The organism is Kribbella soli (genome assembly GCF_004331345.1).
GTDB lineage: Bacteria > Actinomycetota > Actinomycetes > Propionibacteriales > Kribbellaceae > Kribbella > Kribbella soli.
This window is the reverse complement of record NZ_SJJZ01000003.1, coordinates 110,633-224,117: the sequence shown is the minus strand read 5'-3', so window position 1 is coordinate 224,117 and position 113,485 is coordinate 110,633. Positions and strand designations below refer to the sequence as shown.

General features: G+C 69.3%; 109 protein-coding genes (2 of these 109 cut by a window edge). 62 read left to right on the top strand and 47 right to left on the bottom strand.

The annotated features are described in order from the left end of the window. Positions 1 to 25: the end of a hypothetical protein gene (locus E0H45_RS24060; protein WP_131341167.1), read on the top strand. 599 nt of this gene lie to the left of the window's left edge; only the last 25 of its 624 coding nucleotides appear in the window; its start codon lies off the left edge, out of view; it ends in the stop codon at positions 23 to 25. Here the strand turns inward: E0H45_RS24060 and E0H45_RS24055 are convergent, their stop codons facing one another. Continuing rightward, a complete protein-coding gene (locus E0H45_RS24055) occupies positions 26 to 718 on the bottom strand; it encodes a nucleotidyltransferase domain-containing protein (RefSeq protein ID WP_131341164.1) in 693 nt (230 codons plus the stop codon). It lies immediately after the preceding gene. Continuing rightward, on the bottom strand, positions 718 to 1,560 hold the full coding sequence (locus E0H45_RS24050; protein WP_131343750.1) for an alpha/beta fold hydrolase: 843 nt from the start codon (positions 1,558 to 1,560) through the stop codon (positions 718 to 720). Before E0H45_RS24050 ends, E0H45_RS24055 begins: the two co-directional genes overlap by 1 nt. A 154-nt stretch (positions 1,561 to 1,714) precedes the next feature. Between E0H45_RS24050 and E0H45_RS24045 the strand changes: the two genes are divergently transcribed. From E0H45_RS24045 to E0H45_RS24025, 5 genes are read left to right on the top strand one after another with little or no spacing between them, the layout of a single operon-like run. After that, complete coding sequence (locus E0H45_RS24045) at positions 1,715 to 2,644, top strand: ABC transporter permease (protein WP_131341161.1); 930 nt, start codon at positions 1,715 to 1,717, stop codon at positions 2,642 to 2,644. Next, positions 2,644 to 3,642, top strand: a complete 999-nt coding sequence (locus tag E0H45_RS24040; RefSeq protein WP_131341158.1) for an ABC transporter permease — start codon at positions 2,644 to 2,646, stop codon at positions 3,640 to 3,642. The genes E0H45_RS24045 and E0H45_RS24040 overlap by 1 nt, the downstream gene beginning before the upstream one ends. Next, positions 3,635 to 4,648: an ABC transporter ATP-binding protein gene (locus tag E0H45_RS24035; RefSeq protein WP_131341155.1), complete on the top strand. Its 1,014-nt coding sequence runs from the start codon at positions 3,635 to 3,637 to the stop codon at positions 4,646 to 4,648. The genes E0H45_RS24040 and E0H45_RS24035 overlap by 8 nt, the downstream gene beginning before the upstream one ends. Next, complete coding sequence (locus E0H45_RS24030) at positions 4,645 to 5,631, top strand: ABC transporter ATP-binding protein (RefSeq protein ID WP_202872498.1); 987 nt, start codon at positions 4,645 to 4,647, stop codon at positions 5,629 to 5,631. Before E0H45_RS24035 ends, E0H45_RS24030 begins: the two co-directional genes overlap by 4 nt. Further along, entirely contained in the window at positions 5,628 to 7,301 is a 1,674-nt protein-coding gene (locus E0H45_RS24025; RefSeq protein WP_131341149.1) for an ABC transporter substrate-binding protein, read from the top strand. The genes E0H45_RS24030 and E0H45_RS24025 overlap by 4 nt, the downstream gene beginning before the upstream one ends. Positions 7,302 to 7,309: 8 nt before the next feature. On the opposite strand, the gene E0H45_RS24020 is transcribed toward E0H45_RS24025, so the two are convergent. Continuing rightward, positions 7,310 to 7,804 (bottom strand): phosphatase domain-containing protein, encoded by a 495-nt coding sequence (locus E0H45_RS24020; RefSeq protein ID WP_131341147.1) that lies wholly within the window; start codon positions 7,802 to 7,804, stop codon positions 7,310 to 7,312. Beyond that, positions 7,797 to 8,342 (bottom strand): GNAT family N-acetyltransferase, encoded by a 546-nt coding sequence (locus E0H45_RS24015; RefSeq protein WP_131341145.1) that lies wholly within the window; start codon positions 8,340 to 8,342, stop codon positions 7,797 to 7,799. The genes E0H45_RS24020 and E0H45_RS24015 overlap by 8 nt, the downstream gene beginning before the upstream one ends. A gap of 160 nt (positions 8,343 to 8,502) precedes the next feature. Between E0H45_RS24015 and E0H45_RS24010 the strand changes: the two genes are divergently transcribed. Then, positions 8,503 to 9,630: a metallophosphoesterase family protein gene (locus E0H45_RS24010; RefSeq protein WP_131341143.1), complete on the top strand. Its 1,128-nt coding sequence runs from the start codon at positions 8,503 to 8,505 to the stop codon at positions 9,628 to 9,630. 11 nt (positions 9,631 to 9,641) lie between these two features. Then, complete coding sequence (locus E0H45_RS24005; RefSeq protein ID WP_238155220.1) at positions 9,642 to 12,377, top strand: DNA repair ATPase; 2,736 nt, start codon at positions 9,642 to 9,644, stop codon at positions 12,375 to 12,377. Here the strand turns inward: E0H45_RS24005 and fdhD are convergent. Beyond that, positions 12,361 to 13,194 carry a formate dehydrogenase accessory sulfurtransferase FdhD gene (gene fdhD / locus E0H45_RS24000; protein ID WP_131341137.1) on the bottom strand — a complete coding sequence of 278 codons (834 nt, stop codon included), beginning with the start codon at positions 13,192 to 13,194 and terminating at the stop codon, positions 12,361 to 12,363. The two genes, E0H45_RS24005 and fdhD, sit on opposite strands and share 17 nt — an antisense overlap. Then, positions 13,191 to 14,171: a phosphotransferase family protein gene (locus E0H45_RS23995; RefSeq protein WP_131341135.1), complete on the bottom strand. Its 981-nt coding sequence runs from the start codon at positions 14,169 to 14,171 to the stop codon at positions 13,191 to 13,193. The genes fdhD and E0H45_RS23995 overlap by 4 nt, the downstream gene beginning before the upstream one ends. Positions 14,172 to 14,193: 22 nt before the next feature. Here E0H45_RS23995 and E0H45_RS23990 point away from each other — a divergent pair, with 22 nt between their 5' ends. After that, positions 14,194 to 14,811, top strand: coding sequence for a trimeric intracellular cation channel family protein (locus E0H45_RS23990; protein WP_238155219.1), 618 nt, complete (start codon positions 14,194 to 14,196; stop codon positions 14,809 to 14,811). Here the strand turns inward: E0H45_RS23990 and E0H45_RS23985 are convergent. Next, positions 14,794 to 15,504, bottom strand: a complete 711-nt coding sequence (locus tag E0H45_RS23985; RefSeq protein WP_238155218.1) for a MerR family transcriptional regulator — start codon at positions 15,502 to 15,504, stop codon at positions 14,794 to 14,796. The genes E0H45_RS23990 and E0H45_RS23985 overlap by 18 nt on opposite strands. 40 nt (positions 15,505 to 15,544) lie before the next feature. After that, the gene (locus tag E0H45_RS23980; protein ID WP_238155217.1) at positions 15,545 to 16,720 is read right to left on the bottom strand and encodes an MFS transporter; all 1,176 of its coding nucleotides are present in this window, start codon (positions 16,718 to 16,720) and stop codon (positions 15,545 to 15,547) included. 72 nt (positions 16,721 to 16,792) lie between these two features. Between E0H45_RS23980 and E0H45_RS23975 the strand changes: the two genes are divergently transcribed. The 3 genes from E0H45_RS23975 (at position 16,793) to E0H45_RS23965 (ending at position 19,260) form a co-directional block, all read left to right on the top strand. Beyond that, on the top strand, positions 16,793 to 17,863 hold the full coding sequence (locus E0H45_RS23975; protein WP_131341125.1) for a ferrochelatase: 1,071 nt from the start codon (positions 16,793 to 16,795) through the stop codon (positions 17,861 to 17,863). Continuing rightward, complete coding sequence (locus E0H45_RS23970; protein WP_131341122.1) at positions 17,860 to 18,666, top strand: inositol monophosphatase family protein; 807 nt, start codon at positions 17,860 to 17,862, stop codon at positions 18,664 to 18,666. The genes E0H45_RS23975 and E0H45_RS23970 overlap by 4 nt, the downstream gene beginning before the upstream one ends. 294 nt (positions 18,667 to 18,960) lie before the next feature. Then, positions 18,961 to 19,260 carry a DUF4193 domain-containing protein gene (locus E0H45_RS23965; protein WP_131341119.1) on the top strand — a complete coding sequence of 100 codons (300 nt, stop codon included), beginning with the start codon at positions 18,961 to 18,963 and terminating at the stop codon, positions 19,258 to 19,260. A gap of 76 nt (positions 19,261 to 19,336) precedes the next feature. On the opposite strand, the gene E0H45_RS23960 is transcribed toward E0H45_RS23965, so the two are convergent. Both E0H45_RS23960 and E0H45_RS23955 read right to left on the bottom strand, forming a co-directional pair. Further along, positions 19,337 to 19,660 (bottom strand): DUF4235 domain-containing protein, encoded by a 324-nt coding sequence (locus E0H45_RS23960; protein WP_131341116.1) that lies wholly within the window; start codon positions 19,658 to 19,660, stop codon positions 19,337 to 19,339. A gap of 28 nt (positions 19,661 to 19,688) precedes the next feature. Beyond that, entirely contained in the window at positions 19,689 to 20,117 is a 429-nt protein-coding gene (locus E0H45_RS23955) for a DUF3093 domain-containing protein (RefSeq protein ID WP_238155216.1), read from the bottom strand. A gap of 91 nt (positions 20,118 to 20,208) precedes the next feature. On the opposite strand from E0H45_RS23955, the gene dut reads away from it, so the two are divergent. The 5 genes from dut (at position 20,209) to E0H45_RS23930 (ending at position 24,814) form a co-directional block, all read left to right on the top strand. Beyond that, positions 20,209 to 20,661 carry a dUTP diphosphatase gene (dut, locus tag E0H45_RS23950; RefSeq protein WP_238155215.1) on the top strand — a complete coding sequence of 151 codons (453 nt, stop codon included), beginning with the start codon at positions 20,209 to 20,211 and terminating at the stop codon, positions 20,659 to 20,661. An 87-nt stretch (positions 20,662 to 20,748) separates the two neighbouring features. Then, positions 20,749 to 21,396, top strand: coding sequence for a DUF3710 domain-containing protein (locus tag E0H45_RS23945; protein ID WP_131341112.1), 648 nt, complete (start codon positions 20,749 to 20,751; stop codon positions 21,394 to 21,396). An 18-nt stretch (positions 21,397 to 21,414) separates the two neighbouring features. Beyond that, complete coding sequence (locus tag E0H45_RS23940) at positions 21,415 to 21,804, top strand: OB-fold nucleic acid binding domain-containing protein (protein ID WP_131341109.1); 390 nt, start codon at positions 21,415 to 21,417, stop codon at positions 21,802 to 21,804. Further along, entirely contained in the window at positions 21,797 to 22,585 is a 789-nt protein-coding gene (locus E0H45_RS23935) for a DUF3159 domain-containing protein (protein WP_131341106.1), read from the top strand. Before E0H45_RS23940 ends, E0H45_RS23935 begins: the two co-directional genes overlap by 8 nt. A 549-nt stretch (positions 22,586 to 23,134) precedes the next feature. Next, on the top strand, positions 23,135 to 24,814 hold the full coding sequence (locus E0H45_RS23930; RefSeq protein ID WP_131341103.1) for an HNH endonuclease signature motif containing protein: 1,680 nt from the start codon (positions 23,135 to 23,137) through the stop codon (positions 24,812 to 24,814). Positions 24,815 to 24,897: 83 nt separating this feature from the next. Here the strand turns inward: E0H45_RS23930 and E0H45_RS23925 are convergent, their stop codons facing one another. From E0H45_RS23925 to E0H45_RS23915, 3 genes are read right to left on the bottom strand one after another with little or no spacing between them, the layout of a single operon-like run. Next, positions 24,898 to 25,293 (bottom strand): VOC family protein, encoded by a 396-nt coding sequence (locus E0H45_RS23925; protein ID WP_131341101.1) that lies wholly within the window; start codon positions 25,291 to 25,293, stop codon positions 24,898 to 24,900. Positions 25,294 to 25,319: 26 nt separating this feature from the next. Then, positions 25,320 to 25,994: a potassium channel family protein gene (locus E0H45_RS23920; RefSeq protein ID WP_131341098.1), complete on the bottom strand. Its 675-nt coding sequence runs from the start codon at positions 25,992 to 25,994 to the stop codon at positions 25,320 to 25,322. A gap of 9 nt (positions 25,995 to 26,003) precedes the next feature. After that, positions 26,004 to 26,666, bottom strand: a complete 663-nt coding sequence (locus E0H45_RS23915) for a potassium channel family protein (RefSeq protein WP_131341095.1) — start codon at positions 26,664 to 26,666, stop codon at positions 26,004 to 26,006. 94 nt (positions 26,667 to 26,760) lie between these two features. Here E0H45_RS23915 and E0H45_RS23910 point away from each other — a divergent pair, with 94 nt between their 5' ends. From E0H45_RS23910 to E0H45_RS23880, 7 genes are all read left to right on the top strand, one after another. Beyond that, positions 26,761 to 28,791 carry an APC family permease gene (locus E0H45_RS23910; protein ID WP_131341092.1) on the top strand — a complete coding sequence of 677 codons (2,031 nt, stop codon included), beginning with the start codon at positions 26,761 to 26,763 and terminating at the stop codon, positions 28,789 to 28,791. Continuing rightward, positions 28,788 to 29,987: a class I SAM-dependent RNA methyltransferase gene (locus tag E0H45_RS23905; RefSeq protein WP_131341089.1), complete on the top strand. Its 1,200-nt coding sequence runs from the start codon at positions 28,788 to 28,790 to the stop codon at positions 29,985 to 29,987. The genes E0H45_RS23910 and E0H45_RS23905 overlap by 4 nt, the downstream gene beginning before the upstream one ends. Before the next feature lie 36 nt (positions 29,988 to 30,023). Continuing rightward, positions 30,024 to 32,765: a hypothetical protein gene (locus E0H45_RS42945; protein WP_202872497.1), complete on the top strand. Its 2,742-nt coding sequence runs from the start codon at positions 30,024 to 30,026 to the stop codon at positions 32,763 to 32,765. Positions 32,766 to 32,775: 10 nt separating this feature from the next. Beyond that, positions 32,776 to 33,708: an LLM class F420-dependent oxidoreductase gene (locus E0H45_RS23895; protein WP_131341086.1), complete on the top strand. Its 933-nt coding sequence runs from the start codon at positions 32,776 to 32,778 to the stop codon at positions 33,706 to 33,708. A 155-nt stretch (positions 33,709 to 33,863) separates the two neighbouring features. Next, positions 33,864 to 36,656 carry an aconitate hydratase AcnA gene (gene acnA, locus E0H45_RS23890; protein WP_131341083.1) on the top strand — a complete coding sequence of 931 codons (2,793 nt, stop codon included), beginning with the start codon at positions 33,864 to 33,866 and terminating at the stop codon, positions 36,654 to 36,656. A 67-nt stretch (positions 36,657 to 36,723) separates the two neighbouring features. Then, positions 36,724 to 37,281, top strand: a complete 558-nt coding sequence (locus tag E0H45_RS23885; protein WP_131341081.1) for a HEAT repeat domain-containing protein — start codon at positions 36,724 to 36,726, stop codon at positions 37,279 to 37,281. Then, entirely contained in the window at positions 37,262 to 37,774 is a 513-nt protein-coding gene (locus tag E0H45_RS23880) for a GNAT family N-acetyltransferase (protein ID WP_238155214.1), read from the top strand. Before E0H45_RS23885 ends, E0H45_RS23880 begins: the two co-directional genes overlap by 20 nt. Here the strand turns inward: E0H45_RS23880 and E0H45_RS23875 are convergent. Together E0H45_RS23875 and E0H45_RS23870 are read right to left on the bottom strand one after the other, a co-directional pair. Continuing rightward, complete coding sequence (locus E0H45_RS23875) at positions 37,771 to 38,187, bottom strand: HIT family protein (protein WP_131341075.1); 417 nt, start codon at positions 38,185 to 38,187, stop codon at positions 37,771 to 37,773. The genes E0H45_RS23880 and E0H45_RS23875 overlap by 4 nt on opposite strands. A 4-nt stretch (positions 38,188 to 38,191) precedes the next feature. After that, the gene (locus E0H45_RS23870) at positions 38,192 to 40,099 is read right to left on the bottom strand and encodes a Na+/H+ antiporter (RefSeq protein ID WP_131341072.1); all 1,908 of its coding nucleotides are present in this window, start codon (positions 40,097 to 40,099) and stop codon (positions 38,192 to 38,194) included. A gap of 132 nt (positions 40,100 to 40,231) precedes the next feature. Between E0H45_RS23870 and E0H45_RS23865 the strand changes: the two genes are divergently transcribed. Continuing rightward, the gene (locus E0H45_RS23865) at positions 40,232 to 41,737 is read left to right on the top strand and encodes a CocE/NonD family hydrolase (protein ID WP_131341069.1); all 1,506 of its coding nucleotides are present in this window, start codon (positions 40,232 to 40,234) and stop codon (positions 41,735 to 41,737) included. 72 nt (positions 41,738 to 41,809) lie between these two features. Further along, complete coding sequence (locus tag E0H45_RS23860) at positions 41,810 to 42,610, top strand: CPBP family intramembrane glutamic endopeptidase (protein WP_131341066.1); 801 nt, start codon at positions 41,810 to 41,812, stop codon at positions 42,608 to 42,610. Between the two features lie 2 nt (positions 42,611 to 42,612). On the opposite strand, the gene E0H45_RS23855 is transcribed toward E0H45_RS23860, so the two are convergent. From E0H45_RS23855 to E0H45_RS23840, 4 genes are all read right to left on the bottom strand, one after another. Further along, complete coding sequence (locus E0H45_RS23855) at positions 42,613 to 43,107, bottom strand: DUF402 domain-containing protein (RefSeq protein ID WP_131341063.1); 495 nt, start codon at positions 43,105 to 43,107, stop codon at positions 42,613 to 42,615. Between the two features lie 25 nt (positions 43,108 to 43,132). After that, entirely contained in the window at positions 43,133 to 45,544 is a 2,412-nt protein-coding gene (locus E0H45_RS23850) for a DUF4132 domain-containing protein (protein WP_131341060.1), read from the bottom strand. Positions 45,545 to 45,546: 2 nt separating this feature from the next. Continuing rightward, positions 45,547 to 45,876: a hypothetical protein gene (locus tag E0H45_RS23845; protein ID WP_202872496.1), complete on the bottom strand. Its 330-nt coding sequence runs from the start codon at positions 45,874 to 45,876 to the stop codon at positions 45,547 to 45,549. Between the two features lie 184 nt (positions 45,877 to 46,060). Continuing rightward, a complete protein-coding gene (locus E0H45_RS23840; RefSeq protein WP_131341058.1) occupies positions 46,061 to 46,561 on the bottom strand; it encodes a DUF402 domain-containing protein in 501 nt (166 codons plus the stop codon). 119 nt (positions 46,562 to 46,680) lie between these two features. Between E0H45_RS23840 and dxs the strand changes: the two genes are divergently transcribed. The 5 genes from dxs to E0H45_RS23815 all read left to right on the top strand — a co-directional run bounded on the left by dxs (position 46,681) and on the right by E0H45_RS23815 (position 54,259). Then, positions 46,681 to 48,567 (top strand): 1-deoxy-D-xylulose-5-phosphate synthase, encoded by a 1,887-nt coding sequence (gene dxs, locus E0H45_RS23835; RefSeq protein WP_131341055.1) that lies wholly within the window; start codon positions 46,681 to 46,683, stop codon positions 48,565 to 48,567. 9 nt (positions 48,568 to 48,576) lie between these two features. Beyond that, positions 48,577 to 49,911: a hypothetical protein gene (locus tag E0H45_RS23830; protein WP_238155213.1), complete on the top strand. Its 1,335-nt coding sequence runs from the start codon at positions 48,577 to 48,579 to the stop codon at positions 49,909 to 49,911. 65 nt (positions 49,912 to 49,976) lie between these two features. Beyond that, positions 49,977 to 51,332, top strand: a complete 1,356-nt coding sequence (locus tag E0H45_RS23825) for a hypothetical protein (RefSeq protein ID WP_238155212.1) — start codon at positions 49,977 to 49,979, stop codon at positions 51,330 to 51,332. 88 nt (positions 51,333 to 51,420) lie between these two features. Then, a complete protein-coding gene (locus E0H45_RS23820) occupies positions 51,421 to 52,902 on the top strand; it encodes an amino acid permease (RefSeq protein WP_131341052.1) in 1,482 nt (493 codons plus the stop codon). A gap of 64 nt (positions 52,903 to 52,966) precedes the next feature. Then, positions 52,967 to 54,259 (top strand): peptidase MA family metallohydrolase, encoded by a 1,293-nt coding sequence (locus E0H45_RS23815; RefSeq protein ID WP_131341049.1) that lies wholly within the window; start codon positions 52,967 to 52,969, stop codon positions 54,257 to 54,259. Between the two features lie 54 nt (positions 54,260 to 54,313). Here E0H45_RS23815 and E0H45_RS23810 read toward each other — a convergent pair whose 3' ends face one another. Further along, a complete protein-coding gene (locus tag E0H45_RS23810) occupies positions 54,314 to 56,425 on the bottom strand; it encodes a 3-hydroxyacyl-CoA dehydrogenase NAD-binding domain-containing protein (protein WP_131341046.1) in 2,112 nt (703 codons plus the stop codon). Next, on the bottom strand, positions 56,422 to 57,618 hold the full coding sequence (locus E0H45_RS23805) for a thiolase family protein (protein ID WP_131341043.1): 1,197 nt from the start codon (positions 57,616 to 57,618) through the stop codon (positions 56,422 to 56,424). Before E0H45_RS23805 ends, E0H45_RS23810 begins: the two co-directional genes overlap by 4 nt. A gap of 162 nt (positions 57,619 to 57,780) precedes the next feature. Between E0H45_RS23805 and E0H45_RS23800 the strand changes: the two genes are divergently transcribed. The 6 genes from E0H45_RS23800 (at position 57,781) to E0H45_RS23775 (ending at position 61,660) form a co-directional block, all read left to right on the top strand. Beyond that, positions 57,781 to 58,455, top strand: a complete 675-nt coding sequence (locus E0H45_RS23800) for a hypothetical protein (RefSeq protein ID WP_131341040.1) — start codon at positions 57,781 to 57,783, stop codon at positions 58,453 to 58,455. Next, entirely contained in the window at positions 58,452 to 58,736 is a 285-nt protein-coding gene (locus E0H45_RS23795) for a hypothetical protein (protein WP_131341037.1), read from the top strand. The genes E0H45_RS23800 and E0H45_RS23795 overlap by 4 nt, the downstream gene beginning before the upstream one ends. Then, positions 58,733 to 59,221: a glutathione peroxidase gene (locus E0H45_RS23790; RefSeq protein WP_131341035.1), complete on the top strand. Its 489-nt coding sequence runs from the start codon at positions 58,733 to 58,735 to the stop codon at positions 59,219 to 59,221. Before E0H45_RS23795 ends, E0H45_RS23790 begins: the two co-directional genes overlap by 4 nt. Positions 59,222 to 59,312: 91 nt before the next feature. Then, positions 59,313 to 59,903, top strand: a complete 591-nt coding sequence (locus E0H45_RS23785) for a winged helix-turn-helix domain-containing protein (RefSeq protein WP_131341032.1) — start codon at positions 59,313 to 59,315, stop codon at positions 59,901 to 59,903. Beyond that, positions 59,900 to 61,114 carry an MFS transporter gene (locus E0H45_RS23780; RefSeq protein ID WP_165546578.1) on the top strand — a complete coding sequence of 405 codons (1,215 nt, stop codon included), beginning with the start codon at positions 59,900 to 59,902 and terminating at the stop codon, positions 61,112 to 61,114. Before E0H45_RS23785 ends, E0H45_RS23780 begins: the two co-directional genes overlap by 4 nt. 63 nt (positions 61,115 to 61,177) lie before the next feature. Beyond that, positions 61,178 to 61,660 (top strand): VOC family protein, encoded by a 483-nt coding sequence (locus E0H45_RS23775; RefSeq protein WP_131341026.1) that lies wholly within the window; start codon positions 61,178 to 61,180, stop codon positions 61,658 to 61,660. On the opposite strand, the gene E0H45_RS23770 is transcribed toward E0H45_RS23775, so the two are convergent. Beyond that, entirely contained in the window at positions 61,657 to 62,913 is a 1,257-nt protein-coding gene (locus E0H45_RS23770; RefSeq protein ID WP_131341023.1) for a ribonuclease D, read from the bottom strand. The genes E0H45_RS23775 and E0H45_RS23770 overlap by 4 nt on opposite strands. Next, positions 62,910 to 63,512: a DUF3000 domain-containing protein gene (locus E0H45_RS23765; protein ID WP_131341020.1), complete on the bottom strand. Its 603-nt coding sequence runs from the start codon at positions 63,510 to 63,512 to the stop codon at positions 62,910 to 62,912. Before E0H45_RS23765 ends, E0H45_RS23770 begins: the two co-directional genes overlap by 4 nt. A 116-nt stretch (positions 63,513 to 63,628) precedes the next feature. On the opposite strand from E0H45_RS23765, the gene hemE reads away from it, so the two are divergent. Genes hemE through E0H45_RS23740 form a run of 5 tightly spaced genes read left to right on the top strand, consistent with a single transcriptional unit; the run spans position 63,629 to position 67,676 of the window. After that, positions 63,629 to 64,699 (top strand): uroporphyrinogen decarboxylase, encoded by a 1,071-nt coding sequence (gene hemE / locus E0H45_RS23760; RefSeq protein ID WP_165546577.1) that lies wholly within the window; start codon positions 63,629 to 63,631, stop codon positions 64,697 to 64,699. Beyond that, positions 64,686 to 65,192 (top strand): GNAT family N-acetyltransferase, encoded by a 507-nt coding sequence (locus E0H45_RS23755; RefSeq protein WP_131341015.1) that lies wholly within the window; start codon positions 64,686 to 64,688, stop codon positions 65,190 to 65,192. The genes hemE and E0H45_RS23755 overlap by 14 nt, the downstream gene beginning before the upstream one ends. After that, positions 65,189 to 66,607, top strand: coding sequence for a protoporphyrinogen oxidase (gene hemG, locus E0H45_RS23750; protein WP_238155211.1), 1,419 nt, complete (start codon positions 65,189 to 65,191; stop codon positions 66,605 to 66,607). Before E0H45_RS23755 ends, hemG begins: the two co-directional genes overlap by 4 nt. Then, positions 66,604 to 67,299 carry a hydrogen peroxide-dependent heme synthase gene (gene hemQ, locus E0H45_RS23745; RefSeq protein ID WP_238155210.1) on the top strand — a complete coding sequence of 232 codons (696 nt, stop codon included), beginning with the start codon at positions 66,604 to 66,606 and terminating at the stop codon, positions 67,297 to 67,299. The genes hemG and hemQ overlap by 4 nt, the downstream gene beginning before the upstream one ends. Next, positions 67,299 to 67,676, top strand: coding sequence for a VOC family protein (locus tag E0H45_RS23740; protein ID WP_131341012.1), 378 nt, complete (start codon positions 67,299 to 67,301; stop codon positions 67,674 to 67,676). Before hemQ ends, E0H45_RS23740 begins: the two co-directional genes overlap by 1 nt. On the opposite strand, the gene E0H45_RS23735 is transcribed toward E0H45_RS23740, so the two are convergent. The 6 genes from E0H45_RS23735 to E0H45_RS23710 form a co-directional block, all read right to left on the bottom strand. Continuing rightward, positions 67,673 to 69,709, bottom strand: coding sequence for an AAA family ATPase (locus E0H45_RS23735; RefSeq protein WP_131341009.1), 2,037 nt, complete (start codon positions 69,707 to 69,709; stop codon positions 67,673 to 67,675). The two genes, E0H45_RS23740 and E0H45_RS23735, sit on opposite strands and share 4 nt — an antisense overlap. Positions 69,710 to 69,772: 63 nt before the next feature. Further along, a complete protein-coding gene (gene msrB / locus E0H45_RS23730; protein ID WP_131341007.1) occupies positions 69,773 to 70,198 on the bottom strand; it encodes a peptide-methionine (R)-S-oxide reductase MsrB in 426 nt (141 codons plus the stop codon). A gap of 62 nt (positions 70,199 to 70,260) precedes the next feature. After that, a complete protein-coding gene (locus E0H45_RS23725) occupies positions 70,261 to 72,648 on the bottom strand; it encodes a lamin tail domain-containing protein (protein ID WP_131341004.1) in 2,388 nt (795 codons plus the stop codon). 73 nt (positions 72,649 to 72,721) lie between these two features. Continuing rightward, on the bottom strand, positions 72,722 to 74,086 hold the full coding sequence (locus E0H45_RS23720; protein WP_131341001.1) for an adenylate/guanylate cyclase domain-containing protein: 1,365 nt from the start codon (positions 74,084 to 74,086) through the stop codon (positions 72,722 to 72,724). After that, on the bottom strand, positions 74,079 to 75,806 hold the full coding sequence (locus tag E0H45_RS23715) for an NAD(P)/FAD-dependent oxidoreductase (protein ID WP_131340998.1): 1,728 nt from the start codon (positions 75,804 to 75,806) through the stop codon (positions 74,079 to 74,081). Before E0H45_RS23715 ends, E0H45_RS23720 begins: the two co-directional genes overlap by 8 nt. 105 nt (positions 75,807 to 75,911) lie before the next feature. Beyond that, positions 75,912 to 77,507, bottom strand: coding sequence for a M4 family metallopeptidase (locus E0H45_RS23710; RefSeq protein WP_131340993.1), 1,596 nt, complete (start codon positions 77,505 to 77,507; stop codon positions 75,912 to 75,914). Between the two features lie 168 nt (positions 77,508 to 77,675). On the opposite strand from E0H45_RS23710, the gene E0H45_RS23705 reads away from it, so the two are divergent. Together E0H45_RS23705 and E0H45_RS23700 are read left to right on the top strand one after the other, a co-directional pair. Then, positions 77,676 to 78,764 carry a DNA polymerase domain-containing protein gene (locus E0H45_RS23705; RefSeq protein ID WP_131340990.1) on the top strand — a complete coding sequence of 363 codons (1,089 nt, stop codon included), beginning with the start codon at positions 77,676 to 77,678 and terminating at the stop codon, positions 78,762 to 78,764. 64 nt (positions 78,765 to 78,828) lie between these two features. Then, a complete protein-coding gene (locus E0H45_RS23700) occupies positions 78,829 to 79,302 on the top strand; it encodes a carboxymuconolactone decarboxylase family protein (RefSeq protein ID WP_131340986.1) in 474 nt (157 codons plus the stop codon). A gap of 6 nt (positions 79,303 to 79,308) precedes the next feature. On the opposite strand, the gene E0H45_RS23695 is transcribed toward E0H45_RS23700, so the two are convergent. Further along, positions 79,309 to 80,073, bottom strand: coding sequence for an SDR family oxidoreductase (locus E0H45_RS23695; RefSeq protein WP_131340983.1), 765 nt, complete (start codon positions 80,071 to 80,073; stop codon positions 79,309 to 79,311). A gap of 92 nt (positions 80,074 to 80,165) precedes the next feature. Continuing rightward, a complete protein-coding gene (locus E0H45_RS23690; protein WP_131340980.1) occupies positions 80,166 to 80,942 on the bottom strand; it encodes an SURF1 family cytochrome oxidase biogenesis protein in 777 nt (258 codons plus the stop codon). Between the two features lie 90 nt (positions 80,943 to 81,032). On the opposite strand from E0H45_RS23690, the gene moaA reads away from it, so the two are divergent. After that, complete coding sequence (moaA, locus tag E0H45_RS23685; RefSeq protein WP_131343734.1) at positions 81,033 to 82,046, top strand: GTP 3',8-cyclase MoaA; 1,014 nt, start codon at positions 81,033 to 81,035, stop codon at positions 82,044 to 82,046. Positions 82,047 to 82,093: 47 nt separating this feature from the next. On the opposite strand, the gene E0H45_RS23680 is transcribed toward moaA, so the two are convergent. After that, positions 82,094 to 82,315, bottom strand: a complete 222-nt coding sequence (locus E0H45_RS23680) for a hypothetical protein (RefSeq protein WP_131340978.1) — start codon at positions 82,313 to 82,315, stop codon at positions 82,094 to 82,096. A 190-nt stretch (positions 82,316 to 82,505) separates the two neighbouring features. Continuing rightward, positions 82,506 to 82,889: a DUF3099 domain-containing protein gene (locus E0H45_RS23675; protein ID WP_131340976.1), complete on the bottom strand. Its 384-nt coding sequence runs from the start codon at positions 82,887 to 82,889 to the stop codon at positions 82,506 to 82,508. Positions 82,890 to 82,962: 73 nt separating this feature from the next. Between E0H45_RS23675 and E0H45_RS23670 the strand changes: the two genes are divergently transcribed. Genes E0H45_RS23670 through E0H45_RS23650 form a run of 5 tightly spaced genes read left to right on the top strand, consistent with a single transcriptional unit; the run spans position 82,963 to position 87,313 of the window. Further along, entirely contained in the window at positions 82,963 to 83,175 is a 213-nt protein-coding gene (locus E0H45_RS23670; RefSeq protein ID WP_130450393.1) for a dodecin, read from the top strand. Positions 83,176 to 83,235: 60 nt separating this feature from the next. Beyond that, complete coding sequence (gene fabG / locus E0H45_RS23665; protein WP_131340974.1) at positions 83,236 to 83,940, top strand: 3-oxoacyl-[acyl-carrier-protein] reductase; 705 nt, start codon at positions 83,236 to 83,238, stop codon at positions 83,938 to 83,940. Positions 83,941 to 83,967: 27 nt separating this feature from the next. Next, complete coding sequence (gene fabI, locus E0H45_RS23660) at positions 83,968 to 84,738, top strand: enoyl-ACP reductase FabI (RefSeq protein WP_238155390.1); 771 nt, start codon at positions 83,968 to 83,970, stop codon at positions 84,736 to 84,738. Further along, entirely contained in the window at positions 84,738 to 86,423 is a 1,686-nt protein-coding gene (locus E0H45_RS23655) for a Mur ligase family protein (protein WP_131340971.1), read from the top strand. The genes fabI and E0H45_RS23655 overlap by 1 nt, the downstream gene beginning before the upstream one ends. A gap of 38 nt (positions 86,424 to 86,461) precedes the next feature. Next, positions 86,462 to 87,313: a hypothetical protein gene (locus E0H45_RS23650; protein ID WP_131343732.1), complete on the top strand. Its 852-nt coding sequence runs from the start codon at positions 86,462 to 86,464 to the stop codon at positions 87,311 to 87,313. 1 nt (position 87,314) lies between these two features. On the opposite strand, the gene E0H45_RS23645 is transcribed toward E0H45_RS23650, so the two are convergent. The 7 genes from E0H45_RS23645 to E0H45_RS23615 form a co-directional block, all read right to left on the bottom strand. Then, entirely contained in the window at positions 87,315 to 88,088 is a 774-nt protein-coding gene (locus E0H45_RS23645; RefSeq protein WP_131340970.1) for a hypothetical protein, read from the bottom strand. Further along, positions 88,085 to 88,606 (bottom strand): SigE family RNA polymerase sigma factor, encoded by a 522-nt coding sequence (locus tag E0H45_RS23640; RefSeq protein WP_131340969.1) that lies wholly within the window; start codon positions 88,604 to 88,606, stop codon positions 88,085 to 88,087. The genes E0H45_RS23645 and E0H45_RS23640 overlap by 4 nt, the downstream gene beginning before the upstream one ends. A gap of 46 nt (positions 88,607 to 88,652) precedes the next feature. Continuing rightward, positions 88,653 to 89,816 (bottom strand): Dyp-type peroxidase, encoded by a 1,164-nt coding sequence (locus E0H45_RS23635; protein ID WP_131340967.1) that lies wholly within the window; start codon positions 89,814 to 89,816, stop codon positions 88,653 to 88,655. Next, positions 89,813 to 90,316, bottom strand: coding sequence for a copper chaperone PCu(A)C (locus E0H45_RS23630; RefSeq protein ID WP_131340965.1), 504 nt, complete (start codon positions 90,314 to 90,316; stop codon positions 89,813 to 89,815). The genes E0H45_RS23635 and E0H45_RS23630 overlap by 4 nt, the downstream gene beginning before the upstream one ends. Before the next feature lie 22 nt (positions 90,317 to 90,338). Beyond that, positions 90,339 to 93,158 carry a cyanophycin synthetase gene (gene cphA, locus E0H45_RS23625; protein ID WP_131340964.1) on the bottom strand — a complete coding sequence of 940 codons (2,820 nt, stop codon included), beginning with the start codon at positions 93,156 to 93,158 and terminating at the stop codon, positions 90,339 to 90,341. Continuing rightward, the gene (locus E0H45_RS23620) at positions 93,155 to 94,231 is read right to left on the bottom strand and encodes a cyanophycinase (RefSeq protein ID WP_131340962.1); all 1,077 of its coding nucleotides are present in this window, start codon (positions 94,229 to 94,231) and stop codon (positions 93,155 to 93,157) included. Before E0H45_RS23620 ends, cphA begins: the two co-directional genes overlap by 4 nt. An 89-nt stretch (positions 94,232 to 94,320) precedes the next feature. Then, the gene (locus E0H45_RS23615; RefSeq protein ID WP_131340960.1) at positions 94,321 to 94,647 is read right to left on the bottom strand and encodes a hypothetical protein; all 327 of its coding nucleotides are present in this window, start codon (positions 94,645 to 94,647) and stop codon (positions 94,321 to 94,323) included. A gap of 27 nt (positions 94,648 to 94,674) precedes the next feature. Between E0H45_RS23615 and E0H45_RS23610 the strand changes: the two genes are divergently transcribed. Beyond that, on the top strand, positions 94,675 to 95,517 hold the full coding sequence (locus E0H45_RS23610; RefSeq protein ID WP_131340958.1) for a hypothetical protein: 843 nt from the start codon (positions 94,675 to 94,677) through the stop codon (positions 95,515 to 95,517). Positions 95,518 to 95,653: 136 nt separating this feature from the next. Here the strand turns inward: E0H45_RS23610 and E0H45_RS23605 are convergent, their stop codons facing one another. The 4 genes from E0H45_RS23605 to E0H45_RS23590 all read right to left on the bottom strand — a co-directional run bounded on the left by E0H45_RS23605 (position 95,654) and on the right by E0H45_RS23590 (position 99,997). Next, on the bottom strand, positions 95,654 to 97,021 hold the full coding sequence (locus E0H45_RS23605; RefSeq protein ID WP_131340956.1) for a glycoside hydrolase family 16 protein: 1,368 nt from the start codon (positions 97,019 to 97,021) through the stop codon (positions 95,654 to 95,656). Between the two features lie 63 nt (positions 97,022 to 97,084). Then, on the bottom strand, positions 97,085 to 97,966 hold the full coding sequence (locus tag E0H45_RS23600) for a GNAT family N-acetyltransferase (protein ID WP_131340954.1): 882 nt from the start codon (positions 97,964 to 97,966) through the stop codon (positions 97,085 to 97,087). A gap of 25 nt (positions 97,967 to 97,991) precedes the next feature. Next, a complete protein-coding gene (serB, locus tag E0H45_RS23595; RefSeq protein WP_131340952.1) occupies positions 97,992 to 99,209 on the bottom strand; it encodes a phosphoserine phosphatase SerB in 1,218 nt (405 codons plus the stop codon). 53 nt (positions 99,210 to 99,262) lie between these two features. After that, the gene (locus tag E0H45_RS23590; protein ID WP_202872495.1) at positions 99,263 to 99,997 is read right to left on the bottom strand and encodes a hypothetical protein; all 735 of its coding nucleotides are present in this window, start codon (positions 99,995 to 99,997) and stop codon (positions 99,263 to 99,265) included. Between the two features lie 61 nt (positions 99,998 to 100,058). Here E0H45_RS23590 and E0H45_RS23585 point away from each other — a divergent pair, with 61 nt between their 5' ends. The 4 genes from E0H45_RS23585 (at position 100,059) to E0H45_RS23570 (ending at position 103,741) form a co-directional block, all read left to right on the top strand. Then, complete coding sequence (locus tag E0H45_RS23585; RefSeq protein WP_131340950.1) at positions 100,059 to 100,841, top strand: ABC transporter ATP-binding protein; 783 nt, start codon at positions 100,059 to 100,061, stop codon at positions 100,839 to 100,841. Positions 100,842 to 101,036: 195 nt separating this feature from the next. Next, positions 101,037 to 101,564 (top strand): NfeD family protein, encoded by a 528-nt coding sequence (locus tag E0H45_RS23580; RefSeq protein ID WP_131340948.1) that lies wholly within the window; start codon positions 101,037 to 101,039, stop codon positions 101,562 to 101,564. Between the two features lie 183 nt (positions 101,565 to 101,747). Next, on the top strand, positions 101,748 to 102,890 hold the full coding sequence (locus E0H45_RS23575) for an SPFH domain-containing protein (RefSeq protein ID WP_131340946.1): 1,143 nt from the start codon (positions 101,748 to 101,750) through the stop codon (positions 102,888 to 102,890). A gap of 104 nt (positions 102,891 to 102,994) precedes the next feature. Next, positions 102,995 to 103,741, top strand: a complete 747-nt coding sequence (locus tag E0H45_RS23570; protein ID WP_131340944.1) for a sulfite exporter TauE/SafE family protein — start codon at positions 102,995 to 102,997, stop codon at positions 103,739 to 103,741. Here the strand turns inward: E0H45_RS23570 and E0H45_RS23565 are convergent. Further along, positions 103,725 to 104,381: a TetR/AcrR family transcriptional regulator gene (locus E0H45_RS23565; protein ID WP_238155209.1), complete on the bottom strand. Its 657-nt coding sequence runs from the start codon at positions 104,379 to 104,381 to the stop codon at positions 103,725 to 103,727. The genes E0H45_RS23570 and E0H45_RS23565 overlap by 17 nt on opposite strands. Positions 104,382 to 104,434: 53 nt before the next feature. Between E0H45_RS23565 and E0H45_RS23560 the strand changes: the two genes are divergently transcribed. Both E0H45_RS23560 and E0H45_RS23555 read left to right on the top strand, forming a co-directional pair. Further along, on the top strand, positions 104,435 to 105,388 hold the full coding sequence (locus E0H45_RS23560; RefSeq protein ID WP_131340940.1) for a quinone oxidoreductase family protein: 954 nt from the start codon (positions 104,435 to 104,437) through the stop codon (positions 105,386 to 105,388). 12 nt (positions 105,389 to 105,400) lie between these two features. Further along, the gene (locus E0H45_RS23555) at positions 105,401 to 105,832 is read left to right on the top strand and encodes an organic hydroperoxide resistance protein (protein ID WP_131340937.1); all 432 of its coding nucleotides are present in this window, start codon (positions 105,401 to 105,403) and stop codon (positions 105,830 to 105,832) included. Between the two features lies 1 nt (position 105,833). Here E0H45_RS23555 and E0H45_RS23550 read toward each other — a convergent pair whose 3' ends face one another. Further along, positions 105,834 to 106,655, bottom strand: coding sequence for a helix-turn-helix domain-containing protein (locus E0H45_RS23550; RefSeq protein ID WP_131343728.1), 822 nt, complete (start codon positions 106,653 to 106,655; stop codon positions 105,834 to 105,836). A 135-nt stretch (positions 106,656 to 106,790) separates the two neighbouring features. Then, a complete protein-coding gene (locus tag E0H45_RS23545; RefSeq protein ID WP_131340935.1) occupies positions 106,791 to 109,571 on the bottom strand; it encodes a WD40 repeat domain-containing protein in 2,781 nt (926 codons plus the stop codon). A 70-nt stretch (positions 109,572 to 109,641) separates the two neighbouring features. On the opposite strand from E0H45_RS23545, the gene E0H45_RS23540 reads away from it, so the two are divergent. The 5 genes from E0H45_RS23540 to E0H45_RS23520 form a co-directional block, all read left to right on the top strand. Continuing rightward, on the top strand, positions 109,642 to 109,941 hold the full coding sequence (locus E0H45_RS23540) for a GNAT family N-acetyltransferase (protein ID WP_131340933.1): 300 nt from the start codon (positions 109,642 to 109,644) through the stop codon (positions 109,939 to 109,941). Then, complete coding sequence (locus E0H45_RS23535; protein ID WP_131340931.1) at positions 109,938 to 110,468, top strand: YbaK/EbsC family protein; 531 nt, start codon at positions 109,938 to 109,940, stop codon at positions 110,466 to 110,468. The genes E0H45_RS23540 and E0H45_RS23535 overlap by 4 nt, the downstream gene beginning before the upstream one ends. 114 nt (positions 110,469 to 110,582) lie before the next feature. Next, positions 110,583 to 111,743, top strand: a complete 1,161-nt coding sequence (locus E0H45_RS23530) for an MFS transporter (RefSeq protein ID WP_337590423.1) — start codon at positions 110,583 to 110,585, stop codon at positions 111,741 to 111,743. A gap of 9 nt (positions 111,744 to 111,752) precedes the next feature. Next, positions 111,753 to 113,204, top strand: coding sequence for a cobyric acid synthase (locus tag E0H45_RS23525; protein ID WP_131340929.1), 1,452 nt, complete (start codon positions 111,753 to 111,755; stop codon positions 113,202 to 113,204). Then, positions 113,201 to 113,485: the 5' portion of a DinB family protein gene (locus E0H45_RS23520; protein ID WP_131340927.1), read on the top strand. 279 nt of this gene lie beyond the right edge of the window; only the first 285 of its 564 coding nucleotides appear in the window; the start codon lies at positions 113,201 to 113,203; its stop codon lies off the right edge, out of view. The genes E0H45_RS23525 and E0H45_RS23520 overlap by 4 nt, the downstream gene beginning before the upstream one ends.

Genomic DNA, 113,485 nt, shown 5'->3' with positions numbered 1-113,485 from the left:
GCGCCGCTGGGAGCTGATCGACTAGCTAGATGTCGGCAGCCAGTTCGAAGCCGCTGAACAACCGTCCTCCGTACGCGGCAAGGATGTCGTCCACGACAGCCACCAAGCGGTCGTCCGAGAACCGCACGCCGTCCAGCAACGTCACAGCGTGGTCGGTGCCGTGAGCAACGTCGTACGCCTTGACCTCGCGCAGCAGGCCCTTGCCGGTACCGGACCAGTGCCCAGCACCTGTGAGCAGCAGCCGAGCCGCCTCCTGCCACAACACGGAGGTGATCGCCAGGCGCACGTCATCTTCGGCGGCCGCGAAGTCTTCCAGCAGGTCGGTGATCGTGTAGCGCAGCAGGTCCAGTTCGTCCGTCGACAGCGGCTTTGGCCCAGCCGCCACCTCAGCCAGGTACTCCTGTTGCAGCTGCGCGCCGGACCCGTCGGTGTCCACCAGTACGACGGATTCGCCGACGAGCCGCATCATGGTCGGCTGGCGTCGCAGTTGGTCCTTGTCGGCGAAGTAGCGCAGTGACTTCTCGGTGTGCACGAACAGCTCGACCGGCCAGCCGCCGTACTCCAGCGACTTCCTCCGTGGCGCCGGCGGTCCGTCCAGCAGCACTGTGATGTCCAGGTCGGACGTGAAACTCGCGTCACCGCGCACCACGCTCCCGCCGAGCCAAGCGGCCCGGGCCTCCGGATACAGCTCCAGAACGAGTTGTCGCGCTAGATCCATCAGGACAGTGTCAGCCACCGCAGCAGTTCGCGGTAGGCATTTGCCGGCGGGATGTGGCCGCCCACGTAGTACCTGCGTTCGGCGTGCGGGATCGCGGCTGCCAGGTGGTCGGCGTACTTGCCGGCACGCTCGTCACCTGATCCGTGCCAGAGACTGACCGGCACCCGGATGTCACCGAGTTCGAAACCCCAGGGCCGAGCGAACGCTAGATGGTCGTCGATCCACCCGTCGTGGCTGGTGACGAAGGTGGCCGTCAGACGTGCGACTGCCTCGGGGTCCTCCCGGGCCGGAGGTCCTGGCGGTGAGCCGGGATCCGGTGGGAACTCCGGTCCGCCCTCCTCGACGGCGGCCATGATCGTGCGCGCCGTCTCCTCGAGCCCCGGTCGCAGGTCGCCGTGCACCGCCAGCCAGGAGGTGCGGTTGCGCCGCGGGTCCGCCTGTTCCTCCGCCTCGGTCGGCTCGGGACCGTCGACAATCGGCGGGGCGTTGCTCCCAGTCACCGCGCAGCGGGTCACCCGATCCGGTCGCAGTGCGGCGCAGGCCAACGCGTGCGGACCGCCTCCGGAGCCACCGGTGACCGCGAACCGTTCCCAGCCCAACGCATCAGCCAAAGCCACCGCGTCAGCGGCGACAGATGACACAGTCCGGCCTGGTTGCCGGGTCGATCCGCCGTACCCGGGCCGGTCGGGCATCACCATCCACACCCCGGACGCCTCGATCGTCGCAACCACTTCGGGCCGCTTCCACCGCGTACTCGGCGTACCCCCGAACGACATCACGGGTACGCCGCTGTCCGTCCCGTAAACGGCGTACAGAAGCGTCCGGTCACCGACCTGCACCATGCCATCCACCAGCGGAGCGTAACCAACCGACAGCACCTATCCGAATGTGGAGTTACCGACCCGACATTCTCGGGATTCGAGACGGGATCGCCGTGGTGGGAGGATGCGGCCTAGGTTTTGTCGGCTGCAGCTTCGAACCCTGTCGGGAGTGCTTGTGAGTTCCTCGGTCGCCGGGACCGTATCGCCCACCCGGCAAGCGATGCGCCGGTTGCGGCGTGACCGCAGTGCGCGGGTCGGCCTGGTCGTGGTCGTCCTGCTGATCGTGATCGCCGCCGCCGCGCCGTTGCTGGTGCGGCTCGCCGGCCAGGACGCGACGACGTACCACATCGACCTGCTCGATCCGGCCCGCGGCAACGCGCCACGCGGCCCGGTCGGCGGTGCGAGCGGAACCCATTGGTTCGGAGTGGAACCGCTGACCGGCCGTGACCTGTTCGCGATCGTCGTCCTCGGTCTCCGGACGTCGCTGTTCATCGCGGTCGTCGTCACGCTGATCACGACCGTCGTCGGCACCCTGGCCGGGATCAGCGCGGCGTACTTCGGCGGCTGGTACGACGCGGTGCTGTCGCGGCTGCTCGACTTCCTGTTCGGCTTCCCGCAGCTCGTCTTCATGATTGCCCTGGGCATCGTTGTGCCGGCCGGGTTCCCGCGCTGGCTGCTGCTGATCCTGGTGCTCAGCTTCTTCGGCTGGGCCGGCCTGGCCCGCCTGATCCGGAACCAGGCGCGCTCGCTGGTCGCCCGCGAGTTCGTCGAGGCGGCCCGCAGCGTCGGCTCGAGCGGCTGGATGGTGATCACCCGCGAGCTGCTGCCGAACCTGCTCGGTCCGGTGCTGGTGATCGCCACGCTCGCGATCCCCGGCTACATCGGCGCCGAGGCCGCGCTGTCCTTCCTCGGCGTCGGCGTCCCGCCGCCGACCCCCAGTCTCGGCCGGTCGATCTCGGACTCGATCGCCTGGGTCTACACCGGCGCGGACCCGTGGTTCCTGCTGTTCCCGGGCGCGATGCTGTTCTTCGCCGTCCTCGGCTTCACGTTGCTCGGCGACGGCGTACGGGACGCGTTCGACGTCCGGCTGCGGAGGACGAACTGATGCCCGACCTCGTCTGGTTCCTGATCCGGCGGTTGTTCGCCGCGCTGCTCGTGATGCTCGCGTTGAGCCTCGCCGTCTACCTGATCTTCTACGCGATCCCCGCCGACCCGGCGCACCTGGCGTGCGGCAAGCCCTGTACGCCGGATCGCCTCGAGCAGGCGCGGCACTTCATGCAGCTCGACCAGAGCACCCTGCAGCAGTACCTGAACTTCCTGAAGGGCATCGTCGCCGGCCGCACCTTCGGCGAGGGGGCTGCGGCCGTGCACTGCGACGCCCCGTGCTTCGGGTACTCGTTCCCGCTCGCTCGCCCGGTCACAACGCTGATCATGGACCGGCTGCCGGTCACCGCGTCGATCGCGCTCGGTGCCGCCGTTCTCTGGCTGCTGATCGGCGTGTCGCTCGGGGTGATCGCCGCGCTCAACCGGGGCCGCATCCTTGACCGGCTGGCTGTCGGGGTCGCGCTGATCGGCGTCTCGACCCCGTCGTTCCTGCTCGGGCTGCTCGCGATCCTGGTGTTCGGGTTCTGGCTGAACATGGTCCCGGTCAACGGCTACGTCCCGTTCACCGAGAGCCCGGTCGACTGGGCCTGGCACCTGGTCACGCCCTGGATCGTGCTGGCGATCCTGCAAGCGGCGTCGTACATCCGGCTGACCCGGTCGCAGATGCTCGAGGAGCTCAACCTCGACTACATCACCACGGCCCGGGCGAAGGGGGCCGGCGAGGCGCGGGTGGTCCTGACCCACGGGCTGCGTGGTGTGCTGGTCCCGGTCATCACGCTGTTCGGCCTCGACCTCGGCAGTCTGCTCGGCGGCGCGATCCTCATCGAGAAGGTGTTCAGCATGCAGGGCCTCGGCGACCTGCTGATCAGCGCGGTCGGCCAGCTCGACGTGGCCGTGGTCGTCGGCGTCACGTTGTTCTCGGCGTTCCTGATCATCCTGGCGAACCTGGTGGTGGACCTGGTGCACGGTGTACTCGACCCGAGGGTGAGCCATGGCTGAGCCGAATCTGAATGGGCCGATTCTCGAGGTCCACGACCTGAAGGTCACCTTCCGGACCGAGAACGGTTCGGTGCCGGCCGTCGACGGCATCGACTTCGCGGTCGCGCCGGGACAGACGCTCGCGATCGTCGGCGAGTCCGGGTCCGGGAAGAGTGTCAGCTCGTCCGCGGTGATGGGCCTGCTGCCGTCGAACGCCGACGTCACCGGCGAGGTGCTGCTCGACGGCCGGGAGCTGAACGGCCTGCCGAACGACGAGCTCCGCAAGATCCGCGGCAACGACATCGCGATGGTCTTCCAGGACGCCTTGTCCGCGCTGAACCCGTACTACTCCGTCGGCTGGCAGGTCGCCGAGGCGTACCGGCTGCACCACGACGTCTCGAAGAAGGTCGCGCGCAGCCGGGCGGTCGAGATGCTCGACAAGGTCGGCATCCCGGACGCGGCCCGCCGCGCGGACAGCTACCCGCACGAGTTCTCCGGGGGAATGCGGCAGCGGGTCGTGATTGCTATGGCTCTGGTGAACGACCCGAGAGTGCTGATCGCGGACGAGCCGACGACCGCACTCGATGTCACCGTGCAGGCGCAGATCATGCGCCTGCTGGACGACGTCCAGGACGAGTTCGGTACGGCGCTGATCCTGATCTCGCACGACCTCGGAGTGGTCGCTGAGGTCGCGGACGACGTCTTGGTGATGTACGCCGGGCGCGCGGCGGAGCGTGGCACCGTGCGCGACCTGTTCTTCCGGGCGGCGCACCCGTACAGCCTCGGGTTGCTGGGCGCGATGCCGCGGGTCGACGTACCACCGAAGCCGCGGCTGACCACGATCCCGGGCACGCCACCGACGCCCGGGTCGATCACGACCGGATGCCCGTTCCAGCCGCGGTGCGCGTACACGCATCTGGTGGGGGAGCGGTGCATCACGGAGCGTCCGGAGCTCACGCCGCGTCCTGGCGAAGGCGATCACGAGGCGGCTTGCCATCTGGGGCGCCGTCCGGAGGTGATCTTGTGAGCGAAGAGCTGCTGGCGCTCAAGGACGTCAAGAAGTACTTCGGGTTGCGCGGCGTACCGTGGCAGAAGGCACAGGCCGTCCGCGCGGTCGACGGCGTCAACCTCGTCGTACGCAAGGGTGAAACCCTCGGTCTCGTGGGTGAATCCGGCTCCGGAAAGTCCACCCTGGCCCGGGTCGCGACCCGGCTGCTCGACCCGACGCAGGGCCGGGTCGAGATCGGCGGCAAGGACGTCACCAAGGTCAAGGGCCGCCGGCTCCGCCCGATCCGCCGCCGGATCCAGATGGTCTTCCAGGACCCGCAGGCCTCGCTGAACCCGCGGCAGTCGGTGGCCACGATTCTGAGTACGCCGTTCCGCGCGCAAGGACTCCGCCCGACCCGGGCCCAGCTCGTCGAACTGCTCGAACAGGTCGGGCTGGCCGAGGAGCACCTGGTGCGGTACCCGCACGAGTTCTCCGGCGGTCAGCGTCAGCGGATCGGAATTGCGCGGGCGCTGTCGGTCAAACCCGATCTGCTGGTCTGCGACGAGCCGGTCTCCGCGCTGGACGTGTCGGTGCAGGCCCAGGTGCTGAACCTGCTCGCCGACCTGCGCGACGAGCTCGGCCTGTCCTACGTCCTGGTCGCCCACGACCTGGCCGTCGTCCGTCAGGTCGCCGACCGGATCGCCGTGATGTACCTCGGCACGATCGTCGAAGAAGGCCCGGCGGCGCAGGTGTACGAGTCGCCGGCGCACCCGTACACGAAGGCGCTGCTGTCGGCCGTGCCGGTGCCGGAGCCGGGCGTCACCCGTGATCGCATCGTGCTGACGGGCGACGTACCGACCCCGATCGACCCGCCGTCCGGATGCCCGTTCCGGACCCGCTGTTACAAGGCCGAGGACGTCTGCGCGACCGAACGACCGGTGCTCGAACCCGTTCAGGGTTCCACCGAACACCGGGCCGCCTGCTACTTCCCTGAGCCCCCATCCCTTGAGAGGACACCATGAAACGCATATCCCGAGCGGTCGCCCTGGCGGCCGTGCTCGCCTTGGCGGCGGCCGCCTGCAACGCCAACGACAAGTCCGGCACGACTGGTGGCAGTACTGCGGCCGCGGAGCAGGGCGGAACCCTCCACTTCCTCAGCACTGCCAAGGAAGTCAGCTACGACCCGGCCAAGAGCCAGAACCTGGGGATCAGCGGGATCCACCTGGTGCTGCGCGGCCTGACGTCGTGGAAGACCGACCCGAGCAAGCCGACCGAGCTGGTCCCCGACCTCGCCACCGACACCGGGCAGGTCAGCGACGGCGGCAAGACCTGGACCTACAAGCTCAAGGCGGGTCTCAAGTACTCCGACGGTTCGCCGATCGTTGCCGCGGACATCAAGTACGGCGTCGAGCGGTCGTTCGCGCCGGAGCTGTCCGGCGGTCTCGGCTACCACAAGTCGCTGCTGGCCGGCGCCGAGAAGTACACCGGCCCGTACAAGGGCGGCGAGCTGGCCTCGATCGAGACGCCCGACGACACCACGATCGTCTTCAAGCTGAACAAGCCGTACGGCGACTGGCCGTGGATCGTCAGCATGCCGGCGTTCTCGCCGGTTCCGAAGAAGGCCGACACCGATCCGGCGCACTACGGCGAGAAGCCGATGGCCAGCGGCCCGTACCAGGTGCAGTCCTACACGCCGGGCTCGAAGCTGGTCCTGACGCGGAACCCGAACTGGGACAAGTCGACGGACCCGGCTCGGACCGGCCTGCCGGACTCGATCGTGACCGACATGGGCCTGGAGCCCAACGTGGTCAACCAGCGGCTGATCGCCGATGCAGGCGACGACAAGTTCGCCGCCACTACCGGTACGTCGGTCCCGGCGTCGCTGATCCCGACAGTGAACGGCAACCCGGCCGTCAAGGCCCGGGTGGCCACGTCCCCGTCGGGCGCACTGGAGTACCTGGCGATGAACACCAAGCGGCCGGCGCTGGCCAACCCCGAGGTCCGCAAGGCGATCGAGTACGCCGTCGACAAGCAGGCCGTTCAGGTCGCCGAAGGCGGTCCGGAGTACGGCGGTGAGATCGCTTCGACGCTGATCACGCCGGGCATCGACGGGTACACCAAGTACGACCTGTACGAGGCGCCGCCGGCCGGCGACCCGGCGAAGGCCAAGCAGATGCTGGCCGCGGCGGGGGTCAGCAACCTCAACCTGGTGCTGGCCGCCGATAACACGACCGGTCTCGGTGTCGCGCAGGCGATCCAGCAGGGTCTGAAGCGGGCCGGGATCACCGTCACCATCAAGCCGCTGGACAGTGAGCCGCTGAGTGACCTGATCACCGGGAACAAGCCGGACTTCGACCTGACCGTGTCGAGTTGGCTGCCGGACTTCCCGAGCGCGATCGGCAACATCCAGCCGCTCTTCGGGACGTCGGAGATCGGCAACGGCGGGTACAACATCTCCCGCTACTCCAACCCGGCAGTGGACACCGCGATCGCCGCAGCCACCGCCGAGTCGGACCGCACGAAGGCAGCCGGCCTGTGGGGCGCGGTCGACAAGCAGATCATGCAGGACGCCCCGATCGTTCCGCTGCTCTACGCCCGCAACGCGTTCCTGCATGGATCGAAGGTCCAGAACTTCTACCTCTCCTCCTACCCGCCGTACCCGAACACGCTGATCGTCGGCCTCAGCAAGTAGTCACAGGCTCAGGTGCGGCCTTCGGACTCCTGAGCCTCGAAGAGGGTCGGCTGGGACTCGTTGTCGAGTCCCCAGTCGGCCCTCATCACGGTGTAGCCGGCCTTCTCGGCGGCCTTGATCACCGACACGTCGTCGTCGACCAGGACGGCGACCGGACGCTGTTCGGCGAGGCGTTTCAGCCGGCCGAGCTTCATCAGCATCGACGGGCGGCGGTCGGTGTTGCTGCGCATGTAGACCTTGCCGTCCGGGAAGCCGTTGTCCTTCAGCCACTTCTCGGTGTCCCGCCGGATCCGCTCCGGGCGGCCGGTCAGGTAGACGATCTCGTGGTCCGCGGCCAGCGTCGTCGCGACTGCCAGGCCTTCCTCGAGGACAGCATCGTCCTTGGAGCCCGCGAAGAACGAGTCCCAGTCCTTCGGCTTCCGCTCGATGAAGTGCAGCCGCTTGCTGGTGTCGGACAGCGTCGCGTCGATGTCCAGTACGGCGTACGGTCGCTCGTCACTCATGCGCCCCAGCTTCCCAGGTCGCCCGGTCGACGGCGTACAGCACCTCCCCGAACTCGGTTCCGGGCAGCGGATCGTCGAAGTGTTCGTGGTACACCCTCTCGAAGCGCAACCCCGAGCGCCGCATCACCGCCCGCGAGCGGTGGTTGACCGCCATCGTGTCCGCTTCCACCCGCTCCATCCCGAGTTCGGTGAACGCGTGCGCGATCAACGCCCGGGTGCCTTCGGTCGCGTACCCCTTGCCCCAGACGGTCCGCTTCAGCCGGTACCCGACGCCCACGGTCCGCGGGTCTGCCGTCGGCTGGATGCCGAACCACCCGACGAAGCCGTCGGCATCCTCGGCCTTGAACGTCCCGAGCCGCGGATGCTCGGCGTACACCTTGAGGATCTCCGGCAGTACGACGCCCTCGACCTCGTCCCGCGGCGTCACCTGCCCGGTCAGGAACCGCATCACCTCAGGATCCGAGTCCAGCTCCGACAACAAGCCGGCGTCGTCCGGTCCGAACCGCCCCAACCGCAACCGCTCCGTCGTGAGATACACGTCCGGACTCTCTCATCGTCCTTGCGCCCTCACCAGCCATTTCGGGGGCCGCGAAACGGTTGGTGGGGGCTCAAAGTGCGTCCGGAGTGTGGGCGGTGTGCGGGTTTGGGGGTGTTGGGTTGGGTGGTTGTCGGCGGTGGGGGTTAGCGTTCTGTTCGCTATGGACGAGTCGATCACGTTTCTGCACAGCTCGGACTGGCAGCTGGGCATGATGCGCCGGTTCCTGGGGCCGGACGGCCAGGCCCGGTGGGGTCAGGCGCGGCTGGATGCTGTCGCGCGGATCGGCGAGGTCGCGGAGCGGACCGGGGCGGCGTTCGTGGTCGTCACCGGGGACGTGTTCGAGCACAACCAGGTCGAGCGGCAGACCATCCTGCGGGCGTGCGAGGCGCTCAAGCGGATCCCGGTCCCGGTCGTGCTGCTCCCGGGCAACCACGACGCGCTGGAGCCGGGGTCGCTGTGGACCTCGAGCCAGTGGCTGGCACATGCGCCGGACCACGTGACGGTGTTGACCGAAACGACGCCTTTCCAGATCGTGCCGGGTGTCGAGCTCGTCGGCGCACCGTGGCGGTCGCGGCGCCCGCTGTCCGACCCGGCGGCCCCTGGGTACGCCGACCTCACGGCAGACCCGAAGACGACGCGGATCCTGCTCGCCCACGGACAGTTGACGAGTCTGTCCGGCGGCATGTCCGACGTACCGACGATCGACCAGGCGGCGCTCGAGGCCGCGGTCGCGGACGGCCGGCTGCAGTACGTCGGCCTCGGCGACCGGCACTCGACGACGCGGGTCACCGACCGGATCTGGTTCTCCGGGACGCAGGAGGTCACGTCGCCCGAAGAGGACGCGCCGGGCAATGTGCTGAAGGTGACGATCGGCGGCGGCGAGATCGACGTCGAGCCGGTGCGCGTCGGCGCGTGGCACATGGTGGATCATCGCGTCGACCTGTTCGACGAGGAGTCGATCACGGCGCTCGAGGACTGGTTCGCCGAGCTGCCGGACAAGGAGCGGACGTACGTGCGGCTGGCCGGCGACGGGTCGCTGTCGTTGCCGTTGCTGGCCCGGCTGGACACGATCATCGACTCCCAGGGCGAGGTCTTCGCGAGCGTCGAGCGCTGGGTGAAGTTCTGGACCGTGCGCCCGGCGCCGGACGCGGCGGACCTGGAGTCGCTGCAGCTGAGCGGTCCGGCGCGAGCCGCGATGGAGGAGCTGCGGCAGGCGTTGGCCGGTGGCGACGAGGGCGCGGGTGCGGCGCTGTCGCTGATGCACCGATTGGCGCGGGACGCGGGATGAGATTACACAGCTTGGCGCTACGGGACTTCCGTGGCGTCAAAGACCGCATTGTCCGGTTCCGCGCGCTCGGCACCACCGTGGTGGTCGGCGACAACGAGGTCGGGAAGTCCAGCCTGGTCGAGGCGTTCGGGCTGATCTTCGACCTGCCCGACGACTCGAAGTCGACGCGGATCCGCGACATCCAGCCGGTCGGTCAGGACGTCGGCCCGGAGGTGACCGTCGAGCTCAGCCTCGCCGGCCGCGAACTGACGTACACCAAGCGCTGGCTGAAGAACCGTTCCACCGAGTTGACCGTCGTCGAGCCCGACGGCCGGCGGCAGTCCTGGACCGGGCGCGAGGCGCACAACGAGGCCGAGCGGATGTTCCACGAGAACGTCGACCCGGTGCTGTGGCAGACCTTGATGGTCAGTCAGGGCCAGTCGTTGGTGCTGCCAACGCCGGCCGACGCGGAGCCGCTGATCACCGCGGTGACCGCGGAATCGGGGACCCCGGTCGACGGTGCGTCGATGCCGCTGGTGACGGCCGTCGAGCACGAGTTCCTGCGGTACTGGACGCCGCGCGGCAAGCCGACCGGTGACTTCGCCAGGTCGGCGAAGGCAGTGTCGGCGGCCGAACTGGCCGCCGCGCAGGCGCTGCAGGCGATGGAGGAGGTCCAGTCCGACATCCGGCGCGCCGAGCGGCTGAACCTCGACCTCTCAGACGTGGCCGGCCGCCTGGCCGAGCACCTCATCGGCGTCGAGGAACTGCGCGAGCGCAAGCAGGCGACCGACGAGATCCTGCTCCGCCGCGACTCGGTCCGTTCGCGCGCGGAGACCGCACGGGCCCGGCTGGAGAACCACACCCGCACGCGACTCGACCGTGAGCGGCTCCTCGACGAGGTCGAGCGGTTCACCAAGACGGAGGCCGAGCTCGCCGCGCGGCGGGCCGACGCGGAGTTGGTCGCCAAGACCGCGGCCGAGACCGTCCAGGCGGCGGAGGCCACGCTGGCGGAGGTCGTGGAGCTCAAGGACCTGCGGCGTACCGACGTACAGACGGCGGAACGTCGCGTCTCGGACCTGATGGATCGCGCCGAGCTGGACCGGTTGGTCGGGCAGCAGACCGAGCTGGTCGACGTCCGGGCGCGGATCGCCGCGGCCGGGACGATCCTGGACCGGATCAAGGTCGACGACGCGTTGGTGGCCGCGTTGGAGGATGCCCGCGCGGCGGTGGTCGAGGCCCGCGCGGCGCTCGCGGCCGGCGTACCTGAGGTGTCGGTACGGCGACTTGGCGCGGAGCCCGTGGAGCTGTCCGGGACCGGCCTGGAAGGCAACGTGCCGTCGGAGCTGGGCTTCGACGAGTCGACCGAGGTTCTCGTCTCCGGCGAGCTCGTGGTCGGCGTGCCGGGGCAGGTCGAGGTGACCGTCCGGGCCGGTGGTGACGCGGCGGCGCTGCGTTCGCGCGTCGACGACGCCGTACGGCGGGAGAACGACCTGCTGAAGAAGGCCGGCGTCAAGGATGTCGCAGCGGCGCGGGAACTGTTGCGGAAGGCGGACACCGCGAGCGCCGAGCTGAACGAGGCGCGGCGGACCGAGAAGTCGCTGACAGCCGGAGGCGATCCGGGAGAACGGATCGCCGTGCTGACGGCGCGGCTCGGTGCCGAGGAGGAGGCCGAGGACGCCGGCGGCAAGGAAGCCGCGGTCGAGGGCGTGCCGGGGCAGATGTCGCTGTTCGAGGAGTTCGCGTCGCCGCACGACACGCTGTTCGACGACTTCGACGTACCGGAGCCGGAGCCTGACGATCTCTCGGGCGCGCAGCGGGTGCTGGAAGAGGCCCGGAGCGGGTTGGCTGACGCGGAGCGGCTGCTGACGGATGCGGAGTTCGCGGCGGCGCAGGCGCGCAAGGCGGCGGACGAGGACCGGTCCGAGGCACAGAACGCACGGGCCCGGTCGGAGCTGGCAGGGGAGCGGCTGGCTGCGGCCGTCGAGGCGTTGGAGTCTGCGCGGTCGGTGCTCGACGACGAGGCCGTGGCGGTGGCCGAGACCGAGGCGACGGCTGAGGTCGAGGCGGTGCTCGAGGAGCTGACCGCCGTACAGGAGCAGGTGGCCGAGGCCGGGGCGGATCAGGTAGCGGGTGAGCTGACGCACGCGTTGGCCGTGGCGACGCGGCTACAGGGCGAACGCGACAACCTGCGCGACGCGTTGCGTACGACGGAAGGCCGCCTGGAGCAGTCCGGGCGGGACGGACTGGCGACGCGGCGGGACGTGGCCGAGCTGGAGCTGGCCGCCGTACGCACGGAGCACGACAGCCTCCTGCGGCGAGCCGAGGCGGCGCGACGCGTCCACGAGACGCTGAGCCGGCATCGGGCGGAGGCGCAGACGAAGTACTCCGAGCCGTTGCAGAGCCGGATCGAATCGCTCGGCCGGAGTGTGTACGGGCCGTCCTTCCGGGTCTGGCTGGACGACGACCTCGCGGTCGCGGAGCGCGAGCTGGACAACGTCCGGCTACCGGTCGAGGCGCTGTCGACGGGTGCTCAGGAGCAGCTGGCGATCATCACGCGGCTGGCGATCAGCCACCTCGTCAGCACCGGCGAGGGCAGCGTGCCGGTGATCTTCGACGACGCCCTCGGCTGGTCCGACAAGGCCCGCCTCCGCGACATGGGCGCCCTCCTCGGCCGCGCCGGCGACCACGGCCAGGTCATCATCCTGACCTGCATGCCAGACCGCTACGAGTACGTCCCGAAAGCAACCTTCATCAAGCTGGACGGATGATCCGCTCAGGCGCGGAGTAGACGACGCAGCGGTCGCCCCGGGTGAAGCCAGCCAGGGTGATGTTGAACTGGCGGGCGAGGTCGACGGCGAGGCTCGATGGGGCGCCGACTGCCACGATCATGCCGAGGCCGGCGGCGACTGCTTTCTGGACGATCTCGTAGCCGGCGCGGCCGCTGACGGCGAGTACCAGGCCCTTGCGGCTGTGCTGGTTGAGCACGGTCCAGCCGACGACCTTGTCGACCGCGTTGTGCCGGCCGATGTCCTCCTTCACCACGACCTTGCGGCCGTCCGCGGTGAACAGGCCCGCGGCGTGCAGACCGCCGGTCCGGCTGAACATCGGCTGCGCCTCGCGGAGCAGGTCGGGCAGGCGGCGTACGACGTCGACCGAGGCCTCGACCGGGTCCACCGGGTCGTACTCGCGCTCGGCGAGTTCGTCGAGGCTCTGCTGGCCGCAGACACCACAGGCGGCCGATGTCACGCCGTACCGCTGGGGTGGTTCGCGGTCCGGGGGACCGTCGAACGTGACGGTGACGGTGTTGAACTGCTGCTCGCGGGTCAGCGTGACATCGGTGCAGTAGGCAACGGCCCGGATCGCGTCCGGGCGGACCGCGAACCCCTCGCCGAGGCAGAACCCGGCGGCGAGCTCGAAGTCGGAGCCAGGGGTACGCATCGTGACGACCAGCGGCTCCGGTGGCCGGCCGGGCCATTCGAGGCGCAGTTCCAGCGGCTCCTCGGTGCTGACGACGTCCTCGCGCCGCGACGTCCGGTCGCCGTCGAGCACCTCGACCTTGAACCTGCTGGTGGGAGCCTTCGTCATACGTCCACGGTAGGCCAGTTCCGCCGTACGGCGAGCCAGTCGAGGAATGTCCACGCGTAGAGACGCTGGTGCTCGCGCAGCGCCGGCGTACAGCCGGGTGGGGGTGGGGCCTCGGTGTTCCTCATCATGTACGCCGCGATCACGGCCGCGAGACAGTCGAGGTGATCCTTCGGTACGTCGGCTGTGAGCGGGCTGCGCGCGATCGCGGCGAAGGTGTCGATGCCTTGGTGCTGGGCGAGCGGCAGCAGGCCGACCCAGTCCCCCCAGCGCGGGCCGAGCGTCAGCCAGTTCCAGTCGATCGTCCAGCAGGCGCCGTCGTTGTCGATCAGGATGTTGTCCGGGCGCAGGTCGGAATGCGTGGCGGAGTCGCCGGTGAGTGCTTCGGGCGCCAGCTTGACCAGCTCCGCGAGCTCCGGCAGCACGCGCGGCAGCCAGGCCTGCAGCCCGTTCGGCAGCTTTCGCTCGCCCGCAAGGATCTGCGCCGGCACCTCGACGTCGTCCCCGATCAGGTCCCCGAACCTGCTGAGCCCGTCCAACGGACTCGGCCGCAACACCTCAGCCAGCTGCTCACAGGTAGCAGTCACCAGGCCGAAGTCCTCCACCGTCCAAGGAGCACCTGGCATCCGCCCCTCGATCCACTCGGAGGCAACTGCGAACCAGCCGTCGACGTGGGCGGTGGTGATGATGGCTGGTGCTCGGACGGAGCTCGGGAGTTGTGGGACCACCGCGGCTTCCCGCTGGTATGCCTCGTAGGCGTGCTGGCCTTCCCCGGCCGCCTTGATGAAGACGCGGCGGCCGTCGGCGAGCTGCGCCCGCGCAGCGAAGCCTCCGGTGAACCCGGAGCGGACCGGTGCTGAGACAGCCGTGATCTGAGTGCCGAGGGCAACGGCGAGCTCCTCGTGCAGTGCGGCCGGCAGCGAGTTCCAGCCGGGCCGGAGCGAGGTAGCGAAGTAGTCGACGTCCGGGGCGCGGTTCATGCCCGAACGATAGCGTCGGGCTGTGAGTGGATCCGTGGTGCTGCAGGTGCTCGATCTGGTCGGGATCTTCGTGTTCGGGATCACCGGCGCGCTGGTCGGCGTACGGAAGAAGCTGGACGTGTTCGGGATCCAGGTGCTGGCGCTGGTCACCGGGCTCGGCGGCGGCTTCATCCGGGACGTGCTGATCGGCCAGACCCCGCCCGCCGCGCTCGAGGACTGGCGCTACCTGGTGGTCCCGATCGCGGCCGGTCTGCTGACGTTCTTCCTGCACCCGGGGATCGGCCGCGTCGAGCGGCTGGTGAACATCTTCGACGCGGCCGGCCTCGCCCTGTTCTGCGTGACCGGTGCGCTGAAGGCGATCGAGTCCGGACTGTCGCCGATCTCGGCCGCGCTCCTCGGCACGCTTTCGGCGATCGGCGGGGGAGTCCTGCGGGACGTGCTCAGCGGCCGCGTCCCGGTCGTCCTCCGCTCCGAGATCTACGCCACCCCGGCGTTACTCGGGGCCGGCATCGTGGTTGTCGCATCGGCGTTGGAGTACCACGCGCTGTGGGTCCCGATCGCCGGCGCGGTGGTGTGCTTCGCGATCCGGCTGCTCGCGATCCGCCGCGGCTGGAACGCGCCGTTACCCCGCAATTCGTGACGGCGGCGTCCATCCGTTGACCACGGCAACCAGTTCCAGGTAGCGGTGCCAGTGCGGTCCGGCCTCGGTACGCCGGAGCTCGATCAGGCGGCTGCGGTACTCCGGGTCCGCCCGGAGCGGGTCGTCTCCGGCCAGGGCGAGGTAGCCGGCCATAAGACGACGTACCGAATCTCGGAAGTCGGGCGCGGTAACCAGCGTGGTCAGCTCCAGCCAGGCCTCGACCTGCTGCGGTTCGGCGTCCTCGGGCAGGACCGGCGTCAGGTTCTGGCGGACGGCGGGGGCGGTGCCGGCGAGCGTCGTATCGAGGAAGTCGGCGATCAGCGCGCGGCGGTCCTGCTCGGATTGTTCGGTCATGAGGTACACGTCCTCCGGGTCGGGATGGTTGGCGAGGACCGTGACCAGGGCGTGCTGGCGGCGGAGCGTGCGGATCTGGATCGCCAGCGCGTCGGCGTGGGTCGCCGCGACCTCCGCGAGGGAACGTTCGTCCCGCAGTACGGCGTGGATCGTCGGCAGATCCAGGTCCAGTGCACGCAACGTCCGGATCAGTCGCAGCCGTACGACGGCGGTGTCGTCGTACCGTCGATGGCCGGCAGCAGTACGCCGTACCTCCAGCAGCCCGAGGTCGGAGTAGTGCCGCACGGCCTTCACCGACACCCCGGCGAGCCGCGCCACCGCACCGATCGAGTGGTCCATACCCACGACCCTCACACCTCCCGTAACAGGAGATACAAGCCTAGTTGTGGGCGAACCGCTCCTTGGGGCGGGCGAAGGTGATGGAGGCCGCGGCGACGAGCGCGCAGGCGATGCCGACGCCGAACGGGACCCAGTACGCGTCCGACGGGCCCCAGACGTCGACCGCGTGGCCGGCGGCCGCGTTACCCGGTGCGACGCCGAGCAGGATGCCTGTGACGGTCCAGGTGATCGCCTCGGTCAGCCGCTCCGGCGGCACCCACTCCTCGACACACGCGGTGACCGCGACCATCGTCGGTGCGATCGTCATACCGCAGCAGAACAGCACGGCGCCGAGGAGCCAGACGCTGTTGACCCAAGGGAGCGGTGCCAGCGTGATCGCGAGTGCGATGGTGCCGAGCAGCAGCCGGCGCTCGACCGGAGCCCGCCAGTGCACCGACCCGTACCAGAGCCCGGCCAGCAGGCTGCCGAACGCCCAGACCGCCAGTACGACGCCAGCCAGCCCCGCCTGTCCCTTCTCGGTCGTGAACGCCACTGTGATCACCTCGGCACCACCGAGCGTCGCACCGAGGCCGAGACCGATCAGGCTGAGCAGGAGGATCGAAAGCCAGGGGAGTGGCGCCTGCTCGGCACCATCCGACTTGCCACGTCCTGGCGGGTCGGATGCGCGCAGCAGCGCCAGCCAGATGCCACCGGCCAGTCCCAGTACGCCGGCCGCGGTTAGAGCGGCGTACGGACTGGCCTGGGTCGCCAGTGTGGTGACGAGCACCGGGCCGACGATGAAGACCACCTCGTCGCCGACCGCCTCCAGCGCGAACGCCGTCTGCAGTGCTCGTCCACGGCCCAGCAGGTGCGTCCAGCGCGCCCGGACGAACGAACCCACCTGTGGACGGGTGCCACCGGCAATGAACGACAGCACGTACAGGACCCACGTGGGCGCGTCGGCACGCACAGCGAGGAGCAGTGCGGCCAGACCGACCGTGCAGGCCACCGAGCCGATCAGAATCAGCCCGCGCTGGCCGAACCGGTCGACCAGCCGGCCCTGGATCGGACCGGTCAGCGCACCGGCGATCACGGCCACACCGGAGACCGCACCGGCGAGACCGTACGAGCCGCTCTCCTGGGCGATCAGGATGACGATGCCGAGCCCGATCATCGAGATCGGCATCCGCCCGAGAATCCCGGCAGCGAAGAACGATGCCGCTCCGCGGCGGCGCATGAGATGGACGTAAGGCTTGAGCATGAGAGACCGGGAGCAGCTTAGGTCATGTCCGTCTGAGAAGCTTGGAATATGTCGCCTGCTGCACCCCCGTACGACGCTGTCCTGCTGCTCTCCTTCGGTGGGCCCGAGAAGCCCGACGACGTGCTGCCCTTCCTGCAGAACGTGACCCGCGGCCGCGGGATCCCGGACGAGCGGCTGAAGGAGGTCGGCGAGCACTACTACTCGTTCGGCGGCAGGAGCCCGATCAACGACCAGAACCGGGCACTGCTGAAGGCGCTGCGGGCGTCGTTCGACGAGATCGGGCTGGACCTGCCGATCTACTGGGGCAACCGCAACTGGGCGCCGTACCTGACGGACACGATGCGCGAGATGGCGGCCGACGGCGTACGCCGGGCCGTGGTGATCGTCACGTCCGCCTATCCGTCGTACTCGGGCTGCCGGCAGTACCGGGAGAACCTCGAGGACGCCGCCCGCGAGATCCCGGACGCGCCGCAGATCGACAAGCTCCGGCACTACGCGAACCACCCCGGCTTCGTCGGGTCGTTCGTCGAGTCGACCGCCGACGCGCTGAGCAAGCTCCCGGACGGCGCCGCGATCGCCTACGTCACGCATTCGATCCCGACCGCGATGAACGCGACCAGCGGCCCGGACGGCAACGGGTACGTCGACTGGCACCTGGACGTCGCCGCGGAGATCACAGCCGAGCTGGAGCGGCGCACCGGTCAGACTCGGCGTACCGACCTGGTCTACTGCTCGCGGTCCGGGCCGCCGCAGGTCCCGTGGCTCGAGCCGGACGTGAACGACCACCTGGAGGCGCTGGCCGCCGACGGGGTGCCCGGTGTGGCCGTCGTACCGATCGGGTTCGTGAGCGATCACATGGAGGTCATCTACGACCTCGACACCGAGGCCGCGAAGACGGCCGCGAAGCTCGGACTGCCGATGGCGCGCGCCGCGACGCCGGGCACGGACGAGAAGTTCGTCACCATGCTCCGCGACCTGGTGGTCGAGCGGGCCGCGGCCGAGCGCGGGGAGCAGCCCGCCCGGCCGTGCGTCGGCAAACTCGGCCCGGCCTGGGACGACTGCCGTCACGACTGCTGCCCACCGCTGCGCCGACCTACTCGTCAGAAGGAAGCCGTATGACCTCCTCCTCGGAAAGCCCGCAGGACCTCCTCAAGCTGGCCGTGGAGGTGGCGGAGGAGGCGGCGCAGCTGATCGTCGAACGCCGCCGCGGCACGATCACGGTCGCCGACACCAAGAGCACCGTCACCGACGTGGTCACGGCCGTCGACCGCGAGTCCGAGGAGCTGATCCGGGCCCGGATCCTGCGCGCCCGGCCGGACGACTCCTTCCTCGGCGAGGAGGGCGACGACGTGGTCGGCAGCAGCGGCGTGCGCTGGGTCGTCGACCCGATCGACGGCACGGTCAATTACCTCTACGACATCCCGACGTACGCCGTCTCGATCGCGGTGGAGTACGGCGGGGAGACGGTCGCCGGTGTGGTGGTGGACGCGCCCAAGGGCGAGATGTTCACCGCGACCCTGGGCGGCGGGGCGTTCGCGGACGGCAAGCCGATCCGGGTGTCGGGCGCGACCGAGCTGAACCAGGCACTGGTCGGGACCGGGTTCGGGTACGACCCGGCGCGCCGCCAGGTCCAGGCCGAGGTGATCCAGCACCTGATCACCAAGGTCCGCGACATCCGCCGGATCGGGGTCGGCGCGATCGATCTGTGCTACGTCGCGTGCGGCCGGCTGGACGTGGTGTACGAGCGCGGACTGAACCCGTGGGACTACGGTGCGGGCGCGCTGATCGCGGCCGAGGCCGGAGCCCGGGTCGGCGGGCTGAACGGCGCCCCGGTGTCGCCGGAGATGTCGATCGCGGCCACTCCGGCGCTGTTCGAGCCGTTCCACGCGTTACTGATCGCGGCGGACCCGTTGCGCGCGTAAGTGCCGGTGAGTGCTCGTTTCTGCGCAGTACTGCGCACTAACGAGCATTCTGGTGTTCGGTACTGACATTTGTGACGACACGCGGGTCACAGCATGGACCCAGTCGTGCATTGCGGGCCTTTATAGGGCACAATCCCGTCCTCGGGAACGGTGATTGCCGATCCCGGCCTGACTGTCAAGGGTTTCGGGGGACGAAGATTCTGCGCGGGTGCTCCGCTGCGGAATTTCTCGGCCGCTTCACCCGTTCAGGGCTCAGCAGGCAACACCACGGGTACGAAGAGGGCAGGGAACACCATGGCGACTGATTACGACGCCCCGCGCAAGACGGACGAGGAATCCTCCGAAGAGTCGATCGAAGAGCTGAAGACTCGCCGTCACGACAAGAACTCCGGCAAGGTCGACGAGGACGAGGCCGAGGCCGCGGAGAGCTTTGAGCTGCCCGGCGCGGACCTGAGTCACGAGGAGCTGGCGGTCCGTGTCCTCCCGCGCCAGGCCGACGAGTTCACCTGTTCGAGCTGCTTCCTGGTTCACCACCGCAGCCAGCTCGCCGAGACGAAGAACGGGCAGCTGATCTGCCGCGACTGCGCAGCCTGACACCAGCGCCCTACTTCGTAGTAATAGACAGCGGGACCGTCCCACTTCGGTGGAACGGTCCCGCTGTCATGCCTGCTCAGTCTTTCTTGGCCAACCCCGTGTCGGTGCCCTTCACCAGTCGCGCGGTGGCGTCCGCCTCGTAGCCGGGCGGCGCATAGCCGGTGGACTTGAGCCAGTACGCGGCCGCACGGCGCTCCGCGAAGAGCTTCGCCGCGGCTGCGGCGCCGGCGCTGACAGCGGCCCATACGGCGACCTCGGCGTACCCGCCCTGGCCGTTCTTCGGCGGCTTCCCGCCCGACCCCAGCTTCCAGGCCGTGCTGACCGCCTTGCTCGCGGCCAGGCCCACCACGATCGTGAAGGCGGCCTGTACCAGCTTCCAGCCGATCTTCGCTCCGACCACAACACCCTCCTCGTACGACTGCTGACAGTCAGGATCTTCCCACGCTGTGCCCGCTCAGGGCGGCAGCCAATCGATCCGGGTGGCGCGTGGCGATCACCCAGTACGGCGCCGGATCGGCCGGATCGGTGATCTGCACCCGTACGGCCCCGCGGATGTAGCTCCGCAGTACCAGGAACGCTTTCGGGTCGCAGTCGCGTCCGAACGCGTGCCGCGCCTCGTCGCCGGTCAGCTCCTCGACCGTGCCCAGATACGACCGGTCGATCTCCGCCCGCCCGGCGCGCAGTCGGGTGTCGTCGACCTCCACGCGCGCGCCGCCGTACCGGAGGAACAACGCCAGGAGAAGGACCGCGGCGAGTCCGCCGACCACGACGCCGGCCATCGTCCCGACCGGTACGGCGACGATGCCGAACAGCGTGACCACAGCGGCGGCGGCGATGATCCACCACGACACCGGCACCCGCAGACTTTCCCGATACGTACTTTGTTCCAGGCCCACAGGACCAGCCTGGCATGTGGTCCGTCCGGGCCGCTCGATAGGGTCGCCTCTCGTGACCGAGGTACTCATCCAGCGACTCGACCCTGACCTCCCGCTCCCGTCGTACGCGCATCCCGGCGACGCCGGCGCGGACCTCGTGGCGGCCGCCGACCTGACCCTGAAGCCGGGCGAGCGCGGCCTGGTCGGGACCGGGATCGCGATCGCTCTGCAGAACGGGTACGCCGCGTTCGTGCACCCGCGCTCCGGGCTGGCCGCGAAGCACGGCGTCTCGATCGTGAACGCCCCCGGAACCGTCGATGCCGGGTACCGCGGCGAGATCAAGGTCTGCCTGATCAACCTCGACCCGCACGCCGAGGTGACCGTGCGGCGCGGCGACCGGATCGCGCAGTTGGTCATCCAGCAGGTGGAGAAGGCCCGGTTCGTCGAAGTGACCTCGCTGCCGGGGTCTGCGCGCGGTGACCAGGGACACGGGTCGACCGGCGGTTTCGGCAATGTGACACGCTGACCAGGTGCACCCGTTGACCTGCCGGATGCGCGAGACTACGGCGCTGTATCAGCGCCGGCACCAAGACCAAGGAAGTAGGCAACAGCTGTGATCTTCCGCCGTAAGGGCAAGAACGACGAGCCCGAGACGGGCGAGACCCTCGACGAGACCGAACCGGCGGACGTCCGCGCCGAGGGCCCGTTCGACTCGACCGAGGTCGACGCCGCCGACCTGGAGGCGGAGGACCGGATCGACCTGGGGGCGCTGGTCGTCACCGGTATGCCCGGCATGGAGCTGGGCCTGCAGGTCGACGAGCAGAGCGGAGTGGTGCAAGCGGTGCTGCTGATGCTCGACGACTCGGCCCTGGAGCTGCGCGCGTTCGCGGCGCCGAAGACCAGCGGCATCTGGGACGAGGTCCGCCAGGAGATCGCCGGCGAGGCCGCCCGGATGGGTGGTACGGCGACCGAGTCCGAGGGACCGTTCGGCACCGAGTTGGTGCTGGTCGTCCCGGTCGAGGACCCAGAAGGACAGGTCTTCAGCCAGACCTCCCGCGTCATCGGTGTGGACGGCCCGCGCTGGCTGCTCCGCGGCACGGTCCTCGGCCGCGCCGCCGTCGAGGAGGACGCCGCCGAGCCGATGGAAGCGACCCTGCGCAACACCGTCGTGGTCCGCGGTAACGAGCCGATGGCGGTCCGTGAGTCGCTGCCGCTGCAGATGCCGCCGGGCTCTCAGCCGAATGAGCCCGAAGAGGCCTAGCGGACTACACTCGACGCCATGGGCAGCAACAAACCCGCGGGGCTGTGGAAGCGTGCCTTCCGCGGCCTGGCCGGGGACCGCGACGAAGAGGATGCCGAGGTCCTGAAGGACTTCGCGCAGGACTGTGGCGCGCGGTCCATCACCGGCTGCCACGACCGGGAGCTTGTCACGCTGTACGGCACGCTGCGGACCATCACGTTCAGCCCACGCGGCGGCGTACCGGCACTGGAGGGTGAGTTGTACGACGGCACCGGAACGGTGAAGCTGATCTGGCTCGGCCGCCGCAAGATCGGCGGCATCCACGCCGGGTCGGAGCTGATCGCCTCCGGGCGGATCGGCGTCGTCGACGGCGACCGGGTGATGTTCAACCCGCGCTACGAACTCCGCCCGCAGGCAGCCCATGGCTGAGCCGACGTCCCGCCGGGACCAGGACCAGATCGACGAGGATCTCAACGAGAAGTTGGTCGACATTCTGAAGCCCGAGCTCGACGCTGCAGCCACCGAGCTGCAGGCCGACGAGCCCTCGAAGCCGGCCAAATCCACCGACAAGGACTTCTTCCACGCGCTCGGTGGGTGGGGCGCGCTGCTCGACATCGGGCTGCCGTGGATCGCGTTCCTGGTCGCGTACGCAGTCACCGACCACAAGCTGCAGCAGTCGCTGATCATCGCGGTCGGTCTCGCCGCGGTGCTCGCCGTCGTGCGTCTCGTCCGCCGGCAGCCGCTGCGGAACGTGTTCGGCGGCTTCATCGGCGTACTGATCTCGGCCTGGGTCGCGAACCGCACCGGCAACGCCAAGGACTTCTACGTCCCCGGCCTGCTCACCAACCTCGGCTACGGCCTGCTGTACCTGATCACCGTCCTGATCCGCTGGCCCCTGTTCGGCGTCCTGTACGGCGTGATCACGCAGACCGGCACCGCCTGGCGCCGCGATCCCGCGCTGCTGAAGGGGTTCTCCCGGGCGACGCTGGTGTTCGTGGGCCTGTTCGCGATCCGGCTGATCGTCCAGGTCCCGCTGTACTTCACCGGCAGCCTGAACGCCCTCGGCATCGCCAAGATCGGCCTCGGCCTGCCGTTCTACGCGCTGGCGATCTGGCTCGCGTACGCCGTGCTCCGCGGCTCGATGCCCGCGGAGAAATGGGACGAGGCCCGAGACAGCATCACCCACCTCCTCCGCGGCAACAAGAAGTAACCGAAGGAACACCCCTCCGCGGCGGCTGTGCTGTTTGGCTTCCTGCGGCAGCGCGGACTGTGGAGCGCCTGGGGTGTTGCAGGCCGTCCCGCACCTGGGAAGGTCACCGGCTGTCTCACCGGCCGCCTCCGGCGGCGCGCCGACTGTGGACTGGCCGGGCTGCTGTTAGCGGCGCAACCGTCCCGCGTCCGGGGAGGACGCCACTTCACGGCGGCTGTGTTGTTGGCCGCCTCCGGCGGCGCGCGGGCTGTCGGGTGTTCAGCCGCTGTGCGCGGAGTTGATGTCTCGCGCCCGACCGCGCTGCTGGCCCGGGCGCCGTGGTGGCTTAGCCGGCCGCGTCGATTGCACGCAACCGGTCGACACCGCGCTCGAGATCGCGGCCCCAGCCGCTGGACCTGGCCGTCGGGTGAGCGGCATCGAACCTCCTTGTGCCTTCCGTCGCGCCGCCTGGCATCGTTGTTCGTGTTGCGCAGTATTCCCTTGTAAAAAAGGGCTTCTGGGCCCGGGCTCAATTTGACCGAGACCGGATCGTGACATAAACTAGAACACATGTTCGAAGGCGATCTGGGCGAGCTCGACACCGCGGACCTGCTGGCCGCGGCGTCGGAGTACGGCCGGATCCAGGACCGGGCCGCGGTACGGGTGCTGGAGGCGGCGCTGGCTTTTGCCGACCGGCACGCGGTGGTGTGGGGCGAGCCGCGGCCGGGCTACGAGCAGATTCATGTGTATGGCGGTGACGGTTGTCCGGGGGTGGCGGAGTTCGCGCCGGTCGAGTTCGGCGCGGTGATGCGGATGTCGAGCGGTGCGGCTGCGGCGTTGATCGGGGAAGCGTTGGCGTTGCGGCATCGGCTGCCGAGGATCTGGGCTGCGGTGCTGGCCGGGAACGCTGTCGCGTGGCGGGCGCGCAAGATCGCGCACGCGTGCCTGGCGTTGTCGCTGGAGGCGGCCGCGATCGTGGACCGGCGGGTGGTCGGGATCGTCGACACCGTCACGCCGGGTGCGCTGCAAAGGATCGTGAAGGCGGCGGTGTGGGAGGCCGACCCGGAGGCGGCGAAAGCCCAGGCCGAGGCGGCCGCCCGGACCCGGGGTGTGTTCGTGGCTCCGTCGGATGACCATGGCACGAAGCGGATCTGGGTCCGGGCCGCGGCCGGTGACGTGATCCGGTTCGACGCGACGATCGACGACCTGGCCCGCGCGTTGAAGACCCTGGGCGACACCGACGACCTGGACCAGCGGCGCGCGAAGGCGATCGGCTGGATCTCCGACCCCGCAGCCGCCCACCAACTCCTCGAAGTCGCCCGCCACCTCGCCCGCACCCAGCCGGCCCACCCCCAGCCGGCAGACGCCCAGCCCACCGACTCCCAGCCGACCCACGCCCGACGGACTCACATCACCCCCGACGATGGGGCCGAGGACCGGGCAGACGGCGAGGACAACGGTGCGTACGGCGGCGCGTCGCCCGGATGGGATGACGCTATGTATGACGGTGGGGATGACGGCACGCATGACGTTGCCTGTGACGGTGGGGATGACGGCGCGGATGAGGTTGGCCGTGACGGTGGCGGCGGGGATGCGTTCACGCGGCTGGCGTTGGCGGGTACGTTGCCGGGTCGGCTCGCGGCGATCAAGCGGGCGGCCTACAGCGACGGGCTCGGGGCTGGGAGCGGGCGGCGGAACCGGCACACCCTGTACGTGCATCTGACCGACCGGACGCTTGCCAGCGGCAACGGTGTACTGCGGGTCGAGGAACTCGGGCCGCTGCTCGCAGGCCAGCTGAGCGAGCTGCTCGGTCATGACCAGATCGTCGTGAAGCCCGTGATCGACCTGCAGGACCAGGTCAGCGTGCACAGTTACGAGATCCCGGACCGGATCCGCGAACGGGTAAGACTCCAGCACCCGACCGACATGTTCCCGTACAGCGGCGCCGAAGCCACCAGCCGGATGGATCAAGACCACATCACGCCGTACGACCGCACCGGTCCACCAGGACAAACCACCGCCGACAACCTCATACCGCTAGGCAGACTCCACCACCGCGCCAAGACCTTCGGCGGCTGGCGCAGCCGACGCCTGCCCACCGGAGCCGTCGACTGGACCAGCCCCCACGGATTCCGGTTCGTCGTCGACCACATCGGGACCCATCCAGTGGTCGACACGGCCGAGGCAGCCCGCGTCGTAGCTAGTTCTCGCGCTGAAGCCCGCCAGGCCCCGAGGCCCGTCAGGTCCTGAAGCTCGCCCGGGCCGTGGGGACGCGCCGGGGGAGCCCTGCTCCGGATCCGTGGAGACGCGGCGGAGGAGCCGTGGGTCGCTGGTTACGTGTGGTTTTGGACGAACTTGAGTTGGTGGGCGTCGGGGTCGTGGACCCAGGCGTAGTGCAGGCGGCCGTCCGGGGAGTCGGTTGGTGGGACGACGCTGGTGGCTCCGGCAGCCAGGGCGAGGGTGTACATGGCGTCCACGTCGTCGCACCAGAACACGATCTCCGTCGCGGGACGACCGGCCGGTTCGACGCCGAGGGCGACGAGTTCGTTGGCGACGCGCGCCGAGGTCAGACCGATGCGAATGCCGGCCGCCTCGACCTCCACATGCGCGATAGGGCCAGAGGCGGGTGCCCGAAACGCCTCCGTCAGGCCGACGCGCTTGTAGAACGCGAGGCACCTGTCCACGTCGTCGCAGAACAGATTGACCTGGAACTGCTGGATCTGCACCATCCGGCAACCCTAGGACGCGCTCCCGGCTACTCCGACTTGCGGTGGTGGGGGGAGAGCATGTCTTCGAGCTGCTCCTCGGTTTCGTCGGCGGCGACGAAGAGGAGCTCGTCGTTGAGCTCCAGGGTGCCCTCCGGGTCCGGGCGCAGGACCCTGCCCTCGCGGAGGATGACGACCAGCGCGGTGTCCAGCGGCCAGTCGACGTCGCCGACCCGCTGACCGATCATCGGGGAGTCCTCGGGCAGCGTCAGCTCGACCAGGTTCGCGTCGCCCTGGCGGAAGGTGAACAGCCGGACCAGGTCGCCGACCGACACCGCTTCCTCGACCAGCGCGGACATGATCCGCGGCGTGGACACCGACACGTCCACGCCCCAGGCCTCGTTGAACATCCACTCGTTGCGCGGGTGGTTGACCCGGGCAACGGTCCGGGGTACGCCGAACTCGGTCTTGGCGAGCAGTGAGACGACCAGGTTGACCTTGTCGTCGCCGGTGCTGGCGATCGCGACCTGGCAACGCTGCAACGCGGCCTCCTCGAGCGAGGACAGCTCGCAGGCGTCGGCCAGCAGCCACTCGGCGCGCGGCACCGACTCGGCCTTGATCGCCCGGGGGTCCTTGTCGATCAGCAGGACCTCGTGGCCGTTCTCCAGCAGTTCGCCGGCGATCGAACGACCCACGTTGCCGGCTCCCGCGATGGCTACCCGCATCACAGCTCCTCAGGCCTCTTCAGGTTTGGTGCCGAGCTGGGCCTCGACCGCGGCGACGTCCCGCTCCAGCATCACCACGTGCACCAGGTCACCCTCCTGGATGACGGTATCGGCTCGAGGCAGGACGCCTTCGCCGAGCCGGGTCACGAACGCGACCCGGGCACCGGTCGCCTTCTCGATGTCGAACGCGGGCCGGCCGATCCAGTCCGCGTGCACATGCACCTCGGCCAGCCGGACGCTGCCGGACGGGTCGCGCCACTCCGGCTCGGAGCCCTCGGGGAGCAGCCGGCGCATCATCTGGTCGACGGTCCAGCGGACGGTGCCGACCGTGGGGATGCCGAGCCGCTGGTACACCTCGGCGCGTCCCGGGTCGTAGATCCGGGCCACCACGTTGCTGATCCCGAACGTCTCGCGGGCCACGCGGGCGGCCAGGATGTTCGAGTTGTCGCCGTTCGACACCGCGGCGAACGCCTCGGCGTCCTCGATCCCGGCCTCGATCAGCACCTCACGGTCGAAGCCCATCCCGACGATGGTCCGCCCGGTGAACGCGGGGCTCAGCCGGCGGAACGCGTCAGCCGACTGGTCGATGATCGCGACCGTGTGGCTGCGTTTCTCCAGACCGCGGGCGAGCATCGACCCGACGCGGCCGCAGCCCATGATGACGACGTGCACTCGCTGATCACTCCCTGCCCCGTGGCGGGCCGCTGGCTCGGTTCGGCAGGGATAGACGCTACACCGGAACTGGGGGCCCTCTAACATCACCGGTGTGACTCCCGCTCTAGGCGATATCGGCAAACGGCTGCTGCTCGGACGCAAACTGCGCAGCACTCAGCTGGGTGAGACCCTGCTGCCCAAGCGCATCGCCCTCCCGGTGTTCGCGAGCGACGCGCTGTCATCGGTCGCTTACGCCCCCGACGAGATCTTCCTGACCCTGTCGATCGCCGGACTCGCGGCGCTGACGATCTCCTGGAAGATCTCGCTCGCGGTCGCGGTGGTGCTGATCGTCGTCGTGCTGTCGTACCGGCAGAACGTGCACGCCTACCCGTCCGGCGGCGGCGACTACGAGGTCGCCAACGTGAACCTCGGCCCGACCGCGGGCCTGACGGTCGCGAGCGCGCTGATGGTCGACTACGTCCTCACCGTCGCGGTGTCGATCTCGTCGGCCGCGCAGTACGCCGCCTCGGCGATCCCGGCGATGGAGGGACACCAGGCGACCGCGGCCGTGATCGCGGTGCTCTTCCTGACCACGATGAATCTGCGCGGGGTGCGCGAGTCGGGGGCCGCGTTCGCGATCCCGACGTACATCTTCATGTTCACCATCCTCGGGATGGCGGCCTGGGGCTTCGGCCGGTTGCTGTTCGGGCACCTGCCGGACGCCTCGAGTTCCGGCCTGGACATCGCCGCCGAGGACCAGTTCGCGCACGGCGCGAGCGGGATCGCGATGGCGTTCCTGATCCTGCGGGCGTTCTCGTCCGGGTGTGCCGCACTGACCGGTGTGGAGGCGATCAGCAACGGCGTACCGGCGTTCAAGAAGCCGAAGAGCCGGAACGCGGCGACCACGCTGGCGTTGCTCGGCAGCATCTCGATCGCGATGGTGGTCAGCGTCGTGACGCTGGCGAACGTGATGAAGGTCCGCTTCGCCGAGGACCCCGGGACCCAGCTGCTCCGCGACGGTGTGCCGGTCGGCGAGGGGTACCACCAGGACCCGGTGATCGGCCAGCTCGCCAAGGGCATCTTCGACCACTTCTCGCCCGGCTTCTACCTGGTCGCCGCCGCGACCGGCGTGATCCTGGTGCTCGCCGCGAACACCGCGTTCAACGGCTTCCCGGTGCTCGGCTCGATCCTGGCCCGCGACGGCTACCTGCCGCGGCAGCTGCACACCCGCGGCGACCGGCTGGCGTTCAGCAACGGCATCATCATCCTGGCCGGCTTCGCGATCGTGCTGATCGTCTCGTTCAACGCCGAGGTGACCCGGCTGATCCAGCTCTACATCGTCGGCGTGTTCGTCTCGTTCACGATCAGCCAGATCGGCATGGTCCGGCACTGGACCCGGCTGCTCCGCGACGAGCAGGACCCGGGCAAACGGGCCCGGATGATCCGGTCCCGGGTGATCAACGCGGTCGGCCTGACGCTGACCGGCGTCGTGCTGGTGATCGTGCTGATCACCAAGTTCCTGCTCGGCGCGTACATCGCGATCATCGCGATGGCCTGCCTCTTCCTGTTGATGAAGGGCATCAGCCGGCACTACGAGACGGTCCGCCGGCAGATGGCGGCCGAGGGTGACGAGCCGCTCATGCTGCCGTCCCGGGTGCACGCGATCGTGCTGGTCTCCAAGCTGCACAAGCCGACGCTGCGGGCGCTGGCGTTCGCCAAGGCGGCCCGGCCCTACCAGCTCGAAGCCGTCACGGTCGACGTCGACCGGGACGAGGCGGACCAGCTCCAGGCCGAGTGGGACGCCCGCGGCATCCCGATTCCGCTGAAGCGGCTTGCCTCGCCGTACCGGGAGATCACCCGGCCGATCCTGCAGTACGTGCGCGACATCCGGCGGCAGTCGCCGCGGGACGTGGTGATGGTTTACATCCCGGAGTACGTCGTCGGCCACTGGTGGGAGCACATCCTGCACAACCAGAGTGCGCTGCGGCTCAAGGGGCGCCTCTTGTTTACACCTGGTGTGATGGTTACGTCCGTTCCTTACCAGCTGCTCTCGTCGCAGGGGGCCGAGGAACGGCAGGATCGGGTGGAACGGGTTGCCGGCCAGGTACGGCGCGGTGCCCGTAAGGCGTCAGGAGATCGGTGACAGACGAAGACAGTCTGGTTGGGGCGGTAGTCGAGCTGGAGGTAGGGCCAGTCGCGCACGGGGGACACTGTGTCGCCCGGCACGAGGGGCAGGTGGTGTTCGTCCGGCATGCGCTGCCGGGGGAGTTGGTGCACGCCCGGATCACGGAACAGACGGCGAAGTACCTGCGGGCCGACGCGGTCCAGGTGCTCACGCCGTCCCCGCAACGGATCGAGCCGCCGTGCCCGTATGCCGGACCGGGCCAGTGCGGCGGGTGTGACTTCCAGCACGCCAACATCGTTGAGCAGCGGCGGCTCAAGGCGACCGTCGTTTCGGACACCCTCCGGCGGATCGGTGGGATCGAGCGGACCATCGTGATGGAGTCGCCGGGTGACGACGGGCTGGGCTGGCGGACGCGGATGCGGTACGCCGTCGTGGACGAGCGGCCCGGTATGTACGCGCACCGCTCCCACGACCTGATCCCGGTCGACCAGTGCCTGCTAGCGCACCCGGGGACGCCGGACGTACTGAGCTCACGGTGGCCGGGTGTGTCGTCAGTGCAGGCGGTGGTGTCCTCAGAGGGAAAGACCGCCGTACTGACCGACCAGGACCCGGGGGAGCGGCTGGTAGAGGTGGTGCGCGACCGGCGGTTCCTGGTGGAGGCCGGTGGGTTCTGGCAGGTCCACCCGGCGGCGCCGGAGACGTTGGTGGACGCCGTACTGAGTGGGCTGGAGCCTGCTGCTGGTGAGACCGCGCTCGACCTGTACTCGGGTGTCGGGCTCTTCGCGGCGTTCCTGGCCGAGGCCGGTTGCGCGGTGCTGGCGATCGAGGGCGACAAGGACGCGGTCCGGAACGCCCGGCGGAACCTGCACGATCTGGATGGCGTCACGCTGGAGAACGGCGATGTCGAGCGGGTCCTGAACGCAGCGGCCGGTCAGGGCCTGGAGCATGTGGACCTCGTCGTCCTGGACCCGCCACGGACCGGCGCCGGCAAGGACGTCGTACGGCGGATTGCGGCGCTCGGGCCGCGCCGGGTGGCGTACGTCGCGTGCGACCCGGCGGCGCTGGCCCGGGACCTGAAGACGTTCGGGCGCCTCGGGTACGGGATCGCGTCGCTGCGCGCGTTCGACCTGTTCGGCATGACCCACCACATCGAGTGCGTCGCCATCCTCGAGCCTGTGGACAGTGAAGTGGCCAGTCCTGGAGGGCTCGGGTAGCGTCTGGGCCTGGATCCAAATGCGCTTGGAGACCTGATGCCGCTCGTTGACCTGGACGACCCGGAGGAGTTGCGCGCCCGCTGGAGCGCACTCGCCGCGGTCGCGCATGCCACGGGCTTCGATCGGCGCTGGTACGCCGACGCCGACGGGTACCACCACCAGGACGAGAGCGCGTCCGTGCTGCGGATGGCGCGCCTGGAGGACGGGCGGGCGGTGCTGTGGGGATTCCACACGCAGCACAGCCAGACCGCCGGCGAGGACCTGCTGGCCGGGTCGCCGGAGTGGATCGGGCAGCCGGAGGTGCGGCAGCGCCAGACGGCGGGCGAGCTCGGGTTCGTGTACGGCGCGTTCAACGGGAGCTGGGCGCGGGCGTCGTACCCAGGGGACCCGTGGCAGCCGGTCGACGACGGGTTCACGCCGATCGGGGAGTGGATCACCTCGGACGAGGCGGCCGCCGACGAGATGGTCGAGTGGGTCGCGGAATGGGCCGACTACCTCGGCGGCCTCGACGAACTCCGCCCGTACGGCGTGGAGCTGATCCGGGCCGCGGCCGGTCCCGGGATCTCGGCGGCGGCGCTCGCGGCGTTCTTCGACCCGTTCGGGATCGACCCGCGGTCACCGGTGCAACCCGACCTGCCGGCCGGCGTGGCCGCGGGCGAGGACTTCACCCGAAACGTTGCAGAACCGGTAAGTTTCGCCACAGACCCTGACACGGCCGAGGTCTCGGTCGTTGAAGATCCCGTGATCGGAGACAACCCGCCAGGCGACGACGAGGAGTCGTACGTCGTCCCACCCGGCATCAGCCCCTTCACCGGCCAGCCGATCGCCGACCCGCCGCCGTACGCACCGCCCGCAGACCCGCACGCCGGCGTGGTCGCGCAGCCTGGGCCGTACGTGGATCCAGCTGCGCCCGGCACGTACCTGCCGGAGAACATCTCGAGCCCCGGTCTGCCGACGTCTCATGCGTACGATCCGACTCTTCCGTCCTCTGAGCCGCCACGGGTTGGCGGCGGGGTGTACGAGGGCGAGGACTTCTACAACAGCCTGTTCGCCGACGCTCCCGCCAGCGCTGCCCCGGTGGCTGATCAGGACTGGGAGACGGCGGAGCAATCGTCCTGGTCCGACCAGGAAGCCACTAGCGCGTACAACCCGTTCCCTGAGCCCACTCCGGACCCGGCCTGGACCGGACCCGCCTGGATCAACGGCGAGTGGGTAGAAGACCCGGCCAGCTCGGCCCCTGCCAGCTCGGCGTCCGATGGATCGGCGGATCCGGCGCCGGTGGACTCTCCGTTCGCGGCGGTCGCGGATCTCGAGGACGACGACGCACCGACCGCCGAGATCGAGGCAGTACTGGAGACGGCCGATGAGGATGACGAACTGTCGTCCTTCACCGGTCCGTCCCCGTTCGCCCCCGCTCCCGAGCCGGCGCCCCAGGCGGTAGATCTCGCGGGCACGGACGCAGACGACGACCAAACCGCGGAGATTCCCGCCGTAGTCGACGACCTGGAGCCGGACGCGAAGCCGGCAGCTGAAATCCCCGAAGTACGGGCGCCTGAGCAAACCCCGGACGTACTGGCGTCTGCGCCGAGCGCGGACGTGCCGGGTGCGGAGGAGCACGAGGTTCAAGCTCAAGTTGAGCCTTACCCTCAACCTCAGCCCTGGCCGCAACCCCAACCGCAGCCGGAACCGTGGCCCCAGCCAGAGCCCCACCCCGCACCTTGGCCCCAGCCCACCCCACCCGCCCCGGAGCCGACCCCACACCCGGCCCCCACCCCCGACCCGTACCCAGGCCCGACGCCCACGCCCGTTCCGGAGCCCGGTCCCGCGCCCTTCCCGGATCCCGAGCCGATCCCTGGGCCCGTTCCCGAGCCGCTGCCCGAGCCCGAGCCGGAGCCGTTCCCACAGCCTGACCCGGAGCCGTTCCCGCAGCCCGAGCCCGAGCCTGAGCCGATGCCGGAGCCCGAGCCGCAGCCGACCCCGGAGCCCGAGCCGGAACCGATGCCGGAACCCGAGCCCGAGCCCCAGCAGGCTCCCGCGCCGGAGCCGGCGCCCTGGTCCGAGGAGGCGGCGGTGGCGCGGCTCGCGGGTGGCTGGGACATGATCCCGGGCGCCGGTGAAGCGAGCGACGAGTTCGGCGGTGACCCGGACGACGACATGCCGACGGGTTTCGTGCCCGTGGTGGACGAGGACGACGACGAGCCGGTGAACGGCGCGGCTCTGACGACTCCCGCGGCCGATGTTGGTGGGATGTTGGTTGCCGGCTTGGGATTGGTCGGAGGCGGCGGGCCTCGGCTCGTGCCTCCGGCTGGGTCGCTCGAGGAGGCGATGCGGGCCGAGGTGGAGCGGCCCCGGCCCCGGCCGGAGGAGTCGCCTGCGGTGCAGGCGTTGCATGACTGGTGCCGGGCGCGGACGGCGATCGTGCCGTCGGGGTTCACGATCCAGGTGCAGGTGCTCGACCCGGGCGCGCCGTCGTACCGCTTCGACCTGGAACCACCGGATGTGGACGACCCCGAGTTCGGGCCTGAGAAGCTCAGCGGCCTGCTCGGCGATCTCTGGCTGACCGAGGCGCAGGGCGAGCAGGGCGGCTGGCTGTTCGCGCGGATCGACGCGGCCGGACGGACGCTGCGGATCGACCGCTGGTACGACCAGGTGCCCGACTGGTGGGACAACCCGGTCGAGGAGCGCTTCAACGCGAACGAGCTGGTCCGCCGGCTGTACAGCCGCAGCGCCCAATGGCAGCCGTCGTACCTGGAGAAGCTGTACACCAGCGCGAGATAGCGTTGGCGCCATGCTTCTCAGGATCTTCACCGAACCTCAGCAGGGCGCGTCGTACGACGACCTTCTCGCGGTCGCCCGCAAGACGGAGGAGAACGGGTTCGACGCGTTCTTCCGTTCCGACCACTACCTCGTCATGGGCGAGAACGACGGCCTCCCGGGCCCGACCGACTCGTGGATCACGCTGGCCGGCCTGGCGCGTGAGACCAAGCGGATCAAGCTCGGCACGCTGGTCAGCTCCGCGACGTTCCGCAACCCCGGCGTCCTCGCGATCTCGGTCGCGCAGGTCGACCAGATGAGCGGCGGCCGCGCCGAACTCGGGCTCGGCGCCGGCTGGTACGAAGCCGAGCACAAGGCGTACGGCCTCGACTTCCCCGACACCCCCGGCCGCTTCGACATCCTCACCGAACAGCTCGAACTCATCACCGGCCTCTGGGACACCCCGGTGGGGGAGAAGTACGACTTCCAGGGTGAGCACTACCAGATCAGCGACTCGCCGGCGCTGCCGAAGCCGGTCCAGCAGCCGCACCCGCCGATCATCGTCGGTGGCGCGGGCAAGAAGCGGACGCCGGCCCTCGCCGCGAAGTACGCCGCCGAGTTCAACGCCGGCTTCCGCGGCGTCGAGGTGACCGAGACGTTGTTCCAGCGGGTCCAGGCAGCCTGCACCGACATCGGCCGCGACCCGAAGACGCTCGCCCTCTCCACCGCGCACACCGTGGTGGTCGGCAAGGACGACGCCGAGGTGAAGCAGCGGGCCGAGGCGATCGGCCGCGACGTCGAAGACCTCAAGGCCAACGCCATCGCCGGTACGCCGGCCGAGGTCGTGGACCGGCTGGGCCAGTTCGCTGCGGTCGGATCGCAGCGTCAGTACGTCCAGATCATGGATCTGCAGGACCTCGACCACCTCGACCTGATCGCGGCGGAAGTTCTTCCACAGGTTTCCTGATCGACCGGAAAGTTGGCTCGATGTCGTGTATCTTGATGTCGAGAGAGTTTGCGGCGCGAGGTTAGGGGAACCTGACCTCGCGGCCGGGCAACGCGCTGGGCAGGATGGGCGCAGCGGACCCGCAGCGAATATGGACCGGACAGAGGAGCAGGTTGATGGCGAGCGTCGACAGCTTCGGTGCCAAGGGGGCACTCGAGGTCAACGGACAGTCGTACGAGATCTTCAGGTTGGCGGGCATCGAGGGTGCGGACACGCTGCCGTACTCGCTGAAGGTCCTGCTGGAAAACCTGCTGCGCACCGAAGACGGCGCGAACATCACCGCCGAGCACATCACCAAGCTCGGCAACTGGGACCAGAACGCGGCCCCGGACACCGAGATCCAGTTCACCCCGGCCCGGGTGATCATGCAGGACTTCACCGGCGTCCCGTGCGTGGTCGACCTGGCCACGATGCGCGAGGCGGTCGGCGAGCTCGGCGGTGACCCGACCAAGATCAACCCGTTGGCGCCGGCCGAGCTGGTCATCGACCACTCGGTCATCATCGACGTGTTCGGTACGCCGGACGCGTTCGAGCGCAACGTCGAGTTCGAGTACGGGCGGAACCGCGAGCGGTACCAGTTCCTCCGCTGGGGCCAGACCGCGTTCGACGAGTTCAAGGTCGTCCCGCCGGGCACCGGCATCGTGCACCAGGTGAACATCGAGCACCTGGCCCGCACCGTGATGGTCCGCAACGGCCAGGCCTACCCGGACACCTGCGTCGGCACCGACAGCCACACCACGATGGTGAACGGCCTCGGCGTGCTCGGCTGGGGCGTCGGCGGTATCGAGGCCGAGGCCGCGATGCTCGGCCAGCCGGTGTCGATGCTGATCCCGAAGGTCGTCGGCTTCCGGCTGACCGGGTCCGTCCCGGCCGGCGCGACCGCGACCGACGTGGTGCTGACGATCACCCAGATGCTGCGCAAGCACGGTGTGGTCGGCAAGTTCGTCGAGTTCTACGGCGACGGCGTCGCGGCGGTCCCGCTGGCGAACCGCGCCACGATCGGCAACATGAGCCCGGAGTTCGGCTCCACCTGCGCGATCTTCCCGATCGACGACGTCACCCTGGAGTACCTGCGCCTGACCGGCCGCGCCGACGACGAGGTCGCGCTCGTCGAGGCGTACGCCAAGGAGCAGGGCCTGTGGCACAACCCCGCCGTCGAGCCGCGCTTCTCGGAGTACCTCGAGCTCGACCTGTCGACCGTCGTACCGTCGATCGCCGGCCCGAAGCGGCCGCAGGACCGGGTCGCGCTGAGCGAGGCCAAGGAAGGCTTCCGCGGCGCCCTGGCCGACTACGCCACCGAAGAGCTGGACGTCGACCCGTCGGAGACCGGCAGCTTCCCGGCCAGTGACGCGCCGAACGGTCACGGCAACGTCAACGACGACCCGCACGTGCCGCACGGCAGTGGCAACGGCCGCCCGTCGAAGAAGACCAAGATCAGCATGGACGGCCAGGAGATCGAGCTCGACCACGGCCACGTCGTGATCGCGAGCATTACCTCCTGCACCAACACCTCCAACCCGTCGGTCATGCTCGCCGCCGCGCTGCTCGCGAAGAACGCGGTCGACAAGGGCCTCGCGTCCAAGCCGTGGGTGAAGACATCGCTCGCGCCCGGGTCGAAGGTCGTCACCGACTACTACGAGAAGGCCGGCGTCACGCCGTACCTGGAGAAGCTCGGCTTCCACCTGGTCGGCTATGGCTGCACGACGTGCATCGGCAACTCGGGCCCGCTGCCGGAGGCCGTCTCGGCCGGTGTCCAGGAGGCCGACCTGGCGGTCGTCTCCGTGCTGTCCGGCAACCGGAACTTCGAGGGCCGGATCAACCCGGACGTGAAGATGAACTACCTCGCGTCGCCGCCGCTGGTGATCGCGTACGCGCTGGCCGGCACCATGGACTTCGACTTCGAGACCGATGCCCTGGGCAAGGACACCGACGGCAACGACGTGTTCCTGGAGGACATCTGGCCGAGCGCCGACGAGGTCGAGCGGACCATCGCGAGCTCGATCAACAAGGAGATGTTCACCAAGGACTACGCCGACGTGTTCGCCGGTGACGAGCGCTGGCAGTCCCTGCCGACGCCCGAGGGCAAGACGTTCGCCTGGGACGCCGAGTCGACGTACGTGCGGAAGCCTCCGTACTTCGACGGTATGGCGAAGGACCCGTCGCCGGTCACCGACATCGCCGGTGCGCGCGTGCTGGCCAAGCTGGGCGACTCGGTCACCACCGACCACATCTCCCCGGCCGGTTCGATCAAGGCCGACAGCCCCGCGGGCATGTACCTGGCGGAGCACGGCGTCGACCGCAAGGACTTCAACTCGTACGGTTCCCGCCGGGGCAACCACGAGGTGATGATCCGCGGCACGTTCGCGAACATCCGCCTGCGCAACCAGATCGCGCCGGGCACCGAGGGCGGTTTCACCCGCGACTTCACGCAGTCCATTTCAAATCCGGCCGACGCGCCCGTGACGAGCATCTACGAGGCCGCTCAGGCGTACGCCGAATCCGGGACGCCGCTGGTGATCCTGGCCGGCAAGGAGTACGGCTCGGGCTCGTCGCGGGACTGGGCCGCGAAGGGTACGGCGCTGCTCGGCGCGAAGGCCGTCATCACCGAGTCCTTCGAGCGGATCCACCGGTCGAACCTGATCGGCATGGGCGTGCTGCCGCTGCAGTACCCGGAGGGTGAGAACGCGGAGTCCCTCGGCCTGACCGGCGAGGAGACCTTCGACATCACCGGCGTGACCGCGCTGAACGACGGCGAGATCCCGCGCACGGTCCACGTCACGGTGACCGCGACCGACGGCGGCGTCAAGGAGTTCGACGCGGTCGTCCGCATCGACACCCCGGGCGAGGCCGACTACTACCGCAACGGCGGCATCCTGCAGTACGTCCTCCGGTCCCTGATCGCCGGCTGACGCAGCTTCGAGAGTCCAGTAGCCGCGGGTCACCGGAATTGTCGGTGGCCCGCGGTTTACTGATTTCATGGCCGACCGGGAGTCACCGCGCGATGTCGTGCGGGCCGCGTGTGCGACGTACGGCGAGGATGCCGTGGTCGACTGGTGCGTTGCCTTCCTGACCGGGGAGATCCCGGGCGAGGCGGCGTACGGCGCTGACCTGCCGAAGCTGGTGGCGATCACCGGGTCGGAGAATCCGGGTGGCTGGAAGGCGCCTGTTGATCCGGGCAACTACTACTGGGTCCGGGTGTGGGCCGCCCGCGTGTTCCTTTATGTGTGGCGGGACGACGTGGTCGATGCGCTCCTGGTCGCCGCGCGCGATCCTGCCTGGCGGGTCCGGGAGCACGTCGCGCGGATCACCGCGCAGCGGGAGCTCGGCCAGCTCGTCGACGCGCTGCTGCCGATGCTCGAGCACGAGCTGCCGAGAGTTCGCACGGCGGCCGTTCGCGCGATCGGCGCCGCGGGGGAGTACGAGCATGCCGACGCGATCCGGCCGCTGGCCGACGACCCCGATCACACCGTCCGCGCCGCCGTCGAGCGCGCACTCGCCACCCTGGAGGACCGCCTTGACCGACCCCTCGATTGATGTACGGCGGGCTACCGTTGCCGACGGGGATGCGGTCGGGCAGGTGCATGCGGCTTCCTGGGGTGCAGCGTACGCGCCGCTCTTTCCCGAGGACGTCGCGCAGGAAGGGATTGCGAGTCGGCTGACCAGGTGGCACGAGCGGCTCGCGGCAGGCAAGGGGCTCGTGATGCTCGGGTTCGTCGGCGATCGGCCGCTCGCGATGTCGTGGTCCGAGCTGTCGGACACGCGGACCGGGCTCGCCGAGATCCACAGCTTCTACACCCACCCCGACGGCTGGGGGAGCGGCGTCTCCGCGGCGCTGATGACAGCCACCCTGCAACACCTCAAAGCCGACGGCCACGACCGCGTCCACCTCTGGACCCTCCGCGACACCCCGCAGTCCCGCCGCTTCTACACCAAGTGCGGCTTCACCGAAACCGGAGCCACCCAAACCCGCGACTTCGGCGACGGCACCCCACGCCCACAAGTCGAGTACGAGCGAGCCACCAGCTAGTCGGCGAGGGCCGCGCGGAGTTTGCCGGCGTACTCCTCGGCCTCTGCGGTGTCAGCGTACTTGGTGCGTGGCCAGAAGAAGCCGCGGAGGCCGTCGCCCTTCGTGCGGGGTACGACGTGGACGTGCAGGTGCGGCACGGACTGGGACACGACGTTGTTGACGGCAACGAACGATCCTTGTGCGTCGAACGCGGTCCGTACGGCGCTAGCGACCGACCGGGCCGCTCCGAACAGCGGGACCGTCAGCTCGTCCGGCAGTTCGACCATTGTCGGCACGTGCGTCCGCGGCACGAGCAGCGTGTGGCCCTTGAACACCGGCCGGACGTCGAGGAACCCGACGACCTCCGGTGTGTCCAGGACGATCTGCGCCGGCGTCGTGCCGGCGATGATGGAGCAGAAGAGACAGTCCGCCATACCGTCAACCTAGCTTCTCGTCGACGAAGCACCAGCGCCACGTCTCGCCCGGCTCGAAGCTGCGCATCACGGGGTGCCTGGTCTGAGCATTGTGCTTGCTGGCGTGCTTCATCACCGACGAGTCGCAGCACCCGACGTGACCACACCCCAGGCACAGCCGCAGGTGGACCCACGAACCCCCGTCGGCCAAGCACTCCTCGCAGCCGTCCGGTGTGTTCGGCGTGACCACTACCGGGGCCTGCTCCAGGTGCTCGCACGCGCCACCCGGCGTCGTCTTCGGCTTGAGGTCCTCGGAGCGCCCACCGACGTCGTCGTCCTCGTCGCGGTCCAGGATCGACTCCTCGATGTCGAGCGCGTTCTGCGCGCGCTGCAGCACCTCGTCGGCGACCAGCCCGGCGTCGCGGACCTTCAGGATGTGCGCGCGTTCGGCCTCGAGCATCGCGATCCGCAGCCGCCGGTACGTCTCACTCGGCGTCTCGTACTCGGTCTCCGGCCGTCCGAGCCGCTCCCACGCAGCCTGCGCCCGCGCCTCACCCCGCTGCCGCAGTACGTCGAGAATCGCGGGCGGGTCCGTCGGCGTCGACATCTCGTCGAGTTTCGCGATCCCGGCCCGATGAGCACCCTGCAGTACGGCGGCCTCCTGCAACGCGTCCTCTGCGGGATCCGGTCCCGGCAGGCGCAGGCGACGTACCAGCCAGGGCAGCGTCGAGCCCTGGACGAGCAGCGTGCCCGCGGTGACAGCGAGGGCGATGAACACAAGGACTTCGCGATGTGGGGTGTCCTCGGGCAGTGTGAAGACCGCGGCCAGCGTGACCACACCGCGCATCCCGGCCCACGACACCACGATCAGCGCACTCCACGAAATAGGTCCGGGACGCGACGGACCAAGGAAGCGCCGGGACAGCATCGTGGTCGGGATGATCCAGATCGGCCGCAGCAGCACCACCGCGATGAATACGGCGACCGTGGTGGCCGCGATCAGCCACGTCGGCAGCGGGCTCTCGGTGAGATCGTCGAGGATCCACCGGGTCTGCAGCCCGATCAGCAGGAAGACCGTGTTCTCCAGCAGGAACTGGAAGGTCCGCCAGTTGGTCCGCTCCGACATCCGCGATTTCGCCGACTGGATGATCGGGGCCTTGTGACCGAGGAGCAGGCCGGTGACGACGACCGCGAGTACGCCGGACGCGTGGACGTAGTGGTTCTCGGCCGCGATGTACGCGATGAACGGCGCGGTCAGGCTGAGCGTGGTGTCCAGCACCGGATCGGTGAACCGGCGGCGGATCTTGGCCAGCACGAACGTCACGGCGATGCCGACCAGCACACCGCCGCCGGCCGCCCGCAGGAAGTCCAGGCCGACGTGCCACACGGTCGGCGCCACCACGGCGGCAGCGATCGCCGTACGCAGACAGACCAGCGCGGTCGCGTCGTTCAGCAGGCTCTCGCCCTCGAGGATCGTGACCACGCGGCGCGGCAGGCCGACCCGTTTGGCGATCGCGGTCGCGGCGACCGCGTCGGGCGGCGCGACGACCGCGCCGATCGCGAACGCGGCCCAGAACGGCAGCGGTTCCTGGCCGATCGACTCCGCGACCTGACCGAGCAGCCACCACGCGACGACGCCGACGCCGAGCGCGGTGAACGCCACCAGGCCGACGGACAGCAGCCCGATGGACCGCCGGTGCTTGGAGAAGTCGACCAGGCTGGTCTTGATCGCGGCCGAGTAGAGCAGCGGCGGCAGGAAACCGACCAGCACGACCTCGGGCTCGAGCTCGACCCGCGGGATGAACGGCAGGTACGACGCGGCGACCCCGATGACGACCAGCAGCAGAGGGGCCGAGATCCCTATCCGCCGCGCCAGCGCGGCGACCGCCGCGACGACGGCGACGAGGGCCACGACCTCGATCGCGATATGCACGGGCACAGTGTCGCAGTGCCGACGCGGGATTCGCCCATCGGTTCGCGCACGGCTGAGCCTCGGGTCTGGTCAGGCGAAGACGTGTCCTCTAGCGTGTGCGAAGCGAGATCCGTCGATCACCTGGAGTGACTGATGCGTCGTGTGCTTGCTCTGCTCGGTGTCGTAGCACTTCTCCTGTCGCCGGTGGTGTCGGCCGAAGCCTCCAGCACGGTGACGAACGGATGTGTCGCATCGGTGCCAGAGCCTGGTACGACGACGCCAGTACGGATCTGCTACTCGCTGTTCAAACCGGCGTCAGCCTCGGCCGGGCACACCGTGCCGCTGATCTTCCACAGCCACGGCTGGGGCGGCAGCCGGACCACGGACCCGGCCGCGTTCAAGGCCTGGCTCGACGCGGGCTTCGGCGTACTCAGCTTCGACCAGCGCAGCTTCGGACAGAGCACCGGCGTCGCGCACGTGATGAACCCGGACTACGAAGGCCGCGACGTGGTGAAGCTCGTCGATCTGGTCGGGGGCCTGGACTGGGTGACGAAGCAACGCCCCGGCGATCCGCTGATCGGAGCCATCGGCGGGTCGTACGGCGGTGGGTACCAGTTCGCCGGTGCCTTCACCGAGCTTCGCGACCGCGGGCGGACCCGGTTCGACGCGCTCGCTCCGGAGATCACCTGGTGGGATCTCAAGCAGAGCCTCGCGCCGCAGGAGGCCGCCCGGACGATGTGGCTGTCGATCCTGTTCGCCGGCGGCGGCACGCATCTGCCGCCCGCGGTGTCGGCCGCCTTCGTGGCGCTGATCGCGACCGGTACCTGGCCGGTCGGGAAGGCCGGGCGCGATCTCGACGCGTTCTTCGCGCACAACGGGCCGGCGTGGCACGTGCAGCAGGGCCGCAAGCTCGACCTCCCGGTGCTGTTCGGCCAGGGCATCTCCGACAACCTGTTCAACCTCAACCAGGGACTCACGAACTTCGACCGGGCGCTGACCGCCCGCGCCCGGGCCAAGTCGATCTTCGTCGGGTACAACGGCGGTCACACGCTCCCCAGCGTCGTACCGCCCGGCTACGCGACCGCAGGCGACCCGTGCTCGATCGGGCTCGGATCGCCCACCTTCTCGAGCCTGTCGATCCGTTTCATGCAGCTGCAACTCCTGCATATGTCGACCGGCCTGACCGGCTTCGGCACGTACCACCTGTCGACCGCCGACGGCCGTTGCCTCACACAACGGAACCTGACACCGAACAAACGGTACCCGCTCGGCAAGATCGTCGCGCCGACCGGTGTCGGCCTGCCCGTCAACCTGCCGATCGCGAAGGGCCCGATCACGATCGCCGGCACGCCCACGCTGAGCGCCGACGTCTACACCGTGATCCCGCGGTCGGCGGCGTACTTCGCGCTGAGCGTCGGCAAGAACCCGCTCACCGCGAAGGTCGTGCAGAACAACACCATGCCGCTGCGCGAGAAGTACACGGCCCGCGGCGTACGGCGCACGATCGAGCTCCCCGCGATCGCCGTCGACGTCCCGGCCGGCCAGAACCTCTACCTCACGGTCGCCCCCATCGCCGACATGTACGCCGGCCAACGCGGCCCGCTCCCCGGCGTGATGATGCTCAAGAACGGAACGCTCAGCGTCCATCTAGCTCGGTAGCTGCTCGCGGTGGCGGCACCGCGTCAGAGTCGTGGCGGGTCCGTGTCAGGCCGGGCGGCGAACCTTCTCGGCATGAACCAAGTCACGCACACCAAGCCCCGTCCGAAGTTCGTCGAGGTCCTCCTCGCCGACAAGCACTCGATCCCTCTGTCCATCGCTCTGCACCTGGTGCCTGGCGCGCTGATCGTCGCCGTCTACGCGTTCGTCGCGGCGCCGCTCGTCAGGGCGATCGGCTACCCGCCCTTCCTGGCCTGGGCGGTCGCCTTGGCGGTTGTCCTCTTCCCGCTCCTGCTCGGCATGGCCTGGCTGGGTAAGCAGGCCACCGGCCGCTACTGCCTGCGTGGCGGTGCGCTGCAGTACATGGACCGTCCGGTCCCGCGCGGCAAGCTCATCGCGCTGATCAGCTTCTGCCTCGTGTGGATGACCGTCGTGTCGCTCTCGCTGACGCCGCTGGACAACTTTCTCTACGACAACGCCTTCTCGTGGATCCACTACGCGGGCACCGGCGACAGCGCCACGTCGTACCTGAACGGCTACTCGCAGCAGAAGCTCCTGACCACCCTGCTGATCTGCGGCCCGTTCACCGGCTGGTTCCTGCCGCTCATCGAGGAGTACTACTTCCGGGGATTCCTGCTGCCCCGCCTGGCGCAGCTCCGCGGATGGGCACCGTTCTTCAACGTGTTCTTCTTCTCGGTCTACCACTTCTGGGCGCCGTGGACGGTCTTGTCCAAGCTCGTCTTCCTCTACCCCGGCGTCCACCTGGCCTGGAAGAAGCGGGACATCCGGATCTCGATCGGCATGCACCCCGGTTCGGCGCTGCTGCTGACCGTCGTCGGCGTCATCGCCGTGGCGATGGGCCGGACCTCGCTGTAGTCCTAGCGGATCTTGTCGAGGTGGGTCTTGTAGACGGTCAGGAAGGGCTCGTCGGTGGACACCGCGCCGACGAGCCAGTCGCAGGTCTGCCGTGCGGTGGCGATCACGTCGGGCGGGTAGCTGTACTTCACCTGGTGCTCGGCGAACTCGTCCTCGTCGTCGATGAAGACGGTCCCGTCGCGGCGCTTGATCACGTCCAGGTCGAGGTCGATCATCGTCACCACGTCGTCGGAGAACTCGACCGGCGTGGTGATGTCCGCGTAGATCTCGGTGTGCCGCGGCTCGTCGTTGAAGATCGCGGTGAACCACTTGTCCCGCGGGAACAGCTGCACATGCGCCTGCTCCTGGGTCACCGCCGGCTCGTCCCCGCGTTGCGACACGGACCCCGCCGGGGCGCCCAGCCAGACGCCGTACTCGTCCTCGCCCAGGTACCGCATCCACTGGTGCCAATGCAGCTTCTCGTCGAACTTGCGATAGACCACCCGCACATCACGCATGACCCCAAACCTATCGGCCGGCGGGTCAGCGACGGTTGATCTGGGCGGTGATCGTGGGGTCCTCGATCGCCGTGTCGTTCGCGAGCAGGAACGCCTTGCTGAGCACCAGGCTGAGGACCGGGTCGTCGTCGAAGGGGAGGAACAGCTTCTGCGCCTGGCTGTCCCGGGCGGCGACGATGCAGAGGTACTGGTCGTTCGGCGACATCAGGATGTTGCCGCTGCCCAGATGGATCCGGTACGTCCGGAGGTCGCCGCGCACCGTCAGGTAGCGGTCCTCGAACGCGCACCGGTCGGCGATGGCCAGCCGCGGGACGAGTTGTTCGAGCACCTCGCGGCGGATCTCGCCGGCGGCGGACAGTTCGCCGAAGCCGAACGTATGCCAGTACGTCTCGAAGCGACGCTCGGTGCCACGGTCGAGCCATTCCGGATCGGCGCCGATCGACGTGACGCCGACGAACAGGTCGACGTCACGCAGCGCCTCGGTCAGGACGAGCGGCGGCACGTCGGCGAGCCCGATCGAGTCATCGGTCCGTACGTCGACGAACCGCACCTGATCGCTGGTGCAGTACGGGTAGAGATCGGTCGCGGCCGGCTCCAGGTCGTGGATCGGGTCGAAGTAGAACTCGGCGCGGATCCCGGCGGCGTCGAAGGTACGCCGGGCAACGCCGTGGTCGATACCGTCGTCCCACCAGGCGACCGCGACCGGCGCCCAGCCCCGCCCTTTCATCAACGCACGGGCCTGGACCTGCCCGAAGACGTGACCGGCGAAACGGTTCGAGTACGCGCGGGTCTGTTCCTCGGCAGGCGTCAGCACGTAGAGCTCGCGGAACGCCTGCTTGAACGGCTGAACGACCTGCTGCTCGAGCAAGTACCGTCGCCAGGCGCGTACGTCGTCGGCCGTTGCGTGGATCGGGTGCCAGAGCCGCACCTCCGCGTCCGGCGGAATCCCGGCCTGCTGACCCGAACTCGTGATCACCGTCGCGGCATCGAGGGGAACTCCGACGACGTCCGGACCTTCCGGGGTGCTGAACACCCAGACCAGCGTGCGTGTCATCCGGCCGGTGATCGGATGATCCAGGTACCAGGTGCGCCAGTTGCCCAGCGGCCAGCGGCGGTCCGTTGCCATCAGGCCGTCCAGCCGCACGCGCTCGCCGGCGATCGTCTTCCGGATCGCCTTGAGCTCGTTGCGGAGCGCGCCGAGCGTTTCGGCATCTGCCTGCTTCACGTCCGGAGGTACCGACTTCCGGGGAGTCTGCTTCTCGTCGACGTACAGAAGTGCTGCCGTCCGTCCGTCCACCACGACCTCGGCCGATCCCCGCGTCAGCGGTTGTCGGCGCTTGCCGTCGGCGTCGAGGTCATGGGTTTCGACGGCGCGCTCCAGCAGCTGGTCGCGGGTCAGTCCCTGCGCGGAGGCGAGCGCGTCGATGGCCTTGCGGATCTGCCTCAGCAGCGTCCCGTGCCGAACGGAACGCTCGAGCGCGAGCAACTCGGTGATCGACGACGCCCCGCCGATATCGGCCATCGCCTGCGCCGACGAGTTGGCGAGCCGGAGGCTTCGAGGATTGCCGAACTGGCCTCCGATCACGGTCACCGTCTTGATCGCGAGCCGCCGGAGCTGCGGCAGGAGCGTCGAGTCCCGCAGTACGCCGGCGATTGCGACAACGCCACACAGGAAGGACTCGTTGCCCGCGGTGATGTAGCGGGTGACGGCGGTGGTGCGCTGCGGTTCGATGTCGGCCGCGTCGAGCGCCGCGTCGAGGAGGGTGCCGATCAGAGCCGCGGGCTTGGACAACAGGCTGGTGACGCGCTCGGCCTCGGTGAGCCACTTCTTCGACGGCTTGCCCTGGGCGGGAAACGCCGCGAGGAGATCGAGTGCCGCCGCAAGCGCTTCGGCCGGTTCGTCGGCTGCCTCGAACGCGCTGCGCAGGCGAGGGCCGATGTCGTCGCTCTCGTCGATCAGGTCGACGCGGAGCCCGTCCTCATCGCCTACGAGTTTCCGCAGCCTGGTCGCCGTCGCCGCGTCCTGAACCTGCTCGGCCGCACACGCGAGGAGTGGTTTCAAAGGCTCCTGCTCGGCGCCGGGAAGCGCGGCGTACGCGTGCTCGATCTGGCGGCTCACCGCGCGGAGCGCCTCGCTGCTCCGCCATGCCTGGGACTGCTCGAACTGCCCGATGCGCAGGGTCAGCAACCGTTCGATGTGCTCCGCCGTGAGCTGGACGCGCTTCCGCGCGATCACCGACAACAGTTGGGCGCAGTGATAGCTGTCGACCTGCTCCGAGACGGTCAGGATGCACTCCAGCCGTAGTGCGTCCGTGGCCTGCAGGATCGCCTGGATCTCGGGCATCGCCCGCGCGTCTCCGTCAGCTGTCCAGGACCGGCTACGAAGGGTCTGCAGCGCCGCGGCCACCAGCGCGGCCGCCTCACCGTCGCCTGCCATGCTCAGCCGCCGACCAGCTGAATCAGGTGGACGAAGCGGATGTCGGAGTCCGCGGTCAGCTCGAGTTCCTCGTCGAGCTCGGTCACCTGCCGGTCGTCGACCAGCACGAAGAACCCGTTGCGTCCGAACGCCTCGATCGCCCGATCCGCCTGCCGCTCCCAGTCGAGGTGCCGCTGTTTGTCCGGCGCGGCGTTGAAGCGCGCCACTTCGTCCCGGACACGCGTCAGGACCAGGTCGCGCAGCGTGATCCTGCTCGAAACCCCCTCCAGCAGCGTCGTCGTACCGACCCGCCCTGCCCCCGACACATCAACGATCTTCACCGTGATCCCCACCCGCCGCAGCATAGTCAGCCGACCGCCCTCCAGGGGCTCAGCGGTTCTGCAACTTCATGCAACTTTGCTGTGAGGAGTGGACCGATCGCGGAATGCGACGGAGCATGGTGGGGTGCCGGCCCAGAGGTCGTCATCGTGACCGGCTCTCGTTGGTTCAGGGGGGCTCCTAGCCGACGAGAGCCGGTTACCGCGCGAGCGCGCGGATCTGTTCGAGGTACGGCTTGTACGCCGTGACGAACGGTTCTGCTGTGGTGATGGTGGTGGCGAGGAAGTCGCAGGTCGCCCGCGCAGTGGCTATCACCTGGGGCGGGTAGTTGTAGCGGACCTGGTGTTCGTGGAACTCGTCCTCGTCCATCACGTGCACGGTGCCGTCGCGGAGCAGGCGGATGTCGAGGTCGAGGTCGACGGCGGTGACCGAGTCGACGCCGAACTCGGCCGGCATCGTGATGTCGCAGTAGATCGCGGTCTGATGCGGCTCGTCGTTGAACAGCGCGCTCCACCACTGGCCGTGCGGGAACAGCCGGACCCGGTGGTGGTCGATCGTGGTCCAGCTGCCGTCCGCACGCTGACCGCGGGTACCGGGAGCGGAGCCGACCCAGAGGCCGTGCTCGTCCTCGCCGAGCCGGACCGCCTCGACCAGCCGATGCGGCTGCCCGTCGTACTTCCGGAACAGGGTCCTCACCATCTCCACACGATCACCCTAAGTGAGACCCACCACACCTCCGAACAAGGCACACCCGGCGGGCGTCTTGGAGTCCGAGATATAGACTCAAGCATTCGAGGACGACCCGCGGGAGGAGCTCGATGCGCGTGCTGGAGACGGTGGAGGGTCCGGCGGACCTCAAGAAGCTGACCGATCAACAGCTGACCGATCTGGCGACCGAGATCCGGGACGTGCTGGTCGAGACGGTGACCCGCACCGGGGGCCACCTCGGCCCGAACCTCGGCATGGTCGAAATCACCCTGGCGATGCACCGGGTGTTCGACTCCCCGCAGGACCGGCTCCTCTTCGACATCGGCCACCAGGCGTACGTGCACAAGCTCGTCACCGGCCGGGCGGGGGAGTTCGGCACGCTCCGTCAGCAGGGCGGCCTGTCCGGGTACCCGAGCCAGGCCGAATCCGAGCACGACGTCATCGAGAACTGCCACGCCTCGACCGCCCTGTCGTACGCCGACGGCCTGGCCAAGGCGTACCGGGTGCGCGGCGAGGACCGGCACGTGGTCGCGGTGATCGGCGACGGCGCCCTCACCGGCGGCATGGCCTGGGAGGCGCTGAACAACATCGCCGCCGCCAAGGACCTCAACCTCGTCATCATCGTCAACGACAACGGCCGCTCGTACAGCCCGACCGTCGGCGGCCTCGCGACCCACCTGACCAGCCTGCGCACCAACCCGCGGTACGAGAAGGTCCTCGACCTGATCAAGAAGAACCTCGGCCGGACGCCGTACGTCGGCCCGCCGATGTACGAGGTGCTGCACGGCGTCAAGAAGGGCCTGAAGGACATGCTCGCCCCGCAGGGCATGTTCGAGGACCTCGGCCTCAAGTACGTCGGTCCCGTCGACGGCCACGACCGGCAGGCGCTCGAGGACGCGCTCCGCAACGCGAAGGCGTTCGGCGGACCGGTGATCGTGCACGCGGTCACCAAGAAGGGCTTCGGGTACGCCGCCGCCGAGCAGGACGAGGAGGACAACCTCCACCAGGTCCGCCCGGTCAACAAGCCGCGCGGCTGGACGGACGTGTTCTCCGACGAGCTGATCAAGATCGGCCACCGGCGACCGGACGTCGTGGCGATCACCGCGGCGATGCTGCACCCGACCGGGCTCGCGCCGTTCGCGGAGGAGTTCCCGGACCGGATCTTCGACGTCGGGATCGCCGAGCAGCACGCGGTGACCAGCGCCGCCGGTCTCGCGCTGGGCGGACTGCACCCGGTCGTCGGGCTCTACTCGACGTTCCTCAACCGTGCCTTCGACCAGTTGCTGCTGGACGTCGCACTGCACAAGTGCGGCGTGACGTTCGTCCTCGACCGTGCGGGTGTCACTGGTGATGACGGCCCGACCCACAACGGCATCTACGACATGTCGCTGGCCAACCTCGTCCCCGGGCTGCGCCTCGCCGTGCCGCGGGACGGCAAGCGGATCCAGGAGCTCCTGAACGAGGCCATCGAGGTCGACGACGTCCCGACGGTGCTGCGGTACGCGAAGGGCGAGGTGTTCCCGGACATCGAGGCGATCGACCGCGTCGGGCAGATCGACGTACTCCGCCGGTCCGGCAAGGACGTGCTGCTCGTCGGCATCGGAGCGATGGCGGCGACCGCGATCGACGTCGCGCAGCGCCTGGAGGCGCACGGTTTCGGTGTCACCGTGGTCGACCCGCGCTGGGTGAAGCCCGTGGACCCGCAGCTGGTCGAGCTGGCGAGGGACTTCGAGCTGGTCGTCTCGATCGAGGACAACGGCCGCGCCGGCGGCTGCGGCACGATGATCGCCCAGGCTCTGCGCGATGCCGGCGTCGATACCCCGTTCCGCGACTTCGGCGTGCCGCAGGAGTTCCTCGAGCACGCCAAGCGCGCCGTCGTACTGCAGGCGATCGGACTCACCGGGCAAGAGGTGGCGCGGGAGATCACCGAGCAGCTCACGCAGCACGCAGAAGCTCTCAGTGAGCCGGACACTGCCGGCGACCGCCCGGGTACGTAGCAGGGGACCGTGGCGGAGGCAGGGCGACACAGCCGGCACGCGGCCACGCGCCGGCGATCGCGCGTCTGGCCGGTCCTGCTGTCGCTCGTCCTGGTAGTGGTCGCGGTGGCCGGCGGTCTCGCCCTGCATCGTTCGAGCCAGTCCGACGGTCGTGCGGCCGACACCACCACCAGCACGCCGACGGTCGACCAGGCCGCGCGGTCGGCGGCCGTCGACCAGGTGCTGAAGCGTCGCTCGGACGCTGTCCTCGCCGGCAACGAGCAGGCGTTCCTTGCCGACGTCGACCCTGGCAACAAGCGGCTCGTCGCGAGCCAGCGCACCCTGTTCACGAACCTCCGCCAGTTCGGTTTCGCGAAGCTCACCTACCAGCAACTGGCCCAGCAGTACGACGACACGATCGCCCAGAAGTACGGCCCGTCGACGTACCTCGTGGCCGTCGCGATGACCTACCAGATCCGCAGCATCGACCTGGTAGCGGTCCGCGCGATGCTCGGCTACACCTTCACTTCTCGGCCCAACGGCACCTGGATGCTGGTCTCCGACTCCGACCTGGACAAGCGCCTGCCGCGCGGTTCGCACCAGGAAGCCTGGGACATGGACGCGGTCCTCGTGAAGCGCGCCGCACGCGTTCTCGTCGTCGTGGAGAAGGGCCAGGACGCACTCGCGGACAGGTTCGTCGCGATGTCGCTCAGTGCGGTGAAGGCGGTCTCGAAGAGCTGGCCCGGCGGCTGGAACGGTTCCGGCGTGGTGATCGCGCTCGACGACAAGATCGTCCGCGGCGCCGACTACACGCAGCCGAAGAACGCCGAGGACGCGCTCGCGATGGCGACCTGGGTGTACCGCACACTGCCCGGCGAGGTCACCGGCGAGGGGCAGCGGGCCGACTCGTACGTCGTCGTGAACCCGCACAACCGGAACAAGGTCGACGCCCGCACGCTGGCCCACGAGTTCACCCACGTCGCCACCGCGCCGTACGGCCCGTACGCTCCACGCTGGCTGGTCGAGGGCGCCGCGACGTACGTCGAGTTCCTGCCGATGGACGGGCAGAAGGATCTGGCGATCACGCAGTACCGGCTGGACGTGCGGACGAAGTACCTCGCGAAGGCGAAGAGCCTGCCCGCCGACGACACGTTCTTCGACCAGGCCGACAGCTCGTACCCGATGTCCTGGCTGGCGCTCGACTACCTGTTCACGCGGTTCGGCGGGGTCGAGGTCGGCACGCTGTACCGCGAGCTGGCCGCGCTCGGCACGTCCCAGAAGGAACGTGACCGGATCATGCTCGAGCACCTCGGGATGACCGAGGCGGGACTTTTCCGCGCGCTCAAGGCCGCAGCCGCAGCGTAAAGCGGCAAGCGTCGAGTAGGGTGGCCCGGCTGCAACGATCGGGTACTCGGAGGGAACGACCCGAAGTGAGTGCGACGACGCCCAATGAAGGGCTGCCTGCTGGGCCCCGCCGCTGGCTCGGCCTGGTGCTGGCGGTTGCCCTCGTGTCGGGTGGCGTCGTCTACACCGTTGGACAACGCGAGCAGGACGCCCGTGAGCGGACCGCCGCCACGCAGACCGTTTCGCCGGCGCCGCCGAAGGCCACGAAGCCGTCCCGGATCGCCGCCGCGGTCGCCGCTCGGCGGGTCGCGATCGACACCATCCTGCTCCGCCGCGCGCAGGCCGTGCAGACCGGGAACGAGGCGCTGTTCCTGGCCGACGTCGACCCGGCGAACAAGAAACTGCGTGCAACGCAGAAGATCCTGTTCGCGAACCTGGTCGAGATCGGCTTCACCGAACTCGGCTACAGCCAGGCCGAGGAGCGCTTCAATCCGGCCATCCTCAAGGCCCACGGCGGTACGACGTACCTGGTCCGGATCCTGATGCGGTACCAGATCCCCAAGGTCGACTTCACGCCCGTGACGACCGAGCTCGGCTACACGTTCATCGCTCGCGGCGGCCGCTGGCTGCTCACCGCGGACGACGAACTGGACGGCGACCTCGGGCCGGGCGCGCATCGCGAGGCCTGGGACCTCGGCCGGATCGAGGTGCAGCGCGGCTCGCGTGTCCTCGTCGTCGTGGAGAAGGGCGACACGACCCGCGGCCGGGCGATCGCCACCGAGGCGGCCGAGGGGCTCCACGAGGTCTCGACGTACTGGCCGTTGAAGTGGACCGGCTCGGTGTTCGTGATCGCGCTCGACGAGACCGAGGTCCGCGACGCCAAGTTCGCCGACGAGGACATCGAGTCCGCGGCGAGTACCGGTACGACGTTCTCCTCGCTGCCCGGTCAGGACACCGCCGACGGCACGGTCGCCGGCGGGTACGTCGTCATCAACCCGAACGAGCGCGACCGGGTCGACGAGATCCTGCTGTCGCACGAGATCACCCACGTCGCGACCGCGGACCTCGGCGGGTACGAGCCGCTGTGGCTGGCCGAAGGCGCCGCCGAGTACGTGTCCTGGCGCGGTATCGAGGCCGTCAGCGGACCGGACGAGGTCGGCAAGTGGGAGCAGGAGATCGTCGACGACGCCGTACCGCAGCTGACCTCTTTGCCGAGCGACGCGGGCTTCTACCAGAACTCCGCCGACGTGTACGGCGTCAGCTGGCTGGCGGTCCGCTTTCTCGTGCAGCGGATCGGACTGGGCCAGGTCGAGGAGCTGTACGAGGACATGGCGCGCAACGGCACCGACCAGGCCTCCCGCGACCGCATCCTGCTGAGTCGCACCGGGCTCACCGAAGCGACCCTCTGGACGTCACTGACAACATACCGGCCACAACGCTGAGTGGCGGTTTGACCTCGCGCTGTCAGAGGAGCAATCTCGAATGGGTTCCGTCCACGTCTTTCAATAAGACGCAGTCGAGGAGGCGCAGATGAGTCTTGTGCGGAAGAAGACGATCGAGCAGTCGATCGCCGACACCGACGAGCCGGAGTACCAGCTGAAGAAACGCCTCACCGCGGTCGATCTGACCGTCTTCGGCATCGGCGTCATCATCGGTGCCGGCATCTTCACCCTGACCGGCCGTGCGGCCAAGCTGTACGCCGGACCGGGGATCGCACTGTCCTTCGTGCTGGCCGCCGTCTGCTGCGCGCTGGCCGCACTGTGCTACGCCGAGTTCTCGTCCACCGTGCCGGTGTCGGGTTCGGCGTACACGTTCTCGTACTTCGCGCTCGGTGAGATCTTCGCTTGGATCATCGGCTGGGACCTGCTGCTCGAGCTGATGCTCGGAGCAAGCGTCGTGGCCCAGGGCTGGTCGACGTACGCCGCCTTGTTCCTCGACCAGATCGGTTTGGGCTGGCCGTCGTCGATCGGACCGGACAGCAACGTCAACGTGCTCGCGATGCTGCTGGTCGTGGTGCTGGCGATTCTCGCGACGATCGGCATCAAGGAGTCGCTGCGGGTCAACCTGGTGCTGGTCGCGATCAAGCTGTTCGTGGTGCTGTTCGTGATCATCGCCGGCCTGTTCTACGTCAAGGGCTCGAACCTGACGCCGTTCATCCCGCCGAGTGTCGAGACTCCGGACGCGGGGGTCACTATCACGACGCCGTTGTTCCAGGCGCTGTTCGGGTTCACGCCGTCGACGTTCGGCGTGATGGGTCTGGTGTCGGGCGCGTCGCTGGTGTTCTTCGCGTTCATCGGGTTCGACGTGGTCGCGACCACGGCCGAGGAGGCGAAGAACCCGCAGCGCGACCTGCCGCGCGGCATCATCGGCTCGCTGGCCATCTGCACGGTGCTCTACGTGCTGGTCTGCATCGTCATCACCGGCATGGTGAAGTACACCGACATCAGCGGAGAGGCCGCGCTCGCGGAGGCGTTCCGGTCCGTCGGCCGGGGTGGCTTCGCGACGTTGATCTCGGCGGGTGCGGTGGCCGGCCTGACCACCGTCGTGCTGACGCTGATGATCGGCGCCGCGCGCGTCGTGTTCGCGATGAGCCGCGACCACCTGATGCCCCGGCAGCTCGGCAAGACGCACCCGAAGTGGGGTACGCCGTACCGCCTGACGATCGGCATCGGCGTGGTCGTCGCGATCGTCGCCGGCGTGACCCCGATCGGCAAGCTCGAGGAGATGGTGAACATCGGCACGCTGGCCGCGTTCACCCTGGTGTCGATCGCGGTGCCGCTGCTGCGCAAGAGCCGCCCCGACATCCAGCGCTCGTTCCGGGTGCCGGGCAGCCCGGTGGTCCCGATCCTGGCGGCGCTGATCTGCCTGTACCTGATGCTGAACCTGTCGCTGGAGACCTGGCTGCGGTTCGCGATCTGGATGGTGCTCGGCTTCGTCGTCTACGCCGTCTACGGCTACCGGCGGAGCCGCGTCGGTCTGGAGGAGCGCACGGGCGAGGTCCAGAAGGCCTGATCTCTGGGTCCCCGGGGACGGTCGGCTGCGGTTAGGATCAGCCGACCGTCCGAGGGGGACACCAATGAATCACCCGAAACGCCTGTTCGCAGGCGTTGCCGCGCTGGCGCTCACTGCGTCCGGCGCGGTTTTCGCTGTCCGGGCCTGGCACGGCGACGTACCGGCCGGCAGCAGCGCTGTCGCCGCGACACCGAGCACAGCCGGCAAGACGCCGGGGGAGCTGAGCGCGGCCGAGAAGGCGGCGCGCCAGAAGGCTGTCGACGCGGTCCTCGCGCGCCGAGCGGTTGCCATCCAGAAGGGTGACCTCAAGGGGTTCCTGGCCACGGTCGACCCGAAGCAGACCGCGCTGGTGGCGCGGGAGCGGATGCTGTACACCAACCTGCGGAAGTTCGGGTTCAGCACGCTGCAGTACTTCACCGCCGACACGTTCGAGCAGGTGCCGACCATGATCACGAAGTTCGGGGCGGCGGCGTTCTCGACGCGGGTCATGATGCGGTACCAGATCTCCGGGCTGGACCCGCGGCCGGTGCAGACCGATCTCGGGTACACGTTCGTCCAGCGGGCCGGGGCCTGGGTGCTCGTCGACGACACCGCGACCGACGAGTTCCTGTCCGAGGCCGGGCATCGCCAGCCGTGGGACTTCGACGAGGTCCAGCTGGTGCGGCGGGACAAGGTCGTCGTGGTCGTCGACAAACGCGAGGCGAGTCTCGGCACGAAGGTCGCGAAGGTCGCGGAGAAGGCCGTGACGTCGGTGCGCAAGCACTGGGAGCGCCCGTGGAACGGGGCGGTGCTGGTCGTGGCGATGCCGCAGGAGCGGGTGATGTCGACGCTCTGGACGGCCGGCAGCGGCGACGGCTGGACGATCGCGGCGAAGGCCGTGACGCTCTTCGAGGGTGAACAACTGGGCAAGCCGATCGGCAGCCGGATCGTGGTGAACCCGGCGCTGCGGAAGAAGCTCGACAAGGACCTGCTCGTCCACGAGATGACGCACGTGGCGACCGCGACCCTCGGGCTGAACGCCCCGATCTGGGCGGTCGAAGGCCTGGCCGAATACGTTCGCTGCCGCTCGATCGAGGACGATCCGCACTGGTCCGTCGACCCGTACCGCAAGCGCGTCCGGACCAAGTACCTGTCCAAGCTGAAGGCGCTGCCCAACGAGACCGTCTTCGCCGACGACGCCGACCAGGCCTACGGGACCAGCTGGTGGATCGTCGAGTACCTGGCCGACAAACTCGGCGAGAAGAAACTCGCCACCCTGTACGTCGACCTCTCCCAGCACGGCGAGACGGTACTGACCAAGGACACCGGCTTGACCGCGGCCCAGATCGTCGCCGGAGCCAAGAAGTTCAAGGGGTGAAGGTGCTGGGGGACGGAGCGGGCTTCCGGCTCCGTACCGCCCCCCAGCGGTCTGTCAGGCGAGGCTCGCCACGCCCTTGGGCAGGAAGCGACTGCCGTTGACCTTCTCTGCGATGCCGGAGCGGTCCAGGTACGGCGTGATGCCGCCGAGGTGGAACGGCCAGCCGGCGCCCAGGAGCAGGCACAGGTCGATGTCCTGGGCCTCCGCGACCACGCCCTCGTCGAGCATGATCTTGATCTCCTCGGCGAGCGCGGTCAGCACCCGGGTGCGCAGCTCGTCGGAGGTGGACGGCTTGTCGCCGACCGTCACCAGCGCCTCGACCTCCGGGTCCACGACCGGCTTGCCCTCCGGCCAGATGTAGAACGAGCTCTTGCCCGCGGCGACGACCTTCGCCAGGTTCTCCGACACGGCGAACCGCTCCGGGTACGCCCGGTTCATCGTCTCCGCGACGTGCAGTGCGACCGGCAGCCCGACCAGCTGCAGCAGCACGAACGGCGGCATCGGCAACCCGAGCGCCGACAGCGCCTTGTCCGCCGCGAGGATCGGCGTACCCTCGTCCACCGCCGCGCTGACCTCGCCGAGGAAGCGGGTCAGCAGCCGGTTGACCACGAACGCCGGCGCGTCCTTCACGAGCACGCAGGACTTCTTCAGCTTCTTGCCGACCGCGAACGCCGTCGCGAGTGACGCGTCGTCGGTCCGGTCCGCGCGGATGATCTCCAGCAGCGGCAGCACCGCGACCGGGTTGAAGAAGTGGAACCCGACGACCCGCTCGGGGTGCTCCAGGTCCGCCGCCATCTCGGTCACCGACAACGACGAGGTGTTGGTGGCCAGGATCGCGTCCGGCCGGATGATCTTCTCCAGGTCGGCGAAGATCGTCTTCTTCAGCTGCAGCTCCTCGAACACGGCCTCGATCACGAAGTCGGCGTCCGCGAACGCACCCTTGTCCACCGAACCGGTGACGAGCGCCTTCAGCTGGTTCGCCTTGTCCGCACGGATCCGGCCCTTGCCGAGCAGCTTGTCGATCTCACCGTGCACGTACCCGACGCCGCGGTCCACGCGCTCCTGGTCGAGATCCGTCAGTACGACGGGAACCTCGAGCCGCCGCGCGAACAGCAGCGCCAGCTGACCCGCCATCAGGCCCGCGCCGACGACACCGACCTTCGAGACCGGCCGCGCCAGCGACTTGTCCGGCGCGCCGGCCGGACGCTTGGCGCGCTTGTTCACCAGGTCGAACGCGTAGAGGCCGCTGCGCAGCTCCTCGCTCATGATCAGGTCGGCGAGCGCCTCGTCCTCGGCCGCGAACCCACGGTCGCGGTCGTTGTCTTTCGCCGCCGCGATCAGGTCCAGCGCCCGGTACGGCGCCGGCGCCGCACCGCTCACCTTGACGTCGGCGAAGCCCTTGCCCCGGGCAACGGCCGCGTCCCACGCGTCGCCGCGGTCGATCTCCGCCCGCTGGACCGTGACCTCGCCCGTGAGGACCTTCGAAGCCCAGATCAGCGACTGCTCGAGGAAGTCCGCCGACTCCAGCAGTACGTCGCCGATGCCGAGCTTCACCGCTTCCGGCCCGCTGAGCATCTTGTTCTGGTTGAGGGCGTTCTCGACGACGACCTTCACCGCGTGGTCCGCGCCGATCAGGTTCGGCAGCAGGAAGTTGCCGCCCCAGCCCGGGATCAGGCCGAGGAAGACCTCCGGTGTCGACAGCATGCCCGCGGCCACCGACACGGTCCGGTAGGTTGCGTGCAGCGCGACCTCGAGCCCGCCGCCGAGCGCGACACCGTTCACGAACGCGAACGACGGCTTGCCGCCGTCGACCAGCTTCCGCATCACGCCGTGCCCGATCTTGCCGAGCGCCAGCGCCTGCTCCCGGTCGGTCAGCTTCGGTACGCCGGTCAGGTCTGCGCCCGCGGCCAGGATGAACGGCTTGCCGGTGACACCGATCGCGACGATCTCGTCGCGGGCGAGTGCCGCGTCGATGGCTGCGTTCAGCGAGCCCAGGCCCTTCGGCCCGAAGGTGTTCGGCTTGGTGTGGTCGTGGCCGTTGTCCAGCGTGATGAGCGCCATCGTGCCGGCCTTGTTCGGCAGTACGACGTCCCGCGAGTGGGCGAGCGTGACGACCTCGTCGGTCGAGAGCGCCGACGCCGAGTCGATCAGTTCCTGCAGGCTCACTTCTGACCCTCCCAGTTGGGGTTCTCCCAGATGACGGTCCCGCCCATGCCGAGGCCGACGCACATGGTGGTGAGGCCGTAGCGGACCTCGGGGCGCTGCTCGAACTGCTTGGCCAGCTGGTTCATCAGCCGGACGCCGGACGACGCCAACGGGTGGCCGAAGGCGATCGCGCCGCCGTACGGGTTGACCCGCGGGTCGTCGTCGGCGATGCCGTAGTGCTCCAGGAACGCCAGCACCTGGACCGCGAACGCCTCGTTGACCTCGAAGGCCTGGATGTCGTCGATGGTCAGGCCGGCCAGCTTCAGCGCCTTCTCGGTCGCGGGCACCGGCCCGAAGCCCATCACCTCGGGCTCGACGCCGACGAAGCCGTACGAGACCAGCTTCATCTTCGGCTTCAGGCCGAGCTCCTCGGCGGCTTCGGCCGACGTGATCAGCGCGGCGGTCGCACCGTCGTTGATGCCTGCGGAGTTGCCCGCCGTCACCCGGCCGTGCGGACGGAACGGCGTCTTCAGCTTCGCCAGGTCCTCCATCGTGGTGCCCGGGCGCATCGGCTCGTCGGTGGTGGCGTAGCCCCAGCCCAGCTCGGCCGAACGCGTGGCGATCGGCACCAAGTCTGGCTGGATCAGGTCGTTCGCGTAGGCCTTCGCGGCGCGCTCCTGGGAGGCGACCGCGAACAGGTCGGCGCGCTCCTTGGTGATCGAGGGGAACCGGTCGTGCAGGTTCTCCGCGGTCGACCCCATCACCAGGGCCGAGGTGTCGACCAGCTTCTCGGAGATGATCCGCGGGTTCGGGTCCACGCCCTCGCCCATCGGGTGCCGGCCCATGTGCTCGACGCCGCCGGCCACGACCACGTCGTACGCGCCGAACGCGATCCCGGCGGCGGTGGTGGTGACGGCGGTCATCGCGCCGGCGCACATCCGGTCGATCGAGTAGCCGGGCGTGGTGTTCGGCAGGCCGGCCAGCAGCGCGGCGGTCCGGCCGATGGTCAGGCCCTGGTCGCCGATCTGGGTGGTGGCCGCGATCGCGACCTCGTCCACCCGCTCCGGGGGGAGACCCGGGTTGCGCCGCAGCAGCTCCCGGATGCACTTGATCACCAGGTCGTCGGCGCGGGTCTCGGCGTACTGGCCCTTGGCCTTGCCGAACGGGGTGCGAACGCCGTCGACGTACACGACATCGCGGATCTCACGGGGCACGAGGGCCCTCCTCTGGGGTCGGGAAAGCTACCCCGATGCTACCCGTCGGTAACAGAACCGCCAAAGTACCCACGCCTGTGCGTCCGCTCACAAAGGCGTTACCCGTGGCAATGCGGGAGGAAACGGCGCATGCTGGTGCCAGGTAGCTAGGGGAGCCGTTCTATGAACAATCTTGATCTGTCCGTGCCGGTCCTCAGCCGGGGGAAACACCGCAGTCCGCGTAAAGGCGCCTGCTTCATGGAGTTCGCGTCCTACCTGGCCGGTGAGCCGTGGTCGGACCATCCGTCCTGTACGCATGCGCTGCTGGCAGGCGTCGCGCGCGACGTGAACGACTGCACGACGGACTCCGGCCGGTCCCGGCTGGCTCCGTTGATCCCCTCGGTGATCGGGCTGACCCCGGACGACCCACACGTCGTACCGCGGGTGACCGCGCGCTGCATCCAGCATGCGCTGCCGGTCGTCTCGCAGGAGCGCCAGTACATCCTGGCCGTCGCCCTGCTGGTGGGGGAGAAGCAGCTCGCCACGCTCGACGGCCGGCCGCTCGACGACATCGAGCCGGAGTCGCTCGCGGTGCTGGAGGCGGTCCCGTCGGCGACCAAGTGGGCACGGTCCTTCACGTCCCGCTCGCGCCGCGCGACCCCGGACTTCGCCCGCCGTACGGCGCCCCGCGCGGTCTCGTGCGCGGTCGAGGGCATCTCGCAGGCGTGCGTACCTGATCCGGACGCCCGCCTGTACCAGCTCCTCCTCGACGCCATCGCCGAGACCAAGGCGTGGGTGCCCGCACCTGCACCCGCACCCGAGCCGGTTACGCGCGAGGTCGTACGCTTCACGGTGTGACATCGGAGATCGATACCGGTTCAGGTCTGCTACCGGTCCACGAGTGGGGATCTGCTGACACCGAGGCACCGGCAGTCCTGCTGCTGCAGGAGATCTTCGGCGTCTCCGACTACATCAAGCAGCGCGCGGCGGATCCCGCCGTGTCGTCGCCGGACGTCCTGGTGAGCTACTACGGCTCCGCGCTGCCCGGCCTGGTCGGGCTCGCGCCGAAGGTGACCGCGTGGCGCCGTACCGAAGACTTTCTCGCCCAACACCTCCCAACCTCCCAAGGACAAGCATGAGCCTGTACGACATCCCGTTGACCACCCTGTCCGGCGCTGCGACCTCGCTCGGCGAGTACAAGGGCAAGGCTGTTCTGGTCGTGAACGTGGCGTCGAAGTGTGGTCTGACGCCGCAGTACGAGGGTCTGGAGAACCTGCAGAAGAAGTACGCGTCGCGCGGCTTCACCGTGCTCGGCGCCCCGTGCAACCAGTTCGGCGGCCAGGAGCCGGGTTCCGCCGAGGAGATCGACACCTTCTGCTCGACGACGTACGGCGTGACGTTCCCGATGCTCGACAAGCTCGAGGTGAACGGCGAGGGCCGGCACCCGCTCTACGACGAGCTGACCCAGACCCCCGACGCCGAAGGCGAGTCCGGCGACATCCAGTGGAACTTCGAGAAGTTCCTCCTCACCCCCGAGGGCACCGTCGCCGCCCGCTTCCGCCCCCGCACCGAACCGGAATCCGCCGAGGTAATCACCGCCATCGAGTCCCAGCTCCCGGCCTAGCACCTCCCGGCCAGATCGCCCGTCGCAGTCGCGGCGGGCGATTTCTTTGCCATCCATTGCAACAACTCTTTCGAAAGAGTACTTTCCATGCATGCCGAACCCGCATCGTCGCCTGAGCGACCCCCGCGAGCTGAACGCCCTGGCCCATCCGGTGCGGATGGCGATCGTCGAGTTGCTGTCCCTCAGCGGGCCGCTGACCGCGACCGAGCTGGCCGATCGGCTGGACGAGACGCCTGCGAACTGTTCCTGGCACCTCCGGAAGCTGGCGCAGCACGGGTTCGTCGTGGAGGCCGAGGGCGGGAAGGGGCGGCAGCGGCCGTGGAAGGTGCCCGGGCTCGGGTTCCGCTGGGACGAGGAGCATGCGTCGGGGTCGGTCGAGGAACGGCGCGCGGCACAGGCGTTGTCGGACGTGATGATGGGGCGGGCGATCGACCGTCTGCGGGAGTCGCAGCAGCGCGCGCCGGACGACGCTGAGGAATGGCGTGCCGCGCGGAGCAACACCGAGATGGTCGCCTGGCTGACCGCGGACGAGCTCGCGGAGATGAACGCCGCGATCAACGCGGTGCTCGACCGCCACGTCGAGCGGCTGACGGATCCGGCGCAACGTCCGGCGAACGCGCGGCTGTGCGAGTTCGTCGCCTGGGGCGTACCGACGTACTTCCCGGGAATCGAACCGGCATGAGGAAGCTGTTCGCGCAGCCCGGGTTCCCGCGCCTGTTCGGTGGGCTGAGTACGTCGATGCTCGGCGACTCCGTGATGTTGCTGGTGCTGAGCATGTGGGTGAAGACGCTCACCGGGTCCAACGCGCTCGCCGGCCTGACGTTCTTCTTCATGGTTCTGCCGGCGCTCGGCGCCCCGCTGCTCGGTGTCTGGGTGGACCGGCTGCCCCGCAAGGCGATCCTGGTCTGGGGCAACTTCGCCAGCGCGGTCGCGGTGCTGCCACTCGTGCTCGTGCGGGACGAGGGGGACGTGTGGCTGATCTGGCTGGTCGCCTTCCTGTACGGCGTCTCGTTCGTCGTACTGCCCGCAGCAGTCAACGGGCTGCTGAAGGACATGCTGCCCGACGACCTGCTCGTCGATGCCAACTCCAGCCTTGCCACGATCAAGGAGGGCTATCGGTTGTTCGGCCCGCTGGTCGGCGCCGCGATCTTCGCGACCGCGGGCGGGTGGCTGGTCGCTGTGGTCGACGCGACCACGTTCGCCGTGGCCGGAGTGCTGATCGCGACCATCAAGGTCACCGAGCCGCCTGCTCCGGAGAAACACAGTTTCCGGGAGGACGTCCTGGCCGGCGTTCGCTTCCTGACCGGCGACCGGGTGCTCCGTCACGTCCTCGTCGGACTCGCGATCTCGATCCTCGTCATCGGCTTCTTCGAGTCGTCGATCTACGCGCTGATGGACGCGTTCGGTAAGCCGCCGACCTTCTCGGGTGTCTTCGTGACCTGTCAGGGCGTCGGAGCGATCATCGGCGGTCTCACCGCCGGCCGCGCCGTACGCCGCCTCGGTGAAATCCTCAGCTGTGCTCTTGGTCTGACGGTGCTGGCCGTCGCCACCGTGGTCTGTATCGCCGCGCCCACGATCGCGGTGGTGCTGGTCGGTGCAGCCATCTGCGGTCTCGGGTTGCCCTGGACCTTCGTCTCCTTCACCACGCTGATGCAGCGCCGCTCGCCGAAACACCTCATCGGCCGGGTGTCGACCGCGGTCGAAGTGCTCGTGTCCACCCCACAGGCGATCTCGCTGGCTCTCGGCAGTCTGCTCGTCAGCCTGCTCAGCTACCGCCAGATCTTCGCCGTCATCGCAACCGTGATCCTCCTCGGCGCACTCCAGATCGTCCTCACCCTCCGCGACCACATCCGGCAAGACCTGACAACCGCCGACGAGATCCTGGTGGAGTAGAGGACTGATCCTGTCCTGTTCTGCTTCTAGCGTTGGGTTCTACAACGACCTGAGGAGCAGGACATGACGGTGAACCCGATCCCCGAGGGCTACCACAGCGTGACGCCGTGGATCATCGGGCACGACACCGCCGGGCTGATGGACTTCCTGGCGGCCGCGTTCGACGCGGTTGATCTGGGTGGCCGGGTGGTGGGGCCGGACGGGTTCATCCAGCACGCCGAGATGCGGATCGGCGACTCGGTCGTGATGATGTTCGACCATCCCGGATGGCCGCCGAGGCAGGCGTTCCTGCGGCTGTACGTGCCGGACGTGCACGAGACGCTGGAGAAGGTCGTGGCCGCCGGGGGCACCGTGGTGACCGAGCCGACGCACCTGTTCTGGGGTGACGTGGTCGGCCGGGTGCACGACGCGTACGGCAACCTCTACTGGGTCCACACCCGGATCGAGGCCGTCGACGAGCAGGAGCTGATCCGACGACTCGGCGACGAGACGTTCCTGAAGGCGATGGAGTACGTGCAGAGCTCGCTGTATCGCCCGGAGGCCTAGTCGAGGGGTTTCTTTGCCTCGGAGGTCATTGCTTCGGTGAGGACTTCCGAGGTGAGGGCGATCTGCCAGTCGCGGGCGTGGTGGTCGCGCAGGAACGTGGTGACCACTTCGAGGCTCACGTCTGGTGGTGGGGACCAGGCCAGGCGGCGGATCGTGTCCGGGGCGAGCAGGTTCTCCGTGGGGAGGCGGTGGGCCTCGGCGATCTCGGCGACCCCGGCGCGGGCGGCCGACAAGCGGGCGGCGGCGTCCGGGTCGCGGTCGGCCCAGGCGCGGGCCGGTGGCGGGCCGTCGTACCTCGGGCCCTGCTTGGGGAGTTCGGAGTCGGGGAGCTTGCGGGCGTGGTCGATCGCCTCCCACCAGGTCCGCATGTGCCGGTGGGCGCCGCGGCCTTTGAAGGCGGTGAGCTTCTGCAGCGTGTCGCGGTCGGTCGGCATCGCGGACGCTGCCTCGACGATCGCGGCGTCCGGCAGCACCCGGCCGGGGGAGATGTCGGCGGACTCGGCGATCTGGTCCCGGGCCTCCCACAGCGCCCGGACGGTGGCCAGGCTGCGGCGGTTCCGGACGCGGTGCATGCCCGACGTACGGCGCCATGGGTCCGGCTTCGGCTCCCGCGGGGGAGCGTCCAGGATCGCGGCGAACTCCTGCTCCGCCCAGTCCCACTTGCCTTCGCGGCGCAGCTCCTGCTCGATCGCGTTCCGCAGCTCGATCAGCATCTCGACGTCCAGGGCGGCGTACACCAGCCAGGGCGCCGGGAGCGGCCGGGTGGACCAGTCGGCCGCGGAGTGCTCCTTGCGCATCCGGTAGCCGAGTACTTCGCTCACGAGCGAGGCGAGGCCCACCTTCGGGTACCCGAGCAGGCGGCCGGCGAGTTCGGTGTCGAACACCTGCCGCGGCACCATCCCGACCTCGGCCAGGCAGGCCAGATCCTGGTTCGCGGCGTGGATGATCCACTCGGTGTCGACGATCGCGTCGCCGAGCGCGGACAGGTCGCCGAACGGGATCGGGTCGACGAGCGCGGAGCCGGAGCCCTCACGCCGCAGCTGGACCAGGTACGCGCGGTGGGAGTACCGGTAGCCGGACGCACGCTCGGCGTCGACAGCCACCGGACCGGTGCCGGACCGGAACGCTTCGACGGTGTCGGTGAGCGCGGGATCGGAGTCGATCACCTCCGACAACCCGTCCCTGAGCTCGAGCAGGGGCAGGTTCGCAATGGGGTCGTCCGGGGCGGACGGCTGGGTGTCAGCTGGGCTCATCGGCCCCGCTGTCCACGCCGGGTCGGCATCGCGACCACCCCCGGCGGCACCGGCGGCAGTCCGGCCGCCGTACACAGCACCTCGCCCCACGCCTCGGCGTGCCGGGTCACGTCCACCTGCCCACCGGGGCCGGGCACGGGACTCCAGGACGCGCGGATCTCGATCTCCGCCGTCGCGTCGTCGTCGGCCATGCCGCCGAAGCTTTCGGAAACCACCCTGGTGACGGTACCGCTCGGAGCCAGGAAGTCGGCACCGCGGTCCGCCAGGGCCTCCATCAGCCAGGTCCAGCCCACGCCACCGAGCAGCGCGTCGGTCACCATCTCCGGTTCGACGGCGGCGCGCACGTATGCGACACAGCGGAAGGTCGACTGCCAGGCGTCGTTCCCGGCCGGGTCGTAGAGGACGACCAGACGGCCGGTGGCGACATCGTCACCGTCGACCGTCACGTCAGCGCTGACCGCCGCCGCATGCGGTGCGATCCGCTGCGGTGCGGGCATCTCCTCGACGAAAACCTCGGGCCGGAACCGGGCACCTCGTAATTGCGAGACTGCCTCGGCGAACTCCGCGGGTGGCGCGTCGACCTGCTTGCGGGCACCCATGTCGGCAGCCTACGACTGATTACTCACCGCCGCCCGCTAAGACGCGCCGGTAGCTGTGTGTATGCCAGACGCGACCGGGTCACCGAGCGCCGATCACAGCGTGGGATCATCGCTGTGTGCCAGTGACGCCACTCTCCACTCCGGACCGTTCCGCCTATCTGCTCGCCGCCCGGGGTGAGCCGGTGCCGCACACTCCGGTGTGGTTCATGCGACAGGCCGGGCGGGCGCTGCCCGAATATCGTGCGGTGCGCGAGGGCACCACGATGCTCGAGTCCTGTATGCGGCCCGACCTCGTCGTCGAGATAACGCTGCAGCCGGTCCGCCGTTACGGCGTCGACGCGGCGATCTTCTTCTCCGACATCGTCACCCCACTCCAGTTCGCCGGTTACGACATCGAGATCAAGCCTGGCATCGGCCCGGTGTCGGCGGACCCGATCCGGGACGCCGTCGGGGTAGCGGCGGTCCGCCCGGTCACCGCGGCCGACGTGCCGTTCACCACCGAGGCGATCCAGCAGCTCGTCTCCGAGCTCGGCGGTACGCCGTTGATCGGGTTCGCGGGCGCGCCGTTCACGCTCGCGTCGTACCTGGTCGAGGGTGGGCCGAGCAAGGACTTCGCGAAGACCAAGGCGATGATGCACGGTCAGCCCGACCTGTGGCACGCGCTGGCGGACCGGCTGGCCGATGTCGCGATCGCGTTCCTGTCGGTCCAGGTCGAGGCCGGCGCGTCGGCGATCCAGTTGTTCGACTCGTGGGCCGGCGGGTTGTCGCCGCGGGACTACGAGCGGTTCGTGCAGCCGCACTCGGCGAAGGTGTTCGAGGCGATGAAGGAGTACGGCGTACCGCGGGTGCACTTCGGCGTGAACACCGGTGAGCTGCTCGGTCTGATGAGCGAGGCCGGGGCCGATGTCGTCGGCGTCGACTGGCGCGTCCCGCTGGACGAGGCCGTACGCCGGATTACTGCCGCCGGCGGCGCCCCGAAGCCGGTCCAGGGCAACCTCGACCCCGCCCTGCTGTTCACGGGGTGGGAGACGATCGAGCCGGAGATCGACCGGATCCTCGCCGAGGGCAAGGCGGCCCCCGGTCACATCTTCAACCTCGGCCACGGCGTCCCGCCGAACGCCGATCCCGAGGTGTTGCGCCGGATCACGCAGTACGTGCAGACGAAGTCGGCCCATGTACCTGCCTGACTACGACGTCACCCTGGAGCCGCTGCGAGCGGACCACGCCGACGCCGTACTCGCCTTCGAGCGGGAGAACCGGCAGTACTTCGCCTCGTGGATCTGGGACCGCGGCGACGAGTTCTTCACGGACTACGCGACTCGGCACGCCGCCCTGCTCGCCGAGCAGGAGGCAGACGTCTGCCGCTTCCACGTGCTGGTCGACGGCACCGGGGCGGTGGTCGGCCGGGTGAACCTGATGGACCTTGTGAACGGATCGGCCGAGCTGGGCTACCGGATCGCCGAGAAATGGGCCGGAAAGGGCCTCGCGACGGCGGCCGTGCGGGCGATCATCGAGGTCGCACGGACCGACTACGGGCTGACCGCGCTGACGGCCGGGGCCTCGGACCACAACGGCGCCTCGCAGGCGGTGCTGACGCGCACCGGGTTCCGCCCTGTCGGCAGCAGCAGCACCGACCTCGGGCCGGGCAAGAAGTACGAGTTGAGCTTGGAGTCCGAGTGAACGGCGTGAGCCGGGTGGTCGTGGTCGGTGGCGGGATCAGTGGGCTGGCGGCGGCGCATGCGCTCGCGACCGGGCCGAACCCGCCGCGGATCACGGTCCTCGAAGGGTCGCCGCGGCTCGGCGGGAAGCTGGCCGGGGACGCGATCGAGGGTGTGCCGGTCGACCTCGGCGCCGAGTCGGTGCTGGCGCGGCGGCCGGAGGCGGTGGAGCTGATCCGGGCCGTCGGGCTCGGGGACGATCTGGTGCATCCGGCAACGACCTCGGCCGGGCTGTGGGTCGGCGACCGGATCCGCGCGATCCCGCCGACCGTGATGGGCGTCCCGGTGGATCCGGCCGCGACCGCCGACGTACTCGGGGATGCGGCCGCCGAGCAGGTCGCGCACGAGGCCGAGCTGCCCGCGCCTGCGCTGACGGAGGACGTGGCGATCGGGCGGTTCGTCGCCGAGCGCATGGGGTCTGCGGTGACCGACAAGCTGATCGACCCGCTGCTCGGCGGGGTGTACGCCGGGAAGGCCGACGAGATCTCGCTCGCCGCCGCCGTACCCGACCTGTACGCGAAGCTGCGGACCGCGCCGAGCCTGCTCGCCGCCACGGCCGAGCTCCGCGAACTGGGCCAGAAGCGCGCCGGCCAGCCGGTGTTCGCGGGCATCGTCGGCGGCATCAACCGCCTGATCGGCGCTCTCGAGCAGGACCTGACCGCCCGCGGCGTCGAGATCCGCACCAAGCTCGCCGTACGCCGGATCTCGCGGACCGCCGACGGGTTCGAGCTGGAGGCGGGACCGGTGCCCGCGCCGACGTACCTCTCGGCGGATGCGGTCGTGGTCGCCGTACCGGCTGCTCCGGCGGGACGGATGCTGGGGGAGCTGGCGCCCGCGGCATCGACCGAGCTGGCGGCGGTGGAGTACGCGAGCATGGCGATCGTCACGCTCGCCGTCCGGAAGCGGGACTGGCCGTCGGATGCCAACGGGTCCGGGTTCCTGGTGCCGTCGGTGGAGGGCCGGACGATCAAGGCGTCGACGTACTCGCACGCCAAGTGGGCGTGGTCCGCGGAGGCCGGGGGAGAGCTCGCGGTACTGCGTGCCTCGGTCGGGCGGCTCGGTGAGGAGTACGTGCTGCAGCGGTCCGACGAGGAGCTGGTTCAGCTCGCGGTCGCGGATCTGCGCACGGCGATCGGCCTGCAGGCCGAGGTGGTCGGGTCGTTGGTGACACGGTGGGGCGGTGGTCTTCCGCAGTACGCCGTCGGCCACCTGGATCGCGTCGACCGGGTGGAGGCCGCGGTGGCCGACGTACCCGGACTGGCGGTGTGCGGTGCGGCGTACCGGGGCGTCGGGATCGCCGCGTGTGTGGCCTCGGGTGGCAAGGCGGCGACCCGGGTGCGGGAACACCTGAACGCATTGGAGACAATGAAGTCGTGACTGGTAAGCCGAAAGCCCGTGAGCTCAACGACGTGATCCGCTACACCCTGTGGTCGGTGTTCAAGGTCGAGACGCCCCTCGGTGACCTGGACCGGGACGAGGTGACTGCCGAGCTCAACGAGCTGGTCGGGAAGCTTGCCGCCGAGGACGTGGTGATCCGCGGGTTCTACGACGTCGAAGGCTTCCGGGCGGACGCCGACTTCATGATCTGGTGGCACGCGCCGACGTCGGACGCACTGCAGAAGGCGTACCACCAGCTGCGCCGTTCGCGGCTCGGGCGGCACCTGGTGCCGGTCTGGTCGCAGTTCGCGCTGCACCGGCCGGCCGAGTTCAACAAGAGCCACATCCCGGCGTTCCTGGCCGACGAGGAGGCGCGCGGCTACATCTGCGTGTACCCGTTCGTCCGGTCCTACGAGTGGTACCTGCTGCCGGACGAGGAGCGCCGCTTCATGCTCGCCGAGCACGGCAAGATGGCGCGCACCTATCCGGACGTGCGGGCGAACACCGTGGCGTCGTTCGCGCTCGGCGACTACGAGTGGATCCTCGCGTTCGAGGCCGACGAACTGCACCGGATGGTCGACCTGATGCGCGACCTGCGCGCGTCGACGGCCCGCCGGCACGTCCGCGAGGAGATCCCGTTCTACACCGGCAAGCGCACCGAGCTCTCCGAGCTGGTCGCTAATCTGGTGTGATGCATCGCAAGGCGTTCCCGGTGCTCTACGTCTCCGACGTACGCCGGTCCGTCGAGTTCTACGCGCTCCTCGGCTACGAACCGACGTACCAGTTCCCGCTGGAGGGCGACCCGCACTACGTCGGCCTGGAGCGCGGCGAGTCGTCCCTCGGCCTGTCCGACGCCAACTGGCCCGAGGCGCAGCTCGGTATCACGGTCGGTGCGGCGCCACGCTTCGAGCTGTTCGTGTACGTCGACGACGTCGAGGCGGAGGTGGAACGCTTCCGCGCGGCCGGCCACCCGGTCCTGCAGGAGCCGGCCACGATGCCGTGGGGCGAGCGCCAGGCGTACCTCGCCGATCCCGAGGGCAACCCCGTGGCGCTCGCGACCCCGGTTTAAGTGCCGGGCTTCTGCAGCAGGTAGTCCTCGGCACGCATCGACGTCGGGGGCCGGACGTCCGACGGGATCAGCTCGCGCAGGTCCCGCTCGGTGAGCTTGTCCGGGTCGCTGGCGGACAGCCGGGTGGCCTGGTTGGAGACGGCCTCCTCGAGCACGTTCCGGATGAAACGGCCGTTACCGAAGCTGTGGCCACGCGGCGCGGGCGGGATGACGGCGCGGACCTTGTCCAGCACTTCCTCGCCGTAGATCATGCCCTTCTGCCGGGCCTGCAGCTCGAAGATACCGACCAGCTGGTCGGTGTCGTACTCGCTGAACGACAGCAGCTTCGGGAACCGGGACGCCAGACCGGTGTTGGACTCCATGAACCGCTGCATCTCGCGGTGGTACCCGGCGACGATCACGATGCAGTCGTTGCGGTGGTCCTCCATCAACTTCAGGACCGTCGCGACCGCCTCGAGACCGTAGTCGCCCGGGGTGTTCTCCGGCGTCAGGCTGTACGCCTCGTCGATGAACAGCACGCCGCCGAGCGCCTCGCGGAACTTCGCCGCGGTCATCGGGGCGGTCGAACCGAGGCCGGCGCCGACCAGGTCGGAGCGGTCGACCTCGACCACATGGCCCTTCTCCAGGACGCCGAGCTGGTGGTAGATCCGGCTCAATAGCCGGGCGATCGTGGTCTTCGCCGTACCGGGCTTGCCGACGAACACCATGTGCCGCGCGCGCTCGTGACTCGGCAGCCCGAGCTCGGCCCGGCGGAGGTTCGTCTTCACCTCGGCGACCATCCGGCGGACCGCGTCCTTCACCGACTCCAGGCCGATCAGCGAGTCGAGCTCGGCGATCGGATTGTCGCTGAAGTCGAGCGGCTTCGGCAGCGCGTCGTCGAGCGTGCCACCCGAGGCGTTGCCGGCGCTCTTGTCTTCTTCCTTCTTGACGTCGTTCCAGGCGGCTGAGAGCGAGGCTTCCTGGTTCGACGCGGCCTGGTTCTCGAGGGCGCTCCAGCGCTCCCGGTCGAGCATCCGGAACAGCGTGGTCAGGTCCGGGACCTCCGGCTCCGGCCACGCCGCGTTGTTGAGCACACCGGACAGGTGTACGCCGACCCGCGCGGCGGCGGCGCCCCAGGACCGGGCGAGGGGCGCCTGGCCGTTGCGGATCGCGCGGGACATCCACTGGTTGATGTGGCCGTGCCAGGTCTGCAGCGTGAACGTCGGGTCGAGGTCCTGGAGCGCCTTGTGCACGTCGATCGCGGAGTCACCGAGGATGTTTGCCACAGACTGCGGAATCCCGCGCAGCCCGGTGGCCAGGATCAGCTCGGCCAGCACCTGGGCGAAGTCGCCGGCGTACTCGTCCGGGCTCACCATCAGCATCCGGGCGTGCGTGTCCCGGACCGCGTTCAGCGAGTAGCGCAGGGCCGCGGTGGGGCCGGCGAGCTCGGGGAGTACGGCGCGCTCGGCGTCGTTGAGCGCGTCGGTACGCCAGTACTTCGCGATGTCGTCGTACTCGCCGGTGATGTGCAGCTCGGTGATCTCGCGGTTGGCCAGGACGCGGTCGAACGCCGCGGTCAGGGCGGTGGCACGGGCTGCCATCGGGGGAGCGTCGACGAACAGCGCGGCGACGTTGCGGGACAGCTGCAGAGCGTGCTTACGCCCGTTCTCGCGGAAGCCGCGGGCGCCGGCGATCGCCTGCAGGTGCCAGTCGGTCGGCGCCGCGTGGATCACGTGGCCGCTGCCGCCGAGGCGGGAGGACGGCCGGTAGAACTCGTGGGTGAGCTCGGTCGACAGGTCGGCGTACTCACCGTGCAGGACGGGGATCCACCCGGTCAGCAGCGGGGCCACCTGATGGGTGTACCAGACCGCGGCGGGCGTGCCCTTGACGAAGTCCGGGAACGCCTCGGGGCGCAACGGCCGCAGCGCCTCAGGGTCGTCGGCCCAGGCCTTGAGCTGCCTTCGGACACGGGCCAGCCAGTCGCCCGGCACCTCCCACGGCTTCTCCGCCGCCAGCACATCGAGAACCCGCGGACTACGGACGTCGTCAGCCACCAATTTCCTTCCCCAGATTCCACCAGCCGCCCCAGTCTAGGACTCCGCCGGGCGACCGGTGGGTCAGGCGGGGTCGGCCGGGGTGAGGGTGAGGCTGATGCTGTTGATGCAGTAGCGGAGGTCGGTGGGAGTGCCGTAGCCCTCGCCCTCGAAGACGTGGCCGAGGTGGGAGCCGCAGTTGGCGCAGCGGACCTCGACGCGCTTCATGCCGAGGTCGTGGTCCTCGATGTACTCGACCCGGTCCTCGGCGAGCGGCGCGAAGAACGACGGCCAGCCGCAGTGCGAGTCGAACTTGGTCTCGCTCCGGAAGAGCTCCGCGTCGCAGGCCCGGCACCTGTACACGCCGACCGTCTTGGTGTCGGTGTACTCACCGACGAACGGCCGCTCGGTACCGGCCTGGCGCAGCACGTGGAACTCGGCGGGGGAGAGCTCGGCCTTCCACTCCGTGTCGGACTTCTGTACGGCGTACTGCTTGGTCTGATCTGTCACGTCCCCAGTATCGGCGCCCGGACAAGGAAAACCCCGCCCGGGCCACCGACGTAAGACTCCGGTTATCGCACCCAGGAGGGCAGCGGGATGAGTTTCACCACCTGCGGGTCGTGATCGGAGATCTGGTCCGGGAACTCCGCGTTCATGTGCACGACGTCGTACGCCGACGCCGGCCGCAGGTTCTGCGAGATCAGGATCTGGTCGAGGATCTGGCTGTTGCCCTCGAACACGTAGCTGTACCGCTCCGGCAGCGGCAGCGTCCGCGGCAGGTCGATCAGCGCGGTCTTGCCCGAGCCGACCAGGATGTCCGCGGTCTGCGACCAGTCGAAGTCGTTCAGGTCACCGAGGACGACGACGTTCGCACCCTTGTCCTTGGCCAGGATCTGGTCCACGAACCCGCGCACCGAGGCGGCCTGCTGGTGCCGCTTCTCCGCGGTCACCTGCACCGGCGGCTGGAAGCGGCCCCACAGCGGGTTGTCGCCGCCCTTCGAGCTGAAGTGGTTCACGACCACGAACACGGTCTGCCCGTGCCACTTGAACTCGCCCGCGAGCGGCACCCGGGTGGCGGCCCAGGCCGGGTTCGCCGGGTCGATCCGGCCCGGCGAGGCGCTCAGGTGCGGCTTGCCGCGGCCGTCCGTGACGATCGTGGTCGCCGACGTCGACGTCCCGCCGGGCGTGTCGACGAACTTCACCGCCTTGTCCGTCCGGTACAGGAACGCGACCCGGATGTTGCCGCCCGGCTCGCCGCCCTCCTGGTTGTTCACCGGGTCGATCTGCTTCCAGGTGTACTGCGGCCCGCCCGCCTTCACGATCGCAGCGGTCAGCATGCCGAGCGTCTTGTCCGCGCTCGTGTCACCGGAGTTGACCGCTCCGTCGTCGTCCTGGACCTCCTCGAGACCGAGGATGTCCGGCGACGCAAGGTTGTGCACGACCGCCTCCGCCAGCCCGTCGAACTTGACGTCGCCGTCGGACGGGTCCAGGTTCTCCACGTTGAACGTCGCCACCGACAGCTGCACCGGCGACGAAGCCTTGGTCGTCTCGCGCTTGACCCCGCCGTCGATCACGGTCGGCGTCGTGGTCGGCAGCAGCTTGAAGTTGCCGAACGAGTAGTCGAGGACACCCGTCACCACACCGGCCAGCTTGTCGCCGGTCTTCGCGTCCGGGATCGTCGTCAGTACGTCGTCCAGCAGCACCCGCTCCGGGTTGCTGTCGGTCTTCTGCAGCAGGATCCCGCCGCGCACCGTACGCACACCCGACCCAGCCGGTACGACGGACAGCTCGCGGAACGAACTCGTCGGGCCGGTGACCTCCGGCTGGTTGATGCCCAGCCACATGCCCTCCAGCGACTCCCAGAAGTCGAGACCGTCGCTGGCCGGGTCGAATGCGGTACTGGTCGTCTCGACGTCACCGTTCGAGTCATCGTCGATCACGGTCGACGGCGGCACGCGCCCGCCCGGTCCGACGATGGTCGGCGCCGGTACGGCGGCAGTCCCGGTCACAGTGACCTTCGGGTTGGTCAGCTCGGTCGTCGTCAGGTTCGTCGTACCGCCGGAGCCGCCCGGGCGGAACTCGGCGACCGAGCCCTCGACCGTCACGGCGTCGCCCACGGAGACCGTCGGCGCGGAGCTGGTGAACACGAACAGGCCCTCGCTGGTCGCCGGGTTGTCGTCCGCCTGCGGGTCCTGGAACCAGAACCCATTGCTGCCCTTCACCGTCACCACACCGGTGACGTTCGCGACCTGCTTGCCCTCCAGCGGCGAGCGGTGCGCGGCGCCCTGGATGTCGTGGATCTTCGCGTCCACCGGCGGCTCGGCCGGACCACCGGTGAGCGTGCCGGGCGACGGGTTGCCCGCGGCGAAGTCGGCACTGTTGTTGTCGGTGTCCTTCGCCGGGTCGGTCCGCGCGGCCGAGGTCGTGTTCGACAGGCCCGGCGCAGGCGCGGTCTCGGAGTCGTTCGCCGTACCGAAGCCGACGTAGTCCTTGACGCCCGCGTCCGCGTGGCAGGTGGCGCCACAGGCGAGCGCGGTCTGGTTCGTGACCAGCGCGACCTTGCCGGTGGACGCGGACATCGGGATGGTTCCGGTCGCGTTCGCCGTCGGCAGCGGCTGGCCGTTGCCGGCGCCGGCTCCCTCCTGGACGAGGTAGGCGGCTCCGGGCGCGATGGTGCCGGTCAGCTTCGTCACTTGCCACGACGTGCCGCTCGACGAGGCGTACTGGATCGACCAGCCGCTCACGTCGACAGGGGCCGAGCTGTTGTTGGTCAGCTCCACGAAGTCGTTCTGGTACGGCGCGCCGCTGTTGCCGCCACCGCCGTACACCTCAGTGATGACCACGTCAGTGGATGCAGCATCGGCAGGCCGGGCGATCAGCATCGCAGCGCCGGCGAAGACGAGACTCGAAGTGACCACGAGAGCGCCCAGGCGGCGCCGCGATCGGTACAGGGCAGACATGGCCCGGATTCTCACACCGGCGAGAGGTCGTTCCAAGGTCCAACACGTGAACAGGTGCCGAAGGCAGGGGTGATCATTCGTTCCCGCGCAGCGCCAGCAGTTGGTACACCTCGACCGGCTCGGCCTTTCCCTTCAAACTGACCAGCCCGAGGGACTCGGTGCGGGCCTCCGGCAGCAGGGCCTTCGTCGCCGGGCCGATCGCGACCGCCCCACCCGGAGCCTTCCCCTCGATCCGCGATGCGACGTTCACGGTGTCACCGATGACGGTATGCGTTCTCCCGCCTTCCGTCCCGAGCAGCGTCACGGACGCGATCCCACTGTTGATCCCGACCCGGAACCGCGGCCAGTTCGGATGCGCGTCCTGTACGGCGGCCGCCGCCTTCTGCAGTGCCAGCCCGGCCTCGGCCGCTCGATGCGCATGATCCGGCTGGTCACCACGCTTGTTGAACGTCACCATCAAGGCGTCGCCGATGATCCGGTCCACGTCGCCGCCGTGCCGCCGGACGACCTGCGGTACGACGACCTGGAAGTACGTGTTGAGCATCGCCGTGACCTCGGACGGGTCGTGCTGCTCCGAGAACGACGTGAACCCCTGCAGGTCCGCGAACAGCACGCTCAGCTCGCGCCGTCCCGACACCGTGTCCTCCTGGTACAGGTCCGCGAACCGTTCCTCGTACCACTGGATCCGGACCCCGGCGACGACCAGCACGAAGGCGCCGAGCATCAGCACGTGCCACTCCCACCACGACAACGCCCAGTTCCGGGCGAACACCAGCGCGACCATCGCCTCGCCGAGCAGTACGAACGCCGCGATCATCGACAGCAGCATCAGCGACGGCCGCGCCCACCACGTCCGCAGGTACCTCGCCGCGGCAACGCAGTACAGCAGAACCGTGGGTACGGCGAGCGCGGTGAGGATGCCGTCGGCAACTTCTGGGACGGACGTCGCGTGCAGCGGCCACAACCGCAGTACCGAAGCCGCCGCCCACAAGGCCATCAGCACGAGCAAACCGACCCGCAGCCTTCGGCCCCACGCGATGCCGGAGACGGTCAGGCTCGACAGGAACGCAAAGACCGACGCCAGCGCCACCCCGATGGGCGTCGCGAGCGTGAAGCCGACGTTCGGCGTGTCCAGCAGGACCTTCGGCGTCGCCAGCGCATGCAGCCCTAGGAACCCTGCCGCCGACAGGAACGCCAGCGACACGAACAGCACCCGCGCATCACCTCGCCGCAAAGCCGCCGCGCCGGTCGTGTACGCGAGTACGGCGCTCAACGCGGCAGTCAGCAGCACCAACCAGAAGTGTGCGGGATGGTGCTCCCAATGCACGTCGAACCGTGGCTCCTGCAACACCAGCACGAGGCCGATGAGCGGCAACACCAGCACCAGCGCGGTCAGCCCGACCATCGCCGGCGTGTAGACGAACTTCCGCTCAGGCATCCGACCGGGCCTTGAGGTGCGTGTGGATCTGCGAGACCACCACCGATCCTTCACCGACTGCCGACGCCACCCGCTTCACCGACGCGCACCGTACGTCGCCGACCGCGAACAGCCCCGGCACCGTCGTCTCGTACGGCTGCGGCGGCCGATCCTGCTGCCACTGCGGATCCGCCGCGGCATCCGACCCGGTCAGCACGAAACCGTGCGCGTCCCGCCCCACCTCGGCCGGCAGCCAACCGGTCCCCGGCACCGCGCCGATCATCACGAACAGCCCGTCGGCCGGGACCGTCTCCTCGTCACCGGTCCGCCGGTCCCGCAGTACGACGTACTCCAGCCGCCCGTCGCCACCGCCGCCGGTCACCTCGCTCGACGCCCGCACCGTGACGTTGTCGGCGGCAACGATCGCGTCGATGAGGTACTGCGACATGCTCGCCGCCAGATCCTCACCGCGGATCACCAGCAGCACGCGACGGCAGTACCGCGCCAGGTGCAGGACCGCCTGCCCGGCCGAGTTCCCACCACCGACCACGCACGCGTCCCGATCCTGCAGTCCATGCGCCTCGGACACGCTCGCGCCGTAGTACACCCCGGCGCCCACCAGCTTCTCCAGGGACGGTACGTCGAGGCGCCGGTAGGACACGCCGCTCGCCAGCACGACCGCCCGCGCCGTGACCTCGCCCACCGCCTCGATCGCGGCGACGAATTGATCGCCCCGTTTCTCCAGCCGATCGACCGTTCGCATCAGCACGAAATGCGCCCCGAACACCCACGCCTGCTGGTAGCCGCGCTGCGCCAGCTCCGACCCGCGAATGCCACGCGAGAACCCGAGATAGTTGCGGATCAGCGAACTCGTCCCGGCCTGCCCACCGATCGACTCGCGCTCCACGACCAGCGTCCGCAACCCCTCGGACGACCCGTACACGGCCGCGGCCAGCCCGCCCGGTCCGGCCCCGACGACCAGCAGGTCGAACGACCGGTCCGCGTCAGGGGCCAGCGTCGTCGGGACGCCCCACGCCTCGGCGATCTCCGCGTCGGTCGGATCGTGCAGGACCGCGCCGCCGACCGCCGGCATCCACACCAGCACCCCGTCGCCGGGATCCGGCTCACCGATGAACTCGAGTACGTCGTTCGCGAGCGCCGAACCACTGTCCCGGAACGCGCTCGGGATCCCGTTGCGGGCCAGCAGACTGCGCACGGCCTGACCGCGCACCGACGTACTGGCCGCGATCACGACCACCTCACGCAGGTTGGCGACCTCGTACCGCGACCACTCCTGGACGAACTCCGCGATCGTGCGGTGGAACAGCTCGTCGTGCGCGATCCACGGCTTCAGCACGTAATAGTTGATGTCGCCGACCGACATCGCGGTCAGGATCGCCGACGCCGTCGTACGCTCCGCCCAGGCGCCCCACTCGATCAGCAACGCCCGCCGCGCGTCGGGATGCAGCGTCCGCGACGCCGCGAGGACCTCGGCTCGGTCCTCGTCCGGGAGCGCGTGGTCGACCATCACCACGGCAACCCGCTGCTCCCACTCGTGCGCGCGCTGTAGACAGTCCAGCGCGGCCGCCGCTGTCAGCTCACCGCGGACCCGGAAGTCCGCGCCGAAGCCGCGATCCAACTCGGTCTCGCACCGTTCCAGACGCTCCGGGTCAGCGTCGACGACGAGAAGTAACGGCCGCGCTGCACGCAGCCGCGGCCCACCCCCGGGCACCCCACCCATGTCTGTGACGGTAGGTCCGCACAAACACCGTGGCAATGGTCAAAACGTTTGATAGCCGGTCCTGTCCGCCCCAGTGGGACAGGACCGGCTGCTCACTCTGTTGCGTCAGTTGACGCTGACAGCGGTCCAGGTGGCGGCGACGGCGGCCCGCTCCGGGCTGCTGGCGCCGTACAGGTCGGTCGCCGCGTTCAGCGTGGCGGTCCGGGCCTGCGCGTACGTCGTACCGCTCGTCATGTACGTCGTCAGCGCGCGGAACCAGATCTTGCCGACCTTGTCGTGCCCGATGCCGGCCAGCGTCGTGCCGTTGCAGGTGGACCCGTTGTGCGGCAGGCCGCCGATCGTCTTCGCGCCGGTGCCCTCGGCCAGCAGGTAGGCGAAGTGGTTCGCCACGCCGGAGGAGTAGTGCACGTCGAGGTTGCCGACACCGGAGGACCAGCAGTCGGCGGAGTTGCCGTCCTTGCTCGGCTTGTCCATGAACCGCAACGCCGGGCGGTCCTTCATGATCTCCTCGCCGATGTAGTAGTCACCGGGGTCGGAGGCGTTGTTGGAGTAGAACTCGACCAGCGTGCCGAAGATGTCGCTGGTCGCCTCGTTCAGGCCGCCGGACTCACCCGAGTAGGTGAGGTTCGCGGTGTGCTCGGTGACGCCGTGGGACATCTCGTGGCCGGCCACGTCGATCGAGACGAGCGGACCCGCGACGACGTTGTCGCCGTCGCCGTACGTCATCTGCTTGCCGTCCCAGAACGCGTTCACGTAGTTGGAGCCGTAGTGCACGCGGCTCGGGACGCCCTTGCCGTCGCCGAAGATCCCGTTCCGGCCGTGCACGGTCTTGTAGTAGTCGTACGTCGTCGCGGCGCCGTAGTGCGCGTCGACGGCGGCCGAGGCGCGGTCCGTGTTGACGCCGGTGCCCCAGTGGTTGTCCGCGTCGGTGAAACGGGTCGGGGCCGTGCAGCCGAAGCCGAAGAGCTGGCACAGGAGCGAGTCGGTCTTGTTGTTCGCGTCGCCGGTGTAGCCGCCGCCACGCGTCGCGTCGGTCAGCGTGAAGCCGCCGGTGGCCGTGGAGGTCTCGAGCGGCACGGTCCCGCTGTACAGGCTCTTGCCGTCACCGGTCGCGGTCTCGATGTGCTGCTCGCTGACCAGCTTCGCGCCGGTCAGGGCGTCCACGGTCGTCGTGATGCGGCTCGGCGTACCGTCGGCCTGGGTGCCGACCGCCGTGACCAGGTAGGCCAGCCGCGGCGCACCCTTGCGGGCCTCGATCACCAGACTCGGCTTGCCGTCGGCCTTCAGGCCCTTGGCGAGCGCCTTCGCGGTAGCGGTCGCGCTGCTGACCTTCGGCGTACGGGCGACATTGGCGCTCCTGCCCAGCGACAGGCTGGCGCCCTTGAAGGCGCCGTCCTTCGCCTGGTGCACGACCACGTCGCCGCCGAGGACCGGGAGCCCCCCGATCGTGCGGTCCATCCGGACGTGGCTGGAGCCGTCCTTGTCGACGATCACGTCCTTGACCAAGAACGCGTCGGCCGTCGTGGCCCGCAACGCGGTCAGGTTGCTGCTGATCGCTTCCTTGGCCTTGGCAACGGCCGCGGCGGGGGTGGGGACAGGGGAAGCCGTTGGCGCACCGGCCGCTGTGGTGGCGCTGGTCAGTCCGAGGGCGGTAGCGGTCACCACTGCGGTGGCAGCGGCGATCAGGGCGGATCTATTCATCCTCGCGCTCCTTGTCAGGTGTCCCGGGGGCCTCACGCCCCAGGAACGAGGTGCAGGAACGTTACCGCCCGGTCACCTACCGTGGCCAGAGGTCGAGAAAAGTTGCCTTTCCCGTGCGCCCAACGGAAATTCTCCGGATTTGTCGGGTTGGGGCGATACGGTCACGGCATGGCGAAGAGCACAGCGGTGATGCTCACCGTGGGGGACCGGGAGGTCCGGGTCTCCAGCCCCGATCGGGTGGCCTACGAGGCGACCGACTGGGCCCCGGAGGTCACCAAACTGCAGGTCTGCGAGTACTTCACCGCCGTGGCGCCCGCGTTCATGCGGGCGTCGGGCGACCGTCCTGTCGCGCTGGAACGCTGGCCGGGTGGATGGCGTGAAGGTATGACGCTGTCGGTGGACGCGACCGGTCGTCAGACGGGGGACGGCTTCTACTCGAAGCGGCTCCCGAAAGGCGCGCCCGACTGGCTCGAGACCTGCCGCGTGCTGACGCCGAACGGACGCCCGATCGACGAGCTGTGCCTGAGCGAACCCGCCGCCGCGGTGTGGGCGGCGCAGATGGGCACGCTGACCTTCCACCCGTGGGCCGTTCGCAGCAGCGATCTCGACCGCCCCGACGAGCTGCGCCTCGACCTCGACCCACAGCCCGGCGCGACCTTCGCCGATGCCCGGCGGGTGGCCGGCGTCGCCCGCGAACTCCTCGAGGAGCTGGGTCTGCGGGGCTATCCGAAGACCAGCGGCAACCGCGGCATCCACATCTACGTCCGGATCCGGCCGGAGTGGAGCTTCGACGAGGTCCGGCACGCCGCGATCGGCCTCGGCCGCGAGCTCGAACGCCGCGACGACGGCGTGACCACCGCCTGGTGGAAGGAACAACGCGGCGAAGCGTCGATCTTCCTGGACTTCAACCAGAACCTCCGTGACCGGACCGTCGCGGGCGCCTGGTCGCTCCGGCCACGGCCGGGTGCGCCGGTGAGTACGCCGATGACGTGGGAGCGGCTCGCCGAGGTCGACGATCCGCGGGCGTTCAACCTGCACACGGTTCCGGAGTACCTCGCCGACGGCGATCCGTGGGCGGACATGGACGACACGGCGTACCCGCTGGAGCCGTTGCTGCGGCTGTGGGAGGAGCTTCCCGGCGGCGAGCTGAACTTCCCGCCGGACTACCCGAAGATGCCGGGGGAGCCGCCCAGGGTCCAGCCGAGCAAGAAGGTCGCCGAGCACTGGGACGAGCAGGGCAACCGGATCCCCGACTGACACTTTGCGGGGCTGTCTCGTCGGATGGGTGTCAAACGCTCATTCGCTAGGAGAGATACCTGTTATGGACACTCGTCTGGACCTGTTCACCAACCCCGTCCTCACCAAGTTCATCAAGCACCTGAACAGCGCGGCCCGGGTCGCGACCACCGTCGGGGTCCCACTGACCACGCTCGAGCTGGTCGAGCTTCGGGTCAGCCAGATCAACGGCTGCGCGTACTGCGTCGACATGCACTCGAAGGATCTCGCGCATCACGGCGAGACCTCGGTCCGGATCAACCTCGTCGCGACGTGGCGCGAAGCCACCGTCTACACCGAGGCCGAGCGCGCCGCGCTCGCGCTGGCCGAAGCCGGCACCCGGATCGCCGACGCAGCCGGCGGAGTTCCCGACGACGTGTGGCTGAACGCCACCAAGCACTACAACGAGGAGCAGTTGGGCGCCCTGGTCGCGGCAGTCGCGGGCATCAACACCTGGAACCGCCTCAACGTGATCACCCAGCAGCCCGCCGGGGACTACGTGCCCGGCCAGTGGGGCTAAGGCAGGTCAGAAGGTGCGGAGGGCGCCGCCGTCGATCGGGATGATGGCGCCGGTGAGATACGACGCTGCGGGGGAGAGCACGAACGCGGCGACCCGGCCGAACTCGTCGGGGGTGCCGTAACGGCGCAGCGGGATGGTCTTCTCCGCGGCTCGCCGGGCCGTGTCGGGATCGCCGCCGCGGGCGTCCAGCTCCTTCAGGCGGTCGGTCGCGATCCGGCCCGGCATCAGGCCGTTCACCCGCATCCCGTTCGGCCCGAGCTCGTCGGCGAGCGTCTTCGCCACCATCGCGAGGCCGGGCCGCAAACCGTTCGAGATCGCCAGGCCGGCGATCGGGGACTTCACCGACGACGAGAGCACGAACGCGATCGAGGTGTCCTCGGCGCCGGCCCGGGCGACCGCGCGAGCGATCCGCAGCCCGCCGAGGAACACGCTGTCGAACGCCGACCGCCAGTCCTCCTCGTCGGTGTCCAGCGCGGTCCCGGCCCGCGGTCCGCCGACGCTGATCAGCGCGCCGTGCAGCTCGCCCCACTTGGCGATCGCGGTCGCGGCCAGCCGCTCCGCGCTGTCCGGGTCGGCGTTGTCGACGGGGATCCCGACGACGTTCCCGCCGAGCTCCGTCAGCTCCGCCGCGGCGCGCGCGATCGACTCCTCGTTGCGGCTGGAGATCACCAGCCGCGCGCCTTCGGCGGCCAGCGCCTTGGCAGTGGCGAAGCCGAGTCCGGCACTCGCGCCGGTGACGATGTAGGTGCGATCGCGCAGTCCGAGGTCCACAGCACCATCCTGCCCCACCACACCCCGCCGCGCATCTCGTGCCCACGGCAAGAACCGTCGTTGCGCAAGGCAACGAGCTGCCAGGGCAGGCGTCAGTCCGGGGCTCCGGCGTGGGCCTCGGGTCGTTCGACGGCCTCGGGCTGCTGCTCTGCGGGCTTGCCGGCGGTCGCCTGCTGCCGGGAGAAGTAGACGAGTCCACCGAGCGCCAGCAGCGCGAAGAAGAACCACTGCAGCGCGTAGAAGAAGTGCGGCCCGTCGTCGATCTCCGGCCCGGGGAACGAGCTGAACGCCGGGTCGTTCGCCGGCTCCTGCTTGTCCACGGTGACGTAGCCGTCGTACAGGTTCAGCCCGAGCACCTTCGCGTAGTCCGGGCCGTTGATGAGTCGCGCCGTACCGTCGTCCGGCGTACCGCCGTTGGTGTGGCCGCCGCGTTCGCTGCGCTGCAGGCGGCCGGTGACGGTCACCTCGCCGGACGGTACGGCGGGGACGTGCAGCGGCATCAGCTCCGAACTCTGCCGGGCCAGGAAGCCGCGATCGACCAGCACCGCCTTCCCGTCCGCGAGCACCAGCGGGGTGACGATCTCGAAGCCCGGCTTGTCCTGGACGTTGCGGTACTTCAGGACGACCTGCTTCGAGGCGTCGTACCGCCCGGAGAGAACGACGGTGCGCCAGGCGTGCTGGTCGCCGACGACGCCCGGCGGACCGAGGATCTGGTCGATCGGGGCCGCCCGGGCGGCCAGATTGGTCCGGGTCACCGTGTTGCGCGCCTTGCGTTCGTCGAGGCGGTGCAGCTGCCAGCGACCGAGCTGCACGCACACGCCGGCGAGTGCGACGACGGCCAGTGCGGCGACGATCCAGCGAATGTTCATCAGGCGACCCACGTCTCGAACTTAAGCCATCCCCTGAAATGGCTGACGCGCGGCACGTACGCTGGGGTCGTGACAGCGATCCAGGCGGCGATGATCCAGGACGGGACGCGAACCGGTCTGGCGGACCGCTACGGCCGGACCGCGACCGACCTGCGCGTGTCGCTCACGGACCGTTGCAACCTGCGCTGCACGTACTGCATGCCCGAAGAGGGTCTGGACTGGCTCGCGAAGCCCGAACTGCTCACCGACGACGAGGTCGTCCGCCTGGTGTCGGTCGCGGTCACGCTCCTGGGCGTGCACGAGATCCGCTTCACCGGCGGCGAACCGCTGCTGCGCCGCGGCCTGGTCGATATCGTCGCCCGTACGACGGCACTCGCGCCCCGCCCCGAGGTGTCACTGACCACGAACGGGATCGGCCTCGCCCGGCAGGCGGCCGCGCTGAAGGCCGCCGGTCTGGACCGGGTGAATGTGAGCCTCGACACGGTCGACCAGGAAACGTTCAAGAATCTGACCCGGCGGGACCGTTTGCAGGACGTGATCGGCGGGCTGGAGGCCGCGCACGACGCCGGCCTGACGCCGGTGAAAGTCAATGCGGTCCTCATGCGCGGCGTGAATGACTCGGGTGCGCCGCAATTGCTGGAGTTCTGCCTCGAGCGCGGTTACGAACTGCGGTTCATCGAGCAGATGCCGCTGGACGCGCAGCACGGCTGGGACCGGACGACGATGATCACCGCCGACGAGATTCTCGGAATGCTCACCGAGCGGTTCCATCTGACGCCGGACGACGCGTCGAAGCGCGGCAGTGCGCCGGCCGAGTCGTTCCTGGTCGACGGCGGACCGCAGACGGTCGGCATCATCGCGTCCGTCACGCGGCCGTTCTGCGGGGACTGCGACCGGGTTCGGCTGACCGCCGACGGGCAGGTCCGGGACTGCTTGTTCGCGCGCACCGAGTCCGACCTGCGGACCGCGCTGCGGGCCGGCGCCGACGACGCCGAACTGGCCGACCGCTGGCGTCGCGCGATGCTCAACAAACTTCCGGGTCACGGCATCAACGACCCGAGCTTCCTGCAACCGTCCCGCCCGATGTCAGCGATCGGCGGTTGAGGTCATACCGGCCCAATCCGGAAATGTAGTTTTTCGCTACCTGGCATTCATCCGCTGAATGGCTCGACCTCGCGCAGGAAAGACCTGCGATCGAGGAAGTCGGACAAGCTGTCCTTGTGTTCGTCGCAGGCCAGCCAGGTCTTGCGCCGGTCGGGGGTATGGATCTTCGGGTTGTTCCACAGCAGCGCCCAGGTGGCAGGGTTCCCGCAGCCCCTGGCGGAGCAGTCGGTCGGCGGGGTCGGTGCAGTCGGTGCGGCTTCTTCAGTCATCCGCGGGTGTCATTCCTCTGCATTCCTGATGCCTCAATAATCAATAGCCTGGGCAAAATGAAGCGACGTCGGACAGCCACGGGGGGAGCCGTCCGACGCCGCATCAAGTCCCTGAATTCCACAGCTGAACTTCAGAGCACGCGGGAGATTCTGACACGGATCAGTCCAAGTTTTCCAGTCCCGGCCCAGATCACTTTTCGGTGTCGGCCGGACGGTCCTGAGAAGCGTCCGGAGAAGTGTCCTGAGAAGTGTCGGAGTCAGCGGGTACGACGACCGTCGGACGCTCCCCGATCGCGGGCCGCGCGGGGGCGACGTACGGCTCCGCGGCGGGTGTGGTCGTGGACCGCTGGGCGTTCGCCAGCACGACCGCGAAGTACGGCAAGGCGATGGCGCCGACGACGAAGAGCCAGCGCCACGGCGACGGGGTGACGACGGCCAGCACGAAGCAGACGATCCGGATCGACATCATCCAGGCGTAGCGCGCGATCCGGCTGTCCAGATCCTCGGACCGGCCCGGCTGCGCACTCGTCACCGAGACGACCGTCGCGTCGCTCCGCTCATGGCGTTTCGACATCTATCCTCCTCACCAAGAACAACGGTACGCCGCGCCGCCCGCCTGGGCGCAGCCGGATGGAGAGAGGTTTGTCATGACCGATCGCACCTACCGGGTCACGGAGATCGTCGGCACCTCGAAAGAGGGCATCAACCAGGCGATCACCAACGGCATCGCCAGGGCCGGGGAGACCCTTCGGCACCTCGACTGGTTCGAGGTGACCGAGATCCGCGGCCACGTCGTCGACAACCAGATCGACCACTACCAGGTCGGCATGAAGGTCGGCTTCCGCCTCGAAGACTCCTAAGTCGGATCGCCCGGCCTCCGTGGGATAGCGTTCCTCCGTCCGGCGATGTGAGGAGGGCTTGTGGGTAGGTCTGTGTTGGTGACCGGCGGTAGCCGGGGGATCGGGCTGGCGATCGCGACCGCGTTCAAGGAGGCGGGCGACCAGGTCGCTGTCACGTACAACACCAGCCCGCCGCCGGAGGGCTTCCTCGGCGTGAAGTGCGACATCACCGACCAGGAACAGGTCGACGCCGCGTTCGACACGATCGCGGAGCAGCACGGGCCGGTCGAGGTGCTGGTGGCGAACGCCGGCATCACCCGCGACACGCTGCTGCTGCGGATGTCCGACGACGACTGGGACTCGGTGATCGAGACCAACCTCACCGGCTCCTTCCGGGTCGCCCGGCGCGCCGCCAAGGGCATGCTGCGGCTGCGCAAGGGCCGGATCGTGTTCATCTCCTCGGTGGTCGGCCTGCTCGGCTCGCCCGGTCAGGTGAACTACGCGGCCAGCAAGTCCGGACTGATCGGCATGGCCCGCTCGATCGCCCGCGAACTGGGCAGCCGCGGCATCACCGCGAACGTGGTCGCGCCGGGCTTCGTCGAGACCGACATGACCGCAGTGCTGCCGGAGGAGACCCAGAAGCAGTACCTCAGCCAGATCCCGCTCGGCCGCTTCGGCCTGACCGAGGAGATCGCGAACGCGGTCCGCTGGCTGTCGTCGGAGGAGGCCGGCTACATCACCGGCGCGGTGATCCCGGTCGACGGCGGCATCGGCATGGGCAACTGACAACACTCATCTAGAAAGGGCATGCCGGTGGGCATCCTCGACGGCAAGCGGATCCTGGTCGCCGGAGTCACCCTCGACTCGTCGATCGGCTTCGCCACCGCCAAGGTGGCGCAGGAACAAGGCGCCACCGTGCTGATCTCGAACTTCGGCCGCGCGCTGAGCATCACCAAGCGGATCGCGAAACGGCTGCCGACCGAGCCTCCGGTGCTGGAGCTCGACGTCACGAACGCCGAGCACCTGGCCGCGCTGCCGGACGCCGTCCGTGAGCATGTCGACGGGCTGGACGGGGTCGTGCACTCGATCGCGTACGGCAACCCGGAGACGATCCTCGGCGGCAAGTTCCTCGAAGGGCCGTGGGACGACGTGGCGCAGGCCGTCCACGTGTCGGCGTACAGCCTGAAGTCGCTGGCCGTGACCTGCGCGCCGCTGATGAGCCGTGGCAGCAGCGTCGTCGGGATGACCTTCGACGCGACCGTGGCCTGGCCCGGGTACGACTGGATGGGGGTGGCGAAGGCCGCCCTCGAGTCCACGAACCGGTACCTGGCGCGCGACCTCGGCGCCCAGGGCATTCGGTGCAACCTGGTGTCGGCCGGCCCGCTGAAGACCCTGGCCGCGAAGGCGATCCCGGGCTTCGAGAAGTTCGAGGAGCCGTGGCTGGACCGCGCCCCGCTGGGCTGGGACCCGTCCGACCTGGAGCCGACCGGGCGCACCATCGTCGCCCTGCTCAGTGACTTCTTCCCCGCGACCACCGGCGAGATCGTGCACGTCGACGGCGGCTACCACGCGATGGGAGCGTAGTGGCAACTTCGTTGGTAGAGCTCCGCGTTCTCGACGGCGCCAATCTCTACTTCAGCCGGGCCGCGATCAAGCTGACGCTGGACGTGTCGGCGATCGCGGACGCCCCCGCTCCGGCGGCGAAAGCGTACGGCCAGGCGATCGGTCTCGGCGCCACCCGGCCCGGCCGGATCGGGTCCGGGTTCCGGCAGCGGTTCGCGATCCGGGTCGTCGGTCATGTCGTACGGCGGATCGCCCGGGAGGCCGGGATCGGGCGGATCGGCGTACGGGTCCGCCCGGAGTCCGACGTACGGCGGCTCGTGGTGGCGTTCCCGTGGGCGCACGAGGGACGGGCGGGGGCGCTCGGGGCGGCGATCGTCGAGGTGCTGGACGCGTTCGGCGAGGACGATCTGAGTGAGCTGATCCACACCGTCGGCGAGCGGGTGCGGGACGAGCCGCCGGGTAACCCGCCGCCGACGCTGCGGCCGAAGGTGCCGGTGGTCGCGGTGACCGGGACGAACGGCAAGACCACGACGTCGCGGATGATCGCGCACATCGGGCGTGCCGCCGGGCTGCACGTCGGCTGGTCGAGCACCGACGGCGTGTACTTCGACGGCGAACTGGTGAAGTACGGCGACTTCTCCGGGCCGAGCGGCGCCGGGCAGGTGCTGTCCCAGCCCGGTATCCAGCTCGCGGTGACCGAGACCGCCCGCGGCGGGATCCTGCGCCGCGGCATCGGTGTCGCGTACAACGACGTCTCGGTGGTCACCAACGTGAGCGCGGATCATCTCGGCCTGGGCGGGATCGACACCGTCGACCAGCTCGCCGAGGTGAAGGCGGTGATCACGCAGATCACCCGGCCGCGCGGCTGGTGCGTGGTGAACGGCGACGACCCGCGGACGTTCGCGATGCGGCTCGGTTCGCCGGCCAAGTGCTGGGTGTTCTCCCGCGACCCCGACTCGCCGTCGATCCGGACCGTGCTCGACGAGGGCGGCCGGGCGACGACCGTGCTCGACGGGTACGTGACCGTGCTCGACCAGTCGCGCGACCCGGAGCCGTTGCTCAAGGTCGTCGACGTACCGATGACGCTGTCCGGCCTGTCGCACTACAACGTCGAGAACACGCTGGCCGCGGCGTCGGCGGCGCTCGGTCTCGGGCTGCCGCGGGCGGCGGTGATCGAGGGCCTGAGCACGTTCGCGCCGAACGAGAACAACCCCGGCCGGATGAACATGTACTCGCTGCGCGACTTCACCGTCGTCATCGACCTCGCGCACAACGAGGCCGGGCTGGAGGCGCTGCTCGAGATCATGAACGGCGTCCGGCCGGACGGCGGCCGGCTGATGCTGGCGCTCGGATCGCCAGGTGACCGGGCCGACGACATGGTCGCGACGCTCGGCGCGATGGGTGCACGGGCGACTGACCGGGTGGCGATCGGCCACAAGAGCGACTACCTGCGCGGACGGCCGCCGGAGGAGCTCGAGGCGGTGTTCCGCGAGGGCGCTTCATCGGTCGGCGTGGACGACGTACCGGCGTTCCCGACCGAGCTGGCGGCGGCGCAGGCGCTCGTCGCCGAGGCGCGGGCCGGGGACGTGGTGGCGGTCATGTCTCTGCAGGATCGGGCGAGTCTTGACAGCTGGTTGCGGTCCGAGGGAGCTACTGTCGACACACCGGAGACCTTGAAGAGCAAGGTCGAGAAAGCCCAGCACTAGCCCCTTCCGCCCTTGGTTGGGGTGGGAACGGGGTTGTGATGCGCTACCTGTGGTCGATCCCGGCCGCGGTGGTCGCCTGGTTTGTCGGCGGCTTTTCCGCGACGTATCTGAAGGGCCTGCCGGAGGGTACGACGTACTTCGTGCCGCCGCGGATCGATCTGGTGGTGCTCGGCGGATTCGCCGGGGGCGTGCTGGCCGGGCTGCTGATCGGGCGGATCCGGATCGCCGTACCGGTCGTGCTGATCGTTGCCGCGGGCATGTGGTGGCTGACCGGGAACTCGTTCGGAGAGCGGGATCTGCTGATCACATTGCTGGTGGCAAGCGCTCTCGGCGGGTTCTTCGGTGCCCTGGGCACCAGGAGTTCGGTGGCAGCGGCGTTCGCGCTGGCGCTGCCGGTGGCCTGGACCGCGCTACGGCCGGCCGAGCAGCTGGCCGAGTGGCGGTGGCTGTGGCAGCTGAGCGGTCTGCTGGTCGGCGCCGGCCTCGCAGTGCTGCTCTACATTGCGTGCTGGAAGCGCGGCTGGCGGTCGGTGGGGTCCTGGATCCCGCTGACCGGGTTCTATCTGGCGTGCTTCGGTATCGTCGCGTCCGTCCGGCTGGTCAGCCAGTCGACCGGGAAGCCGATGGACGCGGTCGGTGACGCGTCGACCGAGGCGTTCTTCCAGTCGTTCGAGCCGCTGCTGCGCGAGTACTGGCCGTGGATGGTCGTCGGCGTCCTGCTCGCGATCCCGATGGTGGCACTCAAGCTCCGCGCCCTCCCGCCGCCACCGCCACCCCAGGACCCGTACGCCGACAAGTCGAACGACGCCGTACTCTCCGACGACCTCGACTGGATCGACCAGGAAGAACCCCGCCGCCGCCTTCTCGCACGCCGCCAGCCTGCCTCCTGAGTCAGCTCGGGCTGGGCGCGGGCTGTCCGGTGGCAGTCAGTGGCGTGACCGCGGTGAGGTCGGATTCGGCGGCGTCGATCACCAGTGCGAAGAACCTGAACCGGCTGCTGTTCGGCGTGCCGATCGCGTCCGTGGTGTAGGTCTTGCCGCCCGCGGTGATCTGGACTGTGCGCGCCTCGGCGGACACCGCGCCCATCACCATCGTGAAGTGGATCGGGGACGACAGGTTCGGGACGACCGCCGGGATGGTCCGGTATTTGGCCCGTTGGTCCGGCTGCCAGTTCTCGTAGAAGCAGTCTTTGGTGCCGCCGAAGGCCTTCGCCGGGCCCTCATCGGTGACGACGAGGCAGCCGGAGCTGTAGTACGACGCGACCGCCCAGCTCTCGTTCGGAATGCTGCCGCGGGCGACGTAGAACGCGGGCGCGTACTTGAGCGAGTCCGGCTGCGTCGTGAACGCCGGCTTGTCGGACCAGGGCTCCGGGAGCGGGGTGTACTTGAAGTCGAGGTGCTGGGTCTGCATCTTCGGCGCGGGACTCGGAGAGGGAGTAGCGATGCCGGGCTCTGCCGACCGGATCGAGCCGAGGACCGAGCTCGCCACGATGACTGCGGCCGTTGCGGCGGCCGCGCACACGGCCGCGGCAGTCGTACGGCGACGGACCTGGCGGCGCTTGATCCGCAGCCGGATCGGGGCCGCGGGGTCGGCGGGCTCGGGCCGCTCGTCGGTGAGGACGGCGAGCTTGGCGCCCAGGTCGTCGGGCAGGCGGTTGAGGTTCATGAGATCCCCCTTTCGGTCAGGTCGGCCAGCTCGTCCGGAGTGGCGAACGTGATGTCGGCGCGGAGCGCTTCGAGGCCCCTGCGGGTGTGCTGTTTCACGGCGCCGATCGAGCAGCCGAGGACTTCGGCGACAGTGCGCTCGGACAGGTCCTCGGCGTACCGGAGATAGACGGCCGCGCGCTGTCGTGGACTCAGGCGGGCCATCGCCTGGCGGAGCGCGAGGCGCTCGTCCACCTGGGCGGTGCCGGGGTCGACGACAGCCTCCGGCGGTGCGTCCGTCGGGCGTTCGCCGAGCCAGCGGCGCCGGCGACCGGACAGGAAGCTGCTGGCGACGATCTTGCGCAGGTAGGCCTCGGGGTTCCCGTTCTGCAGCTTCCGCCAGTGGAACCACAGTTTGGTGAACGCGTCCTGCGCGAGGTCTTCCGCCTTCTGATGGTCCAGGGTGAGCGCGTAGGCGAGCCGCGCGGTCGCGGTCCACCGCGCCCGAACGAACTCGTCGAAGTCATGCTCGGCTCTCATCGGCACACCCCTTACAACGCCTTGGACAGCGTCGCAGGGTGACAGCTCAGGTGAGAAGTTTCTGGCCGAGCCATTCGCCGGGCTGGAAGCCGGGTGGGAGGGCGAAGACTGCGGAGCCGATGGTGGTGGTCCACTCGTTGAGGGCGTCGACCGCGTCCAGGCGGGCGAGCAGGGGGAGGAACTGGCCTGCGACGTCCGCTTGGTGGCTGAGGAAGATCAGGCCGGATTCGCGGGTCGCGCCGGTGTCGTGGACGTAGTTCAGGCCCTTGCGGAAGATGCGGCGTCCGTCGTTCTCGCTGTGGTGCGAGAGGCGCGCGTGCGCGTTCTGCGCGATGACCGGACGGCCATCGGCGTCGCGGGCCTCGAGGTCGAGTTCGTCGTGCTCGGCGGTGCCGGTAAGCGGAGCGCCGGTGGAGAGTTTGCGGCCGACGGCGCGTTCCTGCTCGGAGCGGGTGAGCTCGTCCCAGGTGTCGAGGTTCAGCCGGATCCGCCGTACGACGAGCGTCGTACCGCCGCGGAACCAGTCGGGGCCGTCGGCGGACCAGACGGTCTGGTCGAACTCCGGCGTACCGAAGGCAGGGTTGCCGGTGCCGTCGACCTGGCCGAACAGGTTGCGGCCGGTGACTGGCTTGCCGTCCGGGCCGGTGCTGTCCCAGAAACCGGTCTGGCGCCAGATGGGGGTCGCGAACGGTTTCGCGTCCGCGATCAATCGCCGTACGGCGTGCACCACGCTGACCGCGTCGTCCGCGCCGACCATCACCAGCAGGTCACCGCCTGACCAGGCGGGCTGCAGCCGGTCGTGCTTCATCACCGGCAGGTCGTCGAGGCCCGGCGGGCGCTGCCCGGTCAGCTCGAACACCCGCGGCCCGAACCCGACCGTCACCGTCAGGCTCTTGTTGGCCACCGCCAACTCCGGTGCGGTGTCCCCAGGCGCAGCCCGCCCATCGGCCAACGCGATGATGTCGCTCGTCCACAGCCGCATCAACCGCCCGAGCCCGGCCCGATCGGTCCCGAGCTTGAAGCTGACCAACTCGGCCACCGCCGGCGCGGCTCGTGCGATCCCGGCTTGATGTTCGCCGTACGGCGAGATAGTCCGAGAAACAGGTGCCTCGGCGGTGTCGTTGTCGAGAGCAACGACAGCACCGCCCGTGGCCGCGGCGCCTGCTGCGGCGGCACCGGCGTACCCGAAGAACTGCCGTCTGGTCGTCACTTGGTGTGGTAGTGCTCTTCTTCCTCGGTGAAGGCCTTGACCGGGACCTTGAGGTCGTGGGTGGTGTTGTCGGAGAACTTGAGCGTGAGCGGGACCTCGTCACCGGGATTCAGCGGCCGCTTCAGCGACATCAGCATGATGTGGTCGCCGCCGGGGGAGAGGTGGGCGTGGGAGGCGGCGGGGACGGTGATGCCGCCGGACTTCTCGCGCATCACCATCTTGCCGTCCTGCATCGCCATCTCGTGAAGCTGCACCACCCCGGCGACCGGTGAAGTTGCCGAGGTCAACTTCACGTCGGTGTCACCGGGATTGGTCAGCGACAGGAACGCGGCCGTCATCGTGGTGTCCTTCGCGCCGGTCGTCGCCCGCACCCACGCGTCCTCGACGAGTACGCCCGGAGTGGTCACCGCCGCCACCTGAGCGGCCGGCTTCTCCGTCGAGCCGCACGACGACACCAGGAACGTGACAACGGCCGCGGCCGCCAGTAACTTCGTCTTCACGCAACGGCCAACGAGACTTGCCCTAGGCAAGTTCCCGCGGCGTCTCCTCTGTGATCTCTTCGTCGGGTTGCACGAAGTCTGGGTCGCCGCCCTCGTCACCGGACCGCGCGCCGGCCTGTGCCAGGTGCGATACCGATTCGAGCTCCGCGAGTACCGACTGGTGCTGGTCGACGCACAGGATCACGAGATCGCCCGGGTTCGAACGCTCCAACGCGAACCGCACCGCTTCGAGCTCGTCGAGTACGACGTCCACTCGCCGGCATCGCGCGCTGTTGTCCATCGCGGCCCGTACGCCGACCTGCACCAATCCCGCCGACTCGCCGCGCTTGCGCCCACGCAGCCGGGCGTCCTCGCGGACGATGACCACGTCGAAGTGCTGCGCCGCGACCTCACCGAGTTCGCGGATGTCGTCGTCGCGCCGGTCGCCCGCGGTCGCGATCACGCCGATCCGCGACGGCCGCCCGACCTCGGACGACGCGCTCAGGCTCTCCCCGAGCCGGTCGACGAAGTCGCCGAGCATCCGCATCGCCGGCGCGTTGTGGCAGTAGTCGACGATCACGCTGCGGCCGTCGACGTCGATCTCGTTCAGCCGGCCCGGCGACAGGTAGTACGACGTGTTGAACGTCCGCAGCCCCTGCCGGATGTCGTGCAACGGCGCACCCGCCGCGAACGCCGCCGCGGCCGCCGCCATCGCGTTCTGCACGTTCATCATCGCCCGCCCGCCGAACGTTGCCGGCAGCAAGTGAGTCCACGCGAGCTGCATCGACCGGCGCCCGTGCTTCACCACGATCATGTCGCCCAGGTCCGAGCGCTCCAGCACCACGGCCCGCCCGCCGCGGCGGCAGTGCCCCTCGATGTAGTCGCGGACCTCGCTGCCCGGCTCGGCCATGCTGAACCACACGACCTGCCCCGAGCACTTCCGGCGCATCTTCCGCACCAACGGGTCGTCGGCGTTCAGTACGGCGTACCCGGTCCGCGGCACCGCCTCGACCAGCACGGCCTTCACATCGGCCAACTGCTCGAGCGTGTCGATCCCGCGCAGGCCGAGGTGGTCCGGCTGCACGTTCAGGACGACGGCCACGTCGTTGCGCTCGTACCCGAGCCCCTCGCGCAGGATCCCGCCGCGCGCCACCTCGAACACCGCGAAGTCGACCCGCGGGTTCTGCAGCACCATCCGCGCGGACTTCGGGCCGGACGCATCCTGCCGGATCACGAGCCGCTCGTCGATCACGATGCCGTCGGTCGACGTCATCCCGACCTTGCGGCCCATGCCCTTGAAGACGTGGCTGATCATCCGCGAGGTGGTCGTCTTCCCGTTCGTCCCGGTGACGGCGACGATCGGGATCCGGCTGACCGCGCCGGGCGGGAACAGCATGTCCACCACCGGCTTCGCGATGTACTGCGGTTCGCCGATCGTCGGGTTGGTGTGCATCCGGAACCCGGGCGCCGCGTTCACCTCGCAGATCGCGCCGCCGGTCTCGCGCACCGGCTGGGTGATGTCCGGGCAGATGAAGTCGATACCGGCGATGTCGAGCCCGATCATCCGGGCAGCCTCCTCGGCGATCTCGACGTTCTCCGGGTGCGCCTCCCAGGTCCGGTCGATCGAGATCCCGCCGGTGGACATGTTGCCGGTCAGCGTCAGCTTCACCATCACGTCTTCGGGCGGTACGTCGTCCAGCTCGAAGCCCTGGTCGCGGACCAGTTGACGGGCGGCGTTGTTGACCGTGATCCGGGTCAGGATCTTCTCGTGCCCGACGCCGCGGCGCGGGTCGGCGTTGGTGATGTCGACGAGCTCGGCCACGGTGTGGACGCCGTCGCCGACCACGTGCGCGGGCACGCGTTCGGCGATCGCCTCCATCCGGCCGTTGATGATCAGGCACCGGTAGTCCTTGCCGGTGACGAAGTTCTCCACGATCACGAATCCGCGCCGGGACTGCTCGGCGGCGATCGGGAACGCCTCCCGGACCGCGTCCGCGTCCTGCAGGTTCAGGCAGACACCGCGGCCGTGGTTGCCGTCGAGCGGCTTGCACACGACCGGGTAGCCGATCTTGTTGGCGATCGAGACGGCAGCGTCGACCGTGCGGACCGACTCCGACCGCGGCACCGGCAGACCGGCCGAGGCAAGCAGTCGCGTGGTCAGGTCCTTGTCGCTGGCGACGTCGACCGCGATCGAGCCGGTCTCGGACGTCATGGTGGCCCGGATCCGCTTCGCGTGCACGCCCTGCCCGAGCTGGACCAGGCTGGCCTTGTTCAGCCGGATCCACGGGATGTCCCGGGACACCGCCTCGTCCACGATCGCCTGCGTGGACGGGCCGAACGCGGTCCGCTCGGCCTGCTTGATGAACTTCTCCAGCTCGGTGGTGAAGTCGAACGCGGGCTGTCCATCCTTCATTTGGGGCTGGACGAGGTTGTTCACGAACCGTACGGCGAGTTCACCCGCCGCGAGCCCGACCGCTTCGTCGGCGTACGCGTAGGTGATGTTGTAGACGCCGGGCGTGCCTTTGACCTGGCGCGTCTTGCCGCGGCGCATGTCGTGGCCGGCCTCCTGCTGGAGCTGCAGCGAGACGTGCTCGGCGATGTGGCCGAGCCAGGTGCCCTCGTCCAGACGCTCGATGAACCCGCCCTTGCGGCCACGCGAGCAGTGGTGCTGGTCGAGCCGCGGGAGGTCGGCGAGCAGCCGCTCGCTGAAGCCGGGGATGGTGTTCGACGGGAAGTTCTCGAGCGAGCCGAGGTCCACGACCAGGTGGATCGCGGGGTCGTAGCTCCAGATGTTCGGGCCGCGGTAGACGCGGGTCTCGATGATCTTCAGGTCGGGGGCCGGGGTGCCGTGCGTTTCGGTCATGGGTTTCCGTTGTCTGCTTGCGTCGGGTCGGGGGAGTCGGGTTCGGCGCCGGCCGTGATCGGCTCGGTCGCCCCCGGTCTGGACTCCCCGGCCCCGATCGCAGACTTCGCCGGCTTGGCCGACTTCGCGGTCCGGCGGCCCGCCCGCCGCTTCCGCTCCTCGTAGTACCTCGGCGACACTCCCTCGGCGGCGATCTCCTTGGCGAGCTTGCGCAGGTCGGCCTCGGCGGCCGCCATCTCAGCGATCTCCTCCGCCGGCGGCTGTGGGCCGTACGACAGCAGCACGCGGTTCTGCAGGTCGAATGTGGCGGTGGCCGGAAGGACGTGCAGTACGACGCCGGACGCGAGGATCGGCTCCGACCGCTTGGCGTTGTGGGCGTTCGACGTGATCCGGGTGCCGTCGAAGATCGTCACCGCCCCCCGGCCGACGACCTCCAGGTGGGTGCCGCGGACGACCGCCGCGGTGTCCTCGTCGACGCCGATCCCGAGCAGACCGGGGGACTGGGCAACGAGCGACAGCAGCCGGCCGTACCGGTTCCGCTGGGCGAAGTGCTGGTCGACGATCGCGCCCTGGACCAGGCCGAGTCCGCTGGACAGCTGGCTCATCCGCTGCCGCGGGGTGGCGCCGGAGCGGCCGAACGCGATCATGTGTTCGGCGAGGATGCTCGCGCCGGCCGACGTACCGCCGACGGCCGCACCGCGCGCATGAGCGGCGGTGACCGCGCGGCCGAACGCCGTACCCGTGACAACGCCCGCGAGCTTGAGCTGGTTGCCGCCGGTCATGAAGATCCCGGTCGCGTCGTTCAGCGGGGCGATGAAGGCCGGGTCGTCGGCGTCCTCCCGGTTCTCCGGGCGTACGCCGACGACGCTCTCGGCGCCGAGCGCCGCGAACAGCGCCCGGTACACGTCGACGACGTCGGGCCCGAGCGCGGACGCGGTGGGAACCACCACGATCCGTGCCTTGGACCCGCCCGCCGCCTCGACGAACTCCTGCAGCACCGTCCGCTTCTTCAGCTTGTCCTCGGCACCACCGATGGCGAACAGGGCTCCAGGCCCACCCTGCAGTTCAGACATACGCGAAGAATAGGTGCTCACCCCGCGCCGGACCGCATCCCGGTCGCCGCCCCCGCTCCAAAAATCCGACTTTGAGAAGCCACCAACCATTATCGGCGGCGATTCGTGGTCGGTGGCTTCTCAAAGTCGGTACGGCGAGGTACGGCGAGGTACGGCGAGGTACGGCGAGGTACGGCGAGGTTCGGCGGCGTTCGGCGAGGGGAGTTATCCACAGCGGGACTAGAAGCGTGGCGCGCGGGGGATGGGTTGTAGCGCATCCTGGCCGGATGGATCGGCTGGCTGAGGATGTTCGGCATCGATTGCTGCAGCTCGTTCGGACGCCGCGAGACCGGCAGGTTCTTCTCGCGGCGGGACTGCGAGACGCCGACCTGCGACGCCTCCTGAGGAGGCAGGTTCTGCAACACCACCACGGGCACTACATCGACAGTCGCTTGGACGAGGAGGTGGCACGGACAGCTTGCGCGCAGGCACTGCATCCAGGCTCGGTTGTCAGTCATTTCAGCGCGGCCGGCCTCGCGGGGCTGCACACCTGGACGGACAGTCGGCGTCAGTCGGCGCCTCGGACCGCCGCCGTCTGGTTGACACGGCCGGCCACGACGAAGCGGAACCAGCGCCGCCAGGACATCGTCGTACGACGTGCGACCCTGGACCCGGCCGATGTGTCTCGGCACCTGTGGCTGCCGGTCACCGGCGCGGCGAGAACCGTGGTGGATCTCGCTCGCACCTTGCCGTTCCGCGAGGCGATCGTGACCGTCGACGACGCACTGCGCAGCGGCGTCTCCGTCGGTGATCTCGAAAGCGTGATGGAGCGGCAGTTCCAGTGGCCGGGAATCCGTCGGGCGCGGAACACGATCGGCTTCGGCGATCCGAGGTCGGAGTCGGTGCTCGAGTCGATAGCCCGTGCGGTCTTCGCCGACGCCGGCTTGCCGCTGCCGATCCTCCAGGCCCAGTTCTGGGACGGCACTGCGTGGATGCCCGAACGTGTGGACTTCTGGTGGCCGCAGTTTCGGACGATCGGTGAGGCCGACGGCCTTGCGAAGTACGACAGCGAGAGCGCCGAGGAACGACGCCGGCAGTTGCGCCGCAGCTACCGGCGTGATCAGCGACTGAGCGATCGCGCTGTAGAGCTTGTGCACTTCGGCTGGGAGGACGTCCTCGATCCGCGATCGGATCTGATCGCCCGCCTCCGCGCAGCCTTCGCAAGAGGCAACTCTCGCCCCGGCGACCCGCCGATCTGGCGCGCCCCGGCCCCCCACAACCCCGCCCTCTGGCTCCACGCCGCCTAACCCCACCCCGCACTCACCACCGCACCGCGCCGGCCAGCCCCGGGACGTCGACTTTGAGAAGCCACCAACCATTCTCGGCGGCGATTCGTGGTTGGTGGCTTCTCAAAGTTGGGTTGAGGGCGTTCGGTACGGCGGGTTAGTGGGTGAACGTGAACCAGTTGAGGTTGACGTAGTCGGCGGGCTGGCCGCTGGTGAAGGTCAGGTAGACGTCGTGCACGCCGGTGACCGCGCTGATGTTGGCCGGGACCGATTGCCAGGACTGCCAGCCGCCGGTGTTGGCGATTGCGAAGCTGCCGATCGGGGCGTTGCTTCGACTGTCCAGGCGTACTTCGACCAGTCCGCTGACTCCGCCTGCCGCGCCGGACGCCACGCGGGCGACGAACTGGGTTGCTGGGGTGCTGCCGAAGTCGATGCTGCGATAGAGCGCCCAGTCACCGTTGCCTACCTGCATCAGGTTCTGGCCGCCGCCGGAGTCGGTGGTCGTCTCGACACCTGTGCCGGCCTGCTGCTGGAACGACTCGGCCTGCTGGGTGGTGTACGCGCTGCCGCCACCGCCTGGCGGGGGTGTGGTCGGTGGGGTGGTGCCGCCGCCCTTCGACGACACGGCCACGTAGTCCACGATCATCGGCTTGTCGGGCACCGTCGAGGCTCGCGGGGTCGGGCCGTTGAGCGCATCCGGGAACGCTCCGCCGATCGCGACGTTCAGGAGGACGAAGTAGCCGGCGTGCGAGGTCATGTTCGCCCACGTGTCGGCAGGCAGTTGGCCCTGACTGATCGAGTGGAACTGCTGTCCGTCGACGTACCAGCGCAACTGGTTCGGCGAGATGCTCGTGTCCCACTCGAAGCGGTAGGTGTGGAACCCGGCCTGGCAGGTCGCGCCCGGACAGGCCCGGTTGTTGGCGATCCCACTGGTCTCGTTGCACGGACCGCCGGGGTTCACGCCGCAGTGCAGCACGCCCCAGACGGAGTTGATCCCGTTGACGTTCTCCATGATGTCGAACTCGCCGATGCCCGGCCAGTTCCAGTAGTTCCCGCGGTACGGCGCACCGAGCGCCCAGAACGCCGGCCAGTAGCCGAGCGCGGCGTCACCGGTGACGTTCGGCATCTGGATCCGGCTCTCGATCGCCAGCACCCCACCCGCCGGCGGCTTGAAGTCGCTCCGCTGCGTCTCGACCCGGGCGGACGTCCAGTTCCCTGCACCGTCGCGCCGCGGCGTAATGCGCAGGTTCCCGGTGCCGTCGAGCGACAGGTTGTTCGGGCTGTTCGTGTAGTTCTGGATCTCCCCGGTACCCCAGTTCCCGGGCCCACCCGGGTAGCCGTGACCGGTATCGACGATCCAGTTGGCACCAGACGGCAACGCACCGCTAGCACCGTCAAAGTCATCACTCCAAACGGTCGTCCAGCCGGCTGGTGGCGGTGGGACGTTGGCCTCCGCGGCGACGCCGATCGAGACGACGGCGAGCAGTGGAACGACCAGGGCGAGTGCGATGGGGCGGAATCGCATGATGGCCTCCAGGTTTCGATGAGGCCAATGTGAGCGCTCTCACGGCGCAGTGTCAACAGTTCGTCACAGCTGGGTGCGGTACACCGTTGTGCTGCGGCGGACTGTCATGCCGAGGCGTTCGTACATGGCTAGGGCGCCTGTGCCGGAGTGGGTCCAGAGGGTGAGGGTTTGTTTGCCTCGGCGGCCGGCTCCTTCGGCTGCGGCGGTCAGGAGTGCGCGGGCCAGGCCGCGGCCGCGGTGGTCGCGGCGGACGGCCACCTGCTCGATGTACCCGTCGGGCGAGTCGGGGAGGTGCAGGCTGAGGGCCACGCCGATCACCTCGTCGCCGGCCACCGCGACCGGCGACAGTTCGGGATCGAAGCTGGGGCGCTCGATGGACGTCTTGGCCCACTCCTCGTACTCGTGCCGCCGCGGCTGCCATTCGTCGAAAGCGTCCTGCACCACCTGGTGCACAACCCGCTCGTCGCCCGGCGCGAACGGCCGCAACGTCACACCTTCGGGCACCACGGGCGCGGCACCCGCGACCGGTCGCTCGAGCAACCAGTTCGTCGCGTGTACGTCGTACCCGCGGGAGCGGAGCAACGCGGTACCGGCCTCGTCCGCGTCGTCGACCGTTTGCGCGAGCCAGTCACTGCCGTGCTCGCGGGCACGTGCCTCCGCCCAGTCGAGCAGCTGGGTCCCGAGGCCGAGACCGACGTACGACGGATGGACGTCGACCTGCGCGCGCCGCCCGCCGTGGACCCAGGCCCAAGCGACGAGCTCACCGTTCGCTGCTTCGATCACCCGGGTGTCGAGGTCGAGGGTGATGAGGGGGCGCTGCAGGTCGGCGGCCACTGCATCGGGGGCCGACTCCACCCGCCCGCGCCAGAGCTGCTCCGCCGCAGCGATCAGGCGGTGGATCGCGGGCGCGTCGTCAAGGGTGGCGGGCCGGGTCGAGAAGTCCATGGGCCTGATCGTGCCGTATGTGCGATCAGGTCGGTGTGTCGGCGTCCGCGGCTTCGACTTCCTCGCGGGTGATGCCGAGGAGATAGAGGATCGTGTCCAGGTACGGAACGCTCACGTGGGTGTCGGCGGCCGCGCGGACGACGGGCTTGGCGTTGAACGCAACGCCGAGGCCCGCGGCGGCCAGCATGTCGAGGTCGTTGGCGCCGTCGCCGATCGCGACCGTCTGGGACAACGGCGTACCGGACCGCTGGGCGAACTGGCGCAGCGCGGTCGCCTTGCCGGGGCGGTCGACGATCTCGCCGACGACCTGGCCGGTGAGAACGCCGTCAACGATCTCCAGCTCGTTGGCCTGCGCGTAGTCGATCCCGAGCTCCGCAGCCAGCTTGTCGGTGATCTGGCTGAACCCGCCGCTGACGATCGCGAACTGGTACCCGAGCCGCTTGAGCGTGCGGACCAGCGTGCGCGCACCGGGCGCCAGCTCGATCGCGGCGTACACCTCGTCGAGGGCTGTCGCGGGCAGTCCTTCGAGCGCCGCGACCCGGTTCCGCAGCGAGTCGGCGAAGTCCAGCTCGCCGCGCATCGCCTGCTCGGTGACGGCGGCGACCTCCTCCAGCCGGCCGGCGTGGTGGGCGAGCATCTCGATGACCTCGCCCTGGATGAGCGTCGAGTCGACGTCCATCACGATCAGTCGCTTGGCCCGCCGGTACAGCCCGCCGTCCTGGACGGCGATGTCGAGCCCCTGCCGGACGCCTTCCAGCGCGAGAACGGTCCGGAGCACTTCGGGATCGGCACCGGAGACGGCGAACTCCATCGCGGTCACCGGGTACCGCGCCATCCGGCTGATCCGGTCGATATTGGCGCCGGTGTCGGCGATCCGGCCGGCGACCGCGGCGAGTCCGGCTGCGGACAGCGGGCGGCCGATCACGGTCACCTGGCTGCGGCCCTTGCGCCGCGGCTCGTTGTCGCCGACACCCCTCTTCACCGAGATCTCGACGTCGAGGGCGGCGGCGAGCGCCTTCAGCTCTTCCTTCAGGCTCTTGTGGTCGCGCGGCGCGGACAGCAGCACGCCGAGCACCAGCCGGCCCCGGAGCACGACCTGCTCGGCGTCGATCACGTCGAGCCCGCGGGTCGCGAGCGTCGACAGTACGGCGGACGTCAGCCCCGGCCGGTCGCTGCCCGTCAACGTCACTAGCAACGTGGGCCGGTCGGCCGACGCGCTCTCACCCTCACTGAGCTCAGTCATCGCACCCCGAACGCTACCTAAGTGAGATGACCGTCCGGTGTCCGGTCCAAATCTCAGGCGTGAATCGGAGGCGCGCAGGCCGCCACCAACGCCCGCCGCGCCGCGGCGGCCAGCTCGAGCAGGGCACGCCGGCGAGCATCGGCCTCGGCCCCGGTGACCGCGGCGCCGTCGTCGTCGAGGGCGGCGTCCGCAATCGCGAGACAGCGCCGGGCCGTCGCCGCGGTCTTCACCGCGCGTGGCTCGTACCCCGGAGCCAGATCGTCACCGCGTCCCTGACCGATCCGCCGGATGTCGATCAGCGCGTCCGCGACCTCCGGCTTCCAGCGCGCGACATCCAGCGCGGCCAACGACTCGGCCGCCTCGATCAGCGCCATCCGCAACCCGCGGTCCGCCTCACCGAGGTCGGCAGGCAGCGGCGAAGCGGCCGGTAGCACGGTCCACTGCACCGCTGGACCGACGTACGCCGGAACGAGTCCGAGCTCCGGCCCCGTGAGTACGACGGCCTCGCCGGTCTCCAGCGCGGCCTCGTTGAACGTCGGCGGTCCGGCCAGGCCGATCGGGTCACCCGGCACCGGCAGCGCGAGATGCGCCTGCGTCGTACCCGCGGCGCGCAGCAGATTCAGGGCGACCGGCAGGGTGGCCGGCTCGGGATGGTTTGCGAGGCCCGCGACGTGGTGACCGACGTCGTCACCCAGGATCTTCTGCGCGGCGGTGTCGGGGTCGCAGGCACCGGTCAGCATCGCGTTCGTCCACACCGTGAACCGAAGCGAGGCGGAGGTCGTCAACACGCTCGCAAGTCTCTCACCACCCGACGACCGCCCGCCGACGGCGACCCCTTAGGTTTTGAGCATGACTGCAGTGGTGGAGCTGGCCGGGGTGACGATCGTCCGCGGTGACGCGCGGCTGCTCGACGGGATCGACTGGACGGTCGACGAGGCCGACCGCTGGGTGGTGATCGGGCCGAACGGCGCCGGCAAGACGACCCTGCTGCAGATCCTCGCCGCCCAGATGCACCCGACGGCCGGGGTCGCCGGACTGCTCGGTGAGGTGCTCGGCGCGGTCGACGTCTTCGAGCTGCGACCGCGGATCGGGTTGACCAGCGCCGCGCTCGCCGACCGGTTGCCGAAGAGCGAGCGGGTGTCCGACGTCGTCATGTCGGCGTCGTACGCCGTCCTCGGCCGCTGGATCGAGGAGTACGACGAACTCGATCACCAACGCGCCAACGCGTTGCTGGCCGAGCTCGGGATCGCGCACCTGGCCGACCGCACGTTCGGCACGCTGTCCGAGGGTGAGCGCAAGCGCGTCCAGATCGCCCGCGCGCTGATGACCGACCCCGAACTGATGCTGATGGACGAGCCCGCGGCCGGCCTCGACCTGACCGGACGCGAACAGCTGGTCCGCTCGCTCAGCTCGATCGCGACCGCGGTCGGGGCGCCCGCGATGGTGCTGGTCACGCATCACGTCGAGGAGATCCCGCCCGGCTTCACCCACGCCCTGCTCCTCAAGCAGGGCCGCATCGTCGCCGCCGGCCCGATGGACGAGGCGCTGACCGCCGAGACCCTCAGCGAGACCTTCGATCTGGCCCTCACCCTCAAGCAGGAGGACGGCCGCTACACCGCCCGCGCCCTCTGACCCCCAATTTGCCTGGCTCACCCACCAATTTCCCTGGCAGACCCAGCAACTTATGGGTTCTGGACTCTGGTTGCGGGTCAGGAACCCCCGAATTGGTGGGTTAGCCAGGGAAATGCGGTTGGGTGGGGGAGCGGTGGGGGGTGATGACGCGTCCAACATCTGCTTGAAAGCCCCCGAGGTAGATAGGCTTGGGAAATGATGGATTGGCTGCGGGACAACATGTGGGCGGCGTGGCTGACGATCGCTGCCGTCCTCGGCCTGGCTGAGCTGGCCTCGCTGGACTTCACGTTGCTGATGCTGGCCGCCGGTGCGCTCACCGCAGCCGGTGTGGCGGCGATCTTCCCGGGGCTGCTGTGGCTGCAGATCGTCGTCGGGTTGATCACCGCGGCCGCGATGCTCGCCGCGATCCGGCCGATGATCGTCCGGAAGATCCATCACGGCCAGGAGCTGAAGACCGGCTCCGCCCATGTGATCGGCAAGTCCGGTCTCGTGGTCAAGGAGATCCATCCCGACGGCGGCGGCTCGATCCGGCTCGGCGGTGAGCTGTGGACGGCCCGCCCGTACGACGAGGTGTCGACGATCGCCCCGGGGACGCGCGTCGAGGTGATGTCGATCGACGGCGCGACCGCGGTCGTCTACCCGGTCGGCGAGCCGCTGCACCACCAGCTGGACATGCCGGAACCGACCCAGGACCCCAAGCCGACGGACCCGCCCAAGAGCTGAAGCCGGCCAAGAGCAAGCCGCACAGCCGGTTGAGTGGTCCCCTCGGCGCAGTAGTGTCGAGGTGAGGGACGGGTGAAGTAGCTGCTCGATCAGGCATCCGACGCGCCGGGAACCGGTACGGCGCCTGCCCCGTCGATACGGAAGACTGTCCGTCCTGAGGGTCCGTTCGAGTGGAGGGTCAAAGTGACCGCGTTCCTCATAGTCCTGGCACTGGTCGCACTAGTGGTGATCGTGACCTTGGTCAAGTCCGTCCGGGTGGTGCAGCAGCAGACCGTCGGCATCGTCGAACGGTTCGGTAAGTTCAAGACCGGCCTGCAGCCGGGCCTGAACCTGCTGACCCCGTTCGTCGACAAGGTTCGCTACACCATCGACATGCGCGAGCAGGTGGTCGCGTTCCCGCCGCAGGGCGTCATCACCGAGGACAACCTGATGGTGTCGATCGACTCCGTCATCTACTTCCAGGTGAACGACCCGGTGCGCGCGACGTACGAGATCTCCAACTACATCCAGGCCATCGAGCAGCTCACCATGACCACGCTGCGGAACATCATCGGCGGCATGGACCTGGAGCAGACGCTGACCTCGCGTGAGGAGATCAACGAGAAGCTCCGGTACGTGCTGGACGAGGCGACCGGCAAGTGGGGCATCCGCGTCAACCGCGTCGAGCTGCGCTCGATCGACCCGCCGGCGTCGATCCAGGACTCGATGGAGAAGCAGATGCGCGCCGACCGTGACAAGCGCGCCGCGATCCTCACCGCGGAAGGTATGCGGCAGTCGGCCGTTCTGTCCGCCGAGGGCCAGAAGCAGTCCGCGATCCTCACCGCCGAAGGTGACAAGCAGTCCCGGATCCTGCGGGCCCAGGCCGAGCGGGAGGCGCGGATCCTGAAGGCGCAGGGTGAGGCGCAGGCCATCACGACGGTCTTCAACGCGATCCACGCCGGCAAGCCGGACCAGGGTCTGCTCGCGTACCAGTACCTGCAGATGCTGCCGTCGATCGCCCAGGGCGACGCGAACAAGCTGTGGATCGTGCCGAGCGAGATCGGTGACGCGCTCAAGGGTCTCGGCAGCGCGGTCGGCCAGGTGGCCGGGATCACGCAGAAGGCCGAGGGCAACTGGGAGGCGCCGGAGCTGTCCAACGGCGAGGTGGCGGAGCTCGACACGGGAGCGGCCGCGCCGGCCGCGGTGGTCGAGGCCGACAACGCGGTCCGCGAAGCGATCGCCGCGGCCGAGTCCGCGGCCGTCAGCACCCGCGGCCAGGCCACTCCGAGCATCCCGCCGCCGGCCCCCAGCCAGGAGCCGCCGGCGCAGGAACCGCCGCAGCGCTGACAACTGCACGAGAGCCCTCCCGGACTGTTTCGGGAGGGCTCTTGCGTGTTCAATCGTCGGACAGCTCTGCGAGGGCCTGGTCAGGTGCGTAGAGTTCTGCAGCGATGACATGGTTCGAGGCGGTGTTCGTCCTGCTGGCGGGGATGGGCGCGGGAACGATCAACGCCGTGGTGGGGTCGGGCACGCTGCTCACCTTCCCCGCGTTGCTTGCCGTCGGCATCCCTCCGGTGCTGGCGAACGTCAGCAATACGGTCGGTCTGGCCCCCGGTACGGCGGCCGGCGCGATCGGCTACCGTCGCGAGCTCGAAGGCCAGCGCGGCCGGTTGATCCGCCTGGTGCCGGCGTCACTGGCCGGCGGCATCGTCGGGGGAGTGCTGCTGCTCACGCTGCCCGACTCCGCCTTCCACGCCGTCGTACCCGTCCTGATCCTGCTCGGTTGTCTGCTGGTCGCCTTCCAGCCGTGGCTGTCGAAGTGGATCAGTGCTCCGTCGCACCTGCACCGCGGCGCCTGGTGGGTGATCCCGGCCGTCTTCGCCACCGGTGTGTACGGCGGGTACTTCGGAGCCGCGCAAGGCGTGCTGCTGATGGCGATCCTCGGCCTCGGCCTGGACTCGAACCTGCAGCGGATGAACGGCCTGAAGAACGTCCTCGCCACGGTCGTGAACACCGCGTCCGCGATTCTGTTCATCCTCGTGCACGACATCGACTGGCTCGCGGCCGGTCTGATCGCGGTCGGTTCGACCATCGGCGGTTTCATCGGCGCCCGCTACGGCCGGAAACTCCCGCCGATCGCACTCCGCGCGCTGATCGTCTGCATCGGCGTCCTCGCCATCGTCACGATGGTGTTCTGACCTGTAGCTGCAGCCCGGCGAGCAAGAGATCCAGCCCGTAGTCGAACTGCTCGTCGCCGCCTGTCGTCCGGGCCAGTTCCGGCGCCAGTTCGACGACCGACGGGAAGTCCCGCGCGGACAGCGACTCCATCGACGTGCGCAGCCGCCGCCATGCCTCGGGGTCGCGGCGTTCGGCGGCCATCTGGATCTCCCACGACGTCGACCCGAGCACGTACGTGAACAACGTCGTGTGCGTCCGCGCGGCCGTCTCCGCGTCGAACCCGGCGGCCCGCAGTACGCCGAGCAGACCCTCAGCGACCCGCGCCGTCTCGTGCCCGCTCAACGGCCGTCCGGCCAGTAGTTGCGCAAGGCAAGGGTGCTGGAGCATCAGCAGCCGCAGCGACCGGCACACCGCTCGCACCTGGTCCGGCCACGCCTCGTCCGACGGTACGGCGGGCAGCAGCCCCATCAGGTGATCGCGTACGGCGTCGTACAAGTCGTCCTTGTTCCGGAAGTACGTGTAGAGCGCCATCGGGCCGACGCCGAGCTCACCGGCGACCCCGCGCAGGCTGAACGCGTCGGTGCCCTTCGCCTCCATCAGTTCGAGCGCGGTCCGCACGATCAGGTCGGCGCTCAAGGTGTTCCGCGGTGTCCGCGCCATGGTGTGACCCATCTCCCTTCGACGTTCTTAACGTACAGTGTATAGTACGGTGTATGCGAGCCATTCAGATCACCGAGTTCGGCGGACCCGAGGTCCTCAAGGTCAGCGATGTCCCGGCGCCGGTCGCCGGCGAGGGGCAGGTCCTGATCACGGTCGACCGCGCGGGCATCAACTACGCGGACACGCACCAGGTCGAGAACAGCTACCTCTCCAAGACCGAGCTCCCGCTGATCCCGGGCGGCGAGGTCGTCGGCCACACCGCGGACGGCCGCCGGGTGGTCGCGCTCATCGGGTCCGGGGGCTACGCCGAGCAGGCTGTCGCCCACGCGCCGTACGCCTGGGATGTCCCGGAAGGTGTCAGTGACGGGGACGCGCTGGCGCTCGTGCTGCAGGGCACCACGGCGTGGCACCTGCTCAAGACGTCGACGCACCTGCAGCCGGGGGAGTCCGTCCTCGTGCACGCTGGTGCCGGCGGTGTCGGTTCGCTCGCCGTCCAGCTCGCCAAGCTCTGGGGCGCCGGTCGCGTGATCGCAACCGCCTCCACCGAGGAGAAGCGCAAGCAGGTCCTCGAGTTGGGCGCCGACGCCGCGATCGACGGTACGCCGGAAGGTCTGAAGGACCGCATCCTCGAGGCGAACGGCGGCAAGCCCGTCGACATCGTGCTCGAGATGGTCGGCGGCCCGACGTTCGACGAGTCGTTCGCCGCCCTGGGCCGCTTCGGCCGCCTGGTCACGTTCGGTGCCGCGTCCCGGCAGTCGGCCGCGCCGATCGACCCGAGCCGGTTGATGAAGGGCTCGAAGACCATCGCAGGCTTCTGGCTGGCCGACTGCTTCGCGAACCCGCAGCTGCTCGGCGGTCCGTTGACCGAGCTGTTCGACCTGACCGCGGGCGGCAAGCTCCGCCCGCTCGTCGGCGGCGAGTACGCGCTGTCCGACGTCGCCTCCGCCCACGAAGACATGCGAGCTCGCCGGACCGTCGGCAAGCTGCTGCTCGACCCCACTCGCTAGGAGAAAACACTTATGACTATCGCTGTTGAGAAGGTTCTGTACACCGCCCGCGCCACCGCGAACGGCGGCCGGGACGGCAAGGTCGCCACCGACGACGGCAAGCTCGACGTTCTGGTCGTGCCGCCGGCCGAGATGGGTGGCAGCGGCAACGGAACCAACCCGGAGCAGCTGTTCGCGGCCGGCTACGCGGCCTGCTTCCACAGTGCGCTGAAGGTCGTGGCCCGCAAGGCCCGGCTGGACGTCGACGGCTCGACCGTCACCGCCGAGGTCGGCATCGGCCCGATCAACGGCGGCGCCGGCTACGGCCTCGAGGTCGCACTGGTCGTCAGCCTTCCCGGCCTGGACCGCGGGGCCGCCGAGGACCTCGTCGCCAAGGCGCACCAGGTCTGCCCGTACTCCAACGCCACCCGCGGCAACATCGAGGTCGACCTCAAGGTCGCCTGATTCACATCCGCGCGAGGGCCTCTGTCAGGAGGCCCTCGGTTGCGGACACCGGGGCTGCGGAGATCGTCAGCCCTTCCATGATCGCGACGTACTCGTCGACCTCTTCGAGCTTGTCCAGGTACACCGCGCTCGCCGCGTGCTCGATGTAGACGACGTCCGGCAGATCGCCGTCCGGGAACCGCAGCAGGCTGAACGCGCCGCCGGCGCCGGGGTACCCGACGCTGCTGAACGGCATCACCTGCAGCGTGATGTTCGGCTGCTGCGACCACTTCAGCAGGTGCTCGATCTGCGCCCGCATCACCTCCTCGCCGCCGACCGGCCGGTGCAGCACCGACTCGTCGATGACGACCCACAACCGGGCCGGGTTCGGCCGGGTGAGGATCTGCTGCCGGGTCACCCGCAGCTCCACCCGCTGGTCGACCTCCTGATGCGGCAGGAACGACTTGCCCATCTGTACGACGGACCGCGCGTACTCCTCGGTCTGCAACAGGCCCGGGACGAACATCACCTCGTACGTCCGGATCAGGGTCGCGGCGACCTCGAGCCCGACGTAGTTGGCGAACCAGCTCGGCATCACGTCGCCGTACCGGGACCACCAGCCCGGGTTGTTCGCGGCCCGGGACAGTTCCATCAATCGGTAGCGCTCGTCCTCGTCGGCCATCCCGTACAGCTCGAGCAGGTCGCTGACGTCGCGTTCCTTGAACCCGACCCGGCCGAGCTCCATCCGGCTGACCTTGGACTCCGACGCCCGGATCTGCCAGCCCGCGTCGGCGCGACTGATCCCGGCGGATTCACGCATCCGCCGCAACTGCCCGCCGAGCATGATCCGGAGAGCGGTCGGCCCGCCTTCGCCGCCGCTCACAGTCGTCTGCTCACTCACCCTGTCCCACGCCCTGCCACGCACCCATTCCAGCGGGTGATGCTACCGCCTGTCCACAGCTATCGTCCGGTGAGTTGGTCACCAGGGTTCGACGTCGACGCCGGTCGCTGCGATCCAGAGGGCGCGGAAGGCGGATCCGGGTTGACCGTTGAAGTCGTCGTCAGGCAACGCCGGGATCAGGTTCATGACCGCGCCGAGGTGACGGCAGGCGGCGGCCTGCAGGACGAGCAACTGGGTCGGGTGCTCGCGCCGGGCGCGCGGCGTCTTCAGCAGCGTGCCGTACTCGTCCACCAGCCCGGAGATCTCGGCCGGTGTCGGCCGGGGACCTCGGTCGCGCGCGGTGGCTTCGGCCTTTTCGAGTACGTCGTCGTACGCGTATCCGTCGCCGAACACCCGAGCCCAGTCACGAACCAGGTCCGGACGCCCCAGGGCAGCGAGCACCTCCACGCCTTCCCAGCCGTCGAACCAGCCCTCCTCGAGGTGCCCGAGGTATGTCTGCTCACCGTCCTCGGAGTAGGAGACGTAGTCCGTCCCCGACGTGCCCTTGAGCGAGAACAACTCCCGGGCGAGGCCGTCTCGTCCCGTTCGCACCAGGTACGCCAGGAAGGGCGTGGTGTAGAACGTCGACGGCGTGGTGGTCGCGCCCTGCCAGACGGTGCGGGCCTCGTCGATGCGGCCGCATTCGACCAGCGCCCACGCAACGGCCAGGCGATGCTGACCCGGATTGGTCTCGGGCTCGATCGCGGCCTGGGCGCGGGCGAACCAGGCATCGCCCCGGGCTGCGTCGCCGAGCGCGGTGTACGCGCCGCCGATCGACGACGCGATGAACGCCACGTTGTACTCGTCGAGTACGGCGTCAATGTCGGAGTCGGTCACGGTGAAGACGGCGCGGGCCTCGTCGAGTCGGCCGGCGGCGGCCAGGATCAGCGCGACGTCGGCCGTGCCGCGGAGCCGCTCGGCCGGAGTGCGAACGGCCGCCAGCAGTTCCATCGCGCCCTGCGCCTCCCCACGCCGCGCGCGCAGCCGGGCCGCGTGCCGGAGGCTCTCGCTGACATGGTGATCCCAGCCCGAGCGCAACGGCCGGACCGAGTCCAGCGCGAGCCGGAACAGGTCGTCCACGGTCGCTGTGTTCGGCGGCGGCCAGGTTTCGGCGGGCGCGGTTTCGGGTGCGCCGACGAATGGCTCGAGGTACTCGTCGTACGGCGCTCCGAGGCGTCCGGCCGCGGTCTCCGCGTCCGGAACGATGTCCAGCCCGCCCCACCACGTGGGCCAGGAGTACCGCCGGTCGAGCACCCAGGCGAGCAACTCGTCCAGGTCGTCGCGCCGGTCCTCGGGGGCGATCACCAGTCCCGGCGCGAACGCCGCCGCCCAGGTGTCGTCGTCGAGGACGAACGACGGGTCTCCGTGCTCCTCGTACTGGAGGTCGGCGCCGATGTCGTCACCGTCGAGCTCGAGCGGACGCGAGGCGTACGGCTCGCGCAGGAAGACGTACTCGCCGAGCACATCGCCGGTTGAGGCCTCGATGAATCGCAGCCTGGTGCGGCCGGCCGCGACGAGCACGCCTTCCGCGCCCCAGAGCACACCGGCGGTGTCCTCGGGTACGTCGAAGATGTCCACGGCCTCGGGGTAGGCCCCAGGCGACCAGATCTCGATCTGATCGGCCGAGGTGAGGCAGGCGGCGAACTCGCCGTCCGGCGACCATGCCCAGACCCCTGCGTCGGGAAGCTCCCAGTCCGCAGCCTTCGGCGCTACGTGGAGGTGGTGGCTGCGCCCGTCAGGGTCGTGCACAACCACGCGAGGGAAGTGGTGGTCGTTCAGAACCACGGCGAGTCGACCACCGGCGCCCCAGGACAAGGAGGCCCCGGGCAGTCCGGGGAGCTCGCCCACCAGCGCACCCGTCTGGGCGTCGGCGATCAACAGGCGCCCGTCCAGGTGAACCGCCACCAGGCGCTCGTCGAGGCTCCAGGCCGGGGCCTGGCCGTGCGTGTCGGCACCATCGAGCCACACCACCTGGCCGCTGCGAACGTCGATCGACGCCGCCCAGCTGCGCCGGTTGTAGCCGTAGATCCGCGAGCCGTCCCGTGACCAGAAGACCTGCTCGAAGAAGAGCTCGTTGTCGCCGAGCCGTGCCTTGATCGGTGCCGGCAGGGTCTCGGCCAGCCACGCGGGCTGCGGACCCTCCTCGTCGTACGCGTTGTAGAAGAAGTGTCCCGAGGCGAGCGGCGCGATGCAGCCGTGCACCTCGCGCGGGGCCCGCATCCCGATGTAGGCATGCGTTCCGTCGGGCGCGAACGCGAAGTCCGGTGGGCGCGAACCGCCGTCGGTCACCGAGGCATCGCCGATCGGCTCCTCGCCGTCCGCACCGAACGGGTCCCAGAGCCCGACCATGTTGGTGTTGAACGCCAACGCGACCCGCTGCCCGTCGGGCGACCACTGGATGCTGCGTGCGTACCCGGGCCAGCCCACGCCACCGGGGACTCCGTCCAGCTTGTTGACGCAGCGCCCGGTGTCGAGCTCCCAGATCTGCAGCACACCTCCGCGGTCGTAGTCGTCGCCGCACCACGAGCCGACCGCGACGTAACGCCCGCAGGGACTCAGCGCCAAGGCGTCGATCTCGACCAGATGCCCGTCGGGGTGGCGGAGTACCGCACCGAGAGACTTGATCTGTTCGGTCGCGAACCGGTGCGCGTCCGTCACGCCGTGATTTTGCTGCAGCTCGGCAAGCGCGGTGCGCAGTGGAGGCAGGTCACGAGAGGGCTCGAACGCCGACCAGTCGGCGTTCCGCAGTGCTGCCAGGAAGTGGTCAGGACCGCTCGCAGGCGCAGGGAGCTCCGCGAACCCGGGTAGCGAATTATGCACCGGCGGCACACTAGGGCACGGCCGGTCCAGGACAGCGCCGGTCCAGGGCGGCCTGGCTAGAGTGGCGGGCATGGAGAACGAGATCAGCGTGGTCGACGCCAAGGACCGGAGCCGGTACGAAGCGGTCGACTCCGAGGGCAATCTGATGGGATTCGTCGACTACCGGCTGCACCCCGGTGTGATCAGCTTCTTGCACGCCGAGACGCTGCCGGAGTTTCGCGGCCAGGGCGTGGCCGGCCGGATCGCGACCCAGTCGCTCGACGACGCACGGGCGTTTGGCCTCCGGGTCAAGCCGCTCTGCCCGTTCTACATCGACTTCCTCGCCGACCACACCGAGTACGCCGACCTCGTGAAGCGGGAGGGCGAGTGACGGTACTGGGCAAGCTCGAGTGGAAGCCGGCCGCCGAGGTGCCGGAGCTTCTGGCCGACCCGGTCCGCGACGCTCTCGGGTCGATCCCGGCGTACGCGGCCGCGATCGATCCCGGCCTCGCGGACACGGCCGCGTTCTGCGCGGAGTATGACGTACCGCTGGCGGCGTCGGCGAACTGCGTGATCGTCCACGGCAAGCGAGCCGGTGAGTCGACGTACGCCGCGGTGATGGTGCTCGCCACCCACCGGGCAGACGTGAACGGCGTGATCCGCAAGCACCTCGGCGTCCGGAAGATCTCGTTCGCCGCGCAGGACGACGCGGTCGGCACGACCAGGATGGAGTACGGCGGGATCACGCCGATCGGGCTGCCCGCGGACTGGCCGGTCCTGGTCGACGAAGCGGTCGCGGCCGCCGGCCCGGTCGTGATCGGCAGCGGGATGCGCGCCTCCAAACTCCTCGTCGACGGCGCCGACCTGGCCAAGCTCTCGACCGCCGAAGTACTGCTCCTCGCCTCTCCTGCTCACTGACCGTTTGGAGTTCGTCACTCCTGGGGTACCGGCCCAAAGGCTTCCACAACCACGGGCCGGGAGGAGCAAGGATGAGCTCCGGGCCGGCACGAGACTCCGTATCGCCTCGGGTCGCTGCTGTTCTTCCGGTTCGTCGCCGGGATGGGCATCGGCGGTGAGTACGCCGCGATCAACTCCGCGATCGACGAGCTGATCCCGTCGAAGTACCGCGGCCGGGTCGACATCGGCATCAACGGCACCTACTGGGCCGGTGCGCTGATCGGCTCCGCGGTCGGTCTGCTGTTCCTGAACACGGACATCATCCCGGTCGAGTGGGGCTGGCGACTGTGCTTCCTGATCGGGCCGGTGATGGGCCTGGTCATCATCTACCTGCGCCGGCACATCCCGGAGAGCCCGCGCTGGCTGATGACGCACGGCCGGGTCGAGGAAGCCGAGCGGACCGTCGACGACATCGAGGCGACGGTACGGCGGCAAGGCGGCGAACTGCGCGAGGTCCGCGACGACGAGGCGATCGAGGTGGTCGACTACCCGCCGGTGACGTACCGCGAGATCGCCAGGGTGATGCTCCGCGACTACCGCAGCCGATCGTTCCTCGGCTTCTCGATGATGGTCACCCAGGCGTTCCTCTACAACGCGATCTTCTTCACCTACGCACTGGTGCTGAAGTCGTACTTCGGTCTGAACGACTCCAGCGTCGCGCTGTACTTCTTCCCGTTCGCGATCGGCAACCTGGCCGGTCCGCTGCTGCTGGGGCACCTGTTCGACACCGTCGGCCGCCGGAAGATGATCCTCGGCACGTACACGCTGTCGGCCATCGTCCTGTTCATCACCGCGTTGCTGTTCAACGCCGGCGCACTGAACGCCGCGTCGCTGACCGGGCTGTGGTGCGTGGTGTTCTTCTTCGCGTCGGCCGGTGCGTCGTCGGCGTACCTGACGGTGAGCGAGATCTTCCCGATCGAGCTGCGCGGGCAGGCGATCTCGTTCTTCTTCGCGATCTCGCAGCTGACCGGCGGCGTGATCGCGCCGTACCTGTTCGCCTCCCTGATCGGTGAGGGCGACAACCCGGCGCGCGGGCCGCTGACGGTCGGATACATCATCGGCGCGGTCGTGATGCTGGCCGGCGGGATCATCGCGTGGGTGTTCGGGGTGGACGCGGAGGGCAAGTCCCTGGAGGACATCGCAACGCCGCTGTCGTCGACCACCGGCGGCACCCGGTTCCAGGGTTCGGCGCCGCGTTCCGCGGCCTCCCGGCCGCGCCGGGAGGACGAACCCTAAGATTGCGGCGTGGGTTCGCTGCTGATCGCCGGTACGACGTCCGACGCCGGGAAGACGACCGTCGTCACCGGGCTGTGCCGGTGGCTGGCGCGGCAGGGCGTGCGCGTGGCGCCGTACAAGGCGCAGAACATGTCGAACAACTCGATGGTCTGCGCGGACGGCACCGAGATCGGCCGCGCGCAGTGGATCCAGGCCGTTGCCGCCGGCGCCGAGCCCGAGGCCGCGATGAACCCGGTCCTGCTCAAACCGGGCAGCGACCGCCGCAGCCACGTCGTCCTGATGGGCGAGCCGTGGGGTGAGCTGTCCGCCCGCGGCTTCCTGACCGAGCGGGCGGAGCTGGCGAAGGCGGCGTTCGCGGCGTACGACGATCTCGCGTCGAGGTACGACGTGGTCATCAGCGAAGGCGCGGGCAGCCCGACCGAGATCAACCTGCGGCAGTCGGACTACGTGAACCTGGGCCTCGCGCAGCACACCAAGGCTCCGGTCGTCGTGGTCGGCGACATCGACCGCGGGGGAGTGTTCGCGTCGATGTTCGGGACCGTCGCGTTGCTCGACGCCGCCGACCAGGCCTTGATCAGCGGGTTCCTGGTGAACAAGTTCCGCGGCGACGTCTCGCTGCTGCAGCCGGGGATCGACATGCTCGCCTCGGTCACCGGCCGCCCGACGTACGGCGTACTGCCGTGGCTGCCCGAGCTGTGGCTGGACTCCGAGGACGCGCTGGACATCCCGGTACGGCGTACCTCGCCGGGCGACCTGTTGACGATCGCGGTGGTGCGGTTCCCGCGGATCAGCAACTTCACCGATCTCGATGCGCTGGCGGTGGAGCCGACCAACAGCGTGTTCTTCACCACGAGCCCGGGGGAGGTCCGCGACGCCGACCTCGTCGTGCTGCCGGGTTCGCGCGCGACCGGCGCCGACCTGGAGTGGTTGCGGTCGCTCGGCCTCGCCGACGCCGTGGCCGCACGGGTCGCGGCGGGCCGTCCGGTGCTCGGCATCTGCGGCGGATACCAGATGCTCGGCGCAACGATCTCCGACCCGCACGGGGTCGAGTCGGGTGGCTCGCAGGCCGGTCTCGGGCTGTTGCCGGTAGCAACCACGTTTGCCCGTGAGAAGACGCTGGCCCGCCCGGCGCGAACGGCGTACGAGATCCATCATGGTGTTGTCGACGTGATCGGTGACGCCGACGAGTTCCCGGGGGGCTGCCGGGCGGGGAACACGTGGGGCACGATCTGGCACGGTCTGCTGGACGACGATGCCGCACGCCATGCGTTCCTCACCGAGGTCGCCGCGCTCACCGGTAAGCCCGCGCCCGACGGCACGGTCTCGTTCGCGGGGTTGCGCGAGGAGCGGCTGGACCGGCTGGCCGACATGATCGATGAGTACGCCGACACCGCCGCCCTGCTACACCTGATCGAGCACGGCGCACCACGCGTCCCGTTCATCCCACCAGGAGCGCCGTGAAGTCCCACCTCCAGCAGTATCTTCAGGACACCCGCGCGTTGCTGCTCGCCAAGCTTGACGGGATCGGTGAGTACGACCGCCGCCGTCCGCTCGTGCCGTCCGGGACCAATCTGCTCGGGCTGGTGAAGCACTTGGTCGGCATCGAGTACGTGTACCTCGGGACCAGCGTGGGGCGCCCGCCGGCCGACGTACTGCCGTGGGAAGCGGACGGATCGGTGTGGGAGGGCGCCGACATGTGGGCGAAGCCGGACGAGTCGACGGAGTACATCACCGGCCTCTAC

What these genes read in the sequence shown, in the direction of transcription:
- E0H45_RS23565 (WP_238155209.1), bottom strand. Translation starts at nt 104,381, where the DNA reads ATGGCGCGGACACCGCGGAACACCTTGAGCGCCGACCTGATCGTGCGG.
- E0H45_RS23850 (WP_131341060.1), bottom strand. Translation starts at nt 45,544, where the DNA reads ATGGCAGGCGACGGTGAGGCGGCCGCGCTGGTGGCCGCGGCGCTGCAG.
- E0H45_RS23620 (WP_131340962.1), bottom strand. Translation starts at nt 94,231, where the DNA reads ATGTCTGAACTGCAGGGTGGGCCTGGAGCCCTGTTCGCCATCGGTGGT.
- E0H45_RS23930 (WP_131341103.1), top strand. Translation starts at nt 23,135, where the DNA reads ATGTTCGAAGGCGATCTGGGCGAGCTCGACACCGCGGACCTGCTGGCC.
- E0H45_RS23935 (WP_131341106.1), top strand. Translation starts at nt 21,797, where the DNA reads ATGGCTGAGCCGACGTCCCGCCGGGACCAGGACCAGATCGACGAGGAT.
- E0H45_RS23725 (WP_131341004.1), bottom strand. Translation starts at nt 72,648, where the DNA reads ATGTCTGCCCTGTACCGATCGCGGCGCCGCCTGGGCGCTCTCGTGGTC.
- E0H45_RS23895 (WP_131341086.1), top strand. Translation starts at nt 32,776, where the DNA reads ATGCTTCTCAGGATCTTCACCGAACCTCAGCAGGGCGCGTCGTACGAC.
- E0H45_RS23710 (WP_131340993.1), bottom strand. Translation starts at nt 77,507, where the DNA reads ATGAATAGATCCGCCCTGATCGCCGCTGCCACCGCAGTGGTGACCGCT.
- E0H45_RS23605 (WP_131340956.1), bottom strand. Translation starts at nt 97,021, where the DNA reads ATGCGATTCCGCCCCATCGCACTCGCCCTGGTCGTTCCACTGCTCGCC.
- E0H45_RS23770 (WP_131341023.1), bottom strand. Translation starts at nt 62,913, where the DNA reads ATGAGCCCAGCTGACACCCAGCCGTCCGCCCCGGACGACCCCATTGCG.
- E0H45_RS24055 (WP_131341164.1), bottom strand. Translation starts at nt 718, where the DNA reads ATGGATCTAGCGCGACAACTCGTTCTGGAGCTGTATCCGGAGGCCCGG.
- E0H45_RS42945 (WP_202872497.1), top strand. Translation starts at nt 30,024, where the DNA reads ATGCCGCTCGTTGACCTGGACGACCCGGAGGAGTTGCGCGCCCGCTGG.
- E0H45_RS23755 (WP_131341015.1), top strand. Translation starts at nt 64,686, where the DNA reads ATGTACCTGCCTGACTACGACGTCACCCTGGAGCCGCTGCGAGCGGAC.
- E0H45_RS23765 (WP_131341020.1), bottom strand. Translation starts at nt 63,512, where the DNA reads ATGGGTGCCCGCAAGCAGGTCGACGCGCCACCCGCGGAGTTCGCCGAG.
- E0H45_RS23690 (WP_131340980.1), bottom strand. Translation starts at nt 80,942, where the DNA reads ATGAACATTCGCTGGATCGTCGCCGCACTGGCCGTCGTCGCACTCGCC.
- cphA (WP_131340964.1), bottom strand. Translation starts at nt 93,158, where the DNA reads ATGACCGAAACGCACGGCACCCCGGCCCCCGACCTGAAGATCATCGAG.
- E0H45_RS23790 (WP_131341035.1), top strand. Translation starts at nt 58,733, where the DNA reads ATGAGCCTGTACGACATCCCGTTGACCACCCTGTCCGGCGCTGCGACC.
- dxs (WP_131341055.1), top strand. Translation starts at nt 46,681, where the DNA reads ATGCGCGTGCTGGAGACGGTGGAGGGTCCGGCGGACCTCAAGAAGCTG.
- E0H45_RS23975 (WP_131341125.1), top strand. Translation starts at nt 16,793, where the DNA reads ATGTCGCCTGCTGCACCCCCGTACGACGCTGTCCTGCTGCTCTCCTTC.
- E0H45_RS24010 (WP_131341143.1), top strand. Translation starts at nt 8,503, where the DNA reads ATGGACGAGTCGATCACGTTTCTGCACAGCTCGGACTGGCAGCTGGGC.
- E0H45_RS23550 (WP_131343728.1), bottom strand. Translation starts at nt 106,655, where the DNA reads ATGCTCGGCGGGCAGTTGCGGCGGATGCGTGAATCCGCCGGGATCAGT.
- E0H45_RS23800 (WP_131341040.1), top strand. Translation starts at nt 57,781, where the DNA reads ATGAACAATCTTGATCTGTCCGTGCCGGTCCTCAGCCGGGGGAAACAC.
- E0H45_RS23580 (WP_131340948.1), top strand. Translation starts at nt 101,037, where the DNA reads ATGATGGATTGGCTGCGGGACAACATGTGGGCGGCGTGGCTGACGATC.
- E0H45_RS23780 (WP_165546578.1), top strand. Translation starts at nt 59,900, where the DNA reads ATGAGGAAGCTGTTCGCGCAGCCCGGGTTCCCGCGCCTGTTCGGTGGG.
- acnA (WP_131341083.1), top strand. Translation starts at nt 33,864, where the DNA reads ATGGCGAGCGTCGACAGCTTCGGTGCCAAGGGGGCACTCGAGGTCAAC.
- E0H45_RS23995 (WP_131341135.1), bottom strand. Translation starts at nt 14,171, where the DNA reads ATGAACCGCGCCCCGGACGTCGACTACTTCGCTACCTCGCTCCGGCCC.
- E0H45_RS23820 (WP_131341052.1), top strand. Translation starts at nt 51,421, where the DNA reads ATGAGTCTTGTGCGGAAGAAGACGATCGAGCAGTCGATCGCCGACACC.
- E0H45_RS23885 (WP_131341081.1), top strand. Translation starts at nt 36,724, where the DNA reads ATGGCCGACCGGGAGTCACCGCGCGATGTCGTGCGGGCCGCGTGTGCG.
- moaA (WP_131343734.1), top strand. Translation starts at nt 81,033, where the DNA reads ATGATCCAGGACGGGACGCGAACCGGTCTGGCGGACCGCTACGGCCGG.
- E0H45_RS23650 (WP_131343732.1), top strand. Translation starts at nt 86,462, where the DNA reads ATGCGCTACCTGTGGTCGATCCCGGCCGCGGTGGTCGCCTGGTTTGTC.
- E0H45_RS23670 (WP_130450393.1), top strand. Translation starts at nt 82,963, where the DNA reads ATGACCGATCGCACCTACCGGGTCACGGAGATCGTCGGCACCTCGAAA.
- E0H45_RS24040 (WP_131341158.1), top strand. Translation starts at nt 2,644, where the DNA reads ATGCCCGACCTCGTCTGGTTCCTGATCCGGCGGTTGTTCGCCGCGCTG.
- E0H45_RS23965 (WP_131341119.1), top strand. Translation starts at nt 18,961, where the DNA reads ATGGCGACTGATTACGACGCCCCGCGCAAGACGGACGAGGAATCCTCC.
- E0H45_RS23640 (WP_131340969.1), bottom strand. Translation starts at nt 88,606, where the DNA reads ATGAGAGCCGAGCATGACTTCGACGAGTTCGTTCGGGCGCGGTGGACC.
- E0H45_RS24050 (WP_131343750.1), bottom strand. Translation starts at nt 1,560, where the DNA reads ATGGTGCAGGTCGGTGACCGGACGCTTCTGTACGCCGTTTACGGGACG.
- E0H45_RS23680 (WP_131340978.1), bottom strand. Translation starts at nt 82,315, where the DNA reads ATGACTGAAGAAGCCGCACCGACTGCACCGACCCCGCCGACCGACTGC.
- E0H45_RS23585 (WP_131340950.1), top strand. Translation starts at nt 100,059, where the DNA reads ATGACTGCAGTGGTGGAGCTGGCCGGGGTGACGATCGTCCGCGGTGAC.
- E0H45_RS23700 (WP_131340986.1), top strand. Translation starts at nt 78,829, where the DNA reads ATGGACACTCGTCTGGACCTGTTCACCAACCCCGTCCTCACCAAGTTC.
- E0H45_RS23860 (WP_131341066.1), top strand. Translation starts at nt 41,810, where the DNA reads ATGAACCAAGTCACGCACACCAAGCCCCGTCCGAAGTTCGTCGAGGTC.
- E0H45_RS23925 (WP_131341101.1), bottom strand. Translation starts at nt 25,293, where the DNA reads ATGGTGCAGATCCAGCAGTTCCAGGTCAATCTGTTCTGCGACGACGTG.
- E0H45_RS23940 (WP_131341109.1), top strand. Translation starts at nt 21,415, where the DNA reads ATGGGCAGCAACAAACCCGCGGGGCTGTGGAAGCGTGCCTTCCGCGGC.
- E0H45_RS23855 (WP_131341063.1), bottom strand. Translation starts at nt 43,107, where the DNA reads ATGCGTGATGTGCGGGTGGTCTATCGCAAGTTCGACGAGAAGCTGCAT.
- E0H45_RS23720 (WP_131341001.1), bottom strand. Translation starts at nt 74,086, where the DNA reads ATGCCTGAGCGGAAGTTCGTCTACACGCCGGCGATGGTCGGGCTGACC.
- E0H45_RS23600 (WP_131340954.1), bottom strand. Translation starts at nt 97,966, where the DNA reads ATGGACTTCTCGACCCGGCCCGCCACCCTTGACGACGCGCCCGCGATC.
- fdhD (WP_131341137.1), bottom strand. Translation starts at nt 13,194, where the DNA reads ATGACGAAGGCTCCCACCAGCAGGTTCAAGGTCGAGGTGCTCGACGGC.
- E0H45_RS24020 (WP_131341147.1), bottom strand. Translation starts at nt 7,804, where the DNA reads ATGAGTGACGAGCGACCGTACGCCGTACTGGACATCGACGCGACGCTG.
- E0H45_RS24035 (WP_131341155.1), top strand. Translation starts at nt 3,635, where the DNA reads ATGGCTGAGCCGAATCTGAATGGGCCGATTCTCGAGGTCCACGACCTG.
- E0H45_RS23920 (WP_131341098.1), bottom strand. Translation starts at nt 25,994, where the DNA reads ATGCGGGTAGCCATCGCGGGAGCCGGCAACGTGGGTCGTTCGATCGCC.
- E0H45_RS23970 (WP_131341122.1), top strand. Translation starts at nt 17,860, where the DNA reads ATGACCTCCTCCTCGGAAAGCCCGCAGGACCTCCTCAAGCTGGCCGTG.
- E0H45_RS23980 (WP_238155217.1), bottom strand. Translation starts at nt 16,720, where the DNA reads ATGCGCCGCCGCGGAGCGGCATCGTTCTTCGCTGCCGGGATTCTCGGG.
- E0H45_RS23555 (WP_131340937.1), top strand. Translation starts at nt 105,401, where the DNA reads ATGACTATCGCTGTTGAGAAGGTTCTGTACACCGCCCGCGCCACCGCG.
- E0H45_RS23985 (WP_238155218.1), bottom strand. Translation starts at nt 15,504, where the DNA reads ATGGACCACTCGATCGGTGCGGTGGCGCGGCTCGCCGGGGTGTCGGTG.
- E0H45_RS23840 (WP_131341058.1), bottom strand. Translation starts at nt 46,561, where the DNA reads ATGGTGAGGACCCTGTTCCGGAAGTACGACGGGCAGCCGCATCGGCTG.
- E0H45_RS23560 (WP_131340940.1), top strand. Translation starts at nt 104,435, where the DNA reads ATGCGAGCCATTCAGATCACCGAGTTCGGCGGACCCGAGGTCCTCAAG.
- E0H45_RS23715 (WP_131340998.1), bottom strand. Translation starts at nt 75,806, where the DNA reads ATGGGTGGGGTGCCCGGGGGTGGGCCGCGGCTGCGTGCAGCGCGGCCG.
- serB (WP_131340952.1), bottom strand. Translation starts at nt 99,209, where the DNA reads ATGACTGAGCTCAGTGAGGGTGAGAGCGCGTCGGCCGACCGGCCCACG.
- E0H45_RS23875 (WP_131341075.1), bottom strand. Translation starts at nt 38,187, where the DNA reads ATGGCGGACTGTCTCTTCTGCTCCATCATCGCCGGCACGACGCCGGCG.
- E0H45_RS23675 (WP_131340976.1), bottom strand. Translation starts at nt 82,889, where the DNA reads ATGTCGAAACGCCATGAGCGGAGCGACGCGACGGTCGTCTCGGTGACG.
- E0H45_RS23570 (WP_131340944.1), top strand. Translation starts at nt 102,995, where the DNA reads ATGACATGGTTCGAGGCGGTGTTCGTCCTGCTGGCGGGGATGGGCGCG.
- E0H45_RS23740 (WP_131341012.1), top strand. Translation starts at nt 67,299, where the DNA reads ATGCATCGCAAGGCGTTCCCGGTGCTCTACGTCTCCGACGTACGCCGG.
- E0H45_RS23540 (WP_131340933.1), top strand. Translation starts at nt 109,642, where the DNA reads ATGGAGAACGAGATCAGCGTGGTCGACGCCAAGGACCGGAGCCGGTAC.
- E0H45_RS23645 (WP_131340970.1), bottom strand. Translation starts at nt 88,088, where the DNA reads ATGAACCTCAACCGCCTGCCCGACGACCTGGGCGCCAAGCTCGCCGTC.
- E0H45_RS23705 (WP_131340990.1), top strand. Translation starts at nt 77,676, where the DNA reads ATGGCGAAGAGCACAGCGGTGATGCTCACCGTGGGGGACCGGGAGGTC.
- E0H45_RS23785 (WP_131341032.1), top strand. Translation starts at nt 59,313, where the DNA reads ATGCCGAACCCGCATCGTCGCCTGAGCGACCCCCGCGAGCTGAACGCC.
- E0H45_RS23865 (WP_131341069.1), top strand. Translation starts at nt 40,232, where the DNA reads ATGCGTCGTGTGCTTGCTCTGCTCGGTGTCGTAGCACTTCTCCTGTCG.
- E0H45_RS23815 (WP_131341049.1), top strand. Translation starts at nt 52,967, where the DNA reads ATGAATCACCCGAAACGCCTGTTCGCAGGCGTTGCCGCGCTGGCGCTC.
- E0H45_RS24025 (WP_131341149.1), top strand. Translation starts at nt 5,628, where the DNA reads ATGAAACGCATATCCCGAGCGGTCGCCCTGGCGGCCGTGCTCGCCTTG.
- E0H45_RS23775 (WP_131341026.1), top strand. Translation starts at nt 61,178, where the DNA reads ATGACGGTGAACCCGATCCCCGAGGGCTACCACAGCGTGACGCCGTGG.